The 114468-nt window shown below is 60.4% G+C and carries 99 protein-coding genes and 1 tRNA gene (1 of these 100 running past the window's edge); 33 read left to right on the top strand and 67 right to left on the bottom strand.

Features of this window, described 5'->3' with window-relative positions; all coding sequences use genetic code 11:
* Positions 1 to 3965, bottom strand: the 5' portion of a protein-coding gene (locus tag E0486_RS01020) for a PKD domain-containing protein (protein ID WP_131850272.1). The gene continues 202 nt to the left of window position 1, outside the view; only the first 3965 of its 4167 coding nucleotides appear in the window; the start codon lies at positions 3963 to 3965; the stop codon falls past the left edge of the window.
* 215 nt (positions 3966 to 4180) lie between these two features.
* On the opposite strand from E0486_RS01020, the gene E0486_RS01015 reads away from it, so the two are divergent.
* On the top strand, positions 4181 to 4606 hold the full coding sequence (locus E0486_RS01015; protein ID WP_131850271.1) for a hypothetical protein: 426 nt from the start codon (positions 4181 to 4183) through the stop codon (positions 4604 to 4606).
* Positions 4607 to 4611: 5 nt separating this feature from the next.
* Here the strand turns inward: E0486_RS01015 and E0486_RS01010 are convergent, their stop codons facing one another.
* Positions 4612 to 5937 carry a DUF2779 domain-containing protein gene (locus E0486_RS01010; protein ID WP_165917140.1) on the bottom strand — a complete coding sequence of 442 codons (1326 nt, stop codon included), beginning with the start codon at positions 5935 to 5937 and terminating at the stop codon, positions 4612 to 4614.
* A 106-nt stretch (positions 5938 to 6043) separates the two neighbouring features.
* Here E0486_RS01010 and E0486_RS01005 point away from each other — a divergent pair, with 106 nt between their 5' ends.
* Both E0486_RS01005 and E0486_RS01000 read left to right on the top strand, forming a co-directional pair.
* Positions 6044 to 7111, top strand: a complete 1068-nt coding sequence (locus tag E0486_RS01005; RefSeq protein WP_165917139.1) for a M23 family metallopeptidase — start codon at positions 6044 to 6046, stop codon at positions 7109 to 7111.
* Positions 7112 to 7203: 92 nt separating this feature from the next.
* A complete protein-coding gene (locus E0486_RS01000; protein WP_131850268.1) occupies positions 7204 to 7914 on the top strand; it encodes a hypothetical protein in 711 nt (236 codons plus the stop codon).
* Between the two features lie 37 nt (positions 7915 to 7951).
* On the opposite strand, the gene E0486_RS00995 is transcribed toward E0486_RS01000, so the two are convergent.
* The 6 genes from E0486_RS00995 to E0486_RS00970 form a co-directional block, all read right to left on the bottom strand.
* A complete protein-coding gene (locus E0486_RS00995) occupies positions 7952 to 9193 on the bottom strand; it encodes a DUF2779 domain-containing protein (RefSeq protein ID WP_131850267.1) in 1242 nt (413 codons plus the stop codon).
* Positions 9194 to 9282: 89 nt separating this feature from the next.
* A complete protein-coding gene (locus E0486_RS00990) occupies positions 9283 to 9972 on the bottom strand; it encodes a hypothetical protein (protein WP_131850266.1) in 690 nt (229 codons plus the stop codon).
* A 31-nt stretch (positions 9973 to 10003) separates the two neighbouring features.
* Entirely contained in the window at positions 10004 to 10336 is a 333-nt protein-coding gene (locus E0486_RS00985) for a DUF5763 domain-containing protein (protein ID WP_131850265.1), read from the bottom strand.
* Between the two features lie 214 nt (positions 10337 to 10550).
* Entirely contained in the window at positions 10551 to 11441 is an 891-nt protein-coding gene (locus E0486_RS00980; RefSeq protein WP_131850264.1) for a carboxypeptidase-like regulatory domain-containing protein, read from the bottom strand.
* Positions 11442 to 12235: 794 nt separating this feature from the next.
* Entirely contained in the window at positions 12236 to 13156 is a 921-nt protein-coding gene (locus E0486_RS00975) for a restriction endonuclease (protein WP_165917138.1), read from the bottom strand.
* Between the two features lie 5 nt (positions 13157 to 13161).
* Positions 13162 to 13917, bottom strand: a complete 756-nt coding sequence (locus E0486_RS00970) for an HNH endonuclease (RefSeq protein WP_131850262.1) — start codon at positions 13915 to 13917, stop codon at positions 13162 to 13164.
* Positions 13918 to 14265: 348 nt separating this feature from the next.
* On the opposite strand from E0486_RS00970, the gene E0486_RS00965 reads away from it, so the two are divergent.
* Positions 14266 to 15459: a cytochrome-c peroxidase gene (locus E0486_RS00965; protein ID WP_131850261.1), complete on the top strand. Its 1194-nt coding sequence runs from the start codon at positions 14266 to 14268 to the stop codon at positions 15457 to 15459.
* A 253-nt stretch (positions 15460 to 15712) separates the two neighbouring features.
* Positions 15713 to 16126, top strand: a complete 414-nt coding sequence (locus E0486_RS00960) for a hypothetical protein (RefSeq protein WP_243697345.1) — start codon at positions 15713 to 15715, stop codon at positions 16124 to 16126.
* Between the two features lie 29 nt (positions 16127 to 16155).
* On the opposite strand, the gene E0486_RS19335 is transcribed toward E0486_RS00960, so the two are convergent.
* From E0486_RS19335 to E0486_RS00935, 5 genes are all read right to left on the bottom strand, one after another.
* Entirely contained in the window at positions 16156 to 16392 is a 237-nt protein-coding gene (locus tag E0486_RS19335) for a GIY-YIG nuclease family protein (protein WP_131850260.1), read from the bottom strand.
* 471 nt (positions 16393 to 16863) lie between these two features.
* Positions 16864 to 16950 (bottom strand) — tRNA-Ser (locus E0486_RS00950).
* Positions 16951 to 17082: 132 nt separating this feature from the next.
* Entirely contained in the window at positions 17083 to 17436 is a 354-nt protein-coding gene (locus E0486_RS00945) for a DUF3127 domain-containing protein (RefSeq protein ID WP_131850259.1), read from the bottom strand.
* Positions 17437 to 17609: 173 nt separating this feature from the next.
* Positions 17610 to 18119 carry a VIT1/CCC1 transporter family protein gene (locus tag E0486_RS00940; RefSeq protein WP_131850258.1) on the bottom strand — a complete coding sequence of 170 codons (510 nt, stop codon included), beginning with the start codon at positions 18117 to 18119 and terminating at the stop codon, positions 17610 to 17612.
* 194 nt (positions 18120 to 18313) lie between these two features.
* Complete coding sequence (locus tag E0486_RS00935) at positions 18314 to 19081, bottom strand: TatD family hydrolase (protein WP_131850257.1); 768 nt, start codon at positions 19079 to 19081, stop codon at positions 18314 to 18316.
* Between the two features lie 116 nt (positions 19082 to 19197).
* Between E0486_RS00935 and E0486_RS00930 the strand changes: the two genes are divergently transcribed.
* Positions 19198 to 20097: a hypothetical protein gene (locus tag E0486_RS00930; RefSeq protein ID WP_165917137.1), complete on the top strand. Its 900-nt coding sequence runs from the start codon at positions 19198 to 19200 to the stop codon at positions 20095 to 20097.
* Positions 20098 to 20346: 249 nt separating this feature from the next.
* Here E0486_RS00930 and E0486_RS00925 read toward each other — a convergent pair whose 3' ends face one another.
* Positions 20347 to 21003: a polysaccharide deacetylase family protein gene (locus E0486_RS00925; protein WP_131850255.1), complete on the bottom strand. Its 657-nt coding sequence runs from the start codon at positions 21001 to 21003 to the stop codon at positions 20347 to 20349.
* Between the two features lie 176 nt (positions 21004 to 21179).
* On the opposite strand from E0486_RS00925, the gene gltX reads away from it, so the two are divergent.
* Positions 21180 to 22694, top strand: a complete 1515-nt coding sequence (gene gltX, locus E0486_RS00920; protein ID WP_131850254.1) for a glutamate--tRNA ligase — start codon at positions 21180 to 21182, stop codon at positions 22692 to 22694.
* An 88-nt stretch (positions 22695 to 22782) separates the two neighbouring features.
* On the opposite strand, the gene E0486_RS00915 is transcribed toward gltX, so the two are convergent.
* A complete protein-coding gene (locus E0486_RS00915) occupies positions 22783 to 24315 on the bottom strand; it encodes a glycosyltransferase family 39 protein (RefSeq protein ID WP_165917136.1) in 1533 nt (510 codons plus the stop codon).
* 83 nt (positions 24316 to 24398) lie between these two features.
* Between E0486_RS00915 and E0486_RS00910 the strand changes: the two genes are divergently transcribed.
* The 3 genes from E0486_RS00910 to E0486_RS00900 all read left to right on the top strand — a co-directional run bounded on the left by E0486_RS00910 (position 24399) and on the right by E0486_RS00900 (position 27272).
* Positions 24399 to 24815, top strand: a complete 417-nt coding sequence (locus E0486_RS00910; protein WP_131850252.1) for a cobalamin B12-binding domain-containing protein — start codon at positions 24399 to 24401, stop codon at positions 24813 to 24815.
* Positions 24816 to 24927: 112 nt separating this feature from the next.
* Entirely contained in the window at positions 24928 to 25707 is a 780-nt protein-coding gene (locus E0486_RS00905; protein WP_131850251.1) for an enoyl-CoA hydratase/isomerase family protein, read from the top strand.
* A 152-nt stretch (positions 25708 to 25859) separates the two neighbouring features.
* The gene (locus E0486_RS00900) at positions 25860 to 27272 is read left to right on the top strand and encodes a hypothetical protein (protein ID WP_131850250.1); all 1413 of its coding nucleotides are present in this window, start codon (positions 25860 to 25862) and stop codon (positions 27270 to 27272) included.
* Here the strand turns inward: E0486_RS00900 and E0486_RS00895 are convergent.
* Both E0486_RS00895 and E0486_RS00890 read right to left on the bottom strand, forming a co-directional pair.
* Positions 27269 to 27877 carry a C40 family peptidase gene (locus tag E0486_RS00895; protein WP_131850249.1) on the bottom strand — a complete coding sequence of 203 codons (609 nt, stop codon included), beginning with the start codon at positions 27875 to 27877 and terminating at the stop codon, positions 27269 to 27271. The genes E0486_RS00900 and E0486_RS00895 overlap by 4 nt on opposite strands.
* 87 nt (positions 27878 to 27964) lie before the next feature.
* The gene (locus E0486_RS00890) at positions 27965 to 29551 is read right to left on the bottom strand and encodes a hypothetical protein (RefSeq protein ID WP_131850248.1); all 1587 of its coding nucleotides are present in this window, start codon (positions 29549 to 29551) and stop codon (positions 27965 to 27967) included.
* Between the two features lie 57 nt (positions 29552 to 29608).
* On the opposite strand from E0486_RS00890, the gene E0486_RS00885 reads away from it, so the two are divergent.
* Complete coding sequence (locus E0486_RS00885; RefSeq protein ID WP_131850247.1) at positions 29609 to 30400, top strand: hypothetical protein; 792 nt, start codon at positions 29609 to 29611, stop codon at positions 30398 to 30400.
* A 94-nt stretch (positions 30401 to 30494) separates the two neighbouring features.
* Positions 30495 to 31895: a class II fumarate hydratase gene (gene fumC / locus E0486_RS00880; protein ID WP_131850246.1), complete on the top strand. Its 1401-nt coding sequence runs from the start codon at positions 30495 to 30497 to the stop codon at positions 31893 to 31895.
* Positions 31896 to 31943: 48 nt separating this feature from the next.
* Here the strand turns inward: fumC and E0486_RS00875 are convergent, their stop codons facing one another.
* The 12 genes from E0486_RS00875 to E0486_RS00820 form a co-directional block, all read right to left on the bottom strand.
* Entirely contained in the window at positions 31944 to 32645 is a 702-nt protein-coding gene (locus tag E0486_RS00875; protein ID WP_131850245.1) for a lipoprotein signal peptidase, read from the bottom strand.
* A gap of 146 nt (positions 32646 to 32791) precedes the next feature.
* Positions 32792 to 33505 carry an MFS transporter gene (locus E0486_RS00870; RefSeq protein ID WP_131850244.1) on the bottom strand — a complete coding sequence of 238 codons (714 nt, stop codon included), beginning with the start codon at positions 33503 to 33505 and terminating at the stop codon, positions 32792 to 32794.
* Between the two features lie 84 nt (positions 33506 to 33589).
* Entirely contained in the window at positions 33590 to 34525 is a 936-nt protein-coding gene (locus E0486_RS00865; RefSeq protein ID WP_131850243.1) for a hypothetical protein, read from the bottom strand.
* Positions 34526 to 34617: 92 nt separating this feature from the next.
* Positions 34618 to 35208 carry a helix-turn-helix domain-containing protein gene (locus tag E0486_RS00860; protein ID WP_131850242.1) on the bottom strand — a complete coding sequence of 197 codons (591 nt, stop codon included), beginning with the start codon at positions 35206 to 35208 and terminating at the stop codon, positions 34618 to 34620.
* A 9-nt stretch (positions 35209 to 35217) separates the two neighbouring features.
* Entirely contained in the window at positions 35218 to 35721 is a 504-nt protein-coding gene (locus tag E0486_RS00855) for a GyrI-like domain-containing protein (RefSeq protein ID WP_131850241.1), read from the bottom strand.
* Positions 35718 to 38153, bottom strand: coding sequence for a bifunctional UDP-N-acetylmuramoyl-tripeptide:D-alanyl-D-alanine ligase/alanine racemase (locus E0486_RS00850; protein WP_131850240.1), 2436 nt, complete (start codon positions 38151 to 38153; stop codon positions 35718 to 35720). The genes E0486_RS00855 and E0486_RS00850 overlap by 4 nt, the downstream gene beginning before the upstream one ends.
* A 24-nt stretch (positions 38154 to 38177) precedes the next feature.
* Positions 38178 to 39140, bottom strand: a complete 963-nt coding sequence (locus tag E0486_RS00845; RefSeq protein WP_131850239.1) for a TerC/Alx family metal homeostasis membrane protein — start codon at positions 39138 to 39140, stop codon at positions 38178 to 38180.
* 21 nt (positions 39141 to 39161) lie between these two features.
* Positions 39162 to 40871, bottom strand: coding sequence for a gliding motility-associated ABC transporter substrate-binding protein GldG (gene gldG, locus E0486_RS00840; protein ID WP_131850238.1), 1710 nt, complete (start codon positions 40869 to 40871; stop codon positions 39162 to 39164).
* Positions 40868 to 41590, bottom strand: coding sequence for an ABC transporter permease subunit (locus E0486_RS00835; protein ID WP_131850237.1), 723 nt, complete (start codon positions 41588 to 41590; stop codon positions 40868 to 40870). Before E0486_RS00835 ends, gldG begins: the two co-directional genes overlap by 4 nt.
* 264 nt (positions 41591 to 41854) lie before the next feature.
* A complete protein-coding gene (locus E0486_RS00830) occupies positions 41855 to 42205 on the bottom strand; it encodes a HesB/IscA family protein (RefSeq protein ID WP_131850236.1) in 351 nt (116 codons plus the stop codon).
* A gap of 96 nt (positions 42206 to 42301) precedes the next feature.
* Complete coding sequence (gene iscU, locus E0486_RS00825; RefSeq protein WP_131850235.1) at positions 42302 to 42721, bottom strand: Fe-S cluster assembly scaffold IscU; 420 nt, start codon at positions 42719 to 42721, stop codon at positions 42302 to 42304.
* 81 nt (positions 42722 to 42802) lie between these two features.
* Complete coding sequence (locus E0486_RS00820) at positions 42803 to 44020, bottom strand: IscS subfamily cysteine desulfurase (protein WP_317129396.1); 1218 nt, start codon at positions 44018 to 44020, stop codon at positions 42803 to 42805.
* 109 nt (positions 44021 to 44129) lie between these two features.
* Here E0486_RS00820 and mce point away from each other — a divergent pair, with 109 nt between their 5' ends.
* Positions 44130 to 44540: a methylmalonyl-CoA epimerase gene (mce, locus tag E0486_RS00815; RefSeq protein ID WP_131850234.1), complete on the top strand. Its 411-nt coding sequence runs from the start codon at positions 44130 to 44132 to the stop codon at positions 44538 to 44540.
* A gap of 308 nt (positions 44541 to 44848) precedes the next feature.
* On the opposite strand, the gene E0486_RS00810 is transcribed toward mce, so the two are convergent.
* From E0486_RS00810 to E0486_RS00795, 4 genes are all read right to left on the bottom strand, one after another.
* Positions 44849 to 45859, bottom strand: coding sequence for a hypothetical protein (locus E0486_RS00810; RefSeq protein WP_131850233.1), 1011 nt, complete (start codon positions 45857 to 45859; stop codon positions 44849 to 44851).
* Between the two features lie 413 nt (positions 45860 to 46272).
* Positions 46273 to 47016, bottom strand: a complete 744-nt coding sequence (gene rnc / locus E0486_RS00805; RefSeq protein WP_131850232.1) for a ribonuclease III — start codon at positions 47014 to 47016, stop codon at positions 46273 to 46275.
* A gap of 35 nt (positions 47017 to 47051) precedes the next feature.
* Positions 47052 to 48308 (bottom strand): beta-ketoacyl-ACP synthase II, encoded by a 1257-nt coding sequence (gene fabF / locus E0486_RS00800; protein ID WP_131850231.1) that lies wholly within the window; start codon positions 48306 to 48308, stop codon positions 47052 to 47054.
* 102 nt (positions 48309 to 48410) lie between these two features.
* Entirely contained in the window at positions 48411 to 48647 is a 237-nt protein-coding gene (locus tag E0486_RS00795; RefSeq protein ID WP_072835589.1) for an acyl carrier protein, read from the bottom strand.
* Between the two features lie 228 nt (positions 48648 to 48875).
* On the opposite strand from E0486_RS00795, the gene E0486_RS00790 reads away from it, so the two are divergent.
* Positions 48876 to 49259, top strand: a complete 384-nt coding sequence (locus E0486_RS00790) for a GNAT family N-acetyltransferase (protein WP_243697344.1) — start codon at positions 48876 to 48878, stop codon at positions 49257 to 49259.
* 115 nt (positions 49260 to 49374) lie between these two features.
* Here E0486_RS00790 and E0486_RS00785 read toward each other — a convergent pair whose 3' ends face one another.
* From E0486_RS00785 to E0486_RS00765, 5 genes are all read right to left on the bottom strand, one after another.
* Complete coding sequence (locus E0486_RS00785) at positions 49375 to 49854, bottom strand: YcxB family protein (protein WP_131850230.1); 480 nt, start codon at positions 49852 to 49854, stop codon at positions 49375 to 49377.
* Positions 49851 to 51191, bottom strand: coding sequence for an alkaline phosphatase D family protein (locus E0486_RS00780; protein WP_131850229.1), 1341 nt, complete (start codon positions 51189 to 51191; stop codon positions 49851 to 49853). Before E0486_RS00780 ends, E0486_RS00785 begins: the two co-directional genes overlap by 4 nt.
* Before the next feature lie 257 nt (positions 51192 to 51448).
* Positions 51449 to 52456 carry a TraR/DksA family transcriptional regulator gene (locus tag E0486_RS00775; protein ID WP_131850228.1) on the bottom strand — a complete coding sequence of 336 codons (1008 nt, stop codon included), beginning with the start codon at positions 52454 to 52456 and terminating at the stop codon, positions 51449 to 51451.
* Positions 52457 to 52462: 6 nt separating this feature from the next.
* Complete coding sequence (gene ileS / locus E0486_RS00770) at positions 52463 to 55816, bottom strand: isoleucine--tRNA ligase (RefSeq protein WP_131850227.1); 3354 nt, start codon at positions 55814 to 55816, stop codon at positions 52463 to 52465.
* Positions 55817 to 56369: 553 nt separating this feature from the next.
* Positions 56370 to 58808 carry a TonB-dependent receptor gene (locus tag E0486_RS00765; RefSeq protein WP_131850226.1) on the bottom strand — a complete coding sequence of 813 codons (2439 nt, stop codon included), beginning with the start codon at positions 58806 to 58808 and terminating at the stop codon, positions 56370 to 56372.
* Between the two features lie 180 nt (positions 58809 to 58988).
* Here E0486_RS00765 and E0486_RS00760 point away from each other — a divergent pair, with 180 nt between their 5' ends.
* A complete protein-coding gene (locus tag E0486_RS00760) occupies positions 58989 to 59834 on the top strand; it encodes a CPBP family intramembrane glutamic endopeptidase (RefSeq protein ID WP_131850225.1) in 846 nt (281 codons plus the stop codon).
* On the opposite strand, the gene E0486_RS00755 is transcribed toward E0486_RS00760, so the two are convergent.
* From E0486_RS00755 to E0486_RS00745, 3 genes are all read right to left on the bottom strand, one after another.
* Positions 59773 to 60582 carry a hypothetical protein gene (locus E0486_RS00755; protein ID WP_131850224.1) on the bottom strand — a complete coding sequence of 270 codons (810 nt, stop codon included), beginning with the start codon at positions 60580 to 60582 and terminating at the stop codon, positions 59773 to 59775. The two genes, E0486_RS00760 and E0486_RS00755, sit on opposite strands and share 62 nt — an antisense overlap.
* A gap of 10 nt (positions 60583 to 60592) precedes the next feature.
* Positions 60593 to 61351 carry a hypothetical protein gene (locus E0486_RS00750; RefSeq protein WP_131850223.1) on the bottom strand — a complete coding sequence of 253 codons (759 nt, stop codon included), beginning with the start codon at positions 61349 to 61351 and terminating at the stop codon, positions 60593 to 60595.
* A gap of 312 nt (positions 61352 to 61663) precedes the next feature.
* Entirely contained in the window at positions 61664 to 64408 is a 2745-nt protein-coding gene (locus E0486_RS00745; RefSeq protein WP_131850222.1) for a PAS domain-containing protein, read from the bottom strand.
* Between the two features lie 125 nt (positions 64409 to 64533).
* On the opposite strand from E0486_RS00745, the gene E0486_RS00740 reads away from it, so the two are divergent.
* Both E0486_RS00740 and E0486_RS00735 read left to right on the top strand, forming a co-directional pair.
* Positions 64534 to 65265 (top strand): hypothetical protein, encoded by a 732-nt coding sequence (locus tag E0486_RS00740; RefSeq protein ID WP_131850221.1) that lies wholly within the window; start codon positions 64534 to 64536, stop codon positions 65263 to 65265.
* A 170-nt stretch (positions 65266 to 65435) separates the two neighbouring features.
* On the top strand, positions 65436 to 65864 hold the full coding sequence (locus E0486_RS00735) for a hypothetical protein (RefSeq protein WP_131850220.1): 429 nt from the start codon (positions 65436 to 65438) through the stop codon (positions 65862 to 65864).
* 12 nt (positions 65865 to 65876) lie between these two features.
* On the opposite strand, the gene E0486_RS00730 is transcribed toward E0486_RS00735, so the two are convergent.
* Positions 65877 to 66830: an aldo/keto reductase gene (locus E0486_RS00730; protein ID WP_131850219.1), complete on the bottom strand. Its 954-nt coding sequence runs from the start codon at positions 66828 to 66830 to the stop codon at positions 65877 to 65879.
* Positions 66831 to 67247: 417 nt separating this feature from the next.
* Here E0486_RS00730 and E0486_RS00725 point away from each other — a divergent pair, with 417 nt between their 5' ends.
* Both E0486_RS00725 and E0486_RS00720 read left to right on the top strand, forming a co-directional pair.
* Positions 67248 to 67613 (top strand): hypothetical protein, encoded by a 366-nt coding sequence (locus E0486_RS00725; RefSeq protein WP_131850218.1) that lies wholly within the window; start codon positions 67248 to 67250, stop codon positions 67611 to 67613.
* Between the two features lie 544 nt (positions 67614 to 68157).
* A complete protein-coding gene (locus tag E0486_RS00720; RefSeq protein WP_131850217.1) occupies positions 68158 to 69903 on the top strand; it encodes a tetratricopeptide repeat protein in 1746 nt (581 codons plus the stop codon).
* Positions 69904 to 70302: 399 nt separating this feature from the next.
* Here the strand turns inward: E0486_RS00720 and E0486_RS00715 are convergent, their stop codons facing one another.
* The 9 genes from E0486_RS00715 to E0486_RS00675 form a co-directional block, all read right to left on the bottom strand.
* Positions 70303 to 71058 (bottom strand): hypothetical protein, encoded by a 756-nt coding sequence (locus E0486_RS00715; RefSeq protein WP_131850216.1) that lies wholly within the window; start codon positions 71056 to 71058, stop codon positions 70303 to 70305.
* Between the two features lie 1015 nt (positions 71059 to 72073).
* Positions 72074 to 72778 (bottom strand): sulfite exporter TauE/SafE family protein, encoded by a 705-nt coding sequence (locus tag E0486_RS00710; protein ID WP_131850215.1) that lies wholly within the window; start codon positions 72776 to 72778, stop codon positions 72074 to 72076.
* Positions 72779 to 72838: 60 nt separating this feature from the next.
* Positions 72839 to 73276, bottom strand: a complete 438-nt coding sequence (locus E0486_RS00705; RefSeq protein WP_131850214.1) for a FixH family protein — start codon at positions 73274 to 73276, stop codon at positions 72839 to 72841.
* Between the two features lie 158 nt (positions 73277 to 73434).
* Positions 73435 to 74850: a cytochrome c oxidase accessory protein CcoG gene (gene ccoG, locus E0486_RS00700; protein WP_131850213.1), complete on the bottom strand. Its 1416-nt coding sequence runs from the start codon at positions 74848 to 74850 to the stop codon at positions 73435 to 73437.
* Between the two features lie 248 nt (positions 74851 to 75098).
* Positions 75099 to 76049 carry a cbb3-type cytochrome c oxidase N-terminal domain-containing protein gene (locus E0486_RS00695; protein WP_131850212.1) on the bottom strand — a complete coding sequence of 317 codons (951 nt, stop codon included), beginning with the start codon at positions 76047 to 76049 and terminating at the stop codon, positions 75099 to 75101.
* A gap of 18 nt (positions 76050 to 76067) precedes the next feature.
* The gene (locus E0486_RS00690) at positions 76068 to 76262 is read right to left on the bottom strand and encodes a CcoQ/FixQ family Cbb3-type cytochrome c oxidase assembly chaperone (protein WP_131850211.1); all 195 of its coding nucleotides are present in this window, start codon (positions 76260 to 76262) and stop codon (positions 76068 to 76070) included.
* A 3-nt stretch (positions 76263 to 76265) separates the two neighbouring features.
* Positions 76266 to 78482 carry a cytochrome-c oxidase, cbb3-type subunit I gene (gene ccoN, locus E0486_RS00685; RefSeq protein WP_131850210.1) on the bottom strand — a complete coding sequence of 739 codons (2217 nt, stop codon included), beginning with the start codon at positions 78480 to 78482 and terminating at the stop codon, positions 76266 to 76268.
* Positions 78483 to 78533: 51 nt separating this feature from the next.
* On the bottom strand, positions 78534 to 78707 hold the full coding sequence (gene ccoS / locus E0486_RS00680) for a cbb3-type cytochrome oxidase assembly protein CcoS (protein WP_131850209.1): 174 nt from the start codon (positions 78705 to 78707) through the stop codon (positions 78534 to 78536).
* Between the two features lie 225 nt (positions 78708 to 78932).
* Positions 78933 to 81389, bottom strand: coding sequence for a heavy metal translocating P-type ATPase (locus E0486_RS00675; RefSeq protein WP_131850208.1), 2457 nt, complete (start codon positions 81387 to 81389; stop codon positions 78933 to 78935).
* Between the two features lie 301 nt (positions 81390 to 81690).
* Between E0486_RS00675 and E0486_RS00670 the strand changes: the two genes are divergently transcribed.
* Together E0486_RS00670 and trxA are read left to right on the top strand one after the other, a co-directional pair.
* Positions 81691 to 82434 (top strand): thioredoxin domain-containing protein, encoded by a 744-nt coding sequence (locus E0486_RS00670; protein WP_131850207.1) that lies wholly within the window; start codon positions 81691 to 81693, stop codon positions 82432 to 82434.
* A 52-nt stretch (positions 82435 to 82486) separates the two neighbouring features.
* A complete protein-coding gene (gene trxA / locus E0486_RS00665) occupies positions 82487 to 83173 on the top strand; it encodes a thioredoxin (protein WP_131850206.1) in 687 nt (228 codons plus the stop codon).
* Between the two features lie 84 nt (positions 83174 to 83257).
* On the opposite strand, the gene E0486_RS00660 is transcribed toward trxA, so the two are convergent.
* Together E0486_RS00660 and E0486_RS00655 are read right to left on the bottom strand one after the other, a co-directional pair.
* Entirely contained in the window at positions 83258 to 83914 is a 657-nt protein-coding gene (locus E0486_RS00660; RefSeq protein ID WP_131850205.1) for a YdeI/OmpD-associated family protein, read from the bottom strand.
* Positions 83915 to 83954: 40 nt separating this feature from the next.
* Positions 83955 to 85169, bottom strand: coding sequence for a BamA/TamA family outer membrane protein (locus E0486_RS00655; protein WP_131850204.1), 1215 nt, complete (start codon positions 85167 to 85169; stop codon positions 83955 to 83957).
* A gap of 147 nt (positions 85170 to 85316) precedes the next feature.
* Here E0486_RS00655 and E0486_RS00650 point away from each other — a divergent pair, with 147 nt between their 5' ends.
* Together E0486_RS00650 and E0486_RS00645 are read left to right on the top strand one after the other, a co-directional pair.
* Positions 85317 to 87785 (top strand): TonB-dependent receptor, encoded by a 2469-nt coding sequence (locus tag E0486_RS00650; RefSeq protein ID WP_243697343.1) that lies wholly within the window; start codon positions 85317 to 85319, stop codon positions 87783 to 87785.
* An 82-nt stretch (positions 87786 to 87867) separates the two neighbouring features.
* On the top strand, positions 87868 to 89076 hold the full coding sequence (locus E0486_RS00645; protein ID WP_131850202.1) for a PepSY-associated TM helix domain-containing protein: 1209 nt from the start codon (positions 87868 to 87870) through the stop codon (positions 89074 to 89076).
* Between the two features lie 135 nt (positions 89077 to 89211).
* On the opposite strand, the gene E0486_RS00640 is transcribed toward E0486_RS00645, so the two are convergent.
* The 3 genes from E0486_RS00640 to hemH form a co-directional block, all read right to left on the bottom strand.
* Positions 89212 to 89757 (bottom strand): CopD family protein, encoded by a 546-nt coding sequence (locus E0486_RS00640; RefSeq protein WP_131850201.1) that lies wholly within the window; start codon positions 89755 to 89757, stop codon positions 89212 to 89214.
* 24 nt (positions 89758 to 89781) lie between these two features.
* Positions 89782 to 90141: a four helix bundle protein gene (locus E0486_RS00635; RefSeq protein ID WP_131850200.1), complete on the bottom strand. Its 360-nt coding sequence runs from the start codon at positions 90139 to 90141 to the stop codon at positions 89782 to 89784.
* A 66-nt stretch (positions 90142 to 90207) separates the two neighbouring features.
* Positions 90208 to 91299, bottom strand: a complete 1092-nt coding sequence (gene hemH / locus E0486_RS00630; RefSeq protein ID WP_131850199.1) for a ferrochelatase — start codon at positions 91297 to 91299, stop codon at positions 90208 to 90210.
* A gap of 252 nt (positions 91300 to 91551) precedes the next feature.
* Here hemH and hemA point away from each other — a divergent pair, with 252 nt between their 5' ends.
* The 7 genes from hemA to hemL all read left to right on the top strand — a co-directional run bounded on the left by hemA (position 91552) and on the right by hemL (position 99016).
* Positions 91552 to 92778 carry a glutamyl-tRNA reductase gene (hemA, locus tag E0486_RS00625; RefSeq protein ID WP_131850198.1) on the top strand — a complete coding sequence of 409 codons (1227 nt, stop codon included), beginning with the start codon at positions 91552 to 91554 and terminating at the stop codon, positions 92776 to 92778.
* The gene (gene hemC / locus E0486_RS00620; protein ID WP_131850197.1) at positions 92778 to 93743 is read left to right on the top strand and encodes a hydroxymethylbilane synthase; all 966 of its coding nucleotides are present in this window, start codon (positions 92778 to 92780) and stop codon (positions 93741 to 93743) included. The genes hemA and hemC overlap by 1 nt, the downstream gene beginning before the upstream one ends.
* A complete protein-coding gene (locus E0486_RS00615) occupies positions 93730 to 94446 on the top strand; it encodes a uroporphyrinogen-III synthase (RefSeq protein WP_131850196.1) in 717 nt (238 codons plus the stop codon). Before hemC ends, E0486_RS00615 begins: the two co-directional genes overlap by 14 nt.
* Positions 94443 to 95474, top strand: a complete 1032-nt coding sequence (hemE, locus tag E0486_RS00610) for a uroporphyrinogen decarboxylase (protein WP_131850195.1) — start codon at positions 94443 to 94445, stop codon at positions 95472 to 95474. Before E0486_RS00615 ends, hemE begins: the two co-directional genes overlap by 4 nt.
* A 119-nt stretch (positions 95475 to 95593) precedes the next feature.
* Positions 95594 to 96529, top strand: coding sequence for an oxygen-dependent coproporphyrinogen oxidase (gene hemF / locus E0486_RS00605; protein ID WP_131850194.1), 936 nt, complete (start codon positions 95594 to 95596; stop codon positions 96527 to 96529).
* A gap of 117 nt (positions 96530 to 96646) precedes the next feature.
* Positions 96647 to 97621, top strand: a complete 975-nt coding sequence (gene hemB, locus E0486_RS00600) for a porphobilinogen synthase (protein WP_131850193.1) — start codon at positions 96647 to 96649, stop codon at positions 97619 to 97621.
* Between the two features lie 105 nt (positions 97622 to 97726).
* A complete protein-coding gene (hemL, locus tag E0486_RS00595) occupies positions 97727 to 99016 on the top strand; it encodes a glutamate-1-semialdehyde 2,1-aminomutase (protein ID WP_131850192.1) in 1290 nt (429 codons plus the stop codon).
* A 130-nt stretch (positions 99017 to 99146) separates the two neighbouring features.
* Here the strand turns inward: hemL and E0486_RS00590 are convergent, their stop codons facing one another.
* The 3 genes from E0486_RS00590 to E0486_RS00580 are packed head-to-tail and all read right to left on the bottom strand — an operon-like array spanning position 99147 to position 101974.
* Positions 99147 to 99794, bottom strand: coding sequence for an ABC transporter ATP-binding protein (locus tag E0486_RS00590; protein ID WP_131850191.1), 648 nt, complete (start codon positions 99792 to 99794; stop codon positions 99147 to 99149).
* Complete coding sequence (lpxA, locus tag E0486_RS00585; RefSeq protein WP_131850190.1) at positions 99769 to 100563, bottom strand: acyl-ACP--UDP-N-acetylglucosamine O-acyltransferase; 795 nt, start codon at positions 100561 to 100563, stop codon at positions 99769 to 99771. Before lpxA ends, E0486_RS00590 begins: the two co-directional genes overlap by 26 nt.
* The gene (locus E0486_RS00580; protein ID WP_131850189.1) at positions 100556 to 101974 is read right to left on the bottom strand and encodes a bifunctional UDP-3-O-[3-hydroxymyristoyl] N-acetylglucosamine deacetylase/3-hydroxyacyl-ACP dehydratase; all 1419 of its coding nucleotides are present in this window, start codon (positions 101972 to 101974) and stop codon (positions 100556 to 100558) included. Before E0486_RS00580 ends, lpxA begins: the two co-directional genes overlap by 8 nt.
* Before the next feature lie 89 nt (positions 101975 to 102063).
* Here E0486_RS00580 and E0486_RS00575 point away from each other — a divergent pair, with 89 nt between their 5' ends.
* Positions 102064 to 102993, top strand: a complete 930-nt coding sequence (locus E0486_RS00575) for a helix-turn-helix domain-containing protein (RefSeq protein WP_131850188.1) — start codon at positions 102064 to 102066, stop codon at positions 102991 to 102993.
* Between the two features lie 124 nt (positions 102994 to 103117).
* On the top strand, positions 103118 to 103735 hold the full coding sequence (locus E0486_RS00570; protein ID WP_131850187.1) for a hypothetical protein: 618 nt from the start codon (positions 103118 to 103120) through the stop codon (positions 103733 to 103735).
* A 1-nt stretch (position 103736) separates the two neighbouring features.
* Here E0486_RS00570 and E0486_RS00565 read toward each other — a convergent pair whose 3' ends face one another.
* The 8 genes from E0486_RS00565 to tsaE form a co-directional block, all read right to left on the bottom strand.
* Entirely contained in the window at positions 103737 to 104171 is a 435-nt protein-coding gene (locus E0486_RS00565; RefSeq protein ID WP_131850186.1) for a hypothetical protein, read from the bottom strand.
* A gap of 210 nt (positions 104172 to 104381) precedes the next feature.
* Positions 104382 to 105971 (bottom strand): DHA2 family efflux MFS transporter permease subunit, encoded by a 1590-nt coding sequence (locus tag E0486_RS00560; RefSeq protein WP_131850185.1) that lies wholly within the window; start codon positions 105969 to 105971, stop codon positions 104382 to 104384.
* Positions 105972 to 106079: 108 nt separating this feature from the next.
* Positions 106080 to 107189: an HlyD family secretion protein gene (locus E0486_RS00555; RefSeq protein WP_131850184.1), complete on the bottom strand. Its 1110-nt coding sequence runs from the start codon at positions 107187 to 107189 to the stop codon at positions 106080 to 106082.
* Positions 107190 to 107209: 20 nt separating this feature from the next.
* On the bottom strand, positions 107210 to 108541 hold the full coding sequence (locus E0486_RS00550; RefSeq protein WP_131850183.1) for a TolC family protein: 1332 nt from the start codon (positions 108539 to 108541) through the stop codon (positions 107210 to 107212).
* Entirely contained in the window at positions 108538 to 109161 is a 624-nt protein-coding gene (locus E0486_RS00545) for a TetR/AcrR family transcriptional regulator (protein ID WP_131850182.1), read from the bottom strand. Before E0486_RS00545 ends, E0486_RS00550 begins: the two co-directional genes overlap by 4 nt.
* 265 nt (positions 109162 to 109426) lie before the next feature.
* Positions 109427 to 110197, bottom strand: coding sequence for a Bax inhibitor-1/YccA family protein (locus tag E0486_RS00540; protein WP_131850181.1), 771 nt, complete (start codon positions 110195 to 110197; stop codon positions 109427 to 109429).
* Between the two features lie 138 nt (positions 110198 to 110335).
* Entirely contained in the window at positions 110336 to 111550 is a 1215-nt protein-coding gene (locus tag E0486_RS00535) for an alanine dehydrogenase (RefSeq protein ID WP_131850180.1), read from the bottom strand.
* 140 nt (positions 111551 to 111690) lie between these two features.
* The gene (tsaE, locus tag E0486_RS00530; protein ID WP_131850179.1) at positions 111691 to 112107 is read right to left on the bottom strand and encodes a tRNA (adenosine(37)-N6)-threonylcarbamoyltransferase complex ATPase subunit type 1 TsaE; all 417 of its coding nucleotides are present in this window, start codon (positions 112105 to 112107) and stop codon (positions 111691 to 111693) included.
* 107 nt (positions 112108 to 112214) lie between these two features.
* Here tsaE and E0486_RS00525 point away from each other — a divergent pair, with 107 nt between their 5' ends.
* The gene (locus tag E0486_RS00525) at positions 112215 to 114344 is read left to right on the top strand and encodes a heavy metal translocating P-type ATPase (RefSeq protein ID WP_131850178.1); all 2130 of its coding nucleotides are present in this window, start codon (positions 112215 to 112217) and stop codon (positions 114342 to 114344) included.
* The last annotated feature ends 124 nt before the right edge of the window (positions 114345 to 114468 follow it).

Genomic DNA, 114468 nt, shown 5'->3' with positions numbered 1-114468 from the left:
ACTTTCGCGATGCCCGTCGCCTGTGGGAAGAGCACGTCGTTAACGCCGTCGCCGTTGGGCGTGAAGGCATTCGCCACAAACACCTGCGCGTCTTTGCAGAAGGCCGCGATCCGCAGCGTGTCGCTCGAGCGGCAGCCGAAATTGTTCACCACTTTCACTACGTAGAAAAGATCGTGATGCACCGATACCGTGGGGTTCGGGCAGGTGCTGCAGCTCAGGTCCTGCGTCGGGAGCCAGGTCCAGCTCACGATGGGGCCATTGGTCACTACGGGCTGCAGTTGCTGCACGGAGCCCGTGGGCAGCGCCAGGTCGGGGCCAACGTCCACACCGGGCGAGGGGTTGACGTGCACCAGCACGTTCACCGTATCGGTAAAGCAATGAACGCTGTCGTAGCCCACCAACTGGTACACCTGTGTGCTGTCGAGCACCACGGTGGGGTTGGACAACGCGGGGTTGCTGAGGCCGGTGGCGGGCGTCCAGCTATAGGTGCTCGCACCCTGTGCGGCAAGCTGTCCGGGCACGCGGCTGCACAGCACGATACCGGCGGCCGTTACCTGGATCGGGTGACGTACGGTAATGACCACCGTGTCGGTGCCGGGGCAACCCACGGCGTCGAGGCCCGTTACATAATAAGTTTGATCGGTGCCGGGAGCAGCCTTCGGGCTGGCGCAGGCAGTGCAGCTCAGGCTGTTGCCGGGGCTCCAGGTATACTGCACCGCACCAGCGCCATTGAGCTGCAGGCTGTCGCCTTCGCAGAGGTCCTGTTGCCGCGGCGTGACGCCGGTGCTCACCAGAGGGTTCGTCACCACGTTCACCGGAACATCGATGCTGTCTTTGCACCCCTTGTCGCTCGTCAGCACCTGGCGCACCGAATAGGGGCCGCCGACGGTATAGACATGTGTCGGGTTGGTTAGCGTGGAGATAGCGCCGTCGCCGAAGTGCCACAGGTAGGTGAAGGTGCCGCCGTGGATCGATGCGTTGCTGGCAAACTGGTAGCTGTTGCCGCGGAGGCATTGCTGTGCGGTGTTGGGCACAAAGGCCGGCACGGGCTTCGGATGCACCGTAACGGGCTTGCTGATGCTGCCGGTGCAACCCTTATCGGTGGTCACTGCCAGGGCGATGGAATAAGGACCATCGGCAGCGAAACTGTATACCGGGTTGGTCTGCGTGGCCGATCCGCCGTCGCTGTAACTCCACTGGTAGGTCATGGTTCCGGTAGAAACCGTTGAACCGTTACTCAGTACAAAGGAGTTTCCGTTGAGGCACTGTGCTGCATTATTGATGGTAAAGGCGGCCGCAGGCATCGGGTGTACCGCCACAGGAAGCCGCAGGCTGTCTTTACAACCTTTATCGCTCACAGTGAGCAGCTGCGCCGTGTAGTTGCCGGCTGTCGAGTAGGTATGCACGAGGCTGTTCTGCGAAGACTGCGTACCGTCGCCGAGATCCCAGCCGATGCTGTAGGTACCCGAGCCGATGGAGCTCGAGGAAGTGAAGATGAACTGGTTGCCCACGAGGCACTGACCCGGGTTGTTGATGCTGAACACGGGGTTCGGCTTCGGGTGTACGGTCACCGGGTGGGTCACGTTTTGGACGCAGCCGTTGGGCGTGCTCACGGTAAGCATAATGCTGTAAGAGCCGGCGCTGCTGAACAATACGGTAGGATTCGCTACCGTTTGGTCCGGCTGCCCGTCCGACATATGAAACACATAGCTCAGGGTGCTGTTGGGCGCCGTGGAGCCGTTGGTCAACGCAAAGGAATTCCCGTTGAGGCACTGCTGCGGGTTGTTGATGCTGAAGGCCGCCGTGGGCAGCGGGTCCACCACCATATCGCGGCGGAGGCTGTCGATGCAGCCCCGGTCGGAGGTCAGCACGAGCGTCACGGGGTATGTGCCGGGCAGGGCGTAGCTGTGGGTCGGGTTGGCATCCGTAGAACTACTGTTGTCGCCAAAGTTCCAGACACCGGTAAAGGTGCCGCCGTTGAGCGTGGAGCCGTTGCTGAATACAAACTGGTTGTTGGTCAGGCACTGCCCCGGAGCGTTGAGTGTAAAGGCCGGCGTCGGTTTCCGGTATACGGTGATGGGCAGGCTGAAGCTGTCCTTGCAACCCGCGCCGGTCGTGGTCACGAGTTTCACGGTGTAGGGTCCGCCCGTCGCATAAATGTGTTCGGGGTTGAGGTCGGTGGACGTCTGCCCGTCGCCGAAGTGCCAGAGGTAGCTGAGCGTGCCCGCCGCCACGGTGCTGCTGTTGGTAAACTGGAAGCGGTCGCCGGCGCAAAGCGCGGTATTGGCGATGGTAAAGCCGGGCACCGGTTTGGGCTGGATCGACACGTCCACGGTGTCTTTCGACGTACAGTTGTTGGCATCGGTCACGGTGAGGATATAGGTGCCGTTGGCCGTACCGTTGTAGATGGTTGACGGGCTCGTGGGCGACAGCAGGTTGGTTGTGGGCGACCAGCTGTAGGTATTCCCCGGCACGGCCACACCCCCTCCCAGGGTAGCGGTGCCCGTTTCGCAGATCACCTTGTCGGGCCCCGCAACGGCGGTGGGGAAGACCGGATTCGCCTCCACGTGGAGCGTATCCGTACAATTACAGGAATTGCAGTCGGTGTTGTTGAACGGCTTTACGATGAGCCAGTAGCCGGTGCCGATGGTGGGCCCGGGGTTGACCGAAAAGTTCTGCGAGCTGGCCAGTTGCTGGGTGAAGTTCTGGTTCCACCACTGGTAGCTCTGGAAGCCCGGGGGGCCTTCGAGCAAGGTCTCGTGCGGCGGAATGCAGTTGTAGGTCAGCTTGGCCGCCGAACCGCATTCCGATACATCCACATAGGCATAGCCAAAGTGCCCGCCGAGGGTGCAGTCGGAGGTGGTGAATTCAAAATAAAGGGTCTTGCCGGCATATTTCGAAAGGTTCACGTACACCGAAGACCAGGGCTTGTAGCGGATCGGCGCGCCCGGGGGCGAAGAGTTGAGCCCCCCGGTGGTGATGGGTGACAACTGGAAGCCGGGTACCAGCGAAGCCACGTAGTTGAAGGAGGCACAGGGCAAAAATTCGCCCGACGCGGAATCGAACAGCTTGGCGGTGAAGCGCGGCTGCTCCCAATCGGCGTGGGGCGTACCCGTAGAATTGGCATCGGGGTTTTCGAGCACCACCGCGTATTGAAAGTGAACGGAATATTCGTTGGCCGGGCTGGGCACATGGATCACGTAGCGGATGCGCTCGGCGCCGTAGCTCACGTTGTCGTTGCCCAGCTTAACCGCGTACTGGCTGCCATCGGGCGGGTTGAGCGGGAAGCGGCCGTAGTAATCCAGCGGGTTGCTGGCGCTGCGGGTAATGATGGTATGACGGCCGTTGATCGGGCTCGACGGTGATACGGTAACGATGTTGTTGGCGCCGTCGTCATCCACAGATCCGGCGAAGCAGCGCCAGTTGGAGAAGTTACCGGCCTCGAAGTCGAGGTTGAGCGGGCACTGCCCGGCGGCCGTGCTGGCGCTGGTTTGGATGCGGGTGGGCAGCTCGGGGTGCGGGGTCAGCACGCGCGTCACCGGCGGTTGGGCGATGGGCGCGCTGTTGCCACGCGGCCCGGGGCCCCAAGCAGCGTCGAAGGTGCGGCGAACCTGCCCGGTTGTATCCACGATCTTCCAGGTGCCGCCGCTGCGGGCGAGCGTGGAAGCTTCAACGAAGTCGGTCAGCTCATCGAAGGCCGGCGGCTGCACCAGCATACCGCGGCTGTTGACGAAGCCCCACTGGGTGCCGATACGCACGAGGGCGAAGCCCCCGGAAAAAGGCTTTACGGCGTCGTAGCGCTGTGCCGAAACAGGTTGCCCGTTGCTGCGGCCGACAAGCTGGAATTTTCCGCCCGCAACGGCAACGGCCCGCACCTGGGGCGCGGGGTAGCGGCTTTGGGCCGGCCCCAGTAAGGGCAACAGGAGCAGTAAGATAAAAGAGGCAAATGAAAAGCGTTGGCTCATGAGCAGCTGGTTTTCTCCCGGGTCGCGGAGTTGTTTTGGGTAATGGGTCAGGTCGTGCGCAGCAGCAGGTAGAACTACGGACGGGCTTTTCAGCAGGGAAGATGTAAATAAAGGTACAAAAGGCCGTCCACCCGGGCAACAAGGAAGGGGTTAAAAATGGGGGACGGCCGCGTTTGGTATGCTTATGGTGTTTCTCCCTGCCTAAAAACCAGGATATGTTCGAACAGGTAGTCAATCTCGTAAAAGAGCACCTCGGGCAGCACCCCGAGGTAGCCCAGCAAATTCCGCAGGGACAGCAGCAGCAGGTAAACGAGGAAGTAGCCAAGCAGATCACCCAAGGCATGGCCGCACAGGCGCCACAGGCCGGCGGCATCGGCGGTGTACTGAGCCAGCTGCAGCAGGCGGCCGGCTCGGGCAGTCCCATTACCGGCGCCATCTCGGGCGGTATCGTCAGTGCCCTCGGCTCCAAGCTCGGCCTGCCCCCTGCCGCCACCGGCGCCATCGCAGGTGCCTTACCCGGCCTGCTCCAGAAGCTGGCCCACAAAGCCAACGATCCCAACGACCCCAGCATCACCCCGGACGGACTTGGCGGTATGCTCGGCGGCCTCGGCGACAAGCTGGGCGGTTTATTCGGGAAATAGCGTCCTCAGGCCAGCTCGCGCAGCCGCTCCAGGATCCGCACCAGGGCGAGGGTATCGAGCGTGCAGTAGTCGAGCAGGTCTTGTCGGGTGCGGGCCACGCGCGCCGGGTCGCGCTCCAGGCGCAGGTGCGCAAAGGTGAGGTGCGCGGCGCCGCCATCGGTGATGGCGAGGCCGTCGTACCCCTGCCCGGGCACCAGCGCGGGCAACACTGCCTTCAGCGAGAAGCGCTCGCCCAGCGCCGGCAGCAGCACATGCTTTTTATGAAACGGTAGCGACAGGTCCACGATCCGGGCCTTGAGCGCCTCGATCGGCGCGCGCCGCGCGGGATGGTCGGCGGCCAGGCCGCTGAGGATCACTTGTTCGGTAGACGTGCCGTAAACCAGCACCGAGCCTTCACTGCCGGCGTCGCGGAGCAGGCTTTCCAGAAACGCGCCCGACGGGTCGGCGGCGCCTTCGGCCAGGAAGGAATAGTGCTCCAGTGGCGCACCCGCCGCCCCGATGCGGTGCAGGGAATATTGAAAGGGTACCTGCCGGAAGGGCCAATGGCCGTCAAATTCGGGCACCGGCGGCTGGTACGCCTCAAAATCCATGAACGATAGCGGGTAGCGCAGGTTCGACAGGAACGCGTTCAATGCGGGGCGGTCTACCAGCGGCGTACTGTCGGGCAGCGCCCCTGTGGGCACAGCCTGTGCGGCGCAGTGTGCCGCAAACCCGCAGGGATGCGGCTTTGCGCAATGCGTGCCCTGCTCCGCCTCCGGCCGCTCCGCTGCTTCCAGCAGTTGGCGGGCCGTATCCACCCTTGTAGCGATGGCCGGCTGTAGTCCGCGCACCGGCTTGGTGACGTGCACGCGCAGAAACAATTGCGCTACATCGAGGGGTCCCTGCCGCACATAGCCTTTGTTGAGGTAGAGGAGCGTGCTGCCCGTAAGCGTCAGGCCGGCGCCGCGGAGCACATAGCTCTGGAGCGCGGCCTCCTGCAGGTGGGCGGGCTTCAGCGAGGCGCGGCACTTCGTTTGGTAGGCGTACCAGCGGTTGCCGCGGCGCACCAGTATTTCTACGGAAGTGAGCAGGCCGTTGAAGCGAAAGGCGGCGTCGTAAAGGATCGGCGCGCCGGCAGCGATCAGTGCCTGGGTAGCGGCCACCGGGTCTTCGGATGCCACCTCTACCCCACCGGGAAAAAGCCCGCGCGCCAGGAGCGCCAGCCCGGCCGCCGGTGCCGTCAGGCGGGGGGCGGCGCTGCCGGGCGCATAGCGCTGCAGCCAGAGGCGTTTTGCGCAGTGGGCACCCAACAGCAGGTAGTGGGCAGGGAGGTCGCGGGGTTCGGAATGCATGCGGGGCCTGCAAGGTAACACCCACATTCGTTAAAAATTGCCAATGGCCGGGCGCTTTCCAGGTAACCGCACCTGCGCGGGGGGCGTCTTACCCCGAAACCGCACTATGACCGCTCTCTTCGCTTTCCTTTTTGCGTTTCTCCCGGGTGCCGACAGCCTGCAGCTGCGCATTGGCCCGGCGCCTGCCTACATCGAGCGCGATGCAAAGCGGCAGGTGCTCAACCTCGACCTGCTGGTGCAAAACCGCTACCCCGACACGCTTACCCTTGTAGCGCTGAAGCTGCGGGTGCGCGACCGCTCCGGGCGCCCGGTGCTCGAGCGCTTCGTAGACGGTAATGGCCTGCACCCCTCCATCCAGACGATCCCGGACCGCGTGGTACCGCCCGGTGCCGACGCGCTTTTCTTTAATCCCTTTCACCAGTTTGAAGCCGGCCTTCCGCTCGATACGCTCGAGTTCGAGTTGCATTTTACGCGTACCGATGGCAGCGAAGTAAGCGTGCGCCAGGGCGTTCATCCTGCCACCGGCCCCGGCACGCCCCTGCTCGATCTACCGGTAGCGGAGCGGCTGCTGGTATACGACGGGCATGACTACTACGCCCACCACCGCCGCTTCCAGGCCGACGACCCGCGGATCCGCGCTTTTGGCCTGAAGGGCAACTTCATGCGTTTTTCGTACGACTTCCTGGTGGTCGATGCGCAGGGCGCCGGCCAGCCTTCGGGCGCGTCGCCCGATTCGATGCGCAGCTGGTTCGGCTTTGGGGTGACGGTGCGGGCGGCGGCCGCCGGCGAGGTCATCGCCGTGAGCGACACCGCGCTGGACGACCGCAGCTTCAATGTGGACGACCTGCACCGCTCGGCGCTGGCGCTGTATGGCAACTACGTGGCTGTGCGGCACCGCGACGGCAGCGTGGCACTCTACGGGCACCTCCGGCAAGGCAGCGCGCGCGTCAGGAAAGGCGACCGTATTTCTACGGGCACGCCCATTGCCGCCGTAGGTGCGTCGGGATCGGCCCTGATGCCGCACCTGCACTTCGAGCTCCGCACCGGCACCGGCCACGAAGCCGAAGGCCTCCCTTCCACCTTCCGCAACTTTCGCCGCCTGCAGGGAAGCCGGGTTATCCGGGAAAAAGAAGGCCTGGTAGACAGCGGCGAGCTCGTGCAGGCGGTGCGCTGAAGCGCATCGGCAGGAGAATGAGGCTACGAACCCTGTTGCTGACTAGCTCAATCCACGAATCCGTGGTTCCTTTGTAGGATAAACCAACGCATATGGACCAGCTACCCGCTTACCTGCCGGCCGTATTTCTACTGATCGTATTTGCCACCGCCTTCGCCCTGGCCCAGGCAGCTTCTTTTCACCGGGCGGTGCTCACCGGCATCGCGGCCTGGCTCACGCTGCAGTTCCTGTTGTCGCTGAACGGGTTTTATGTACGCTTCCAGGCGGTGCCGCCGCGGATGTTGCTGCTGGTGCTGCCACCACTGGTGCTGCTCGTAACGCTTCTGGCTATGAAGCGTGGCCGCCGCTTTCTCGACCGGCTCGATGCCGGCACGCTGACGCTGCTGCACACCGTTCGCCTGCCCGTGGAGCTGGTGCTCTGGGCACTATCGCTGCACCGGGTCATCCCGACCCTGCTTACGTTTGAAGGAAGCAACCTCGATGTGCTGTCCGGGCTGACGGCGCCCGTCCTTTACTATTTTACGTTTGTAAAATCGACCATCGGGCGTTTCGGACTGCTGCTCTGGAACATCCTTTGCCTCGGGCTGCTCGCAAACGTGGTGTACCATGCCTTTCTCTCGGCGCCCACGGTGCTGCAACGCTTCGCCTTCGATCAGCCCGCGGTGGCGATCGGCTATTTTCCATTCACGCTGCTGCCCGGATTTGTTGTACCGATCGTTTTACTGTCGCATGTAGCGATGATCCGGCGCCTCCTGCAGCGGGAAAAAACGCAGGAGCCGACGGCGCTCACCGTATCCCCCTGAGCGCAGTCGAAGATGTCTCTCCGAACCGGGTGGCAGGCTACGCCAGCTGCTCCAGCCGCTCGAGGATCTTCACCATCGCAAGCGTATCCACCGCGCAGTAAGCGGCGAGGTCTTCGCGGATCTGCGCCACCTGCGCTTCGTCTTTCGACTGGCGGAGGCGGTTGTAGGCGAGGTGCGCCTCTTCGCCGTCGGCGATGTTGAGGGCCGTGTAGTTCATATCGGGCACGAGCGCCGGCAGTACGTATTTGAGGGAAAGCTTGTTGCCGTTGGCGGGGATGCGCACCCAGCCGGCTACAAAAGGGGCCTGGATATCGACGAGGCGCTGGCGGAGCGCTTCGAGGGCACCGCTCCATTGCGGGTGATCGCGCTCCAGCTGGTCGAGTATGAGCTGCTCCGAGTCGCGGTTATACACGAGCACGGGGCCTTCGGTGCCCACCGCGTCGAGCAGTGCCTTACCGAAAGCGGCCACCGGCTCGTCGGCGCCTTCTGCGATGAAGTTGATATGCTCCACGGGCGCGCCGGGCGCCTCCTGGCGGTGCACCGAAAACTGGAAGGGCAGCTGCCGGAAGGGCCAGTGACCGTCCCACTCAGGGATGGCCACCTGGTAGGATTCAAAGTCCATAAAAAAGCGCGGGTAGCCGATGGCGCGCACAAAAGCCTGCAACGGTTCCGCATCCACCTGTATTTCTACGGGACCCTCGGTAGCCGGCGGCGGCGCGGAGGCGTAAGAGGAACTTGTTTTCGCCGGCATGCCGCGGGCGGCGCGCTCGCGGCCTTTGGCGGCCATGCGCTTCAGCATCTGCATGCGGCCACGCACTTCGGCGGGCCCGAAACGGATGCGGCGCAGGCGCTCCTCGGCAAACAGGCCTTCGGGGTCGAGGCCGCCGCGGCGGATGTACTGGCTGTTGAGCAGTAATAATACGGTCTCGTCGAGCGGGTAACCGGCGTCGGCCCAGAGCTGCCCCATGAGTACAGCGTCGAGGAAATGCTTTTCCTTGGGCCGCGTGCTCGGACGGAGCAGGAGGCCCACCCACTTGCCGCGTCGTTGCACCAGCACGTCGAGCACGGCCAGCATGCCCTCCTGCGCTACACAGGCATCGTAAAGGATCGTATGTCCTTCTTTCAACAGGCGGACGGTTTCCCGGGCCGCGGCAAGGTCTCCCTCTTCGTGCGACACGGTCATGCCGCCGGGGTAGCGCTGGTGGGCGAGCGCCCGGAGAAAGCTGTCGGCGGGGGTAATGAGCGGCGTGAGCGGCTGGGTCGTTTGCTGTTTGGCCATGACGGACAAAAGTAAGGGGGAATGGCGGCAACCACGCCCCCACTGCCTTACAGCCGCGTGAAGCGTGCGCTTCGCTTCGGAAGTGCGTCTCAGGAATAATGAAAGTGGTAGGTATCACCCGCCTCTTCGTACCCGATCACCCGGATCCCGGGCGGCGGCGCCTGTGCGCGCCTGGAATCGGAATGGGGCCATACCAGCACCTGCTCGATGGCAGCGGGGTTTTTCCAGTGGAACCCGTGGATCGCCAGGAGCTCGCTGAAGAAGTCCGGGTCGGCGGCCACGCAGGCGCGGGCCTCGTCGAGCTGCCGCGTCAGCTCGGAAAGCTGGCGTCCGTATTTGAGTTCCCCCAGCACCAGCGCGTCGGTTGCGGTATTGAAGCCGATGATGTCGAGCACCAGCCGGCCGCCGGGCTCCGCCCCCGGCCTGGGCAGGGCCAGTTCGTCGGTCACGAGGCGATAGGGGCAGCCGGCGGGGAGCTCCCCGCGGAGCGCCAGCAGCAGCAGGTGCGCTTGCACCCGCTTCTCGGGAAGCTTGCGGCCGGGATCGGGCAGCGCATCGTAAGCGCTGAAGAGCGCCTGCACCGCTGCTTCGTTGCGGAGTTGGTTGTTGCAAAGTTTCGGGATCCCCGCCTGCGGGCGCTGGGCCTGGTGGGAGATCAGCGCGATGGAGCCCCGGCTTCCGCGGAAGCGGGCCTGGCGCGCCAGCAGCGCCTCGCGGTAGCCGGTATTCAGGGTATGGGCAAGGCGGAAGTAAAACAAGGGTTCCTTGTCTGCAGACATATCAGTTGGTTTGAAGGGACGAATGTAAGCACTATCCATGCTGGTAGCAATAGCCGCCCGCGCCGGCGCGGCGCCGGCAACGGGCGCCCTTCAGCGTGGTGCCGCGGCACTGGCCGTCGCTGGCAGGGGCGACCTCCGCACGCACCGGGACCACCGCGCTGCCGGCACAGAGCTGGCAGGGCCGGCGCCGGTCGGCGACCGCTTTGGAGACGGCCTCCTCGATGATGGCGGTGCTGCAGCGGTTGAGCCCGCGGCAGCTGGCGGAGAAGTGATACGCATAGGCTTTCGGACCGGTGCATACATATACGCTGCGGTCTTGCGGCGGGTGCAGGAAGGCCAGGAAGAACAGGAAGAGCAGGTGCATCGCAGTTGGTTGAAGTCGAAAAAGGCTGCCTGGCCCGAGGCCCCGTTGCTACCCGCGGCCGGAAAATGTAACGGCCGAACAAAAGTCCGGCCGTTCACCTAAACCAACTGCATGTAGAGCACAAACGGCCTCTCCAAGACAGGAACTAAAGATAGGGTTCTTTTGAGAAAAACCAAATCGTTTCCGGCTAACCGTTACCGAAAACGAAAGGTGGTCACAGCGCCGCCTTCACCTTATTGCTCTTCCCGGCCTTCAGCTTCACGTCCTCCAGCGTCTTCTGTGTATAATCCCGGTGCGCGATCGTGATCTTCTTCGTGCCGGGCTCGAGGTCTTTGAGGATGCACTTGCCGTGGGCGTCGGTGATGCCTTTGACGCCGGTGCCTTCGATGCGTACTTCGGCAGCGGCGAGGGGTTGCGCGTCGGGGCCGGAGACGTCGATGACGAGCGAGGTGCCCGAGGTGGCGGCGTCGACGATGATGCGGCTCTTCCAGTATTGCGCATAGAATTCGGGGTCGGTCTTTTCAAATTGCAGCACGAGCTTGTCGATGGTCTTTTTGAGGATGGCGTTGGTCTGGGCAACGAGCTCGGCGGCCAGTTCGCCGGCATCTGAGCGGAGGTTGATGGCGGCGCGGGGCGCGGGCGCTTTGCCATCATAGATGTCGGCCAGGGTGTTGAAGGAATTGAGTACGGCAGCCCTGATGCCGTAATCTTCCAGGCTGGCGAGTTGCCCGCTGGCGACGGTAGCCACGCGGCGCACTTTAGCGAGAAAATCGGCACCGGGAAGCCGGTCGAGGTCGCGGCGGCTGAGCGTCATTTCGCCTTCCAGGACGGCATCGCCTTTTTCGTGGGCCAGGGCCGCGGCCGCGCCGGCGATCACCAACGTATCCTTGCTCAGGAGGTCGCGCTGCTTTTCCTTATCGGTAGTGATGCCAGAGGACACCAGCTTTTCCTCCTCCATCGCTCGTTTTGTTTGCTTCAGAAAATCGATGAAGCGATTTACGGCGGCGCGTAGTGCCGGAAGCCGGTCGATCGTGGCGGCGTATTTCAGGAAAAAGAGGAGCATGACATCCAGCATGCCGACACGTGCGAGGTTGCGCTTGTTCATAAAACTGTGTTTTGATTATGAAGAATGGTAATTCCCAAAGTCGCGTGCTGTTGCTCACAGGTTAACAGGTGTCACATGGGCTCTTTCCCGTTTTGCAGTTATGCCTGGCAGACCGTCACTGCCGTTTGGCAGACTGTCTGCATCGTTCCGGCACGATGTACGTGTCGTTTGGCACGATGTACCGGGCGCCTGGCAGACCGTACACGGCAATTGGCAGACTGCACACGCCGCCTGGCACGATGTACCTTGCTTCTGGCGGACGGTACGTACCGGTTGGCAGACTGTCTGCGCCTCCTGTCAGCCTGTATGCCGCGTTTGGCAGACCGTAAAGGGCCGTTGGCAGACGGTGTATGCCGCACCGCAGACTGCTTCTACGCCGGAACTGAATGCCGCATAGCAATAAAACGTTGAAAATGAGCCACTTTCAAAGGACGATGGATCGGCTGGCGTTGGTCCAGGTTAGTAACAGGTACTGTGTAGATGGTTTGGTTGGCTATCTGAAGTTGGAATAGGAACGGATGCTGGATTCGACAGCTAACTTAAAAAAAGGTTTTGAAACGACATAGGGTTTGGGAAAATATTTTTTTGAATCGTCTTGCTTGTAACTTCTATCCCATTGATTTTTATGGCAAACGGATTAGTCAACGGACCCTCAACAAAGCCAGGCATGAAATCCGGCAGCGGACGTAGTAATAACCTGCCCAAAGGGTCGCCACCGCCTCCGACCCCGAAGGCCGCGCCGAAGGGAAAAGGAAAATAAAAGAACGACCCGCCGGCGCGGGTCGTTTTCTGTATTATTCATTACTGCCCAGAAAGTAGACGGGGTGCAGCGGCAAATAGTTCTTGTCTTCGTCTGTAAGCTGGTGATAGAATTGTCTCCAGAGATCGATCAGCTCTTCGCCATCGATCAATTTGATATGCACATTAGCTTCACGGGCAAAGCGTTCGGCCTCGTTGCTGAATCGACCGCTGGTAACAAAAAGCCCTACCTCCTCTCCTCCATTGATCAGACCTTTCAAACTACGAATGGCATCTGCAGCAATGGGATTCTGCGGGTAATGCTTTACCTGCACTTTGAGGCGGGGGGTTTTGACTCCGAGTGGATCCTGGTAGGCAATGATGTCTATCCCGCCGTCCTTACCCTTGGGCGAAATGAAAGGGGTATAGTAACCCATGGCGCGCAGTAGTGCAGCTACCAGGTCTTGAAACTCGTAGGGATTCTTTTTGACAATAAATTCTTTGATCCCTGAAATGGCTTGCTCTTCCAGCTGGTCGAGGTTCGCCTTCTGTACCTGCACGCTGAAGCCATCCAGCTCAGGCGGTTCGTCGGCAGCTTGCGGTGCCTTGTTGTTTTTTCGGTCGGCGTCCCACTTTCGGTAGGCAGCGGTAGCTGATTCCAATAATTCTACAGGACCATATTTTTTCAAGGCCGACTCTCCTTCCGGTGTAATATACCATACACCTTTGCTTTTACGCAGGTAGCCCGCTTTGGTGGCGTCTACCGTGTAGAAGTGGAGAATCGCAATCCAGCGGACGTAACCGGTCTTCTCATAAATCTCCTTTTCCCAATCCGTCAAACTAAGCCGCTTCCCGGCACGTTCAATCACCTCCTTTCCCGGAAGCCCATTGCCTTCTTCGTTCAGCACCTTAAGTGCCTCATAGAGTGTTTTGGCAGCTGTAGCTTTTGACGGCGATACGTCGCTTAATTGTTTCATGGGCATTATTTTAGCAGCTTCTTTTTTCTTGTTTGCTGTGAATGATCCTGACCACTTGCAAGCCGCTTCTTCAATTCAGAAATGGCCATAAGTTTTTTCCCAGAGTGCACCACCGCATGGCAATTAGGGCAAAGTGGTACCAGATCTTTAGCGACGTCCGTTACACGCTTTTTGCTGTAACCAGCCAGTGGTTTAATATGGTGAACGTGGATTATATCGACGATATCACTTCCATACATTTTCTTAAAGTCAACCGCACATCCGGCACAATAAGGCTTATGCAAAGCCAGGCAAGCTTTACGGGCTTTAGGATCACGCTCATAGCGGTTCACCTGTACCTGTAATAACTTCCCTTCCTGGAATAGCTTCCGATCGATAAGCGCTTCTTCCGTGGTGAGAATATCATGACCAAGCAGACCAGCCTGCGTTACCCATTCTAATTGTTCCATAGCCTTTTTCAGGTTTGGCGACAACTCCCAGCCGAGCTCCCCATAGTTATGAACCGCCGTAAAATAAGCGGGCAATTCGATTCCTGACCTGGTATACGTCTGATTAGGCAAAATGCCCAGTTGCTCACAAAAAGAGCGACCCATGCTTCCTATGTGCAGGTTGGCCGCGCTCTCGTCTTTGTACCCTATTGCCCTGGCGAGTAGCAGAGTATTCAAAAAAGGGCCATAGGCATAATGTCTCAAAAGAATCTTCTTCCGGCCCTCCCCCAATGAGGAAAGCAACGCTGAATATTGGGTAACCGAAATGCGCATAATATTAATTCGAAAACTCTATTTCTTCATTTCACGATGACTGCCCGAAAGTTCAGCACACGCACCGAGGCTCCATGATGTCGAGGGATTTGTTATGGTTTTGATTCAACGCTATCAGATGAGGTTTTAAGAGTTGTGCTGATTTTTTTTTGCAGAGTGGCGGCAATTTAGAAAGAAATGCCGGTACATTCCACCGTATTTCTACGGCATTTTGCCAGCAAAGAGTTTTGGTAACCCGTTCTGTTAGACTCCGAAAACGGCCAATCTGCATCCTTCTGGTGCACTTCCCGCAGGAATTTCCTCCCGTTGCCGTCTAACCTCCAAACCTTCCCGCCAAAAACCGTCCGCATGCGCAAAAGCACACTGATCCTCTCCCTGACCGCAGCCAGCATTGCCCTCATCGTCTCCTGCTCCAAAAAGGAAGGGACCGCGCCGGCAGTGCCCGCCTCCTACCCCGCCGTTGCGGCGGCCTTCGGTGGGAAGATCGACCTCGCCCACCTGGCCAACTACGCGAACCAGGGACGGCCGGCCTACATCGTGAAAGACAACACGGGCGGCAACGCGATCTCCGACGGCAAGGCCACGCTGGGGCGCGTGCTGTTTTACGACAAGGCACTCAGCATCAACAACAGCGTGGCCTGCGCGTCCTGCCACAAGCAGGCCTTTGCCTTCAGCGATACGGCGCTGGTGAGCGCGGGCGTGGAAGGCGGCTCCACCGGGCGGCACTCGATGCGGCTCGTCAACGCGCGGTATGCGCGCGAGGCGAAATTCTTCTGGAACGAGCGGGCGGCCACGCTCGAGCAGCAAACCACGATGCCGATCCAGGACCACGCCGAGATGGGCTTCAGCGGCACGGCGGGCCGGCCGGGTATCGCCACGCTGCTCGCCAAACTCAGCGCCATCGATTACTACCAGGAGCTGTTCCGCTTCGTGTATGGCGATGCGTCCGTTACCGAGGCGCGGCTGCAGGAATGCCTCGCCCAGTTCGTGCGCAGCATCCAGAGCTTCGACTCGAAGTACGACGCGGGCCGCGCGCAGGTGCCCAACGATGGCGCGCCCTTTCCCAACTTCACCGCGCAGGAGAACCAGGGCAAGCAGCTGTTCCTGCAGCCGCCGCAGTTTACGGGCAGCAACCGCAGCGGCGGCGGCCTCGGCTGCAACGGCTGCCACAACGCCCCCGAGTTCGACATCGACCCGGCTACCCGCAACAACGGGATCATCGGCGTCATCGGCGGTGCGGGCCTCGACCTGGGCAACACCCGCGCTCCTTCCCTGCGCGACCTGCTGCGCCCCGGCGGCGGAGGCAACGGACCGATGATGCACACCGCGGTGTTCACCAGCATCCAGCAGGTGCTCGGGCATTACGGCAACATCAACGTGGCGCCCGGCAACAACAACCTCGACCCACGGCTGATGCCGGGCGGCAACGGCCAGCGGCTCAACCTGACGGCGGCGGAAGTGAACGCGGTGACGGCCTTTTTACAAACGCTGAGCGGCACGGCGCTGTATACGGATGCGAAGTGGAGTGATCCCTTCCGATGAGCATTCCCGGGAGAAAGAACCCCGCCAGGGCGGGGCAGGCCGCAGATTTTTTATGATTTTTAGGATTGACGCAGATTTTTTTCTTGCGCCAGGGTCCTAAAGGTTGGCACTTTCTGCTACCCGGTACTTGTATGATGGTTTGTAGGATGGGTGCCCGTTGTGTCGTTGTGCCGTTGCGAACGGTCGGCGCTTTTTGGGGGCTGCCTGTAACCTTTTGCCGGCATGCGGACACTATATACCAAAACCGCAAACTATGGCAACCCTTTCCGCTCCTTACACGGCACCCGCCCACGTGGCCGGCGCCGATCCCGCCCAGCGGGCCGCGACGATCCTTCGGTTCACCTATGGGCTGGTGCCCATCGTGGCCGGGGCCGACAAGTTCTTCCACGTGCTCACCGACTGGAACCAGTACCTCGCGCCGCAGATCGCCAGCATCGTACCAGCGTCCACATTCATGAGCATCGTGGGGGTCATCGAGATCGTAGCGGGCATCCTCGTGCTGGTCCGGCCGAAGGTGGGCAGCCTCATTGTTGCGCTGTGGCTGCTGGGCATCGCGGTCAACCTCGTGCTGACCGGCAAATATTTCGATGTGGCCGTGCGCGACACGGTGATGGCCATCGGCGCTTATTGCCTGCACTTGTTGTGGCAGGAACGGCCGAAGGCCTGATTTCAGGGCGGGGAAGGTCCCACCTGCATTCATACAAAATGCCTCCGCGCAAAGGCCCTACCCGACCCGGTCTTCAGGTAATCTTCCAGCTGAAGGGCTTTGTACTTGTCGGGTAACCCGATCACGGCAACAACGGTAAACGGAAGACGGCTGGCGGTAAATTTTACCTCACCCCGACGGTGGCGCCCCATACGTTCCTTAAAATCGCAGGTGCATCCGACATAATACTTTCCATCTGTGCAACGGAGAATGTAAACGTACTGCATCAGTCAAAGCTGCACCCTCCAGCCGACCCCGCCATGGGAAAAAGCCCGGGAAAAAATGGTTTTTTTCTAATTGAAAATGCGGTTTTGGCCTTTGGCAACCGGAGCCCGCCTTCGCGCTGCGCGCTTCGGCGGGCGGGGACCGCTGTTGTTCTTCGCGCGTCGGTGGTCGGGGACCGCTGTTGTTCTTCGCGCGTCGGTGGTCGGGGACCGCTGTTGCTCTTCGCGCTTCGGCGGTCGGGGACCGCTGTTGCTCTTCGCGCTTCGGCGGTCGGGGACCGCTGTTGCTCTTCGCGCGTCGGTGGTCGGGGACCGCTGTTGTTCTTCGCGCTTCGGTGGTCGGGGACCGCTGTTGCTCTTCGAGCTTCGGTAGATTTCCCGGTGCGGACTCCGTCCGCCGTAGCCCGCCCCAAGGGCAGCAGGCTTCGAAAATAAAAAGCCCGCCTTCGCTCTTCGAGCTTCGGCGGGCGGAGGCGGAGACGGCGAGATTCGAACTCGCGATACAGTTTCCCGTATACACACTTTCCAGGCGTGCTCCTTCAACCACTCGGACACGTCTCCTGTTTTAGGACGGCAAAGATAGGCGATTTCGGGAACCGGCAATCGGGAATCGGGAAAGAATTCGTCCGGGATACGGGAAAGTACCCGCCCTGAAGGCCCTTCCGTTGCCGATTCGCGATGGCCGCTTGCCGATCAAAACGGCAGGTCTTCGTTGCCCATATCGCCGGGAGGGAAGTCGTGGTAGGTGTCGCCGGTGCTCGGGACGGGGCCCTGGGCCGCGGCGGCGGCGGGCTGCACGCGCCAGGCCTTTACGTCGGTGTACCAGCGGCCGTTGAACTCGCGGCTTTCCACGTCGAAATCAAAGTTGAGCATCGAGCCCGGCTGGAGCAGGGAGGCATCGATCTTGTCGCCCCAGATGGAAATGCAGACCTTCTTGGGATAGGTGCCCTCGGTTTCGACGATGACGTCCTGCTTTTTCCACTGTCCGTTCTTGCCGTTGCCCGTTTGCAGCGGCAGCAATTGTATGAGTTTTGCGGTGAGTTGCATGCGTTGAAGTTAGGCGGCAAACATAAGCCAACTTTCCGGTCCAACCGGGAGCAAACGACTATAAATGGGTTTAGGGGTTCTGAGGGTTCTTAAGGTTCTGACGGTTTTTGGGCTGAAGGCCAGCGGTAAGCTTCCTATAGAACCTTAAGAACCTTGAAAACCTTAAAAACCTATCAGGTTGTTCCCAGCCAGAGGCCTACGGCGAACACCACCCCGCCGCCGACGATGACCTGCCCGACGGTTTTGGCGAGGGGCGTGTCCATGAACTTGTAGCGGATCCAGGCGATGCCGAGGAGCTCGAGGATGACCACGAAGTAGGCCAGGTGCAGGGCGGCCGAGAGGTCGCCCAGGAGGAAGGGCAGGGTGTGGAGCATTCCCCCCAGCAACGTGGCGGCCCCGGTGATGAGGCCGCGCCCCAGCGGCGAGCCGCGGCCGGTGACCTTGCCGTCGTCGGACAGCGCCTCGGCGAGTCCCATTGAAATGCCCGCTCCCAGCGAGGCCGCCAGCCCCACGTAGAACGCGCTCATCCCGTTGTGGGTGATGCCGGCCGTGGCAAACAGCGGCGCCAGCGTCGATACGGAGCCGTCCATCAGGCCCAGCAGCGCCGGCTGCACTTTCTGGATCACAAAGTCGTGGCGCGCCCGGTCGTAGGACGCTGGTGTGGCAGGAGGCACGGTTTCCATTCTGAGGCTTTGCGACAGAAGGGAAAATATTGTACCAGCAGGAGGCGGGAGGCGTCCATCGTGAGGCGTGAGGCGTGAGGCGTGAAGCGTGAGGCGTGAGGCGTGAGGCGTGAGGCGTCCATCGTGAATGCAATTCCCAAATTTCATCCTTTCCCATTTTAGCCCCTTTCCTTCGGGAAGGGGTTGGGGATGGGTCATTCGGGGGCCAGCCCAAACAACGCCCGGGCGTTTCTCGTCGTTACCTCCGCCACTTCCAGCAAGCTTTTCCCCGTCACTTCGGCCAGTTTTTCGGCTACGTGGCGCAGGTAGGATGGCTCGTTGCGCTTGCCGCGGAAGGGCACCGGCGCCAGGTAGGGCGCGTCGGTCTCCAGCACGAGTTGTTCCAGGCCGGTGGCCGCCACCACCTTGTCGAGGCCCGAATTCCTGAAGGTGAGCACCCCGCCGATACCCAGGTAAAAGCCGAGTCCAATGAGCGCCTCTGCTTCTTCCAGCGTGCCGCCGAAGCAGTGAAACACACCGCGGAGGCCCGGGTACTGCCGCACCACTTCAATGGCCTCGGCCGTAGCGTTGCGCGAGTGCACGGCGATGGGTACCCCGTATTCGAGGGCGATGCCGATCTGCTGGTGAAAAGCGCTGTATTGCTGCTCCGTAAAGGTCTTGTCCCAGTAAAAGTCGAGACCGATCTCCCCCACCGCGCAAAAGCGGCGCTCCGAGAAGTAGCGGCGCACGAGGGCCAGCTCCTCTTCAAAATTGGCCGCCACCGAGCAGGGATGAAGACCCATCATGGCGCGGCATTCGGGATGGGCCGCCTCCAGCTCCAGCACCGCGGCGTGGGTTTCGGAGTCGATCGCCGGCAGCAGGATCTCCGTCACGCCGGCTGTGCGGCAGCGCTCCAGCAATTCGGGCCATTGCTCCCGGAACTCGGGCAGGTACAGGTGGGCGTGGGTGTCGATCAGGGTCATAGCGGGCAAAGCTGGGAAAATATTTTTTAAGATACCTTTAAACCTTCCCCGGGAGGGCGTCTCTTAAGGAGGACCAACCCGCTAAGCGGCATCGTTTGAGCCGTCCTAATTGCATCATGATGTACCGAACTTTTTCCAGATACGCGTTTTTCCTTGCACTGTTCGGCCTGTTCCTCGGCTGCAAAAAAGAGCGCAGCCAGTCCGACCTGACCGAGCAGGAAGAGCTGCAGATCGCCCTGGCAGCGGTGCGCGGGGATGCCCAGGTCTCGTTTGCCCGCGAAGAGGTGTTCGATAACGTGCTCGGTGTCAACACCGACGTAGGGATCGGCGGCACCGGCATCTTCGGCCGCCGGCTGAGCCCGGACAGCCTGGCCTGCGTTACGATCACCCTGCAGCACCTGGGCAGCGGCGCCTTCCCGCTGCGCGTCACCCTCGATTTCGGCAGCGGCTGCACCGCCCGCGACGGCCGCAACCGCTCCGGCAGGATCATGATCGAGTATACAGGCCGCCTCACCGAGCCCGGCGCCCAGGCCACTACCACCTTCGACAACTACCACATCGATTCCCTGGCGATCAGCGGCACCCACCTGCTCCAAAATGTAACCCCACCCGGCACCGGGCCGGTTTCGGGCCGCCGGTACCTCATCACGGTCACCGACGGACGGATCGAGCGGCCCAACGGCAGCTATGTGCAGTGGAGCGGCCAGCGCCAGCTCCAGCAGACCGAAGGCTTCGCCACGCCCCACCCTTCCGACGACGTCTTTTCCGTTACCGGCGGCGCCACCGGTACGCTCCGCACCGGCAACCTCATCAGCACCTGGACCTCCCGGATCGAGAGCCCGCTGCGCAAAAGTTTCGACTGCCGATGGATCCGCCAGGGAACCGTGCGCACCCATCGCGGACTGGGCTCCGGCGGTGGCCGCTGGGATGGATTACTCGACTACGGAGGGGGCAATTGCGACAACTCAGCCAGCTTCACGCTAAATAATTCCACTTACCAAATTAGTTTGCCGTAATACTAAAAACCTATACTTTTGACCTAGTTTTCATAGGGTACGGATTAAAAACGGGCCAGGGTATCAACCCCGGCCCTTCTTGTTCCAGGATAGGACAGGCCCGGCCCAGCCCCCTGTCCCCCGAAGGGGGCACTTAGGCTGAAAAGCTTTGCTTGCTGGGACACTCCTAAAGTTGCCCATTCAAATATTCAACGAACATAGAAAGTAATGGGTTTGTATGATGATGCGGATCTACAGAGAAGCATCCGTCTAAGTGCCCCCTTCGGGGGACAGGGGGCCGATCGCTTTCATCTGAAATCCCTTTTCGCGGAAAGACCGTAGAACTACGGGAAGCGTCTCTTTCAGATTCGGCCAGGCCTTGTCGCTGTCGTGAAACACGATGATGGAACCGGGTACGGTATGGGCAAGCACATTGGCGATGCATTCCTGCGGTGTGATGGACTGATCGAAGTCGGCGCTGAGCACGTCCCACATGATCACCCTCGGTGCCGGCCGCCCCATGGCGGGCGCGAGCCCGCGGGCCTGCGCCGCGCGGATGCGGCCGTAGGGCGGGCGAAAGAGATCCGAAGAAATACGGGCCGCCGCCAGCCGCACGTTATCGAGGTAATCGCGCGTATCGGTCTTCCAGCCGTTGCGGTGGTTTTCGGTGTGGTTGCCCACGGCGTGACCTTCCGTAGTAATACGTGCGAAGACCCCGGGATGCAGGGCCACGTTCTTACCGATACAGAAGAAGGTGCCTTTGGCCCCATGCTCCGCCAGCAGGTCGAGCACCCAGGGCGTGATGACCGGATGCGGCCCGTCGTCGAAGGTGAGGTAGACCGTGTTGCCGGCCGCCGGCGCATCCCACTCGTAGCGGGAAAAAAGGCGCTTAACCAGCCAAGGCGTTTTGATGAAGTAGCGGTGCACGGGGCGAAGGTACAGGCCGGGCAGCAGGATGCGTGAAGCGTGAGTCGCGAAGCGCGGAAGCGGAACGTCCCGCACCTGCTGTGGGACATTCGCCGTTATGGGCGTAGGCTTTCAGGGCTGACGCTTCACGCCTCACGTTGTCCGTCCGCGATTCACGATTGACGTACTTTTGCCCCATGTCGAAAAAAGTCCGTGTTCGCTTTGCGCCGAGCCCTACAGGCGGCCTTCACCTGGGGGGCGTGCGCACCGTGTTGTACAACTACCTGTTCGCCCGCCGCCACGGCGGCGACTTCGTGCTCCGCATCGAAGACACCGACCAGAGCCGCTATGTGCCCGGCGCCGAAGAATACATTTACGAAACCCTCAGCTGGTGCGGCCTCGAACCCGACGAAAGCCCCCGGAAGGGCGGTGCCTTCGGCCCCTACCGCCAGAGTGAGCGCAAGGAGCTGTACCGCGCCTACGCCGAACGCCTGGTGTCGGAAGGGAAAGCTTACTACGCGTTCGACACGCCCGAAGAACTCGACGCGATGCGCACGCGCCTCCGCACCGACAGCAACCCTACGCCACAATACGACCGCCATGTGCGCGGGCAGATGCGCAACTCGCTGAACCTCCCCGAAGCGGAAGTCCGCGCGCTGCTCGACGGCGGCACGCCCCACGTGGTGCGGATCCAGATGCCCGAAGGCGAAACGCTCACCTTCACCGACATGATCCGCGGTGCCGTCTCCTTCGACACGGCCACTGTAGACGATAAAGTATTGCTCAAGGCCGACGGCATGCCCACCTACCACCTGGCCGTGGTGGTGGACGACCACCTGATGAAGATCACCCACGCCTTCCGCGGCGAGGAGTGGCTCCCTTCCGCTCCGGTGCACATCCTCCTGTGGCGCTGGCTCTTCGGCGAAGACGCGATGCCCCAATGGGCCCACCTGCCGCTCATCCTCGGCCCCAGCGGCAAGCTGTCGAAGCGTGATGGGGCGAAGTACGGCTTCCCCGTGTTCGCCGCCACCTGGAACGACCCCAAGAGCGGCGAGCAGACCGAAGGCTTCCGCGAGCGCGGCTTCCTGCCCGAGGCTTTTGTGAACCTGCTGGCCCTCCTCGGCTGGAACGACGGCACCGAGCAGGAGCTCTTCTCGCTCGACGAGCTCGTGCAGCGCTTCCAGATGGAAAAAGTGCACAAGGGTGGTGCGCAGTTCAACTTTGAAAAAGCCCAGTGGTTCAACCACGAATGGATCAAGCGCAGCCCGGCACAGCGCCTGCTGCCCGACGTAAAGGCCCTCTTTGCCGGGAAAGGCATTGCCACCGAAGACGGCAAGCTCGCCACCGTGATCGACCTCGTCAAGGAACGCTGCACCGTACTGCCCGACTTTGCGACGCAGGCGGGCTTCTTCTTTACAGCGCCCGCCGAATGGGATACGGCAGCCTTCGCCGCCAAGTGGACGCCCGAGAAGCGCGCCTTCTTCGAGCACTACGCCGACCGTATTTCTACGGCTACCGACGCGACCAGCTTCGAATCGCTGTTCAAGCAATGCGCCGAAGCAGCCGGCATCAAGCCCGGCGAGTTGCAGCTGCCCCTGCGCATCATGCTGGTGGGTGGCAAATTCGGCCCCCCCGTGTTCGCCATCGCCGAAGTGCTGGGCGCGGAAGAGACGATCGAACGGATCCGGAAGGTGCTGCCGACACTGGGATAGATGCGCGCGGATAACGCAGAAAGCCAAAGGCGTCGCTTGCGCGACGCCTTTGGCGTCATTGCGAGCGCAGCGAAGCAATGACGGCGCGCTACTCCCCAAACTCCGCCTTCATCGCCCGGAGGCCTCTTTCCGCCATCCGGAAGGCAGCGGTATCGGCGTTCTCAAAAAAGAGGATGGGACTTCCGTATTGCCGCGAGTAAGGGTTGGTGCAGGAGTCCACACGGATGATCTTTTCAAAATGTTCGAATACTTCGTCTCCCCTTTCCGGGGCGCTTTCGCCCACGAACAAAAGGTGGCGGTAGGGCAGCGTGTCGGGGATCCAGAGCAGGAAGGTGCCATTGTCGCAAATGACGCGGCGGCGGAACGACGTATCCTCAACGTGGTACAGCAGGCTACCGGCAAAGCCGTAGTTGCGGGCGTAGATCACGGTGCTGTCGCGCAGCGGGCTGGGCAACGCATCGTAGTAGTCGTAAGCCTTGCGGGCAAGCTCGTCCCAGCCGATCATGTCGGCAAAGTCCTGTTGCAGGAGGTGGTTGTGCTGGTCTTCCCATTTCAGCACGCCTTTGTCGGCGAGTCCCCAGCGCTTGTTGAATGCCGCCATGGCGGCAGGCGGTTGCAGCGGCAGGAGCAGCCAGATCATCGGCAGCCCCAGCACGATCATGGCGAGCGGTACCAGCACCCGTAGCACTACGGGACGCCGCAGTTTTTCCTCGAGCCATACCCCGCCTGCCGCCAGCAGCATCGGGTAGATGCCTACCGAGTAATAGCCTTTCGCCGAGCCGAGTACGAGCAGGAAGATGATGCCGATGTACAACCAACCGAAAGCACGAAAGCGGGCGTGCCTCAGCAGCCAGTACAACCCGCCCAGCAGGATCGCCGCTGCCGGCAGGAACATCTTCACCTGCTCCAGGAGGAAGTCGGACTTATTCAGGTATTTGAGCTGCGTTTCGCGCAGTTCGGCCATATGGTGCGCCAGCGGCCAGTGGTGGCGGTATTGCCAGAGTACATTGGGTAAAACGATCAGGGCGCCGAGGCCCGCGGCGAGCCAGAAGTCGCGCCGGCCGAGGAGCCGCCGCTGCGGTGTGAGCAGGAGAGCGATAAAGAGCGCCACAATGTAGAACAGCACCGAGTATTTGCCCCACCAGCCGAGGGCCAGCACCACGGCGAGCGCATAGAGGTCGGCACGGCGTTCGTGCAGCAGGTAGCGCTGCAGGTAGAGGCAGGCGGCCGTCCAGAAAAAGACGTCGAGGATGGTCGGCTGAAAGAGGATGTGGATGCGCAGGAACACCGACAGCAGGTAGCCGATGCCCGCCAGCAGCAGCGCGTAGAAGCCGCCGCCGAATCCTTTGACGAGCCGGAACAGCAACCACAAGGTGGCCGCCCCGAAGAGTGCCGGCCAGAGCCGGATGACGAACAGCGAGCCGCCCAGCGCCGCGCTGATGCGGGCCAGGAGGCCGAGCAGCGGCGGGTTTTCAAGAAAGCCCCAGTCGAGGTGACGGCCCTGCTCGAAATACAGGTATTCGTCGCGGTGCAGGCCAAAGGCGTTGCTCGACAGCAAAAAGGGCAGCAGCAGCTTTATCGTAATGAGCGCGCCTGCCAGCCATTTTTCGTTCCGGTTCATAGCGGCAAGGTAAGGCAGCAGACCCATCCCCCAACCCCTCCCCAAAGGGAAGGGGAGCACATTAACCCTTACATTTGTCGCCTATGGATACGCTCAATCGTCCCATTCGTGTGCTGGTGGCCAAAGTAGGCCTCGACGGCCACGACCGCGGTGCCAAAGTGATCGCCACGGCCCTGCGCGACGCCGGTATGGAGGTGATCTACACCGGCCTGCGCCAGACACCCGAGATGGTGGTGGCGGCCGCCTTGCAGGAAGACGTCGACGCCATCGGCATCTCCATCCTTTCCGGCGCCCACATGACCGTGTTTCCGAAGGTTCGCGCCCTGATGGAAGAAAAAGGCCTGCACGACGTGCTGCTCACCGGCGGCGGCATCATCCCCGACGAAGACATGCAGACCCTGCAGCAAAAAGGAGTAGGTAAGCTGTTTGCACCGGGCACTTCTACCGCTGACATTGCAGGCTATATTACCAGCTGGGTGAAAGAGCACCGGGCGTTCTAGTTGATTAGTCTATTGGTTAACTGGTTAACTGGCAACCTGCTACCTACCGGTCATGGACCTACAAACCTTTCAAAACTCCCAAAACCTTCAAAACCATCAAAACCTTTCCTTCATGTATCAAACGCTTTTGACGTCTCTCGAAAACGGCATTCTGACGGTAACGATCAATCGTCCGGAAAAGCTCAATGCATTGAATAAAGACGTCATCACGGAGCTGGCGTCGGTGATCAGCGAGATCGAGAACAACAACGAGATCCGCTCGGCCATCATTACCGGTGCGGGGCCGAAAAGCTTCGTGGCCGGGGCCGATATCAGCGAGTTCGTGGGCCTGTCGAAAGAAGAAGGGGAAAACCTCGCCCGCCATGGGCAGGAGACGGTATTCAACCGCATCGAGCGCAGTGCCAAGCCGATCGTGGCGGCCGTCAACGGCTTCGCCCTCGGCGGCGGCTGCGAGCTGGCTATGAGCTGCCACTTCCGCCTCGCCAGTGACAATGCGCGCTTCGGGCAGCCCGAAGTGAACCTCGGCCTCATCCCCGGCTACGGCGGCACGCAGCGCCTTGTGCAGCTGGTGGGCAAAGGCCGCGCCCTGGAGCTGCTGCTCTCCGGCAACATGGTCGACGCTGCCACTGCCGCACAGTGGGGCCTCGTTAACCACGTTACCACGCCCGACGAACTGCTCGCCAAAACCCGCGCGCTGCTCGACACCATCAACAGCAAAGCACCCATCGCTGTCGCGCACTGCATCGCGGCCGCCAATGCCGTGTACGACGAGTCGCAGAACGGCTATGAAACCGAGATCCGGGCATTCGGTGAAAGTTTTGCCACCGACGACATGCGCGAAGGCACATCGGCCTTCCTGGAAAAAAGAAAGCCGGCTTTCACCGGCAAATAAACAATAGAGCTTTCCCAACAAAGCGCCCGCCCTCCACGGGCGCTTTTGCTTTCAGGGTCCTGGCAGCGCTTCCGGACTGGTCCAACTAAAAACACAGGGCAGCCGCCCCGCACCGGAAAGCTTATTTTCGTACACCAAATCTGACCTGCGCCGTGAGAAAATTCCGCCTGCTTGTACTCCTGCTTGCCCTGTCGCTGGCGACATCCGCACAGCTAGCTGCCAAAATCGACTCCATACAGCGCAAGATCAACGGGACCGGGGAGACGTACCCGCAATTCCGTCTGCGCGCCGGCCTCATTGCGCTTTTGCTGGCAGACGGCCAGTTGGACCGCGCCCATTTGCATGTAGATACGCTCTTGCTGGACGCGGCTCGTTCGGGCAACGATAGTTTAAAAATGATTTCCTATTGCAGCGCAGCTGGCTACTTTGATTGGCGCACCGAATCCCGGCCGGAAATGGAATACTTGCTTAAGGCTTTACGGATCGCAGAGGCGAAATATCCAACGCAGATTACCGGGATTGAACTCGGCCTTGCTTCGATGTACATTGACCTTAAGAACTACAGGGAATCCCTGCGATACCTGCAGCGGGTGCGCGCAAGAATCAGCAGCAAAGACCCAGCGTTTACAAGCGTGCAATACTTCACAGCCATTGTCTACCAGTATACCCGTCAGCTGGATTCAGCACTTTACTATGCCCAGCCTTGCTTCGACCTGATGCAGAAAAACCGGGATCCCCGGGGAAAAATCATGGCGTCTATAATTGCACAAGCTTATGCTGCGAAAGGCAACGACATCCTGGCGGATAGCTATTTCCAGAACAGTATCGATACTACCGGTAACAGCCGCACTTTCATCGATGCCCTAACTGCAAAATTTTACAGCGAGTACCTCTTTCAAAAGGGAAGGATGGCAGAAGCGCGCCGGATGGCGCTGCAGGGTATGGAAAGCGCCCGGGCAAGCCAGGCCAAAGGCCCCCTGCTTGAGAACGTAGCGCAGTTGCAGAACATATACAGCAGCATGCATCGTTATGACAGCGCCTTTCATTACGCTACGCTGCAGTTAGCTTACCAAGACTCCTTGTTTAACAGCGATAAATTGAATGCGATCAAGGATATGGCACTCAACGAAACACTCCACGAGCAGGAAGAGGCAGTTAAGCGTGCCGAAGCCGAAGAAGAGCGCCAGCACAACCTGCAATATGCCGCTATCGCCCTTGCACTGGTAACCATCATCGCTGGTTTCCTGGCGTTCAGCCATACTGCCGTTGCCAACGAAAAGACCATCCGCTTCCTGGGCATTGTTTCCCTGCTCATCCTGTTTGAGTTTCTCAATCTCCTGCTCCACCCTTACATCGGATCGGCCACACACCATTCGCCTGTATGGATGCTGGTGATTATGGTGGTCCTGGCGGCGATCCTTGTACCGCTGCACCACAAAGTGGAACACTGGCTGACGCATAAGCTCGTGGCAAAAAACAACCGCATCCGGCTCGCCCGCGCCCAGCGGATGATTCGGGAATTGCAAACAAAGGAATCACCGGTTTCGGAACAAGGGCCCGCTTAGGGAAACACACGCGCCACCCGCACAAAGCGGCCCTTGTAGTAGTCGTTGAAGGGGGTGATGGTAACACCCATCGCCTTACCCGAAGTGGAGTGGATAAAGCGCAACCCCTCGGGGCCCCGGTCTACCACGATGCCCATGTGGCCCACGTGCCGCTCCAGCGGGTTGGTGCCGGTAAAAAGTATAAGATCGCCGGGACGGGCGGCCAGCGTGTCGACCGTTTGCCCCACACCTGTAAAGTCGACGGAGGAACGGGGTACGCTGATACCGAAGTGGTTGAATACATGGGTGATGAAGCCCGAGCAGTCGAAACCCACTTTCGGGTCGGTGCTGCCGTACACGTAGGGCGTGCCGATCAGCGTTTGGGCAAAAGCCAGCAATTGTGCCGGCGCCACGCCTTTCGTATCCACAGTGCCCTTGTAGGATTCGGTGTGCAGCGGCGTATCGTTTACCACGGTGCCGTCGGTGGGCATGCTGTCGCGGAAGGCGGCGCCCGAATCGCTTTGCATCAGCGTATCGGTAACCACCGCCTCCTGGTAACGGGGATCGTTGGCCGGGCCGCCACAGGCGGTTGCCGCCAACAGCAGCAAGATGAGAAAGCTCCGCATACTGCCGTAAAATCCAAAACCGCACCACAAAAAAGAACCCCCGGCAGATTGCCAGGGGTCTTTTTTATTTTCTGTGTGCCATCCGGCTTACTGAAGAGCCAGGATGCCCACCATGTCTTTAGCGGAAGAAAAGAGGCCGCCCATACGCTGCGCGTAGAGACCGATCGCATCGTTGCCGATGCGGCGGCTGACGCGGACGCAGGTGGTCAGCTTCATTTCCTTGTGATCGTACACCTGGGCGCGGGTCAGGTTGTCGTTGCCGTCGACGGTGGCCATGGCCAGGATGCTCTTGTTGAACTTCACCATATCGTCGGGGCGCTTGTTGATGTCGCGGTCTACGTTGTCGCGGTCGTCGTTGTAGAACATGAACAGCTTGTTGTTGCGCGTGATGGCTTTGAAGGAGCTGTACAGGTTGGTATACGAGGTCTGCTGGTACTTGGGCACCCGTACGAAGCCGGTGGGCTTACCGGGCTTCACGTGCACGTCCACCACGTCGCCGTAGTAGTACACGGGGTAGGTGCGCGAGGTGTAAAAGCCGTTGCCCGAGGAGCTCGACGTGGTTACCATCACCATCTTGTAATATTCGAGCAGGTAGTCGGTGCTGCCGTCTTCGCGCGTCACCACGTCGGCGAGGCTGAAGTTGGAGCTCAGGCCCGGGTCTTTCTCGCGGTCGCTGCCTTGCTTGTCTTTCTTGATGAGGGTGACCATGTCTTCGGGGAACGCTTCCATCTTCACCATATCCACGTTGGTGCCGCCGGCGTTCACCTTGGTGATGAAATAGCCGTTCACGTAGCCGTCGTACTTGTTTTTGTACAGGCCGAACATGGTGAGGTTGTTGTTGGCGTCGGAGGTTACCTGCAGTTCGTGCACGAACTTGTCGTTCACGTCGAGCACGTACTCTTTCGGCTTGGTGCTGCCTTTGGTGTAGAGCAGGAACTTGGCCTTGTAGGCGGGCACGTTGGCACCGTCTTCACGCACTTTCTCTTTTTTCACTTCCTTGTCGTAGTGCTTGATCAGCACGCCTACGTCGCCGCTGTTGGTCACCACGTAGTCGAAGATCACCACGAACTTATCGAGGTAGGGCAGCTCCACGGTGTTGTCCCACATCTTGTTCATGTTCGCGTCGAACACGGACATATAGTACTTCTCGTTACCTTTCTTGGAATAGGGCGAGAGGCCGAACATCAGGATCTTGCTGGAGTCTTTCGACAGTTCGTAGTTGGCGTCCGACTGGCGCGAGCGGTCGAGGGCCGCCATGACACCGAGGTTGATCGGGCGTCCGGTGGGCGCCAGCGTTTTGGCGTCGATCTTCTGGGCATAGAAGCTGGTGGACTTGTCGCTCTTTTCGTAGCGGTTGGTGAACATGAACAGGTTGTTGCCCACGCTGAGGAGGTTGTCGAACTTGACGTTGTCCTCGTCGACGCTGAAGCTGCGCACGCCCTGCTCCACGAGCCGGTCGGTATAGCGGCTCAGGATCGGCGTTACCGATTTTTTCGAGAACCATCCGCCGCCGTGCGACTCGAAGCAAAGCTTCACCATCTCGGTTCCCGAACCTTTCACCAGCGAGCCGTATTCCAGCTCTGTCTTGCTTTCTTCACTCCAGCGCACATTCACCCGCTGGGCCTGGGCAGATCCGGCGACGATCAGGGCCGCCCAAAAAAGACACTTTCTCATATTAATTATTTTGGCTTAGTGTGCAAATAAAATACTTTCGCGCCAACTATTACTGTTATGAGAGAAAAAAAACTAAACTACCTGCTCCTCGCCTGCCTGGCCCTGTCCGCTTTCCAGCCCCTGTTCGCCCAATCCCGTAAACAGGCCCGCGACAGCTCCGTCACGATCATTTTCAACGAGCAAAAATCGACCTCGGCCCGCTCGTCCAAGAAGGGCAGCTCCGAAAACAACATCGTCAAGATCGCGCCCCTCGGCTTTATCAGCGGCCAGTTTCCGCTGCTGTACGAGCGCCGCCTGACCGACGTATTCACCATCCAGGTGGGTGGCGGTCTCACGCACCGCAACTACATCCGCAGCGCATTCGGCAAGTCGCTGTACGACGGTGAGAACAGCTCGCTGATCAAGGAATACCCCTGGAGCTCCAACTCCAGCGATTACGACATGGCCCCCGAGCTGTACAACTTCGACGTGCGCAAGCCCAAAATGGGCTACATGTACCGCGTGGAGCCCCGCGTTTATTTCGGTGGCGACGCCCCGGAGGAGAACTACCTCGGCTTCCAGTACAACTTCGCCCGCTACAACTTCAGCATGCCCGGCTACGTAGCTTCCACCGGCGAGTTCAAAGGTGCCGACAAGGATGAATTCGAGACGCTGTCCGACTTCATGGTGCACTTCGGCCACCAGTGGCTTTACGACCACATCTCCATGGAATGGTCGTCGGCCATCGGCCTGCGGCAGATCAAGGGCAGCAAGTACGTAGTGAGCAACAACGGCCAGGAAGGCTTTGCCGCGTACAACAAGAGCATCATCAACTTCGGTATCGGCTTTTCGGTCGGCTACCACTTCTAAGCTATTTCTTTCGGAATGGAAAGGCCGCCTACGGGCGGCCTTTTTCGTGCGCGGAACCGGAATGCGGTACTTTTGCCCCCGAAAATCAAACGCCATGAACTTTCGGATTGAAAAAGATACCATGGGTGAAGTGCAGGTTCCTGCCGACGCCCTGTATGGTGCCCAGACCCAGCGCAGCATCGACAACTTCCGTATCGCCCAGGACATCAACCGGATGCCCAAGGAGATCATCCGCGCTTTTGCCTACCTGAAAAAGGCGGCCGCCATTACCAACTTCGAAGCCGGCATCCTGCCGAAGGAGAAAATGGAACTCATCGGCCGCGTGTGCGACGAGCTCCTCCAAGGCCAGCACGAAGCCGCCTTTCCGCTGGTGGTGTGGCAAACCGGGTCGGGTACGCAGAGCAACATGAATGTGAACGAAGTGGTGGCCTACCGCGCCCACGTGCTCAGCGGCGGACAGCTTACCGACAAGGACAAGGTGCTGCATCCCAACGACGACGTGAACAAGTCCCAGTCGTCGAACGACACTTTCCCCACCGCCATGCACATCGCCGCCTACCAGATGTTGGTGGAAACCACGATCCCGGGCCTGGAGCTGCTCCGCAATACGCTGGCCGAAAAGAGCAAGGCCTTTATGAACGTGGTGAAGATCGGCCGCACGCACTTCATGGACGCCACCCCGCTGACGCTGGGCCAGGAGTTCTCCGGCTATGTGTCGCAGCTCGATCACGGCCTGCGCGCCCTGCGCAACACGCTGCCCCACCTCGCCGAGCTGGCCCTGGGCGGCACCGCCGTGGGCACTGGCATCAACACCCCCGAAGGCTATTCGGAAAACGTAGCGAAGCACATCGCCGCGCTGACGGGACTGCCCTTCGTGACGGCCGAAAATAAATTCGAAGCCCTTGCCGCCCACGACGCCATCGTGGAAAGCCATGGCGCGCTGAAGACGATCGCCGTATCGCTGATGAAGATCGCCAACGACATCCGGATGCTCTCCAGCGGTCCCCGCTCGGGCATCGGCGAGATCCTCATCCCCGACAACGAGCCCGGCTCCTCCATCATGCCCGGCAAGGTCAACCCCACGCAGGTGGAAGCCCTCACGATGATCGCCGCCCAGGTGATGGGCAACGACGTGGCCATCAACATCGGCGGCTCGATGGGCCACTTCGAGCTCAACGTGTTCAAGCCGATGATGATCTACAACTTCCTCCACAGCGCCCGCCTCATCGGCGAAGGCTGCGTGAGCTTCACCAACAAGTGCGCCGCCGGCATCGAGCCCATCGAGGAAAACATCCGGAAGCACGTCAGCAACTCGCTCATGCTGGTCACGGCCCTCAACACGAAGATCGGCTACTACAAAGCCGCCGAGATCGCGCAGAAGGCCCACAAGGAAGGCACCACGCTGAAGGAAATGGCCGTGAAGCTTGGTTATGTTACGAACGAGGAGTTCGACCAGGTGGTAGACCCGAGCAAGATGGTAGGTAAGCTAGGATGAGTAATCAATAATGCGAACGAAAAAGACCCCGCGCTGCGGGGTCTTTTTTTATTTGGTAAGGGCCTGCGTATCCGGTTCCGGGTTTGCAGGAAGGTCTTTCACCCCGTCCGCGTTATCGGTGCGCTCCGCGTGCTGCCGGTGAATGAACCGTTTTTGAAAGATGATCAGCGTGATGACGCCCACGGAAATGGCGGCGTCGGCGATGTTGAAAATGGGGCTGAAGAACGTAACGCCCTGCCCGCCCACGAAGGGCACCCACGAGGGCCAGGTGCCGTTTTCCACGAAAGGAAAATAGAGCATGTCTACCACGCGGCCGTGCAGGAAGCCGGCATAGCCGCCGCCGGGAGGAAAGGCGCTGGCCACGGTGCTGTAGTCGGAAGCCGAGAACAGCAGGCCGTAAAACATGGAGTCGATCAGGTTGCCGAGGGCGCCGGCGTAGATGAGGGCGGCGCACACGATAAAGCCGCGGCTGTAGCGCTCGCGCACGATCCGGACGAGGTACCAGGTGCCGAAGATGACGGCCACCAGGCGGAACAGCGTCAGGGCCATCTTGCCCCAGGAGCCGCCGAACTTCCAACCCCAGGCCATGCCTTCGTTTTCGATGAAATAAAGACGCGCCCAGTTGAAGCCGCCGAGTTTGGCCACTTCGCCGAAAGGATAGTGGGTCTTGATCCAGATCTTAAGGGCCTGATCGGCCAGGATGACGATCGCAATAATGAGAAAGGGGGTGCTGAGTTTCACTGGCTTCATAAAAAAAACTCCCGGGCCGGCCCGGGAGCGTCAAAGATAGGAAGCTACAGCGTTTGGCGCCGTGCCGCATTGCGATAGTCGTGGAAAAGGGCACTAAATGGAGGGACCGGTTTTGTTAAAAAAGGGGGTGACGGCCGTCAGCCCGCTTACTGTAGCCAGAAGATCACCAGGAAGAAACCTGCCAACGCGATGCCGGCGCCGATTGCCCTCCAGCGCTCCGCGGGCCGCAGGCCGAAGTAGGCCATCAGCGGGGCACGGCATAGCCCGATGACCAGCGCTCCCCGCAGCGAAAAAAACAGTCCTACAAACCAGAGACTGCCCGAGGAATCATATCTATAGCGAAACAGGAAATAGTACAGCGAATACAGCGCGAAGGACAGCGCCAGCGTTTGAAAGGCCACGGTGATCCGCCAGCCCCAGTGATTACGGCGAAGGCCGAGGAAGGCGCCGAGCACCTGCAACAACACCACGCTCATGGAAACCAGGAAAGGGAACGACAGCACCGAGCCGCCACTGGCAATCACCCCGTACCAGCTCAGGCCATCCTGGTAAACGCTCCAGCCTACCAGCGCCCCGACACCCAGGTAGATGGCCCGCATCCAGGCAACGGGCGGCCAGCCGAAACGCCGCTCCGGTGGGGCCAGCAGGGATTCGAGAATGCTCTCGCCTTCGCCGGCCTCGCCAAACGCGGCCGGTTCCGGCATCGCGGGCACCCGCTCATATAGCAGCACGTTGCGCTCGCTTAAAACGGCTTCGGCCGCCGCAACGGCATCGGGCTGGTAGTCGTCCGGAAATTGCAACACGCGGCGGAGATCGGTATCGGACCAGTCTTTATACTGGGAATAAAAGTCGAAGTTCATGGCAGTGGTTCCCTGCAATTTAGACACTTCCGCCGGTAGCGCCAACCGCAGCACCAGGGAAAACAAATGGCGCCTCCCCTTCGGCTACGGAAGCAGCGTGAACTTCTTCCGCTTCAGGTCCAGGTAAAGCCGTTGCTTCAAAAACAACACGTTGCCGGCCATGCCGCCGATGCCGAAGCGGGCCATCGACTGCACCTGCGCCTCACTGGTGCCCGAGATGTACGACACCTGGCGCAGTGGCAGCATCTTCCCTCCTAGGCCGATACTGTCACTGCTGGCGAAGCTGTGCGCCGTCAGCGTAACGTCCCAGGAGCGGCTCGCATGCTGCTGGTCGGCAGCACCGGGGCGCGCCATCTTTACTGCCGACGCGCTGTCGGTGAGGAGGCTGAATGCGCTCGACCCGCTGTCGTACACCAGCAGTTTTTGCTGGCCGCCGATCCGGGCCGGCAACAGGATGCGTCCCTGCAGATACAGCAGCGGGTGCACGGGCGTTGCACCCGTAACGGTTGAATCGACATTCAGCTTCAGGCGCTGCGCCGGGAAGTCGAGCAGCACCGCGCGACCGCTCAACAGGTCGGAGCCGGCCGTGCCGATGATGCGTATGCGTTTCTTCCAGTTAATGCCACTACCCGCGTAGTTGCGGAGGGCCGCACCCTCAACCGAGAAGGCGCTGCGGTCGAGGCGGGCATCCCGGAGCGACAGGCGACCACCGGCCGTATCGAGCGCGGCGGGGTAACGTACCAGGATGCCCTGTACGGCCTCGCGGTAAAAAAGCGTCGCCGGCGCGCCGAGGTCAAACTGGAGGTAAAAGGTTTCGGAACAGTTCGGCAGGCGAATCGGCAGCAGCAGCGCGCTGTGCTTCAGCGTCCCCTCGGCAAGCCACCGGAAACGGATCGACTGCGGCTCCGCAGGCAGCCCGATGCGGCCTCCCTCCTCCTGCGAAAAAGCCGAAAGGCCGTGGGTCGTCAGCAAGGTAAAAAACAAAAAGAGCAAACGTTGGCGGAGGGTCGGGAATGGCATGTCGCATGTTTTTAGTGCGCTGCGAAAATAGCCGGCAGCGCCCCTCCCGCGGGCCGACATTGACCCGACATTGACCCGACAAACGTTGGTTATCAATCCGTTAGCGGAAGATCCCGCAGCAGGGTTTTCGTTTGCAACAGGGCCCACAACAGCAGCAACGCGTTGCCACCGAACATCGCGAACACGAAGGGGAGATAGGGAATCGCGACGCCCGTGCGGCGCGTCAGAGTATAATTGAAGGCCGTGATGGCCAGGAGCCCGCCGTTGAGCGCCACCACCCAGTACACCTGGCTTCGGACCAGCCTTCGCCCGAAGCTGCGCACCGGCGCCGGCAGGTCGGGCTGCCGGCGAAGCATCGCCTGCGGCAGCAGGAAGTGCACCCAGGGAAGGACAATAAAGGAAAAGCAGGACAGGCAGAGCAGGCGCAGGAAGTGGAGCAGTTCTTCGCGGTCGACGGCGGGTGCCGGTATGCCTGGAGCCAACACCAGGGGGACCGGCAACAGCGCCTCCGGGGCGAGGTCGAGCGCGCCGGCAATCGCCTTGAGGGTGTAAGCACGCGGAACGGTCTCGCCACCCTCGATACGCTGGATGGTGCGCACCGTTACCCCGCTGCGTTCGGCGAGTTCTTCCTGGGTAAGGCCTTTCCGCTTCCGGTGATCCTGCAGTACTTGCGACAACTCCATGGCGGCAAGTTACGGTCCCGGGCGCAGCATCGCCTCACGCACCGGGATCCAGATCTCTTCTTCGGAGCCCGGGTCGTCGCGTCGGTATTTAGCACCCAGCAGCTCAAAGTGCGGACGATTATCCAAAGCATAACCCGACTTAGGTAGCCACTCCCCGTAGATATACCGGAACGCAGCCTGCGCCTGGGCAGCGTTGCCGCGGAAATCAAAGACGGCATAGGCGCCGGCGGGCAGCACGAATGGCTCCATCCCTTCGGGCAGGCCTTCGTGGCTGGTCACTTCCAGCAGGGCCCATTTTGTAAAAGACCGGTTCGGATCGAAGGGCCGGAAGAAATGTTCGGGATATACCTGCAGGCTATAGAGGTGCTCGTTGACGCCATTCGTAAAATGGCGGCGGCGGGGCATGAAGGTGGTCCACAGCTCGAAGGTGCGGTTGCGGGCGAACGACATTTCGAGGTGGCGGCCAGCGAGCAGCTTTTGCTCCAGGTGCACGATGCGGGGGCCGGTGATCATTCCTGGAAATATACGCGTTTCACCCGCTGGCTTACGCCCGTCATTACTTCGTAGGGAATGGTGCCGATCCAATCGGCGAGCTGTTGCACCGGCAGGGGCTTTCCAAAGAGGATCACCTCGTCGCCCTCACGCACACCCGGCACATGCGTCACGTCGATCATGGTCATATCCATGCACACCGTGCCGATTACGGGTGCCAGGTGCCCGTTGACGTACATCTTGCCCACGCCATAGCCGAGGCGCCGGCTGTAACCATCTGCGTAGCCGATGCGCACCGTGGCGATCAGGGAAGCTTCCTTCACCACACCGCGGCGGTTGTAACTCACCGTCTCCCCCGCTTCAAGGCGCTTCAGTTGCGCGATGGTGCTGCGGAGGGTAGCCACCGCTTCGAGCTCGAGTTGCTTCGTTTCGATCTCCACACCATAGAGCCCGATGCCAAGGCGGACCATATCGAGCTGCAGGGCCGGATGCCGGATGATGGCGGCCGAATTGGAAATGTGTTTCAGAAAACGATACGGAAGCGCGGCTTCGAGGGCAGCCACCATCGTAGCGAAGCGTGCGCCCTGTTCGTCGGTAAAACCGTCCTGCGCCGGGTCTTCGCTCGCCGCCAGGTGGCTGAAAACCGACTGCACGCGCAGCCAACCCGTCTGCTGCAGGTGCCGCGCCAGCGACGGTATTTCTACGGAGGAAAAGCCAAGGCGGTTCATGCCGGTTTCCACCTCCACGTGCACGGGCCAGGCCTGGAGCCCGGCGCGCTGCAGGTAGCGCTCGAAATCCTGCAGAATGCCGAACGAATACAACACCGGTTGCAGCTGCCATTCCACCAGCACATCGAAGGACGACGCATCGGCGTTCATGACCATGATGGGCAGCGAGATGCCCGCCTGGCGAAGGGCTACGCCTTCATCGGCATAGGCCACCCCCAGGTAATCAACGTGGTGAAACTGCAGGATGGAAGCCACTTCCGAAGAGCCGCTCCCGTAAGAAAAAGCCTTGACCATGGCCATCACCTTCGTGCCGGGCGCCAGCAATGCGCGGTATTGCTTCAGGTTGTGAGCCAGCGCGTTGAGGTTGATCTCGAGCACCGTCTGGTGCACGCGCGTTTCCAGCGCCGCTACGATCCGCTCAAATCGAAAGTGGCGTGCACCTTTTACGAGGATGGTCTCTTCGTGGAACTGGGCGGGATGGTATTGCTCCAGGAAATCTTCGGTGCTGGCGTAGCGCTGCACCTCCACCGACGGCGGCAGCGAAAGGTGACGCGTCACGTCGTGGCCGATGAGCACGGCTTTGCCCACTGCGGCGCCTTCGAGGGCGCGGGCCACCTGCGGGTAAAAGCGGTCGGGTGCCGAGCCGGATTCGGCAAAGTCGGAAAGGATCACGGTGCGCGGTTGCCCCGTTTGCTGCTGCGCCATAAAGTTGAGCGCGAGTTGCAGCGATGTAAAGTCGGCGCTGTACGAATCGTTGATGAGCGTGCAGCCGCCGGCGCCATGCTTCAGCTGCAGGCGCATGTCTACCGCCTGCAGGCCCGCGAGCCGCTCGTTGATGGTATCGATGGAATAACCGAGGTAAATGAGCACGCAGGTGCAGGTGAGTGCGTTCGACACGGAGGCCTCATCGCTGAAGGGAATCCGTATTTCTACGGGCACACCCCGGTATTCGGCCTGCACCAGCGTCGGCGTTCCCTGCTCCAGCCGCACCATGTGCAGGCTGGCGCCCGACTCCACGCCCCAGCTGATGTGCTGCGGCAGCAGGCCCGTCCAGGGCTCGGGGCCGATCACGGCTCTGGCACCTTCAAAGAGGCGGCCTTTTTCGCTGCGTTTTTGTTCGGTGTCGAGAAAGCCTTCGTCGTGAGCCGAGCCGATGTTGGTGAGCACGCCCACCGTGGGACGGATCATGCGGGCGAGCCGCTCCATCTCGCCGGGCTGCGAAATGCCCGCTTCAAAGAGGGCCAGTGTGTGCTCCGGCCGCAGCTGCCACACGCTGAGGGCCACGCCGATCTGCGAATTGTAGCTCCGCGGGCTGCGCACGATCCGGTGCTCGGGCTCGAGCAGTTGCTGCAGCCACTCCTTCACGATCGTTTTGCCGTTGGAACCCGTGATGCCGATCACCGGCAGGTCGAACTGCGCGCGGTGCCAGGCGGCCAGGGCCTGCAGCGCCGCGAGCGTGTCGGGCACGCGCAGGAAGGAAGCACCCGCGAAAGCGTTGCGGTCCACCTCATGGCTAATCACGAAGGCGCGCACGCCTTTGCGCCAGGCGTCGTCGATAAAGCGGTGGCCGTCGCTGCGGGCCGTTTGCAGGGCGAAGAAAAGCGAGCTGTCGGGAAAGGTCACGGCGCGGCTGTCGTGCAGCAGGTGGGCGATGCTGCGGCCGGTGTCGCCGGGCTGCAGTAGCTCCGCACCCGTTACTTCCGCAATGGTGGCAATGGAATACACCCGTTGAAGGTACAGCCGGCGCGCTTAAATTTCGTCGTTCTCGCGGGCCTGACGGCGCGTGGCATTGATCGAATAGAGCACAGAGCCGCCGAGGCACACCACGATTACAATGAGCGAGATCACTACCGGCATATGAAATGAGCTGTATACCAGCGGCACCAGCATCTTCAGGCCGATGAACACGAGGACGATCGCAATGCCCTGCTGCAGGTAGGCAAAACGGTTCACCGCGCCCTTGAGGAGGAAGAACAGCGAGCGCAGGCCCAGCACGGCGAAGATGTTGCTCGTGTAGATGATCATGTTGCGCTGCTTCGATTCGGTAACGATGGCAAACACCGCCGGGATGCTGTCGAGCGCGAAGACGATATCGGTGGTGGCCAGCATCACGATCACCACGAACAGGTTGGTGAAGAAGCGCTTGCCGTTGCGTTTGATGGTGAGCTTGCCGCCCACATCTTCGTGCACGATGGGCAGAAAGCGGTTCAGGAATTTGTAAACGGGATTGGTGCCCGGGTCGAAGCCCTCATCGCTTTCCTTCACCGTAAAGATCTTGATACCGGTGTATACGAGGAAGCCCCCGAAGATGTAGAGCAGCCAGTGAAAGCGCTCTACCAGCGCCACACCCACGGTGATGAAGATGACGCGGAAGATGATGGCCATGAGGATGCCCCAGAGCAGGGCCCGCGCCACGTGGTCGCTGGCAATCCGAAAGAAGGTGAAGATGAGAATGAAAACGAAAATGTTGTCGATGCTCAGGCTCCACTCCATCAGGTAAGCGCTGATGTATTCAATGGCCGGTGCCTTTCCGTATTCGTACCAAAGAAAGCCGAAGAAGGCGAAGGCCAGCGATACCCAGAACAGGGTTTGGTACAGCGCCTTCTTGATGCTGATCTCCGTGGAACGCTTGCTCAGCAGCCCCAGGTCGAGCACAAGGGCGATCAACACCACCAATCCAAATACCAGGTAACTGAGCTGATCCAGGGTCATCGGTTTCGCAAATTTGAGGCGCTAAGATACGGACGATGCATAGCGGCGGCGGCGCGCCTGCTGGTAAAGCGCCCCGAAGAGTACGAGCAGTACGACGGGCAAGGCGACCGTAACCGCCTGCCAGGTGCTGCGCTGTTCCTTCACCCGCCGCGGGTCGAGCAGGCGGAGTGTAAACTCCTTGCTCCGCGTTTGCAGGATGTCGGAAGGATTAACGAGGTATTCGAGACTGTTGAGGAAAAACTCCTTGTTGGCGTAAGTATACCGCGTGAAGGGATTCATTCCCATCGGCAGGGGCCCCGAGGAAGCGCTGAACTGGTTGAGGGCCAGGTCGCCGTCGGCAACCACGATCATCTTGTTGGGCTGCGTGGTAGCCGGGAAGAAATCGTATTTCTGCGCCTTGAGCGAATCGGCCACTGACCGCGGAAGCCGGCCCGCATAGAGCGATGGAAACTGGCCTTCGAGCAGGTATGCCACGGGCACGTTCTTGCGGCGGAACAGCTTTTCATCGGGCGCCACCTGCAGCAGGCTGAAGTCGATCTTCGCCGGCGAGCCCAGCACGCGCGCATTGGCCGACGACTGCAGCAGCACGGTCTTGCGTACACCGGCGGCTTCCACCGTATCCATACTGGTGGGAAAGAAGGCGCGGACGCCATCCAGGTTTTTGCTGATCGGGTGCTGCGTGCCATCGAGCACCGGGAAGAAGGGCCAGTTGACGAGGCGCTGCTGCCCGTTGCTTTCGTTCACCTGCGGCAGCTGGTCGCTTTGCATGTCCTGCACCAGGTCGGTGTTGAGACGCACGCCCCAGTTGAAATAAAGGTCTTCGAGGTTAAGGCCGCGGTCGAAGGAAATGAAGCCGCCGCTTTTATAAAGGCTGTCGAATTCGGCGTACATGTTGTCGACCATCCAGAAGATCTTGCCACCGTGCGTCACGTATTGGTCCAGCTTCAGCTTGTCGTCGTTGCTGAAGGGCACCGTCGGCTTCATGACCACGACCGCATCGATCTCCGCCGGGATGAAGGGCACTTTTTTCAAGTTAAGGGTATCGGCGAAGTAGTTGTCGCGCAGCGAAACGAAAGCGTCGTTGATGTTGTAGCCCCAGGCCTCGCCATTGCCCAGGAGGTAGGCCACGAGCGGCTTTTCCTTCGTAGTTACTTTCTCGATAGCGGAGGCGAACTTGTATTCCACCGAGGCCTCCACGTTGTTGTAAAGGGCGGCCAGCTCCTCGGCGCTGGTGCCGAAGGCGCGCTGTCCTTTGAGGAGGTCCACACCGACGGCGCGCTCGCCCTGGCGCACCACGGCGCCGTGAATAAGGCTCGTCACTTCGAGGCGGTCGCCCACTTTTTCGGGCGCCTGCACCGCCACCGGTGTCAGGCCGTAGTTGGCGCGCAGCGAGTCGAGCAGGAGGCGCGAGGACGCCGTGTCGCCGGCGAAGGGATCCACGAAGCGGAACTCCAGTTTGCTGCCGCCGTACTCGCGCGTTTCGGAAAGAAAATCTTCGAGCGAGCTGCGAAACTTCCGCACGAAGGAGGGCAAATCTTTACCAGTGAGGAAAACGTCGATGTTCACGGTGCTGTCGATGCCGCGCAGCAGGCGCTGCGTGGGTTTGCTCAGCGAGTAGCGGTGCTCGGCGGTGAGGTCGAAGCGGGCGTGAGCGAGGGCGGCCACGATGTTGACGGCCACCAGGGCGAGGAGCGCGAGTAGCCAGGCGCTTTTGCGGGTACGTTGCTTCATGCGCGCTGGATCAGGGTTTGACGGGTCAGGAATAAGAAGAAGGCGGCCAGCGATACGAAGTATACGAGGTCGCGGGTATCAACCACACCGCGGCTGATGCTGCGGTAGTGGGCGTCGATGCCGAGTAGGTCGAGGTAGTAGTCGGCACCGCCGCGGAAAGCGGCCAGGCCGCTCAGCGTATGAAACCCATAATACAGGAGCAGGCAGGCGATGAGGCTCAGGATAAAGGCAATCACCGCGTTGTTGGTGCGGCTGGAGATGAAAATGCTGATGGCCGTGAATACAGCCGCCAGGAAGAACAGGCCCAGGTACGACCCGGCCGCGGCGCCGGCGTCGATGCCGGTCGTGGCGGCCAGGTGGTTCACGGTAAAATAATACACGAGCGTGGGCAGCAGCGCGATCACCACGATGATGAGGGCGCCCCAGAACTTCCCGCCCACGATCTGCCCCGGTGTCAGCGGGCGCGTGCGCAGGATCTCGAAAGTGCCGCCGCGGTATTCGTCGGCAAAGGAGCGCATTGTGATGGCCGGGATCAGGAAGACAAGGATCCAGGGCGCCAGCGCAAAGTAGGCTTCCAGCGTGGCATAGCCGCTATCGAGGATGTTGTTCGGAAAGACAAAGAGCACCAACCCGTTGACCAGCAGGAACACCACGATGGCAATGATGCCCGTGAGGCTGCTGAAGAACTGGCCAAGCTCCTTTTTACAGATGGACCACATAGGCTGTAAAACTAAGGTTTTGGAGGTTTTGATGGTTTTGCGAGTTGCAGGAGGCACGCAGATAACGCGGGTAACGCAGATAAGATATAGAAGGATGTGCTAAAAGACGTGAGCCGTCAGCCGTGAAGCGTGAGCGCGGACGCACAACGTGAGCCGTGAAGCGTGAAGCGTGAGCGCTGACGCCTAATAACGAAAGAACGGATGCCTTCGGCATCCGTTCTTTTATTAAAGTCGCATTGCGCGCTCACGGCTGACGGCTCACGATCACACCGCAAAGCTTTCCCCGCAACCGCAGGTGCGCGAGGCGTTCGGGTTGTCGAAATAAAATCCTTTGCCGTTGAGGCCGTCGGAAAACTCCAGCATGGTGTTCACGAGGTACAGGAAGCTTTTGAGGTCCGTAACCACTTTCACACCATTGTCCTCGAACACCTGGTCCATCGGCTTTTGCTCGTTGTCGAAATCGAGCTTATAGCTCAACCCCGAGCAGCCGCCGCCCACAACGCCCACCCGCAGGAAATAGGAAGGATCGTCGGCCACGCCGGCGTCGGTCATCAGTTGACGCACTTTATCGCGCGCCTTGTCGCTTACGTATATCGCGTTATCTGTCGCTGTCATAGATCGAATGGGGTCATCGGATAATGGGATAATGGGATCATCATTGGAGGCGAACAGGTAGGATCCCTCCGCACATCATCCCATCAGCCATTCATCCTAGTGAACGATGGATTCGTCGAACTTGAGTTGCTCGAGGCCGTTCTTCACACGGTAATCGTTGATGGCGGCCTTGATGGCGTCTTCGGCGAGTACCGAGCAGTGGATCTTGACGGGGGGAAGGTTGAGTTCCTCCACGATGTCCATGTTGTCGATTTTCACGGCCTCGTCGATGGTTTTGCCTTTGAGCCACTCGGTAGCCACGGAAGAAGAAGCGATGGCGGAGCCACAGCCGAAGGTCTTGAACTTCGCGTCCTTGATCAGCCCGGTAGTGTCGTCCACCTCGATCTGCAGACGCATAACGTCGCCGCACTCGGGGGCGCCCACGAGGCCGGTGCCTACGTTTTTGTTGCCCTTATCGAGCGTACCCACATTCTTGGGGTTGTTGTAGTGATCGAGTAATTTATCTGAGTAAGCCATGACTTAAAGTTTGTCGTTTGTAGATTGTTGTTTGTAGTTGGGTTCGATCAGACATCCGAAATCAGACATCCGACATTTCCCCTAGTGGTGCGCCCACTCGATGGAGTTCATATCGATTCCGTCCTTGTACATCTCCCACAGCGGGCTCATTTCGCGGAGCTTGTTCACCGTGTTGCGTACCTGTTCAATGGTATAGTCGATCTGCTCCTCGGTGGTGTAGCGGCCCAACCCGAACCGGAGCGAACTGTGTGCCAGATCGTCGCCAAGACCGAGGGCTTTCAGCACGTAGGAAGGCTCGAGCGAAGCCGACGTACAGGCCGATCCGGAAGAGAGGGCGATGTTCTTGTTGAAGCCCATCATCAGGCCTTCACCTTCCACGTATTTAAAGGAAATATTCGACACGTGCGGGAGGCGGTGCTCCTTGCTGCCATTGACGTAGGCTTCCTCGAGTTCGAGGAGGGCGTTTTCGAGCTTGTCGCGGAGCTTCGAGAGGCGTTCGGCGTCCTGCGCCATTTCGAGGCGTCCGAGCTCACAGGCCTTGCCGAAACCAACGATGCCGGGCACGTTGAGGGTACCGGAGCGCATGCCGCGCTCGTGGCCGCCGCCATCCATCTGGGCGGTCACCTTTACGCGGGGGTTCTTGCGGCGCACATAAAGCGCACCGATGCCTTTGGGACCATACATCTTGTGAGCCGTCATAGCCAGCAGGTCGATGTGGTCGGCGTTGACGTCCACGGGCACCTTACCTACCGCCTGGGTGGCGTCGGTGAAGAGCAGGATGCCATGCTTGCGGGCGATGGCGCCGATTTCGCGGATAGGCATCAGCGTGCCTACCTCGTTGTTGCCGAACATGAGGGCAATGAGGATCGTATTGGGCTTGATGGCTGCTTCCACTTGTTCGGGCGTAACGAGGCCTTCGTTGTTTACCGGGAGGTAGGTCACTTCACCACCGAGCTTTTCAATGTGCTTGCAGGTGTCGAGTACAGCTTTGTGCTCGATGTTGCAGGTGATGATGTGGTTGCCCTTGGAGGCGTACATTTCATAGACGCCCTTGATGGCCAGGTTGTCGGCCTCGGTAGCGCCCGAAGTGAAGATGATCTCCTTGGGGTCGGCGCCGATCAGTTGCGCAACCTGCTCGCGGGCATAATCCACCGCTTCTTCGGCCTGCCAGCCAAAGGGGTGGTTGCGGCTGGCGGCGTTGCCAAACGACTCGGTGAAGTAAGGTATCATGGCCTCCACAACCCGCGGGTCGCAGGGGGTGGTAGCGTTATGGTCGAGATATACGGGGAGTTTCAACATATGCGTAGGTTCCATTTCAGCACACAAATTTACTTCAATTTCAGCCCCGAGCTGAGGAAAATCAGGTTAAGGAAAGCTAATTTTACCTATTTCGCAAAAGCCCGCCTTCATGCAGAAAATTGAGCACATCGGCATTGCCGTCCGGTCGCTGGCCGACTCCGTCCCCCTTTTCGAGAAACTCCTCAACAGCCCCTGCTACAAAACCGAGGAGGTGGCCTCCGAGGCCGTGCGCACGGCCTTTTTCCAGTCGGGGCCCAACAAGATCGAGCTACTCGAATCGACCACCGACGACGGCGTCATCCGGAAGTTCCTTGATAAAAAGGGCGAAGGCATCCACCACATCGCGTTCGACGTGGCCGACATCCGGGCCGAAATGCAACGCCTTGAGGCCGAGGGCTTTACCTTGTTGAATGCCGAACCAAAGCGGGGCGCCGACAACAAGCTCGTCTGCTTTCTTCACCCCAAAGACACCAACGGAGTGTTGATCGAGCTTTGCCAGGAGCGGCCGACCGGTGAGTGACCTCACCCCGGCCCTCTCCGAAGGAGCGGGTGCCCCTGTGGGATGTTCCTATTGTTCGTTACAGTTCGAAGGACGAAGCATTCATTTAGAGCCCCGATGCCTTTGGCATCGGGGCTTCTTTTTAAAACGCCAGAAAAAGAACGATCTCAAAAGAGAAAGAAAGCCTCCCGGGAGGCATCCTCCCCTCCGCCGGTGGCCGAAGCCTCTGGCGGAGAGACGCGGGGAGGGCCGGGGTGGGGTCGGGTCGGGACACGAAAAGCCCCGGCTGGAGAACCGGGGCTTTTCTTTGATTCCGACTTAAAAATATCTTAGAGCACTACTTTCTGGGTAGCGGCGATCTCGTTTTCGGTGAGCACGGCAACGATGCACAGGCCTTTCTGGCTCGTGGGCACCAGCACCTGGCCGATGGCGCTGTTCATTTTCTGCTCCTGGAGCACCTGGCCGGCGCTGTTCATAATGCGAACGGTAGCGCTTTTCAGCTCACTGCCAAAGGTCAGCACGAGGCGGCCCGAAGCGGCGGTCATTTTCACCGAAGCGTCGGCGGCGGCCTTCAGGGTACGCACGGCGGTGTAGGTATAGCGGCCGTCGAGGTCCACCTGCTTCACGCGGAACTGCAGGGTGCCGTTCTGATTGCGGGCAGTATAGCTGTACTGACGCACATTGTAGCTGTTGCCCGAGGCACGTACGCTGCCGAGGGTAGTCCAGTTGCGGCCATCGGTGCTGACTTCCACTTCGTAGCGGTCGGCGTTCTCTTCCGTAGCGGTAGACCACTGCACGAGCACGTCGCCGGCCTGGCGGGTAGCGGTAAAGGCGATGAATTGTACGGGGAGCGCGCTTGGGCTGTAAGGCAGGAAGCCGCTATTGACCGGCTGCGAAGCCGACTGGGCCGCCTGGTTCGAGGTGCCGCCGCCGGAGATGGCTGCGGAAGGACCGCTGATGGTGATACCCTGGTTTGTACCGTTAAGCACAGTCGAATTACCCAGCGTAATCACCTGGGAGTTCTGGTTGGCGATGATCTTACCGGCAGGGTATACAAAGATGACGCTCTGGCTGTTGAACCACAGCTTGGCGCCGCCGCCCACGAAGTTCAGAACGCCGCCCACACGCACATCCATCGTCCAGGTTTTCCGCTGAACGTTGCTGGTGACATTGACTGTTTTACCGTGAGGAATAACAACGAGGTCGCCGTTGGCGGGTGCACCGGGCGCCCACGTAGAAGCATCTTCCCAGTTACCGTTGCCTTGGGCGGTAACCGTACGGGCTTGGGCAAACTGGGCAATGCTGAGGAGGAGGGTGAGGGCGAGTAAAGCTTTTTTCATGACGTCGTTTTGGTACGGTTTAAATAATTGGTTTAGGACAAATCGACAAAATCGGTAAGATTTTCTAAGGGTTTGGGGGTATCGTTTTTGTCGTTGTGGATGCAAATCTACGGCTCTGCTTTAGAATATGCAAGTATTTACACTAGCTTTCTTTGTAAAATTACTGGATAATTCTAACTATAAACCCCTATTTGTATATTAACTACATGAAATTCAATTAATTGCAAAATGTGGGAATTACGGTAGCAGGTAGGGATTCTTCCGAAAAAAGCTGAAAAACGGCGCTGTCGCGGACAGCTCATCCCCAAAATTGACCTGCTCAGAGCCGGAAATACACGACTCAACCTGGCCCATTTTGAAGGCAGGCTTGTAAAAACACTTAAAAAGGTTGGGGTAAATACTAAGTGGAAAGCTTAGTAGCCGTTTCCGGTGGAATCGGAGTTCTCGATCCCGAGCTTTTCGACGGCGTTTTGCGCGGCGATCTGCGACGCGTCTTTCTTATTAAACGCCTTGCCTTCGGCAATGACCTTACCGTTGAGCACCGCGGCGACGGTAAACAGGCGGCGGCCGTTTTCGAGCTTCTCCCCGATCGTTTCGAATTCAAGCGATTTGCCATGCTTATTGGCCCAGCCGTAGAGCTTGTTCTTCTGGTTGATGTCGCGGGTTTCCAGCTCGTCCATATACATATGGGGCTGCACCACCCGCTCAAGCACCCAGCGCACGGTCTTTTTATAGCCGAGGTCGAGGTACACGGCGCCTACGAGGGCTTCGAGGGTATTGCCGAAGATCTGGCTCGTTTTGAGGGAGGCGTCCGACTTGTTGAAAAGGGTGACCTTCTTGAGGCCCATGCGGATGGCGATGTCGTTCAGCTGGGCACGGTTCACCATCTTGCTGCGCATTTCGGTAAGAAAGCCTTCGCCTTTGTAGGGGTAGCGCTTGAAAAGGTATTCGGCTACCAGGGCGCTGAGGATCGCATCCCCGAGGTACTCGAGGCGCTCGTTGTTTTCGTCGCTGGTTTCCTTGATGGATCGGTGCGTGAGGGCGGTCCTGTACAGGCCAAGGTTGCCAGGACTGTAGCCCAGCAGGCCTTTCAGCTGCTTTTTAAAGGAGAGATCGCCGTCTTTCTTTTTCTTATAGAAGGATTTCCAAAAGTTCACGCAAGGGGTCCGACGGTTTGGCGCCGGGGCTTAAGTTACGCCGAATATTTTTTAAAGATGACACAGGCATTGTGTCCGCCGAAACCGAAGGTGTTGCTCAGGGCGGCGCGCACTTCGCGCTTCTGGGCTACATCGAAGGTAAAGTTGAGACGCGGGTCGAGCTCCGGGTCGTCGGTCACGTGGTTGATGGTCGGCGGTACGATGTCGTTCTGCACGGCCATGATACACGCAATCGCCTCGATCACGCCGGCGGCGCCGAGGAGGTGGCCGGTCATCGACTTGGTGGACGAAATGTTGAGGTTGTAGGCATGCTCCCCGAAAACGGCCTGGATCGCCTTTACCTCGGCAACGTCGCCAAGCGGCGTTGAGGTGCCGTGAGTGTTGATGTAATCGATGTCGCCCGGAACCATATCGGCGTCTTCAAGGGCCTGCAGCATCACGTTGCGGGCGCCGAGGCCTTCGGGGTGCGGGGCGGTCATGTGGTGCGCATCGGCGGTAGCGCCGGCACCGACCACTTCGCAATAGATCTTGGCGCCGCGGGCCAGCGCATGCTCCAGCTCTTCAAACACCAGTACGCCGGCGCCTTCACCCATGACGAAGCCGTCGCGGTCCTTGTCGTAGGGGCGCGAGGCGGTCTTGGGATCGTCGTTGCGTTCGGAGAGGGCCTTCATGGCGTTGAAGCCGCCGATGCCGGCCTCGGAGATCACGGTTTCCGCGCCGCCGGTAATGATGATGTCGCTTTTTCCGAGGCGGATGAGGTTCAGTGCCTCCATCATGGCGTTGGTGCTCGAAGCACAGGCCGAGGTGACGGAGAAGTTGGGTCCCCGGAAGGTGTGGCGCATCGAAATGTGCCCCGCCGCGATGTCGGAGATCATTTTCGGGATAAAGAACGGGTTGAAACGGGGCGTGCCGTCGCCTTTGGCGAAGTTCATGACTTCTTCCTGGAAGGTGATGAGGCCGCCGATGCCGGAAGCAAACACAACCCCGATGCGGTCGGGGTTCATCGTTTCCTTGTCGATCCCCGCGTCGAGCACGGCCTGGTCGGAAGCGACGAGGGCGGTCTGGGTAAAGCGGTCAAGCTTGCGCGCCTCCTTCCGGTCGAGGAAGTTGGTCGCGTCGAAGCCCTTGAGCTCGCAGGCAAAGCGGGTTTTAAACTTGGAGGCGTCGAACTGGGTAATGAAATCACAGCCGGACACCCCGTTGCGCAGGTTGTTCCAGTACTCGGTAATGGTATTGCCCAGCGGAGTCAGCGCGCCCATCCCGGTGACGACTACACGTTTAAAACCCTTCATAATGCCTGTGTGGAGTTACGATCGTTTGTAAGATAAAACCGCCTTCGCTGCGGGTAGCATGGAAGGCGGATGTAAAGTAACCGTAGAACTACGGGTGTTTGCTTATTTAGCGTGCTCCTCCAGGTAGGAAACGGCCTGTCCTACCGTGGTGATGGTTTCAGCCTGCTCATCGGGGATCGAGATGTTGAACTCCTTCTCGAACTCCATGATCAGTTCGACGGTGTCCAGCGAATCGGCACCCAGGTCGTTGGTAAAAGAAGCCTCATTGGTTACTTCTGCTTCATCAACGCCCAGCTTGTCAACGATGATCTTTTTTACTCTTGCTGCGATGTCTGACATTTTGTAAAGATTTGGTTATAGAGGTGCAAAAATAGAAGTTTTTGAAATAAGTACACCGGCTGTGCATTTCTTTCGGCTACCGCTATGCGGGCTCAAATATAGGATGGAATCATTCGCCAAAACAAAGTCCATTTGTGCGGAAAATCAGATCGTTGTATCTTGAGCCACCTACAAGCGGCAGCTATGGCTTTGAAAATTATCGATCACGGGAGCCCAGAATACCATCAAATGGTGCAATTGCGTGAGGTCATCCTTCGGCAACCGCTCGGGTTGCAGTTTGCCCCTGATGAGCTGGAAAGTGAAAAAGATAATATCCTGATGGCGGCCTACGAAGACGACCACATCCTGGGTTGCTGTATGCTGGTGGAAGAAGCCCCCGACACGGTGCGCCTGCGCCAGATGGCCGTCCTCGACGATCTCCAGGGAAAGGGTATCGGCAAGGCACTGATGAACTTCGCTGAGAATATCGCCCGCGACCGGGGTTATAAAAAGATCACCATGCACGCCCGTAAAAACGCCCAGGGCTTCTACGAAAAAATGGGCTACCGCAAGCGTGGCGAGGAATTCCAGGAAATCACCATCCCGCATTATGTCATGGAAAAGCAGCTGTAACCGGTTGATCGATTGATCTGTTAAGGAATGAATATTCGTCAATTAATAAGAAAATCCCTGCCTGCGGCCGGGATTTTCTTATTACTAAATCAATGTGCATTAACCGGTTAACCGGCTATTTCTTCCCGACCTGCTGCCGCAGCAGCATCCGGATCTCCTGCAGATCGTCGGCGGTTGCGAAACCTTTTGTGGGAACGAGAAAAAACGAGCGCGGGTCGAAATAGAAATACAGGAAGCCGGGTGTTTCGGTGTAGGTGCTGAGGCGCTTCCACGGGAAAAAGCGCTCGCCGCGTTCATTGCCGAGGCGGAAGCCGTCGTCGAAGAACTCCATCGTAAAGTGATCCTGGAAGGTCTCATTGCGGCGGTACACCAGCAGCGGCAACACCCACCAGAACACCAGCATCAGCGAAAACCAGAGAAAGGAACCGAGGAGAAAGGCCAGCGGCAGGATCTTGTGCATGTAGAACAGGACCGCCGATGCCAGGGCGAACACGTTCACCAGGATGATCATCAGGCGGATCTCGCGGCGGCTCAGAAAATGGTAGCGCAACGCCTGGATGACGGCCTTGCGCTCGTATTGGATCGGTATTTTCATCGTGCGTACTTCAGTTCGGTTTCAGAAACGGTCCAGGTGCCCAGCACGGCACCGCTGACGCCGACAAACTGCGCCTGCAGGCGGCGTGCGCCCTTGGCGCCGCTCACCGTGATGCGGGTATAATTCTGCGCCTCCACCAGCGTTCCCGCCACGCGGGCCTCGTTGGCCGCCTCGGGCGTGCCCGTCACTTTGGAAAGGCCTGATGTCAGTGGCGAATTGGTGATGTCGTAGATCGGGTAGCCGCCTTCGCGCGTATAGCGGATCACTTCGCTGTGGTGGCGGTCGCCGGTGAGAAACAACAGCCCAGGAATCTTTTCGGCGGCCAGGAAATTTTGCAGCTCGTTGAATTCAACGGGGTAATCCTGGAGGCACTCGGCGCGCGACATCGGGTTGAGGGTCTGGTTGCCGGTGGCGATGATGCGGAAGGTGGCCGTGCTCGAAAGCAGCGCGCTCTTGAGCCACTCCAGCTGCTGCGGGCCCCACATGCGCTTGCCCGGGTTGGGCACCCTGCCCACGGTGGCGTCCATATCGTTGGCGCTGCGGAACCAGCGGTCGTCCATCATAAAAATGTCGACGTCGCCGTACGACATCTTGGTATAGATGCCCTGTCCGTTCTCGCCGGCCGAAGCGTTGGGCCAGTAGTCGAGGAAAATCCGGCGGCTTTCGTCCTTCAGCACGTAGCTTTTGTCGGCATCGTTCGGACCGAAGTCGTGATCGTCCCAGATGGCGTAGTGCGGCATCGCTTTCAGAAACGGTTGGAGCACCGGCTGGGCGCGGTCGTGGCGGGCGCGGTAGCGCAGGCCGGGGGCGGAGTAAAAATCCACCTCGCGGTAATACCAGTTGTCGCCGAGCCAGAGCATGAAGGACGCTTTTTCTTTCGCCATCGTTTTGAAGATGGACGAATCGCCGCCGTAGGGCGTGCCGGGCCGGTCGTATTTCGGCTCGTTGAAATAGGCGCAGGAGCCGGTCAGGAATGTGAAGTCGGGTGCGGGCTGGCGCCACTGCCAGAGGGTTTTGGTGGTGAAAGTGCCGCCCGGCGCCAGCTTTTCATCCAGCAGCAGCGAATATTTGTACGTAGTAGCCGGTTCGAGATCGGGTACCACGAACCGGATCGGGGTATAGGTTCCCGTAGCCTCGATCTTTTGGTCCAGCCGGACGGGCGCGCCGCCCCCCTGGGGTGTGCAAACGAGGTGGACGCTGCGCGTTGCGGGTCCTACTTCGAGCCAGATCACGGCATCGCGCAGCTCCACGGGCCCGAGCATGGGGCCAGAGACAAGCTGAGCCGGAGCAACAAATACACCGAGCAAGGCAAACAGGAAAAGGAGAAAGCGTTTCATGACGAGGACTTGAAGGCCAAAGATAGGCGCAGCAGGGGAACAGCTAAAGCTGTTCGGATAAAGTGGCGGCGCTCTGCGACGCAGCTTTTGGCTTCGCTCTTATTGCCTCGGGCTGAAGCCCGAGGCAATAAGAAAACGGCGCTACGCGCCGTGGCGTCGAGGGCTCTTGCTGTCTCTCCCGGTAGGTCCCAGTTACCAATTAACCAATCAACTAATAAACCAATCAACAAAAAACCCCGCTTCCGCGGGGTTTTGAATTACTTGTTCATCATCTGTTTCGCTTCGATGCTCAGCGTTGCATGGGGCACGGCCCGGAGGCGCGCCTTGTCGATCAGCTTCCCGGTAACGCGGCAGATGCCGTAGGTTTTGTTCTCGATCCGCATGATCGCCTTCTCGAGGTGATCGATGAACTGGATCTGGCGGGAGGCCATCTGGCTCAGCTGCTCGCGCTCCATCGACATCGAGCCGTCTTCGAGGGTCATGTAGCGGCCCTCGTCGAGGTCGCCGCCCTCGTCCTTGCGGGTGATAAGCCCCTGCAGGTAGAGCAGTTCCTTCTTCGCGGTTTCCAGCTTTCGGTTGATGAGCTCGCGGAACTCCGTCAGGTCGGCATCGTTATAACGCTGGGACGAACGGGGGGCATCGGAGTTCTGGCCGGCGCCGGAATCGAGCACAGACTTGGTAAACTCAGGATCGTACTTCACGGATTTCGTCGTTGTGGTTTTAGGGATGACAAAAGGTTTTTTGGGATCCTCCCGCTTTTTGGCCGGGGCGGTCAGCGGCTTGATGGCCGGCTTCACCTGCGGCGTGGTCGGCGCGGAAACGGCGGGCTTCTTTACCGGCTCGGCCGCTTTTCTGGGAGCGGGCGCTACTGGTGCTGCCGGTTTGGCAGGAGCTTTGGGCGCTGCCTTCGGGGCCACCTTTGCAGGGGCCGGGGCGGCCTTTTTGGGTGCCGGGGCTTTCGGGGCGGCCTTGGGCGGCGCCGATTTGACGGCTTTGGGAGCGACCTTGACCGGTGCGGCTTTTACGGGCGCTGCTTTTTTCGCGGCGGCCTTGACCGGGGCGGCTTTTTTGGCCGGTGCTGCCTTTACGGCCGCTTTGGCCGGGACGGACTTCTTCGGGGCAGCCTTGACGGCAGTACCCTTGGTGGCGGTTTTCGATGGCTTGGCGGGTGCTTTTACGGCCGTACGGGCCGCCGTTCCCGCCTTGACGGGAGCCTTTGCCGCCTTGGGAGCGGCTTTCTTCGGTGCTGCTTTCTTTGTTGCCATGTTGGTTTACCCCTTTTTTAAAACGTTTACGGAGAGCGGCATATCATGCACTTCAATCTCCGTTCCGCCTTCAATACCAGTCCGGAGCTCCAGCTGGTCGGCTCCGGTTTCGGCGCAAATATAATCATTAAAATGGGTCAGCGAATCCGCCAGGCGACCCGTGGCGGCGGCCTCGATCGTGATGCGATCGGTGACCTCAAAACCACTGTCCTTGCGGATCTTCTGGATCCGGTTCACAAATTCACGGGCATCTCCCTCCTGCTCCAGCTCGGGCGTCACGTCGATGTCGAGGGCCACGGTGAGTGCTCCCTTGCTGGCCACCGACCAACCGGGAATGTCTTCCGAAGCAATCTCCACCTCGCTCAGCAGCAACTCTACAGGCTCTTCCTCTCCTTCCAGCGGCAGCAGGTAGCGTCCTTCCTTTTCAAAGTGGGAAATGGCGTGCTGTTCGAGCGCCGCCAGCGCATTTGCAACCGCTTTCATCTTCGGACCGAGCTTTTTGCCGAGGGCGATGTAGTTGGGCTTGATCTTTTTCTTGATAAACCCTTCCGTGTCGGTAAGGTATACCATTTCCTTGATATTGACCTCATTCTTGATGAGATCTTCTACTTTTTGCAACTGCTGCTGCATCAAGGGGTTGAAAACCGGGATGAGGGCTTTTTGCAGGGGCTGGCGCACCTTGATGTTCACCTTTTTCCGGATGGAAAGGATGAGCGAGGAGGTCTCCTGGGCGGCGGTCATCCGCTCTTCCAGCAGCGTGTCGATCAGCGACGCGTCGGCCTCCGGGAAGCGCACATGGTGCACCGAAGCCTCCGTAAAACGGCCGGTCACCGCATTCAGGGCCCGGAATAGCTCGTCGGAGAAGAAGGGCGAAATGGGGGCCATCAGGCGCAGCACCGTCTCGAGGCACTCGTACAGGGTCTGGTAAGCCGACACTTTGTCGGTCTCGTACTCCCCTTTCCAGAACCGGCGGCGGCAGAGGCGCACGTACCAGTTGCTCAGGTGCTCGTCCACGAAATCCTCGATGAGACGCCCGGCCTGCGTCGGCTCATAGTCGTCGAAAGCCGCCGTAACCTTTTGCACCAGGCTGTGCAGGCTCGACAGGATCCAGCGGTCGATCTCGGGGCGCCCGGCCACGGGGATCGGGGCTTCTTTAAAGGTAAACCCATCCACGTTGGCGTAGAGGGCGAAAAACTGGTACGTATTATATATGGTGCCGAAGAACTTCCGCTGCACTTCCTTGATGCCGTCGAGGTCGAACTTGAGGTTGTCCCAGGGCGAGGCATTCGTAACAAGGTACCAGCGGGTGGCGTCGGCGCCAAAGTCGTCGATCGTTTTGAAGGGATCCACCACGTTGCCGAGCCGCTTCGACATCTTCTGGCCGTTCTTATCCAGCACCAGTCCGTTGGAAACCACGCTTTTATAAGCAACCGAGTCGAACAGCATCACGCCCAGCGCATGCAGGGTATAAAACCAGCCGCGGGTCTGGTCCACGCCTTCGGCGATAAAGTCGGCCGGGAAGTTCTTCTCAAACTGCTCCTGGTTCTCAAAGGGATAGTGCCACTGGGCATAGGGCATGGCGCCCGAGTCGAACCACACGTCGATGAGGTCGGGCTCGCGGCGCATGGGCTTGCCGGAGTCGGAAACGAGCACCACATCATCTACGAAAGGCTTATGCAGGTCGAGGTCCTGCCCATCCCCCAATCCCTTCCCAAGGGGAAGGGGAGTCGGGAAACCTGCTTCCTTGGCTTTCGCCATCTCGGCTTTCAGCTCTTCGATGGAGCCGATGCATTTTTCCTCGGAGCCGTCCTCGGTGCGCCAGATGGGCAGCGGGGTACCCCAGTAGCGGGAGCGGCTCAGGTTCCAGTCCACCATATTCTCCAGCCAGGCGCCGAAGCGGCCGGTGCCGGTCGATTCGGGCTTCCAGCGGATCGTTTTGTTCAGCTCCACCATCCGGTCGCGCACGGCCGTGGTCTTGATGAACCAGGCGTCGAGCGGGTAATAGATCACCGGCTTGTCGGTGCGCCAGCAGTGGGGGTAGCTGTGCTCGTATTTCTCTACTTTAAAGGCGCGGCCCGCCTTTTTGAGGTCCACGGAGATGTCCACGTTCACGTCGGCATAGTCGGGAGCGCTCTTGTAATCTTTTATATAACGGCCGCTGTACGGTCCTACCCCGTCCACGAATTTGCCTTCGCGGTCCACGAGGGTGAGGATGCCGATGCCGTATTTCTTGCCTACTTTATAGTCGTCCGCGCCGAAGGCCGGGGCGGTGTGCACGATGCCGGTACCGTCTTCGGTGGTCACGAAGTCGCCCAGCAGGAGGCGCCAGGGCTGTGCACCGGGGGTGATGGCCTGCACGGCTTCGGGCGAGTTGGCGTCGAAAGGCAGCAGCCGCTCGTAGTGCGCGCCTTCGAGGTCGGCCCCTTTCTTGGTAGCGAGCACTTTCCAGGGCGCCCCACCCTTGCTCTCCCCGACCGGGAGGGAAGCGTAGGCTTCGAAATCGCCGTTTTCGTTTTCCGGCTTGAAATATTTGCCCAGCAGGGCCTGTGCCAGCACCACCTTTTGCCGTTCGTGGGTGTAGGGGTTGAAGGTATCCACCAGCGCATAGTCGATGTTCGGGCCCACGGTCAGGCCGAGGTTCGAGGGCAGCGTCCAGGGCGTGGTGGTCCAGGCCATATAATAATAGTCGCCGTGCCCGAAGCGGTCGCCCTTTGCCTGGAACAGCACCGTGGCGGAGGTATCTTTCACGTCGCGGTAGGTACCGGGCTGGTTGAGCTCGTGCGAGGAAAGCCCCGTGCCGGCGGCCGGCGAGTAGGGCTGGATGGAGACGCTTTTATAGAGGAAGCCTTTGTTGTACAGCTCCTTCAGGCACCACCACAGCGTTTCGATGTAGTCGTTGTTGAAGGTGATGTAGGGCTTGTCGAGGTCCACCCAGTAACCCATTTTGGTGGTCAGCTCGTCCCACTTATGCTTGTAGCGGAGCACGGCTTCGCGGCATTTCTCGTTGTATTCGGCCACGGAGATCTTCTTGCCGATGTCTTCCTTGGTGATGCCGAGCTCTTTTTCGACACCAAGCTCCACGGGGAGTCCGTGGGTGTCCCAGCCGCCTTTGCGTTCCACCTGGAAGCCCTGCATCGTTTTGTAGCGGCACACGAGGTCCTTCAGCGTGCGCGACATCACGTGGTGGATGCCGGGCATGCCGTTGGCGCTCGGCGGGCCTTCGTAGAACACGAAGGGCGTAGCACCCTCGCGGACGGACACGCTTTTGCGGAAGGCATCTTCGGCCTGCCAGCGGGCGAGCACCTCTTTTTCGATGGCCGGCAGGTTGAGCTGCCGGAATTCTTTATAGCGATTTTCCATGAAATTCCTCCTGAAAATGTGGGCAAAGGTAAACCAAATAGGTTTTGAAGGTTTTGGTGGTTTTGAAGGTTTGATGGTATGTAAAAGTATCGGGCCATTACGCCCCATACGCCGGCCCGGTTCATCCGGCAGGAGTATACACATCGTGTTTACTCCTACCCGTTTGCCAGCCCGGAGTACCCACAGCGTCTTTACTCCGCGCTACTCATCAGGAAGGCGTACCCACCTCAAGGATACTCCCACCTGTTCATCCGGCGGGAGTAACCACCAGGCGGATACGCCCACCCGCCCGTCAGCCAGGAGGACACACAATTAATTTACTCCCACCCGTTCAACCGGCGGCGGCAACCACGCTTTGTTTACGCCCACCCCAACATCCGCCACTGCGCGGCCGTCCCGGCGGGCCGGAAAAGAGAAAAGCCCCAGGAAAAGGGCTTTGTATTAAGGCTTTATAACACTTAAAAAAACACGCAAAGGAGGGAATTTCAGCTCTCAGATTTGTGATTTAGGATTCCGGAATCTGAAATCCGAGATCCTAGATCTGAAATTCGTTTTATCGTCCGCCGCCGGAACCACCCACGAGGTCGTCGTTGGTGACGCCTTTCTTCTTCGACACGTTCTCGGTCATCTTGCCGAAGTTCCAGGTGAGGCCGAGCGAGAAGCCCCGGTTGGGCAGCGTCGACACGTTCACGGTCTGGAAGTTCGGGTCGGTAGTCACCGTCTTATAGTCGCGGTCTTTCTGGAAGAAGTTCGCAATGCCTACCGACAGGTTGAACTTATCGTTCCATAATTTAATCCCCGTACCAATACCATACCACAGGTTTAACGCATAGGAGGTCTGGAAGGTTACTGCGCTCTTGTAATAACCGGCGTAGGTATAGCTGTAAATGCGCTTGTTCCAGTTGTAATTGCTGTTCAGGTTGGCGTTTCCGCCGAAGCCGCTCCGCTTCGTGCTGGCGTCGAGCTTGTTCTGCACCTGAGCCCAGCGCACGTTGCCGTTCACCGACAGGTTCCACTTCTCGCTGATCTTGGCGCTCACGTTGCCGCTCAGGTTCATGGCGAGTTCTTTACCCAGGTTGCCCGAGGTTGTGGTGGTCACACCGGTGGTCTTGTCGTTGCTGGCAAACTGCACGATCATGTTGTCGCTGTAGGTGCCGTTGAGGGTGAGCCCGAAGAAGGTGCCGCCCTTGCTCATGCGGGCGCCGAGCGAGAGGCTGTGAATGAGCTGCGGCTGCAGGTCGGGGTTGCCCATCGACACGTTGAAGGAGTCGTTGTTGTTGCGGAAGGGGTTCAGGTTCCAGATGTAGGGCCGCTGCAGGCGCTGGCTGAAGTTGAGCGTCAGGTTGGCGGCGCCCACCTTGCGGCTTACCTGGATGTTGGGCAGGAAGTTGTCGTAGGCCTGCAGCACGCGCGTGTCGCCGGAGGTGAAGTTGCCGTCCACGTCGGTGTGCTCGTAGCGGCCGCCGAGGCGGAAGTTTGTTTTCTTCCACTTGAAGCTCCAGGTGGCGTAGGCGCTGTACACCTCCTGGTCGTAGGCGAAGTTGTTCGTGTTGTACGGATTCACCTTGTAGGCGTCGGTGGGGTTGGCGCGGTCGAGGCTTTCAAACTCGGAGGTGGCGCGGCGCAGGATCGCCTTCAGGCCGCCTTCGATCTTGTGGCCGTTTGCCAGCGGGTGCACATAGTCGCTCTGCACGGTATACTGGCGGTTGAGGGCTTCGCTGTTGTTGAGCACGTAGCGGTCGGGAACAGCGCCCGGATTGTCGGTCACGGCGTCGTTGAAGGAGTTGCTGTTTCCGAACTCGCCGTTGAAGCGCAGGCTGAACTCCCGCTCTTTATTGCTGGAAAACTTGCGCACGTAATCGGCGCCGACGCTCTTTGTCGGGTACTCGTTGCGGGCAGTGAGGTTGTAAAAGGAGGGCGCGTCGGCCACGGAGCCTTTGTAGGTGGTGATGGATTGCTCCAGCGTGGTGATGTTGTGGCCGCCACTCACGTTGCCGTATACCGATAGGGTGTTGAGCGAGTCGATCTCGTAGTTCAGTTCGGCGTTGCCGAAGTTCCAGAAGTTGTTCATCGTGCGCTTGCCAAACAACTCGCGGCTCGTGTATTTGGCGTTGGGATCAAACAGCGTGGTGCTGTTGCGGTTGGTGCCGGGAATGTGGTCGGCGCCGTTCATACCGTAATAGAGCGTGAAGCCCAGCTTGCCGTACTTGGCGGAGAAGTTCGTGTTGGCGTTCCACCAGCCGGTGCTGGTATAATAGGTGTTCACCGAGCCGTTGTAGCCCACCACTTTCTTCTGGGTGATGATGTTGATGATGCCGCCCACGCCTTCCGCGTCGTACTTGGCCGACGGCGAGGTGATGACCTCGATCTTGGTAATGAGCGCGCCGGGGAAGCCTTTGAGTGCGTCCTTCACATTCTGCGCGAACATAGCCGTTTCGCGGCCGTTGAGCAGCACCTTGAAGTTCGTCTGCCCGTTGACGGTGATGTTGCCGTCGCCATCCACGCTCACAAAGGGCGTGCGGCGGAGGATGTCGATGGCGGTTTCGGTCTTGGCCACCGGGTCGTTGGCCACATTATAAGCGATCTTGTCGTCGCTGCTCTCGATGAGCGGCTTGCGCGACCTGATCACCACGCCAGCCATCTCCTTTGGCGCGGCGGCCAGGCCCATCGCTTCCAGTTCCCGCTTCTCGCCCTTGCCCAGGGTCAGCTCCACCTGGCGCTCCACGAAACCCGTGTGCGACACGATGAGGAGGTAGCGCCCGCTGTCGACGCCGGTTATGGTAAAGCGGCCCTTGTCGTTGGTGTAAGCGCTTTTGATCGGCTGGGCGGTATTCGCAGCGGCAAAGAGTTCGGCCGTGGCGTACTGCAGCGCCTTGCGGGCACCGCTGTCCTGCAGCGTGCCGGCGATGCTGCCGGATTGGGCAAAGCTGCCCAAGGTCAGGAGGAGGGCACACAGCAGGAGGGTGAGTTGGCGATTGGTTTTGTTCTTCATAAACCGGGGTTTCGGGTCTTATTGTTACGAAATCTGTCGTAAACCTGGCGAAAAGCCGCTGTGCCGCCATCCTAATTGTGTATGATTGGGAAGAATCGGGGATGAATTGGCGTTACATTATGACGAACGTTTTCGTAGACAGAATCTTGCCGGCACCTCTGAAAACAATATCTTCCACGTATGATTTCCTCTCCCCGTTTGGTCCGGCCGCTCTTATCCCACCCGCTCCTCCGTGCGCTGGCCTGCTGGACGGCATTCATCCTGTTGCTGTTCCTGATTACCGTGACCTTCGTGGCGCTGGTGGGCCGGCCCGACCGGATCGGGTACGGCCTCCTGGGCACACTTGCGGCGCTCACCGCCACGGCGATTTTCTACAGGCGCTCCTACTGGCGTTTGTATGGCCTCCTGCCCGGACGCCGCACCCTGGTGCATTTCGGTGCCGGGCTGTTGGGCGGATTGGCCCTCCTGGCCCTGATCGTATGGGTCATCTGCATCGCCAGCGGTGTACGCCTGGCAGCGACCGGCAGCTCCTGGGGCTGGCCCCAGGCGCTTGGCCTTTTCGGCTTTGTGCCCCTCGCCCTGATGGAGGAGCTCCCTTTCCGTGGCGCGCCCTTCCGCCATTTGGCGGCACGGACCGGGCTCCGCACCGCTCAATTTGCCGGGGCAATCGCTTTCGCGCTGTATCATATTGCCAATGGCTGGGGCATGGCGCAGTCGCTGCTCGGACCCTTTATCTGGGCTTTTGTTTTTGGCGTCGCCGCCTTCCGCAGCGGCGGCATCGCCGCCCCGACCGGCCTGCACGCCGGCGTCAACATCGGGCAAAGCCTGGTCGGCCTCGGTATGGGCGCAACCCAGCCGCTCTGGCGTTTCGCCGGGGCGGACGGCAGCTCCGAAGGCGCACTCGAAAAAACAACGCCGGCCGGCATTGCGCTCCAGGTGTTGCTGCTTGTGGCGGCGTTGGTCTTTACCGAGCGGCTGATCCGGAAGCGACGGTCCACGGCCGCTCCCCTGCCTCCCGGTCAGTAACCGGCACAGGTGCCTCATCAAAACCCGGACGCAGGAAGTCAAGCGCCTCCGGAAAGCGGCCCTTCAGGGCCCGCTCCGCCGCGCCCAGCGCGGCAAACAGGGGCAGGATGCGATCTTCATCGGGAAAGACCCGGTAAAGATCCGCCAGCGGGTCGCGCGCCTCCTGCAGTCCCAGCAAAGCCACCTTGACGAGGCCATCGGGCTGCAGGCCCCGCTCCTCTTCCGGGCGCAGCAACAGGCCGAAGGCCGTCCGCAAGCGGTCCTCTCCCACGTCCGACAGCCGCCGGAGTGCGTGCAGGTAGCCCGTCACGCGGCCGGCTTCGCGCATCAGCTCCTGCGGGGCGCAAAGTCCCAGCGCTGCGTGCTCCGCCGAGGTCCGGGCCCGCCCACGCCAGTAGTCCGTGTCTTCCAGCAGCGCGTATAAGCGGTCGCGGTATTCGGCAAAGGCAGCCCAGGCCGCTTCTTCGCCCAGCCGCGCATCGAAGGCTTCCTGCGTGCGCCGGGCATCGAGGAGTTCTTCTTCGGTGACGGGCCGCACCGTGAGTCCCTCCACCGCGTCGCGCGGGAAGTCGGGGTGGGCGGCGTAAAAGCCTTCCATCAGTTCCTTCCAGAATCCTTCGCTGTCGGGTTCGTGTTCGGTGGCGCCGAGGGCGGCCGTGCCCGCAAAGACGGCGCAGCGCGCCGTCAGCGGACAGCGTTCGCACCACTGGTTGCAATAGCAATAGATGTCGGAGATCCATTCAGGCATAAGAAAGGGTTTAAGCAGGTTCGTCAAAGCCCGGGCGGCGAAAGCGGCCGGCATCCGGGAAGTGGTCGCGGCCTTCTTTTTCGATCCGCTCGAGGGTCGCAAGAAGGTCAAGTACGGCATCCTCTTCACCTACGAGGCTGAGCAAAGTGGTGAGGGCAAGCCGCGAACGCTCCACCGCCAGCAGGGCGATCTTGGCCGAGCCGTTGGCGTCGCTTTGGGGCGCGCGCGCTTCGGCGCCGTCCTCCCAAAGTCCATGCAGCGCCCGCTGGAATTTGACCCCGATAAAATGCTGGTACCAGCCCAGCACGTGGCGGCAGTCGGCGAGTAGTTCCGTTTCGCGCAGGCCCTTGTCGACGGTCTTGATGCCCAGGGTCGTTTCACGGGTCAGCGCGGCGCCCTTTCGTTCCCAGAGATCGCTTTCGGTAAACAGTAGTTCTACGGCATCGGCATAGGCCCGGGCGGCCGTCAGCAGCGGCGTATCCTCGAGGCGCCGGTCGGTTTCTTCTCCCGGTTGCCGGTGTAGCACGAGTTCTCCCGGCGTGGGCTCTTCCAACACGATGCCCTGCCGGGCCGCGCCTTCCTCAAGGAGGTGCAGCGATTCCCTGAAGCGGTCGGACAGCATTTGCCAGAAAGCCTCGTTTTCAGGGTCGGCGGCTTCGGGCGGCAGGTCCTCGCTCATTTCAAAAACCGCGCAGCGGCTCGTTAACGGGCAGCGCTCGCACCAGCGATCGCAATAGTTGTGAATAAAGGGAATGTTGTTGCGGGCCACGTTCGGTACTTTGACTGCAAGCTAGAAAGTACGTCCGGCGGGGCCATGTGAAAATCCTCAGGAAAAAATGGGATTTTTCCCGGGAAGGAGACAAAGGGAAAGAAGGTTTTTCACCGCAAAGAGAAGAAGAGAAAAAGCGTTTCGCGAAGAGGATAGAAAGGTCCTGCCGCAGGCGGGGCGATTAATTCAAGAGACGCATATCATGCGTCTCTGCTTAGCGTACCACCTTATTTTCTTCTTTCCTTAGCGGTTCCGACCCTTCGTTCCTTTTAAATCTTTTACCTAGCCACATAAGGATTTCCGCCTGTCCGGTCAGTGCCGGATAGGAAGGGTAATGTAAAAGGTCGCGCCCTCATCTTTCTTTCCTTCCGCCCGGATCGTTCCGCCGTGGCGGTCCACGATCTTCTGGCAAAGGGCGAGGCCGAGGCCCGTGCCTTCGTAACGGTCTTTCGGGTTGAGGCGGGTGAAGGTCTTGAAGATCCTGGCGGCCTGTTCGGGCTCGAAGCCGATGCCGTTGTCGGAAACACGAATGACCACCTGGCCCGCTCCGTCTTCTTCGCTGCTGATACGGACCAGCGGCGCGCGGTCGCCGTCGGCGAACTTGAGTGCGTTGTTGATGATGTTGTAGAACAACTGGTAAAGCAGTGTCGGCAGTCCGTCCACCGTGGGCATTGGCCCGGCCTCGATGCGGGCACCGGTCTGCTCGATGGGCACTTCAAGGTCGGAGCGGATCTGCGCCAGCACCTCGCCGAGATCTACGGGCTCGAAGTGGCGCAATTCGCCTTCGTTGAGCGAGGAGTAGCGCAGCACGCCTTCGATCATCGTATACATGCGGCGCGCGGCGAGGCGGATCTTTTCGAGGTAGGTACGGGCCCGCTCGGGCAGCTGGTCGCCGAAGTCGTGGCTGAGGCGGCTTTCGAAGGTGGCGATCTTGCGCACGGGTTCCTTCAGGTCGTGCGAGGCCACGTGGGCAAACTGTTGCAGGTCTTCGTTGGAGCGCTGCAGGTCGCGGGTGCGTTCGGCCACGAGGCGCTCGAGGGTTTCGGCGGAGGTCTTCTGGTCGTGGATGTCGGTGCAGGTGCCGAACCAGCGCAGGATCGTTCCGTTTTCGTTGCGGATCGGGGTGGCGCGGGCCAGCAGCCAGCGGTATTGCCCGTCGGCGCGGCGCATGCGGTATTCGATCTCGTAATAGGCACCGGTGACCAGCGAATGCTGCCACACCTGCCAGGCGCGGGGCGCATCGTCGGGGTGCAGCACGAGGGCCCAGCCCTCGCCTTTCGTTTCCTCGTAGCTGAGCCCGGTGAATTCGTACCAGCGCTTGTTGAAAAAATCGTGGTAGCCTTCGGCGTCGGTAGCCCATACGATCTGGGGCATGAAGTCGGCCAGCAGGCTGAGCTGTTCCTCGCTGCGGCGAAGGGCTTCTTCGGTGCGGCGTTGCTCGCTGATATCGGTGTGCACGCCCACCCATTCGTAGATGCTGCCGTCGGTGTTCAGGATCGGGATCGCCTGCACGTGGAAGGTGCGGTACTGCCCGTCGGCGCGGCGTACCCGGTGCTCAAACACGAAGCGGCCCTTTGCTGCCACGGCCTCGTTCCAGGCGGTCACGGTGGGCGCCACATCGTCGGGGTGAAGGGCCGCGGTCCAGCCGAAGCCCTCGTATTCCGCCTGCGTTTGCCCGGTGAGTTTCGACCAGCCCGGCTGCGCGCCGAGCATCCTGCCGTCGGGACTGTTGGTCCACAGGATGCCCTGCACCGCCTCGATGGCGGCGCTGAAGCGTTGCTCGGATGCGCGGAGCGATTCCTCGGCTTCCTTTTTGGCCGTGATGTCCTGGATGGTGCCGCTGAAGCGGTAGGCCGTGCCGGCACCGGGGTCGAAATAGGCCTTGCCGATGGCGCGAACGTGGTTCACCCGTTTTGTTCCGGGGTGCACCACGCGGTATTCAATGTCGTAGTTGGCGTGAGCCGGGTCGGTAACGGTTTGCTGGATCGTGCTCACCACGCGCCCGCGGTCTTGGTCGTGGATGGCGGCGATGGCCAGCGACAGCTCTACGTTCTCCTCGTCGGGGGGCAGCCCGAAAAGCTCGCGGGTGCGGCGGTTGGAGCGGAGGCTGTTGTCGCGCGGGTCTACGTGCCAGTAGCCCAGGTCGGCGGCGGTGATGGCCGACTGCACTTCTTCTTCGGCAATGGCCTGTGCCCGCTTGGCCAGCACCTGCGCGGTGACGTCGTAGGCGAGCGACATGACGCCGGCGAGGGTGCCGTTGTTATCGTAGTAGGGGGCGAACTCGAAGTTGCAGTAAAACTGCTCCTCGGTGCCGTCGGGACGGTGAAACGATGCGGGCGTTTCGAAGCCCTGCACCGGCGCACCGCTACTATATACGCTGCGGAGCAGGTCGATGAACCGCTCGCTGGTGGCAGTGCGCACTTCGGCGAGGGGGCGTCCGATCACTTCGGGGCCGAGGCCCCAGATGCGCAGGGTGGCCGGGTTCGCTTCGGCGATGACGAGGTCGGGGCCCATGAAGATCGCCAGGGCGGCATTGACCTGGCTGATCAGGTTGCGGCTGCGGGCGATGGCTTCAGTGGTTTCCTTGCACACCACGAGCACTCCGTCGATGCTACCGGCGTCGCCGAATACCGGCGAGAGGCTCGAGGTCCAGTATACTTCTTCCACACGGTCGTTGCGCCGCGTCGGTGCGGGCAGGTCCTCGTAGTATACGGTTTCGCCGTGCAACACACGCTCCAGCATGGCCGCTACGGTGCTCCAGGCCTCGCCGTATACTTCGGCGCCGGGGCGGCCGAGGAGCCGCTCGTGCACTGCGCCCTCGCCGAGGGCGGGGCGGTAGGCATCGTTGTAAAAAACGCGCAGGTCGGGGCCCCAGAGTACGAGCATCGGGAAGGCGCTGTGCAGCAGGTTGCCAAGCGTAACCCGGAAGGCGGCAGGCCAGCGCCCGGGCGGGCCCAGTGGCGATTCGGACCAGGGAAAAGAGCCGAGCAGGCGGCCAACTTCACCGCTGCCAAAGAGGGTGGAAAGTTGTTGGGAAGCGATGGTGTCTTTCGGCATGGTATGGGGTGCGTGCGGCTCTGCAGCCCGAATGTACGGCGGGGACGCGTCCGCTCCGCTATCCCGGGCGGTTAGCGCCACTGTTCGCGATTTCGTATCTTACCGCCACAGCAAAACCTTCCGCCATGGATCCGGAACTGCACGAGCGGCTCGACAAGCTGGAGCGCCACCTCGCCGGCAAGAAAAAAGACCTCTGGGATAAGCTGGCCGTCATCGCGCCGCTGCTCCTTCCCGTAGCCCTAACGCTCGTAGGCTGGCACTTCACCAACGAACACAACCGCAACCAGCTGGAGCTGCAACGCAAGAGCCACGAGTCCGAGCTGCAGGTGGCCTACATCAACAGCTCGGTGGGCCAGAGCGAGCTGATCAAGGATTTCATGCAGCAACTCACCAACCCCGATACGGCGGTGCGCAACATCGCCATCGAGGCCGTGTTGTATGCCGCGCCCACGCCGGGCAAGCGGATCGTGGAGATCATCGCCCGCAACGAAGGCGCCGCCGGCTCGGCCACCGCCCGCAACGCGCTGCAGGCAAAACGCAGCGACCTCGTGGAAGCCCTCTTCGCCGCCGAGAACGCCTCCCGCCTGCAGGCCGCCACCGAGATCATGCAAAACTGGAGCGCCGACGAAGAGCTGCTCCACGTGCTGCTGGAACGCTCGGGCCGCTGCCTCTCCGACCACGGCGTGGCGCCCGACTGTGCCGACGGTATCTACCAGACCGTGTCGGTGCTCCCCTCTTTTACCCACCGGCTGCTGCAGGCGCACAAGCCCGAGCTGCAGGCCCTGCTGCGGCGCCTGCCCCGCAACAGCCCGCTGACGATGGGACAGGGCGCGGTGCTGGCGGGCAAGATCGAGTAGGGGAAATGATCAATGATGAATGAGTGCTGCGTGATCGGTAATCCGTAAGGAGCTGCCAAGACGCACAGCCGCTGCTCCTTCGCCCCGACGGCCGCACCGCCGTGCGCGTGCAGCAGCTGGAACGGGTGGAGATCGGGGCCTGATGCAAACCCGCTCCTTATCTTTAGGGCATGACGGCAAACAACGCCACGCGTGTGGAAGAAGACCTCAACATGCTGCTGCAATACCTGGTGGGATTCGGCTCGGAATTACTGGAGAAATACGGGGAGTTCTTTCCCGTGGGCGCCTATATCGACGTGAGTGGTGAGCTCGTGCCCCTGGCGGTGTACGATGGCGAAGAGAAACCCGACAGCGAAATGGTGATCGCGCAACTGCAGCAGGAATTTTACAACCGCGTGCAGGCGGGCAACGCCCTCGCCTGGGCTGTGGCCTTCGACGCACAGGTTGAGAGCGAGGAATACCCCAAGGGCACCGATGCGGTGGTGGCCAATACCTTCCATACTCTTGCCGAAAAACAACTGCAGTATACCTTTCCTTATGTATTGACGGAAGGCAATGCGGAGTTCGCCGAGGACTGGTGGTTCACGTACGTGGATTGACGCCCGTACTTATCAGCACGCACTCGCCCCGGTCAGCTGGCGCAGCGCTGCCTCGTCCAACTGTAGTTCTACGGACTGCAGGATCTCCTTTAGCTGTTCTTCTTCCGTGGCACTGGCAATGGGCGCCGTGATGCCGGGCTGCGCCATCGTCCACGCAAGGGCCACCGAGGTGAGCGAGGATTGGTAGCGCTCCGCCACGGCGTCGAGCGCCGCGAGGATGCGCAGGCCGCGCTCGTTGACGTACTTCTGCAGCACCGACCCGCCGCGCGCGCTCTTGTGCGCATCTTCGGGCTTGCGGTATTTGCCCGACAGGAAGCCGGAGGCAAGCGCATAGTAGGAAATCACACCGAGGCCCTCCGCCTGCACCAGCGGCGCGTATTCCTTTTCAAAGCGCTCGCGGTTATAGAGATTGTATTCGGGCTGAAAGGTCTCGTAGCGCGGGAGGCCATATTGCCCGCTGAACACCAGCGCTTCCCGCAGGCGCTCGCCGCTGAAGTTGGACGCGCCGATGGCCCGCACCTTGCCGGCTTCGATCAACTCCGCGAAGGCCTCGATCGGCTCACCCACCGACAGCGTTTCATCGTCCCAGTGCGCCTGGTACAGGTCGATGTGATCGGTTTGCAGGCGCCGCAGCGAATCCTCCACCGCTCGATGGATGTACTCCTTCTTCAGGCTCTTGCCGCCCTGGCCCATGTCGCCGCCCACCTTGGTGGCCAGCACGATGCGGTCGCGCTTGCCCGATTGCCGCAGCCAGCGGCCGATGATGGTCTCCGACTCGCCGCCGCTGTTACCGGGCTTCCAGGTGGAATACACGTCGGCGGTGTCGATAAGATTGAAACCGGCGTCGACGAAGGCGTCGAGGATGCGGAAGGATCGGGCCTCGTCGATGGTCCAGCCGAAAACGTTGGTGCCGAGCGCGATGGGCGCTACCGAGAAGGGCGATCGGCCAAGAGGGCGAAGGGTCATAGGTATAAGGGTTGAGGAAGGCAAGGTAGAACGAAAACAAGGGAGATTACCTGAGTAATTGAATACATGAGTACCTGATTTACGAGGCAGACGGCGCACGCAACGGACGGGTCATAGCTGGAACGGTTTTTTCGCCTCCCTCATCTTTCTGATAAAGCTTCCACGAAAAGGAATGCGGCACAGCAGTGAGACGCACACCTGGAAGACTGCCCCTCATAAATCTCTTTCAGCGTTTTCTGCGTTTTCCGCGTGCCCAAAACCAAATGCGCCAGCCCGGGAAGCTTCCCACACCAGAGCCTGGACAAAGCCCCATCCGAACGCCATGCATGAGCGAAAATGAACGGCGAAAATGGTACCTTAGAGAAAGACTTCTGCAAAGAGGCCGCAGGTATTCGTTCAGCACATAATCCGACACATATGAACCAGCAAGCTGACGTCAAACGAAACACCATTATCTCGGTCCTGAACCGGTTGCGCACGTTCAACCCGCAGGTGGGCCACTATGTGCGCAGCGCGCTGCATACCAACTTTTATTACGCCACCGAACTGGACAACGGCAGCATCGAGATCCCGGCCAACCTGGTCAACGACTATGAAGAAGACGCCGACTACATCACCGACGAACGCTACCGGTCGGCGGCGGCGCGGTTCATTCCCGACAAGCAACACGCAGCACCGTTGACGGATGAAGATCGTGCGCGGAAGAACCGGCCCAAAGAATACATCATCGTCGTCATACTCGCGGTGCTGGCCATCATCTTCATCCTGACGCTGATCCTGTAAAGGCAGCAGGATTTTCTTGTACGCGGAGAACGCTGAAGACGCGGAAGCTTGTTCGGGGGGGATGGCCTTCGATTACCAAAGCCGTACTATGTTGGAACACGTGTTTGCCGAAGTGTTCGCTAAAAGCAGGGCCAGCGTTCTGTGGTAGTATCAGTTAAATACGCGGAAAGAGAACGCCTCGGTGGGAGGCTTTCCGTGAATTAAATTTTTCCGCCTGTGTCGGAGTCTTTCCGCGTATTTACCGGAAACGTCAGCCTGCAGGGTGCTTCCTTATTTCTAGCGGCACTTCCACTAAAAGGAATGCGGCACAGCAGAGAGACGCGCACCTGTAAGACTATCCCACACAAACCTCTTTCAGTGTTTTCTGCGTTTTCCGCGTGCCCCCTTCTCGCGCGCCAGCCATCACGGTACTGCTGCCGGGCTTTAGCCCGCAACCGTTATGTGCAGGGAGGTTGGAAATGGTGTACCTTAAAGGAGGCGTTGCTCCCGCCTGGGGAAGAAGATCTGTGCCGCATCATTGAGGGCTTCCACAAAATTTTCTTTTATGAAAATGTTCCTCCTCCTGTTACTGGCCTTTTCCCTGCCCGCAGCCTGGGCCCTGATCCAGGTGCGCACGCCCTTTGAGTCGCAGCGACCCGCCTACGCCAACGAAGCCTACCGACAGCGCGTGGCCATCGGTTGCGGACCCACCGCCGCCGGGATCGACTTCACCGACAGCGCCAACCTCATTCCCCTGCTCCCCGGCTGGGGCGACTACCGGATGCCCGTTACGGCCCCCAACGACAGCGCGCGGATCTACTTCGAGCAAGGCATCAATATGTACTACGGCTTTCACATCATCGAAGCGCTGGCTTCCTTTGAAAAGTCGGTACGCTTCGACAGCAACTTTGCCATGGGGCACTGGGGCAAGGCGCTTGCCTATGGCCCCAACATCAACGACTTCGGCTACAGCGCGTCGCCGGATGCCCTTACGGCAATGCGGCGGGCCAAAGCCCTGGATGCTTCCTGCACGCCGGTGGAGCAGGCGCTCATCGACGCCATGCAGGTGCGCTATTCGCCCGATACCACGCAAGCGCGCGAACACCTGAACCAATTGTACGCCGATGCGATGAAGGACGTGCAGCGCCGCTTCCCGGCCAGCGCCGATGCGGCGGCCCTCTATGCCGACGCCCTGATGGTGCAGCACCCCTGGGACCTGTATACCCACACCTACGAACCGAAGCCCTGGACGCCCGAGATCGTGCAGACGCTCGAGCGCCTGCTGCGGCAATCGCCCGATCATCCCGGCGCGGCGCACTACTACGTGCACGCCGTGGAAGCGTCGGCGGAGCCCAAGCGAGCGTTTATCCAGGCGCTGCGGCTGCCCCACCTGATGCCGGGCGTGGCGCACGTGGTGCATATGCCCTCGCACATTTACATCCGCTCCGGTTATTACCGCAAGGGCGTCGTGGTGAACGAGAAAGCGGTGAAAAGCTATTACGCCTACGCAGCGGCTTTCCCGCTGGTAGCCAACAACGCGCCGCTGTACCTCGTGCACAACCTGCACATGCAGGCCACCTGCGCCAACATGGCCGGGCGTTACGGGGCCGCGCGGACCGCATCACTGGATTGCCGCCGCAGCTTCGACAGCAGCTGGCAAGGCCTCCCCGGCTACATGGGTATCTACGCGCAATACCTCTACCTAACGCCCTACCTGACACTTATCCGCTTCGGCAAGTGGGACAGCCTCCTGCATACGCCCGCGCCGCCCGCCGCCCATGTGTATGCGGGCCTGCTGTGGCACTACGGGCGCGGGCTGGCCTTTGCACGGAAGCACGACTTCGCAAAGGCCGGTGCGGAACTGGCCGCTGTACGGGAGGCTTTAGCCGCCGAACAGATGCGGGCACCGGCGCCTTCGTTTTCCAATGCCGGCGAAGTAGGCGGCACCGTGGCGCTGAAGATCCTGCAGGGGGTGCTGGCCGAGGAACAAAATGATTACCCGGAGGCGATCGCTTTCCTGGAAGAGGCGGTGGACCGCGAAGACCGCATGCAATACAACGAGCCCAAAGACTGGGTGCACCCGGCCCGCCACTACCTCGGCGCGGTGCTGCTCCAAGCCGGCAGGTGGACCGACGCGGAGCGGGTGTATCGTGAAGACCTCGCCATCAACCCCGCCAACGGCTGGTCGCTCACCGGGCTGGCCACCGCGCTGAACCGGCAGGGCAAGACCAAGGCCGCCGCCCGCGCCCGCCGGCAGGCGAAGGAAGCCTTTGCAGGAGCGGATGCGCCGATTTACACGTCGGCGCTGTAGGAACGATGCAGGCGGATGTGGGCAAACGGATGCCGAGGCCTGGGGGTCCGCGTGCCCTGATCGTGCGTCAGCCCACCTTGCGTTGCACCAATCTGAAAGATCGTGCGCCCGGATGCACAAAGCCTGCGCCTGCCTTCTGAATGCCTGCGCTCCATTTCTCAAAGTGTGCGCATGCATCCTGAATGCGTGCGCTTGATCCCTGAAAGCATGCGCTCCACTTCTGAAGACGTGCGCTCCAGTTGTGGAGGCGTGCGCATCCTCTCTGAACCCGTACGCACGGTCCCGGATTCTGTGCGCACGGGTTGTGAAAGCATGCGCCCGGGTGCGGAAGCTGCGCGCCCGGCCACAAAACAGCCCCGTCAAAGACGGGGCTGTTGCGGTATAAGCACCGGTATGCCGTTACGCAAGGCCGGCCTTTGCCAGCAGCTTGCGCACATTGCGGAATTTGAACTTTTTGGCTTCCACCGCGGCGGGCACCTTGGCGGGATCGAGGGAGCCCAGGTAATCCTTGACGTACTTGGCGGTATCGACGAGACCGGTTTCGGGTGCGTAGAAGGCCAGGTCGCGGCGGATCAGGGCGGCGGTGAGGGCCGCTTCGGTGGTTACCACGGTTGTATTCCCGGTTTTCATGGCGCGCGCCCGCGCCTTCAGGCTCGCTACCGTGAGTTCTTCCTCGGCGGGGTTGTATTCCGCCGTCTCTGCCAGGCCGGCCACCAGCTTTTCAAAATGAACATGCACCATGTCGTAGCTCGTTTGCGACACTGACCGGGCTTTCGCAGCCTCCTCGCCGTCCACCGCTGTTGGTGGCGGCGTGACGCGCGTGCCCTGTACCTTCTTCTTGAGGGCATCGGCCGACGCAATGGCCTTGGCCGGCGCGCCCGAGGTACGGAAACTTTTTAGAATGCGGGTGCACAGCGCACTGATCCCGCTGTAGGGCTCGGCACGCGCGGCAACGGCGTTGTCGAAAGCGCGCCGCGCCGCTTCACCCTCTTCGAAGGCGATCCCGCATTCGGTGGCCTTCGCCTTGAGGGCGTCGCGCTTCAGGTTTTCGTTACTGGGTTTGTAGCTGGTACCGATCAGGCCGGTCAATTCGTAAAGACCGTCAAAGTTGGCGCGGTTCACGCCGTGACCGGTTTCGGAAATGGAACGGGGCATAAGCTGAAAGTTTTACGGTTTGGAAAATTGATGACCTGATAAAGGAAGAAAAAGAAAATGAGAAAAAGAATAGTAGAAATACGGAGATTTTGGGGAGACCCAGGAAAAACAGGCATTTGTACGCCCGGGGCAAACAACCATCCATTGAACGCATCAGAGAGTCAAGCCGGAAGTAAAAAAAGGCGAAAAGGCAACTGGCCATTCATGCAATACTCTAGCACCCTCGGAGGCTGTCTAAAAATAGTTCGTTGACAATGCGCTGGTAGCGAACCGTCCCGTAGGGACGGCCTGTTGGTAGCTCCCGCCGCTGCGGGACAGGCTCCGGGTGCAACCCTATCGTGTGGACACCATTCGATCTTTCGATGATTCGCGGCTGGCATCCGATTGAATGTACGAACAATGCACCGCGAAGCGGTGCCGTGTCACTGGCCCCGGGCGCAAGCCCGGGGAAGTCGGAGCGATGGCGCATCTGCACCGCGAAGCGGTGCCGTGTTGCTCCTGCCCCGATTCAACAATCTGTTGCAAGGCAGCAGCGCGGCAATACGGCGCCCCTGCGGGGCGCAGAAGCCAATAGGACGCCCCGTAGTCCCCGGGCTTGCGCCCGGGGCCAGTGACACAGTGCTCCTTCGGAGTATTGATTTTCACTTCCTTATTGGATTGGAACAGCCATCAAGAAGAAGGCATGGCCAAGAATTGTGTCCACACGATAGGGTGCAACCCGGGGTTAAATGCGGGTAGGTCGATAGCGCACCCTGTAGGGGTGCCACCGCGAAGAATGGGCCTCCCGGGGCTTAAGCCCGCGGGATAAGGTGGCGGCCCTACAGGGCGCGCCTTTTCGCACTTGCGTACACAACCCCGGGTTTCACCCGGAGCCTGTCCCGCCTTGGCGGGAGCCACAGACATTCCGCTCCTACGGAGCGTTTCGCTGCCAATGCAATTCCATCGATCTTCTACTGCTTCATACCAGACTGGTGGATCGCACAGACGTTGTACAGACGAATCGCCATCATTCCCCTCAATGGCAGCCCACCGCTCCTTCCACCCCAGCCACCATATGCGGGCTCACGAAGGGAATACCGAGGTTCATCCCCCGCAGCACGAGCAACACGCCCATGATCCCCAATACCACCGGGGCGGCCTTGCGAAAGCGCATGCGCATGGAAGAACCGAGCGCCGCGCCCCAGAGCACCATCAGCAGCATGGCGGGCAAGGTGCCCATCCCGAAGACCGCCATGAAGAGGCCGCCCTTCAGCGCACCGCCGGTTAAGAAAGAGGTGAGCAGGGCCAGGTATACCGTGCCGCAGGGCAGCAGGCCGTTGAGCAGGCCGATGCTGTATACCGAGGCGTAGTTGTGTTTCTGGAACAGCCCGGATAGCAGCGAACGCAGCCTGAGAAACGGCTTTGCCTGCGCGCCCGCGCCCTCGAGGCGTTTTTGCCCGCCAAACAAATACAGCAGCAACAGCGCACCCGCGCTGATGGACAAGCCCCGCTGCCACTCGGGGCGCAGCAGCACCTCCCCCACTGTGCCGAGCACGAGCCCCAGCAACGCATAGGTCGTGATGCGCCCGCCGTTGTACAGCAGTCCCCCCTTCAGGCGCGCGCCCATCGTCCGCCCCGGCAGGGGCAGCGACAGGGCCAGCGGTCCGCACATGCCCAGGCAATGCAGGGAGCCGGCGGCGCCGATGAGGAAGGAGGAGGTGAGTAGTTCGGTGAGGGACAAGGGAGGGAGCGTTTGTAGTTTGTAGTTTATAGTTTGTAGTTGCGCGATGCGCGGCGGAGGTTAGAAAGAGACGACGGATTCGTCGTAAAACTTCTTCCCGTCCAGCTCCCAGGAAAACTTGAGGCGGTAGCTGCCTTCGAGTTGTTTGGGCAGCACCCATACAAAGGCGCGGCCGTTGCCGGGAACGTCTTTGTGCAGGTCGAGGGCGGCGCTGGAGGGACGGTATAAATACAGGTGGCCCTTCCATTGCCTGCCTTCGAATTCGGCGGGCAGCGCTACCTGCACGGTGCCGGCCGTAGTGCCGTAGCGCGGCGCGGCCGACAGGCCGGACACGTTTTTCTGCTGGTCGATGACGTCCTGGTATTTGAGCTCCTGCTCGTAGTAGTTCTCGGTTACCAGGTCGAAGTGCTGGGCGTTGGCCTTGAACACGAGGAAGGTGATGCCGCTGATGAAGGTGATGTAAACGGCGGCGATTTTATGGCCCCAGGAGATACGCATGGAGAGAAGTTTATAGTTTGTAGTTTATAGTTTGTGGTTGGGCTTCGACTGCGCTCAGCCTGACAGAAGAGAATGCCCGCTTGTTGCCCTTCGCTCAGCCTGACAGAGGAGAATGCCCGCCTGTCACCCTGAGCGCAGCCGAAGGGAGGCAGGCGGTGTCAATACCCCGGCCCGAAAAACGTTGTCTCCACGGTCTTGATCCGCTTCGTGCCTTCGTACACACCGATGGCGATCTTCGTTTTGCGGCGCAGGATCTGGTCGCGTTTGATCTTGACGAAGAAGGGCGACTGGGTGTAGCTCTCGCGCGGCGCTACGAGGGCGTTGCCGACTACCTGGATCTCGCCGTTCATGTTTTCGAGCTTCAGGGTCATCGGGATATCGTTGCGGGTCTTGTTGGCGAACTTGATGGTGTAGATGTTGCTCAGGCGGCCGTCGGGCTGCGTCTGGAAGATCTGTCCCGGCGTGCGGAGCACCGTGGCGTCCACGTCGTTGCGGGTGACGAGCAGCGTTACCAGCACCCCGAGCAGCACGGCGAGCAGCGCCGAGTAGCCCTTCGTGCGGCCGTTCCAGAGTTTCTTTTGCCCGCGGGCGATGTTCTCTTCCGAGTCGATGCGGATGAGGCCTTCCGCCCGTTGCAGGGAAACCATGATGGCGTCGCAGGCGTCGATGCAGGCGGTGCAATTGGTGCATTCGAGCTGGGTGCCGTTGCGGATGTCGATGCCGGTGGGGCAAACGCGCACGCAGGCCGCGCAGTCGATACAGTCGCCGAGGTCTTCGGCTTCTTTCGTTTTGCTCACTTTGCCGCGGGGCTCGCCGCGCACGTAATCATAGGCCACCACCATGCTCTTGCGATCCAGCAGCACGCCCTGCAGGCGGCCGTAGGGACACACCACGAGGCAGGCCTGCTCGCGGAACCAATAGAAAACGAGGAAGAACGTCGTTGTAAAACCGATCAGCGCGGAGAAAGTAACCGGGTGGGCGCCGATGCCCTCGCGGATCATGAGCTCCACGTTGTCCATACCGATCACGTAGGCGAGCGCAAAGTTGCCGATGAGGAAGGACAGGGCATAGAACACGGAGATCTTGACGGCGCGCTTGCGGATCTTGTAGCCGTTCCAGGGCATCGCGGCGAGGCGCTTCTGCGCCGAGGAGTCGCCGTCGAGCCAGTACTCGATCTTGCGGAACACCATCTCCATGAAGATCGTCTGCGGGCAGGCCCAGCCGCAGAACACGCGGCCGAACACGACGGTGAACAGGATCACGAACACCATGAAGGTGAGGAAGCCGATGGCGAAGATGAAGAAGTCCTGCGGCCAGAAGATCTGCCCGAAGAAGATGAACTTCCGCTCGATCACGTTGAAGAGGAACAGCGGCTCGCCGTCCACCTTCAGGAAGGGCAGCGTGAAGAACACCACGAGGTAGATGATCGAGGCGATCGTGCGCTTGTTGTACAGGCGTCCCTTCGGCTTCTTCGGGAACAGGAATTTGCGGCGGCCCTGCTTGTCCACCGTGGCGATGGAGTCGCGGAAGGACTGGTCGAGGGTTGTCGTCTTTTCGGGTGCGGTCGTCTCCATAAGTTGGTAAGTCGGAAGTGCGAAGTCGGAAGTATTTGAAAAGACAAAGGTCAGGCACCTCCCTGGCGGAAGCCCTGACCTTTGGTCCAACAAAAACTAACATTCGTCAGGATGCCTGCGGCATCGGGAGAGAAAGAACGCGGATTTTTATGATGGTTATGATGAACGCGGATAAACGTTTTTCTAAGAAATCATAACGAATCTTAACAAATATGCGTATCCCGCCCAGCGTGATCTGCGTTCTTTCTCTATTTCGCTGCCACGGGGGCCGAGCTATCCTTCGGGGCCGCGCCGTTGTCTACGAACAGGTCGCCCTGCGGGGCCTTGGCATTGGCGGGCTTGGAGCCCTTCAGCGACTTCACATACGAGGCGAGGTCGCGGATCTGGGCGGGGGAGAACATCTTTTCCCAGGCCTGCATGCCCTTGTCGGCATAACCGTACTTGATGGTGTGGAACACGTCGTTGATGGTGCCGCCGTGGAGCCAGTATTCGTCGGTGAGGTTGGGGCCTACGCCGCCTTCACCGGCCGCGCCGTGGCACATAAAGCAGTTCTTCTGGAAGATCGCCTTGCCTGCCTCGATGCCGGCGGCATCGGCCATGGTCACCGATTTCTCGTCCACGTTGTCTTTCGATGCCAGGCGGTAGGCTTCGATCTCGGCCTCGGCGGTTTTCATTTCAGCACGGTACTCCTGCTCGGGGTTGGGGCCGTCGCCGAACTGGTAGTGCCAGAGGTACACGAAGCTCAGGACCACGGAGAGGTAAAAGCCCCATTTCCACCACGGCGGCAGCGCGTTGTCGAGCTCGCGGATGCCGTCGTATTCGTGGTCGAGGATGCGGTCTTCCTCCTGCTCCACGGGGATGGCGCGGGTGAGGTACCGGTTGTTGATGCGGGCCCACCACAGCCGGAGGCTACCCGGCCCGGCCGCTTTCACTTTCGCGGGCTTCGTCTTGCCGAGGCGCTCGAGCACCATCTGGTTGACGCGCCACAGGATGTGGGCCACCATGATGCCGCAAAGCACGAAGAACACGAGGAAGATATAGATCAGCGCTTTCTCGGAGCTGAACCAGTCGATGCCGGCCGGTGCGGCGGTGGCCGCGTCGGTGGCGGTGGCGGCAGTCTCCTGGGCGATGGCGGCGCCTTGCAGCCCCAGGGCCAGCAGGGCCAGGAGGGCGTAACGGAGGGTGTACATGCGTTTCATAATCAGGAAAGTCAGGTTTTAGAAATGTAGCGGGGCGGGTTGGGCGGAGTCTTCCAGCGGCAGGTTCGAGATCTCCTGCACGGCTTCCTTGCGCATGCGCTTTACAAACCAGAGCATGACGACGAAGAACAGGAAGAAGACGAGCAGCGAGATGATGGGATAGATGTCGATGTGGTCGATCGTCTCCGCGTATTTCTTGATGAATTTGAACATGGCTTATTTGTTTTCGGCTACGGTTCCATTGCTGGGGGCGGCTTTCGGCTCTTTGCCGATGTCGGTTCCGAGGCGCTGGAGGTATGCAATGAGGGCAATGATCTCACGGCCCGAGGGCACGTTGATGCTGTCTTTGCGCAGGTTGGCGGCGATGCCTTCGGCCTGCTTCTGGAGGTCGGTGTTGGCCTGGCGCTCGTAGCCTTCGGGGTACGGAACACCGAGCTTGCGCATCGCCTTGATCTTGGTCGGCGTAGTGGTGATGTCGAGGGTCTTGTCGATAAGGAACGAGTAGGCGGGCATCACCGAGCCGGTAGAGATCGACTGCGGGTCGTCGAGGTGGTTGAAGTGCCAGGTGTCGCTCTTCTTGTTGTTGCCTACGCCTTCGCGGGCCAGGTCGGGACCGGTGCGCTTGGAGCCCCACTGGAAGGGGTGGTCGTACACGAACTCACCGGCCTTCGAGTATTCGCCGTAGCGTTCCGTTTCGGAGCGGAAGGGGCGCACCATCTGCGAGTGGCATACGTAGCATCCTTCGCGGATGTAGAGGTCGCGGCCCTGGAGCTCGAGCGGGGTATACGGCTTCACCGAGGCGATGGTGGGGATGTTGCTCTTGATGAGGAAGGTGGGGATCATCTCCACGGCGCCGCCGATAAGGATGGTGATGAGCGTGAACACGAGCAGCGGCGTGGGGCGGCGCTCGATCCAGCGGTGCCAGTGTTCGCCTTCATGCTTCTTGTATTCTTTCTGCAGCGCGGGTGCCTCGGCGGCTTCGTCGGCCAGCAACGATCCCTGCTTCACGGTCTTCACGAGGTTGTACACCATCACGAAAACACCGGAGATGAACAGGGCGCCACCGAACGCACGGAGGGCGTAGAAGGGCTTCATGTAGGTGACCGTTTCCAGGAAGGTGTATTTCAGCTGGCCGCTGGGAGTGAACTGCGCCCACATCGAAGCCTGCATGAAGCCAGCCCAGTACATCGGCACGGCCCAGAACAGGATGCCGAGGGTGCCCAGCCAGAAGTGCAGGTTGGCGAGCTTTTTCGAATACAGCTCGGTGCGGAAGATGCGCGGCAGCAGCCAGTACAGTACACCGAAGGTGAGCATGCCGTTCCAGCCGAGGCCACCAACGTGCACGTGGGCGATGGTCCAGTCGGTGAAGTGCGAGATGGCGTTCACCGATTTGAGCGACAGCATCGGCCCTTCGAACGTAGCCATACCGTAGGCGGTGATGGCCACGACCATGAACTTCAGCACCACGTCTTCGCGCACCTTATCCCAGGCGCCGCGCAGCGTCAGCAGGCCGTTGATCATGCCGCCCCACGAAGGGAACAGCAGCGTGAAGGAGAACACCACGCCGAGCGACTGCGCCCAGTTGGGCAGCGCCGAGTAGAGCAGGTGGTGCGGGCCGGCCCAGATGTACAGGAAGATGAGCGCCCAGAAGTGGATGATGGACAGCTTGTAGGAGAATACGGGGCGGTTCGCGGCCTTCGGCAGGAAGTAGTACATGAGGCCGAGGTAGGGTGTGGTGAGGAAGAAGGCCACGGCGTTGTGCCCGTACCACCACTGCACCAGGGCGTCCTGCACGCCGGCGTATACCGGGTAGCTTTTCAGGATCGATACCGGTAGTTCTACGGAGTTGACGATGTGCAGCACCGCTACCGTGATGAAGGTGGCGATGTAAAACCAGATGGCCACGTAGAGGTGGCGCTCGCGGCGCTTCAGGATGGTGATGAACATGTTGAGGCCGAACACCACCCAGATGACGGTGATGGCTATGTCGATGGGCCATTCGAGCTCGGCGTACTCTTTACCCGTGGTGTAGCCCAGGGGCAGGGTGATGGCGGCGGCCACGATAATGAGCTGCCAGCCCCAGAAGTGAATTTTCGAGAGCTTGTCGCTCCACATCCGCGACTTCAGCAGGCGCTGGAGGGAGTAGTAGTAGCCCATGAAGATGCCGTTGCCGACGAAGGCGAAGATGACGGCGTTGGTGTGTAGCGGGCGCAGGCGGCCGAAGTTGAACCAGGGTCCGAGGCTCAGGGTTTTCGGGAACACCAGTTCAAGGGCCACAAACAGACCGGCCAGCATCCCCACCACGCCCCAGAAGGCGGTAGCAAAGGCGAAGTTGCGCACGATTTTGTTGTCGTAGAAAAACTGCTCCCGCTTGACAGACACTTGCGGCGCGGGAGGAACGTGCACCACTTGTTCAGGTCGGATCGTTTCCATTTATCGGGTTTTGAAAGGTTTTGAGAGGTTCTTGGTGGTTCTGAAAGGTTCTTAGAGGCTCTTGGCGTTCGCCTTGGGCTGCGGCTTGGTATCGTCGAAGAGCATCCGCACCGAGGGGGTATAGTCGTCGTCGTACTGGCCGCCCTTCACGCTCAGCACGAAAAAGGTGAGAAAGGTGCCGGCTACCAGCACAGAGACCACGATCAGAATAATAAGGACACTCATAGCGTGTGATTGAGAGGGCAAAACTCGCTTTTAGGGCCCCGTGACACGGTGAGGTCACTCAAAGGAAAACATGATGCTAATCAGGTGGAGGGATGAGGGATGAGGGAGGAAGGTGGAAGGGGAAGGGAAGAAAAGGGAAGATTACATGAACATATGATTACATGAGTACATGAGGGTAGAAGGGAAGGAAGAATTCTGACTTCAGGTACTCATGTAATCATGTACTCATTTGATCTGCCCTCTATTTTTCCGGAAGATCCTACGCGCCACAAGGCCCGTCACCACGGTCACCAGCGTCACAATCGATATCGAAGACGCCGGCATGAGGATGGCCGCCACCATCGGGCTCAGCACGGCGCGGGTGGCGAAGGACAGGCCCACGACGTTGTAGCAGATCGACAGGATAAAGGAGGCCGTCACCACGTGCTTGCCGCGGCGGGCGTAGGCGAGGAAGCGGTCGAGGAGCGATACGCCGGAGGCGTCGAGGATGGCGTCGCAGGCGGGGGTGAACTGGCTCGTGTTTTCGGTGACGGCGATGCCCGCGTCGGCCTGGAGCAGCGCGCCGGCGTCGTTGAGGCCGTCGCCGACCATCAGCACGCGGGCGCCCTTCGCCTGCAGTTCTTTAATGTATTCCAGCTTGCTCTGGGGCGTCTGGTGAAAGCGCAGCGTCACGTCGCCGCCGAGGAGGAGGCGCAGGTGATCGCGCTCGCCGTCGTTGTCGCCCGACAGCAGGTGCAGGGCGTAGCCCCGGGCGCGCAGGCCTTCGATCATGGGGCCGACGCCGGCGCGGTAGCGGGCCCGGATGTCGAAGCAGCCGCGCACGGCGCCATCAACCGACAGCCACACGGCGCTGCCGGCGGCAGCGGCGGGGTCGGCGGTTCCGTGGATAAAGGCATAAGAGCCGGCGCGCAGGCGGCGGCCGTCCACCACGGCTTCGAGGCCCTTGCCGCCCTGCTCGGTAAAAGCTTCCAGCGGCAGCGACTGTGCGCCGGCGCGCAGCAGGTGCTTCTGCAGGAGGCGGCTCAGGGGGTGGGCGGATTCTTTCACGAGGCTGTACACGGCGTTGCGCTCGGCTTCCGTCAGCGGGTCGGCGCTGAAGTCGATCTCGGCTTCGTCGGTATGCGTGAGCGTGCCGGTCTTGTCGAGCACCACCGTATTGATCCGGGCCAGCGACTCGATCACCGACGCATTTTTGAGATAGAGGCGGCGTTGCCCGAAGTGGCGCAGCATGTTGCCGAAGGTGAAGGTGGCCGACAGCAGCAGCGAGCAGGGACAGGCCACGATGAGGGCCGCCGACACGGCCGGCAGCACCTTCGAAGAGTCGATGAAAGCCCAGTAGAGGCCCGTGGCCGCGGCCACGCTGAAGAGGCCCAGCGTAAAGTAGCGGCTCCAGGGGTGGATGAAGCTTTGCTCCTCGTTTTTCCGCGACGCCGCCTGGTTGTTGTTCCACAGCTGCGTGATGTAGCTCTGCGACACGGCCTTCACCACTTCCAGCTCGATGCGGCCGCCGGTTTGGCGGGCGCCGGCGTATACGAGCTCGCCGTTGCGCTTGTGCACCGGCGTGTTCTCGCCCGACACGAAGCTGTAGTCGATATAGCCCTCCCCCTGTTGCAGCACGGCGTCGGCGGGCACGAGCTCGTTGTGGCGCACGGCGATGCGGTCGCCGCGGCGCAGCTGGCTGATGGTGGTCGGCTCCTCGGCGCCGCGCTCCGACAGGCGCGTGACGCCGAGCGGGAAGTAGGCTTTGTAGTCGCGGTCGAAGGAGAAAGAGTCGTAGGTCTTGGCCTGGAACCAGCGGCCGATCAGCATGAAGAAGACGATGCCGCTCATGGAGTCGAAGTAGCCGGCGCCGGTGCCGCTCAGCACTTCGTATACGCTGCGCGAGAAGGTGATGAGCACCGACAGGGCGATGGGCGCGTCGATGTTGAGCCAGCGCTGGCGCAGGCCTTTCCAGGCCGACACAAAGAATTCGCTGGCGCTGTAAAAAAACACCGGCAGCGCCAGCAGCAGGCTGGCGTAGGCGAAGATGTGCTTCAGCGTTTCCTGTCCCAGCCTGCCGCCCGCGAAGTAGTCGGGGAAGGCCAGCATCATGATGTTGGAAAAGCAGAAGCCCGCGACGCCGATCTTGTACCAGGCGCGGCGGTCGACCTTTCTGGCGCGTTTCGTTTCGCCGTCGGTAAGGCGGATCTCGGGCTCGTAGCCCACGAAGGCCAGCAGCTCCACGATCTGGCGCAGCGTTACCTGGGCGGGATCGAAGGCGATGAACACTTCCTTGCGGCTGAAGGCCACCTTGCTTTGGAGCACGCCGGGTTTGATGGCGTGGAGGTTTTCGAGCAGCCAGATGCAGGAGGCGCAGTGCATCGTGGGCAGGACCAACTGCACCTGCTGCTGCTTACCGTCGCTGAAGCGCAGGAGCTTTTGCTGCACGTCTTCGTTGTCGAGGTAGGCGAAGCGCCCGGCGGCGAACTGCCCGCGCACCTTGATGCCGGGCATCTTTTCGAGCTCGTAGTAGTTGCAGAGCCCGTTTTCCTGCAGCAGGCCGTACACGAAGCGGCAGCCTTCGCAGCAGAAGTAGTGGTCGTCCTGCCCGAGGCTCCGGTCGCAGCCCTCGCCGCAGTGGTAGCACTGCGTGGCGGTGGCCGGGGCGGCGGTACGGGGCTTCTTCGGAGGGGCTTCGGTCATAGGGGGCAAAAGTCAAGAGAACCGCGGAGGGGGGAGGTGACGGGGGTCAAGGGGGGAGGTGAGAATAGTTTGGGGTTTGTAGTTTGTAGTTTGTAGTTTGTAGTTGGCTACGCGCGGCGGGCCCGGGGAGCATTGGTGCCGCCGGGGCATAGGGTGAAGCGGAGTGGGATGACCGGCGCCGCTTACACCCGTCTCGAAGCCGCTTACCTGCCCCTTTGACCTGGCCGCAGCGCGCGCGCCCGATAACCGCTACTGATTAATAACGATTGCCCGCCACCCCTCTGCCCGCTAGGTTTGCTCCATGCCGATTCCTTTTGCCGCCCTGCTGTGTTGCCTCCTCTTCGCCCCGGCGCTGCGGGCACAGCGAAAAACAGAGCTCCCCGAGGCTGAAACCTGGCTGGCGAAGCCCGGCGCCCAGATCTTCGACGGGCGGCCCGCCGAAGCGTATGCCCAAAGCCACCTCCCGGGCGCCACGCTCCTCCCCGCCTCCGACAGCGCCCTGCGCCGCCTGCTGGCCCCGGTTCCGAAAAACACGCCGCTGCTCGTGTACGGCAAGAACGATAAAGAAGGAGAGACCTGCGCGAAGCGCCTGCGCCGCGCCGGCTATCGCCAGGCGCAGTACCTCGATGGCGGCATCGCTTACTGGCGCCGCAACGGGTTGCCGCTCGAAGGCCCCGGCGGCGTAGGCATGACCCGCGCCGCCTTCGACAGCCTGCTGCACGCCAACGGCGTGGTGCTGGTGGATTTTTACGCCGACTGGTGCGGCTACTGCCCGCCGGTGTCCGCCAGCGCCGAACGCCTGGCGCGGGAGCACGCCGGCGCCCTGACGGTGATCAGGATCGACGCCGACCTGCACCCCGACCTCTGCGCCTGGTTCAACGTCACCCACTTTCCCACGCTCTACCTGTACCAGTACGGCAAGCGTGTGTGGAAGCAGGTGGGCTTCCTGGTGCACGAGGCCATCGCCTTCAAGGTGCGCCGGGCACTGCGGGAGGAAATGCCGGAGCTGCCCGAAGAAAAGATCATGGTGGCCGACCCGTATTGAGGTTCCGCCCCTTTAACATCCGGATCGGCACCGGCTTCCGTACTTTTAGGCCATGAAACGCCTCCTTGCCGTCCTGGCCTTCTTCCTTGCGCTGACCGCTTCGGCGCAGCGCGACTCCTTACTGCTGAACCCCAACGACTTCGCCAAAAAGGTCTTCGAAACGCCCGCCGCGCTGCTGCTCGACGTGCGTACCCCCGAGGAGTTCGGCAAGGGCCACCTCAAAGACGCCCGCAACATCAACTGGAACGGCGGTGCCTTCGAGCAGGGTGTGGCTTCCATCAGCAAGAACACGCCGCTCTTCGTCTACTGCCTCGGTGGCGGCCGCAGCGCCGCGGCCACGGCCCGCCTCCGCAGCCTCGGCTACACGCAGGTGTACGAGCTCGACGGCGGCATCATGAACTGGCGCAAGGCCGGCCTCCTCGAAGAAGGCGCAGTGCCGCGCGGCATGACCACGGATCAATACAATGCCCTGCTCCAGTCCGACAAGCTGGTACTGGTGGATTTCTACGCCGAATGGTGCGGCCCCTGCAAAGTGATGGCCCCCTACCTGGAGGAGATCCGGAACGACCAGGCCGCCAAAGTGGAGGTGATCCGGATCGACGTAGACCAGAACCCCGAGCTCGCCAAAGCCCTCGAGATCCGCGCCCTGCCCACGCTGGTGCTGTATAAAAAAGGCAAGGTGAAGTGGTGGAACGTGGGTTATGTGCCGAAGAAAACGGTGCTGAAGCAGATCAAATGATTCACCGGTTGATCCGTTGACCGGTTAATGGGTTGACCGGATAATGGATGAACCGATTAATGGATCAACCGGTCAACCGGTTACTTACAGGTTCCGTGGATTCTTCCAGCCCTTTTGCAGGCGCTCGATGGTGCCGGCCACACGCTTCCGGCGCGTCTCGTCGCGTTTCGCCTCCACGATCCATTCCACGTATTCCTTGCGGTGGCTGAAGGCGAGGCTGTCGAATACGCGGGCGGCTTCTTTGTCTTTCTGGAAAGCCGCGGCGAGGTCTTCGGGAAGGCGCACTTCCTTTTTCACCGGGTCGATGTAGCCGAAGATGGCGCGTTCCTTCGCCTTGCCCGCGCGGGCCTCGTCGGCGGCCGTGCTGGGGCGGAAGCCGAAGGCCGACCAGGTATCGTCGAAGGAGATGAGCGACAGCCACTGCAGCTGCGGCTGCGCCGTAAGCGCTTCCCAGCCCTTGTCGCGGGTGAGATCGGTCTGCACCCGGGAGCTGCCTTTCGGGAAATACACCCAGCAGGTGACGGCGCCCGTTACGAGCTCCAGCACTTCGGGAAGACCGGCTTCCAGGTCGGCGCGGCTGGTCACGAACCAGTGCAGCTGCTCGAAGCGCTTGCCTTTGTTGCTCAGCGTCACGCCGTCGGGCAGGTCGCCGAGGGCCGCCTCGAAATGCGGCGGGGCATTACGGGTGCGGAGGGTGAATCCGTCGCGGATCTTCAGCTTCTGGGCAAGGGTCTGGGCCATGCGGCTAAAATAGCCCGAACCTCCTAAACACACGAAACACTTAAAACACTTCGCCGATGTTGAGGGCAACGATCCCGGTACCGCCGGGGCCGAAGCCGAAGTCGAGGGCGATGTTGGTAGCCGAGTACTTATCGAGCTTGATGCGGAGGCCGGCACCGGCGCCGGGAAGCACGCGCGGGTTGCGGTCGAAGGGCTCGGAGGGGTAGGTTTGCGCGTTGGCGAACAGCACGGCGCCCAGCAGCCCGTTGCGGGTGAGCGTTGTGCGGTATTCCGCCTCGAGATACAGGAGGTTGCGCCCGCGGTAGCGCCCCTGCAGGAAGCCGCGGCCGGTATTGAAAAAGTCGTCCCAGCCGGTGCTGGGCAGCAGCAGGTAGGGCGGGCTGCCGGGGCCCAGCGTGAGCCAGTTGTAGCTCCAGAGGGCCAGCACGCTGCGCTTTTCGGCCCCCACCGGGATATAGTGCCGCAGCTCCAGCAGCAGCGACTGCCAGTTGCTGTCGGAACGAAGCTCGGTGCGGTTCACCCGAAGCGTGGCACCGGCGTACCAGCCGCGGCCGGGGTTGATGGGGTTGAGGCGCGAATCGTAAATGGCCCGCAGGGCCGGGCCGGCGGCGGTGCTGCGCTTTGCCAGCCCGTAGCGCTGGTAATCGGTGACGGCGCCGGCGGGTAGGTCGCGCTCGGCCACGTCCCACAGGCGGTCATAATAGTAGCCCAGTCCGGCGTATAAATGCCCCGAAAGGCGCCGCAGCACCGACCCGTGCAGCTTCAGGTAGTCGTAGTCGATGCGGTAGCGGCCGGCCTCGCCCGTGTGGGTGCCGAGGCCCCACTCGAAGGCCGTCGTGCGCATGTAGCGCCCGTCGAAGAGGATGTTCCAGTTGTTGTGGCGGCTGAACACGATGGCGTTGAGCGGGATGCTGAGCTGGCCTTTCTCGGCGAGCGTCACGCCGCCGAGGATGCTGGAGAGCTTCTGCTCGGCGCCGGGGTCGCGGTGGCGGAAGGAGTAAATGCCGGTCAGCCCGCCCGAAAAGCCCGTCAGCTCGGTATAGCCCACGCTCGGAATGACCGAAAAATGGGCGGCGGTGGTGTCGGCGGAGCGGCGTTTCCAGCCAAGGAAGTCGGCGATGAGGTCGCTGGCGTCTACGACGTGCGGCGTCGGCGGCCCCGATTCGCGGGCATTAACGGTTACGGGGGGCTGCTGGGCGCGGGCGCCCGTGGCCAGCCACAGGAGGCATCCGGCCAGGAGGTAACGGGGGAGCATGGCGGGGGCGGCTCTATTTTCATGCCACGCCCCGGCGTTTTCCGTTTTGCGGCCTACTCATTTTCCTGCTTCCGTAAGCCGTTTTTCCCGATCCGGCACGGCCGGGCCGCCCGGGTTTCGTCCCTTTGCAAAAATTTCTCAAAAACCGTGAAAGGTATTTATACGATCCTCCTGGCGACGGCGACCCTTGGCGCGGCAGCGCAACCGGAAGCCCCGCAACACCTGACGACCGGCCTCCTTGCTCCTGAAGAAATCGCCATCTCCGGCACCGTGCACACCAGCGACGGCCAGCCGGCGCCCTACGTCAGCATCCAGGTGCGCGGCACGCGCTACGCCACCAGCTCCGACGAGGCCGGCTTCTTCTCGTTCCGCGGCCTTCCCGCCGGCCACTACACCCTCGTCATCAGCATGACCGGCGCCCAGACCATCGAGCGCACCGTGAACGTCACCCGCGACAGCCCCGCCTCGCTCGACGTGACCCTGCCGATCAATGAAAAGCAGCTCACCGAGGTGATCGTAGCCTCCGGCCGCACCCTCAACGACCGCACACCGGGCATCGGCAAGGTGGCCATCGCCCCGATGGACCTGCCCCAGGCCGTAACGGTGCTGCCCTCGGCCCTCTTGCGCGACCAGCAGGTGCAGCGCCTCTCCGACGCCATCCGCAACGTCAACGGCGTATATCTTACCACTACCCGCGGCAACGTACAGGAAAGCTTCGCCGCCCGCGGCTATGCCTTCGGCTCGCAAAACCTGTTCAAGAACGGCGCCCGCATCAACAGCGGCGCGATGCCCGAGATGGGATCCGTGGAGCGCGTGGAAGTGCTGAAGGGCTCGGCGGCCATCCTCTTTGGCCAGGTGGCGCCCGGTGGCGTGGTGAACCTCGTAACGAAGCAGCCCAAGTTCCACCGCGGCGGCGAAGTGTCGCTCCGCGCCGGCTCCTACAACCTGTACAAGCCCGCCTTCGACGTGTTCGGACCGCTGTCGAAGAGCGTCGCCTACCGCGTCAACGGTTCTTTCGAAAGCGCCGACTCCTACCGCGAAACGGTGCACTCCGACCGCTACTACATCAACCCCTCGTTCCTGTTCAAGCTGGGTAAAAAGACCGAGCTGCTGTTCGAGTCCGACTACCTGAAGCACGACTTCACGCCCGACTTCGGCGTCGGCACCATCGGTGCCTACGGCTCCGTTTCGGGCAAGACCATCACGCCGGTGGGCCGCGGCATCTTCTTCGGCACGCCCTGGCAATACAACCACACCCAGCAGGCCACGGCCGGCCTTACGCTGAAGCAGCGTCTCAACGACAGCTGGAGCCTGTCGTCGGCGGTCAACTACCAGTTCTATAAGCGCGACTACATGGCGGTGGAGCGCGTGCAGGCCGACACGGCCGGCAACTGGGCGCGCCCCCTCGGCCGTGTGCTTACCGAGGAGCAGTATTACACCGGCCAGGTGAACCTAACCGGCAAGGTGAGCACCGGCAGCATCGAGCACACGATCCTCGCCGGCATCGACGCCGACCATTACACGACCGACGCTTTTACATTCACCTTCAATGGCTACAGTGCTGCAGCGCCCATCTACGACACCATCAACCTGCTCGATCCTTCCAAGCGTGCTGCCGCTACCAATTTGCCCGAAGCGCAGAAGCTGTGGAAGACCCATGCGCCGATCGACCGCTTCGGCATCTATGCGCAGGATCTCCTGAAGCTGTCCGATAAGTTCAACGTGCTCGCCGGCATCCGTGCCTCCTACGTGGTAACCGAAGGCATCGACTCGGTGAACGTCCGCAACGACCAGCACAAGACCGGCCAGGCCCGCATCGACCGTGCCTTTTCGCCGCGCCTCGGCGTGGTGTACAAGCCCACGGATCGCACGTCGGTGTTCGCTTCCTACGCCAGCACCTTCGTCACCAACACCGGCCAGGACCTCGAAGGCAATTCGCTGAAACCCTCGCTGGTAGACCAATACGAAGTAGGTGTAAAGAACGAGCTGTTCGGCGGACGCCTGTCGGCCAACGTAACGCTGTACCGCATCGTAAACAACAACCTCGCGCAGACCGCACCTTACCTGAAAGACGGCGTGACGCCCAACAACAATAGCAACATCAAGATGCTGTCGGGACAAACGCTCTCCGACGGCGTGGAAGTGGACCTCGCCGCGTCGCCCATCGAGGGCCTCGACCTCCGCGCGGGCTGGAGCTACAACTACATGCGCTATACAAAAAACGACACGACGCAGGGCGCCTTCAAAACCGGCGAGCGCCTGGTGAACAACCCCGCGCATACCGCCAACGCCAGCGCCTTCTACACGTTTCGCCAGGGCCTCCTCAAAGGCCTGAAGCTGGGAGGCACCTTCGTGTATCTCGGCGACCGCTCCGCGGGCTGGAACACGGTGGTCGTAAAGCAGCCGGGCCGCCCCTTCAGCTGGAACGACCGCCTCTTCGATGTGGCCGGCTACAGCACCCTCGACCTTTCTGCCGGCTACAACTGGAAGCACTTCTCGCTGACGGGCAAGCTGAGTAACGTAACCAACACGTTCAACTGGAACGTGCACGAAAACTACAGCGTCAACCCGATCGCGCCCCGCCAGTTCCTGGCTACGGTGGCCTATAAGTTCTAAAACATCACGTGAGGCGTGAGGCGTCAGGCGTGCGAAAATCCACTCACGCATCACGCCTCACGCCTCACGCTATTTTTACCTCATGAAAGTTTTCTTCCGCCGCATACACCTTTACCTCTCCTTTGCCGCCGGCCTGGTCATTCTCGTTGCCTGCCTCACCGGCGCGATCCTCGTATTCGAGAAGGACCTGCAGATGGCCTTCAACAAGCATCGTTATTATACCAACCCAGCAGGCCCCGTTCTTCCTGCCGATTCGATCCTGGGCAAGGTCCGCGCGGCCTTCCCGGGAAAGGTCACGGGGATGAAGTGGTATGCCGACCCGGCGCGCACGGTGGAGGTTTCGATGAGCGCCCCGAAAAAGAAAGAAGAAGGCGCGGACAATGCGCAGAAGCCGGGCGGCAAAGAAGCAAAGGCTCGTCCGGCCGAAGGGCGCGCCCCGGGCTTCACGGTGTTTGCAGACCCTTACAACGGGGAGATCCGGGAAAAGTACAGCTACCGCGAAACGTCGTGGTACCAGGTATTTGCGTTGCACCGCTGGCTGATGGGCGGCGAAGGGTCGGTGGGCAAATACATCGTGGGCACTTCCACGCTGTTGTTTCTCTTTATCCTCATCACGGGCGTCGTGCTTTGGTGGCCGCGCACCCGCAGGGTGCTGCAGCAGCGGCTGACGATCAAATGGGGCGCGTCGTGGAAACGCATCAACCACGACCTGCACCTGGTACTCGGTTTTTACAGCGCCATCTTCCTGTTCATCGTCGCCTTCACCGGGCTTGCGTGGAGCTTCGAATGGTTCAACAACAGTATTTATACGGTCACCGGTTCGCCGCTGAAGGCGCCTCCGCCGCCGAAGTCGGTATACGTGGCCGATGCGAAGCCGCTGCGTCCCGGAGCCGTACTGGCCGCTGCGCGCAGCGCCGCCCCTGCTGGACAGTTTTACAACCTGCAGGTCCCGAAAGATTCCACGGACCCGTATACCGTGCAGGTACTGCCACAGCACCCGGTGCACGAGTCGGCCAGCGACGCCCTCTACTTCGACCAGTACAGCGGCGCCCTGCTGGGCAAGGTAGCTTACGAACAGCGCAGCCTCGGCGCCCGCGTGCGCAGCACCTTCAAGCCCGTGCACACGGGCTCCATCGGCGGCTGGCCCACGAAGATCCTCGCTTTTGTAGTGTGCCTCTTCGGGGTGTCGTTTCCGGTCACCGGCACCATCCTGTGGTGGAACCGAACAAAGAAGCGCAAGAACGGGAAGAAGGTGCTGATGACCGAAGAGATCGAGTCGGAGTTGGTCTAGAACAGCGCAGTTGCTGTTGGTCACGCAAAGACAAAGACGCCAGTAATAACATAAACAAGGGAAGCGTTGCTTCCCTTGTTCCATTGTAACACCCAGCCACTTTGCGTCCTCGCGTGAAAGGCCGCCTGCGGCCTCTTACTGCTTCCGGAACGCTTTATAAATTTTGATGGCGCTCATCAGCACGATGATAAAACCGATGAGCCCCAGCAGGCCCCAGAGCCAGGAGATGGCGGTCTTCACCGTAGCCAGCATGACGATGGGAATAAGGAAGATGGTAGCCACTTCGTTCCACACCCGAAGCTTTTGCGCCTTCCAGGCGAAGATGCCCGCGAGCTGTTGCCGGTAGATGCGGTGCAGGCTGAAGAAATAGATATACAACAGCAGTACAAACCCGAGCTTCACCTCCAGCCAGCGGCCCGCAGCCTCGCCAAAGGTGGCCTGCCAGTTGCCCAGCACGAGCACGGCAGGTCCGAGGATCAGCGTCAGGATGGCGGAGGGCCAGGTGATGCCGAGCCACAGCCGCCTGATCATGATCGCGAATTGCGCCTGCAGGATGCTGCGCTCGGGCTCGGGCTTGTCCTGCGCCTCGCGGTTGTAGATGAACAGGCGCACGATGTAAAACATCCCGGCGAACCAGGTGACGATGAAGACGATGTGCAGGGCTTTGAGGTAGGCGTACATGGGTCAATGGTGAGTGGTCAATGGTCAATGATTCGGGTTTATCAAACTGGAAAGGATTTTAAACGTCCGGATCATGTTTTCCTTCAGGTTGCTGAAATCATAGTTTTCAAAATAGCCCAAATCATGGGCTATGTCCAGCGCAGCGTCGATTTCAATAACCGACCCACGGGCTATTTCATAAAAGCGCTTTCGTTCGGCATCCGATTTACGGGAAGCTCCTTCCGCAATGTTCAGGTGAACAGACAGCGCCGCACGGCGTACCTGGGCGATCATTCCGAAACGTTCGTCGGGCGGCAGCGTATTGCTGAGGCGATAACATTCAAGGACAAATTTTCTGGAAAAGCCATAGAGATCGAGCTTCTGATGATTTAAGGTCAAAAACATGCGTGTTGTTTTGGTGTCAGGAAAGGTACGATTACCTATTTGACCATTCACCATTGACCATTCACCCTAGATAATGTCCATAATGCTCTTCTTCGGCAGCAGCTCATGGGCCGAATCAAACTGCAGCATGTCCGTTTTGCCCTGTGCATAATCGCGCACCCATTTTGCCAGCGCCTGCACCCACAGTGGGTGTACATTCAGACAGGGGATCATCGTAAAGTTTTCGCCGCCGGCATGCAGGAACAGTTCCTTGCCTTCGCCGGCGATCTCCTCGAGTGTTTCGAGGCAGTCGCTGATAAAGGCCGGGCAGGCCACCACGACCTTTTGCACGCCTTCCTTCGGCAGCTCGCTCAGGCGCTGCGCCGTGTAGGGCTGCAGCCAGGGATCGCGGCCGAGGCGGCTTTGAAAGGAAAAGCCCCACTTGCCTTCGGGGATGCCGAGGCGCCGGACGACCTCTTTGGTAGTGGCCCAGCATTGGTGGCGGTAACAGTATTGATGGGCAGCAGAAGGCACGTCGCAGCAGTTGCCGCTCTTGAGGCAGTGCTGCCCGGTGATGTCGCCTTTATAGATGTGCCGCTCGGGCACGCCGTGGTAGGAAAACAAGATCTGGTCGTAGTCGCCATCGAGGTAGGGACGGATGCTCTCACAGAGGGCGTGGAGGTATTCCTCGTTGTTGTAGTACGGCCGGATGTAGTCGAGGCGGAAGCGATAACGGCCTTCCTTGTGCTGTTCCTTTGCGTATTCCACCGCCGTCTCGTACGAGCTCATGGCGTAGTGCGGGTACATCGGCACCAGCAGCACCTGTTCGAGGTCGGGGTGCTGGGACTGCAGGAGGTCAAACACCTGCCGGGGCGACGGCGTGCCGTACCGCATGGCGATGACCACGGGCTCCTCCACTTCGCCATCGAGGGCGGTCGCGAGCTGCTGCGACAGCACGATCAGCGGGGAGCCGGCGTCGGTCCAGACCTGCTTGTAGGCTTCCGCCGACTTGGGTGCGCGGAAGGGCACGATGATACCACGCACCAGCAGGTTCCGCAGCAGCCAGGGCTTGTCGATCACCCGCGCGTCCATCAGGAACTCGTTGAGGTAACGCTTCACGTCCTTCACCTCCGTGGAGTCGGGTGAACCCAGGTTCATCAGGATTACGGCTCGCTTCATAGCGGCAAAAGTAAGGTGGAGCGATGAGCGAGGGAGCATGTGAACAGTAGTGCGGGCGCCCGGAAGGCATTTGCGTCTGCCCCGTTGCGTTGACCGGCTCCCTTCCGATCCATCCCCTGAGGCCGCAACTGATCTCCCACATCCCGCATCCTGAGCAAGATCACCCGTCCAAATGACAGATCAATGACACAGAAGTTAGGCCGAGGAAGCCGCGCTGGGTACCTTTGCCGCGTGTTATCGGAACACCGTGCCATGAACAACCACTACTTCAAGAACATCGATAATTTTTTCGTCGCCGGAATCAACTACAAGAAGTCCGACGCCTCCGTGCGTGGTCTTTTTGCCATCGGCAGCGATCAATACAACGCCATCCTCGAGGGCGCCGCCACCGAGGGTGTCAGCGAGCTGTTTGTACTCTCTACCTGCAACCGCACCGAGATCTACGGCATCGCTCACTGCCCGCACCAGCTGGTGCGCCTGCTCTGCGGCCAGACGGCCGGCTCGGTAGAAACCTTCCTCGGATCGGCGTATATCCGCCAGGGACAGGAAGCCGTGGAGCACGTGTACAACGTGGCCTCGGGCCTCGACTCCCAGATCCTGGGCGACTACGAGATCGTGGGCCAGCTGAAGACGGCGGTGAAGTTTGCCAAGGAAGGCGGCTTCGTCGGCGCCTTTACCGAGCGCCTCATCAACAGCGTGCTGCAGGCCTCCAAGAATGTCAAGAACAACACCGAACTGAGCGGCGGCACCGTTTCCACCGCCTTCGCCGCCGTACAATACATCCGCGCTCATGTGCCCCAGGTGGCCGCCAAGAAGATCCTGCTGGTCGGCACCGGCAAGATCGGCCGCAACACCTGCAAGAACCTCGTCGACTACCTCTGCACCCGCGCCATCACCCTCATCAACCGCACGCCCGAAAAGGCACAGGAACTGGCTACCGAGCTGGGGCTCCGTTCTGCGCCGCTGGAGCACCTGGAAGCGGAACTCCGCGCCGCCGATGTGGTGATCGTGGCCACCAATGCCCAGCAGAAGACTATCCTCCGCGAGCACCTCGAAGGCGCCGGCGAGAAGCTGATCATCGACCTCTCCATTCCCTATAACGTGGCCGATGACGCCCAGACGCTGCCCAACGTGCGCATGGTGAATGTGGACGAGCTCTCGAAACTTAAAGACGAAACCTTCCGCATGCGCCAGGCCGAGGTACCCAAGGCCCGCGCGATCATCGCCGAAGGCATGGAAGAATTTGCCGAGTGGTGCGACATGCGCCGCCACGTGCCCCTGCTCAAAGACCTGAAGGCGAAGCTTCGCACGCTCTACGAGCACCCGCAGTGCCCCCACATGCGCGAGCAGCACAGCAAGCTCCTCGACGTGCAGATCCAGCGCGTGCTCAACGAAACGGCCGGCCGTATCAAAGAGCGCAATGAGCGCGGCTGCCAATACATTGCTGCATTGAACGAATTCATAAGCGAACGAAACTGATGGCCCGTACCCTCCGCATCGGCACCCGCGACAGCCAGCTTGCCGTCTGGCAGGCTACCCTTGTCCAGGATCTCCTGAAAGAAAAAGGCATCGCCTCCGAGCTCGTATATATCAAGAGCGAAGGCGATATCGATACCGTGACTCCGCTGTACGCCCTCGGGGTGCAGGGTGTGTTCACCCGCAGCCTCGACGCCGCGCTGCTCTCCGGCCGCATCGACATCGCCGTACACTCCATGAAGGACGTGCCCACGCAACTGGCGCAGGGCATCGTGGAGAACGCCGTGCTCGAGCGCGCTTCCACCAAAGACATTTTCGTATACAAGACAGAAGCCGACCTGGCATCGCTCGGTTACTCGAACGGAACCTGGAACGATCCGCGCACGGCGGACGGCTCACGCCTCCGCATCGGCACGTCGTCCATCCGCCGCGTCGCGCAGTGGAAACACCGCTACCCGAATACCGAAGTGGAGAACCTGCGCGGCAACGTCAACACCCGCCTGCGCAAACTTTCGGAAAGCAACTGGACCGGCGCCATCTTCGCCGCGGCCGGTTTGGAACGGATCCACCTGCGCCCCGAGACCTCTGTGAACCTCGACTGGATGCTGCCCGCACCCGCGCAGGGCGCCATCATGATCGTGTGCCGCGAAGAAGACCGGGAAGCCTGGGAGCTCGTTCGCCCCTTGAACCATCCGGAGACAGCCCTCTGCGCACGCCTTGAGCGCGACTTCCTCCGGGCCCTTATGGGCGGCTGCTCCACCCCTATTTCGGCACTGGCACGCATTGAGTTTGCCCAGGTACACTTCGAAGGAAACATCTGCGCTCCCCACGGAACGGAGCTTGTAGAAATACGGAAGACCGCAGACATCAACGTATCCAACGGGATCGGCTGGGAAGCAGGCAACGAATTGCTTCGCGACGAGCGCGTTCAGAAAATCATACAGTCCATCCGGAATGCCAAAAGCTGAACGGACCATATTGAGCACGCGCCCGCTGCCGGCGGCGCTGCTGCTGGAAGCCGCTGCCAGCGGCTTCGTGGTGAACTGCCTTTCTTTTATACATACCGAAGCAATCGAAGACCCCGCGCTGACACAGCGCCTGCGCTTTCTCGCCACCGAGCCGCACAGCGTGGTATTTACAAGCATGAACGCCGTGGAAGCGGTGGCGGCACAAGTGCGGCAAACGCCCCACTGGAAGCTGTATTGCATCGGTAACACAACGCGCGCGCTGGCGGAAAGCGAGTTGGGCCTGAAGGCCGCCGCCACTGCCGATGACGCCGCCGCCCTCGCCGACCGCATCATCGCCGCCGGCGAGCAGGAGCTGCTGTTCTTTTGCGGCAACATCCGCCGCGACACGCTTCCCGTAAAACTACGGAACTCCGGCATCGCCCTCGAGGAGATCACCGTATACCGCACCGAAGCCGCGCCCCAGCGAATCGGCAGCGCCTACGACGCGGTGCTTTTTTTCAGCCCCAGCGCCGTGCAAAGTTTCGCCTCAGTGAACCAATGGTCGCCTTCGACCGTTTACTTTGCCATCGGCAGCACCACTGCTGAAGCCCTGCGCAGCGCCGGCGCTCACCGGGTAATCAGCGCCGACGGCCCGGGCAAGGAGACCTTGCTGCGCCGCGCAATGGACTATTTAAAGAACATTACAACCACCGATAAATCATGAGCGAACTGAAGAACGACCTGCTGTTGCGCGCCCTCCGCGGTGAAAGCGTAGAACGCCCGCCCGTATGGATGATGCGCCAGGCCGGCCGCTACCTCCCCGACTACCTGAAGCTGAAAGCGAAATACGATTTCTTTACCCGCGTACAAACGCCGGAGCTGGCCACCGAGATCACGCTGCAGCCCATCGACCAGGTGGGCGTGGACGCGGCCATCATCTTCTCGGACATACTCGTTATCCCACAGGCCATGGGGGTTGAAGTGCTGATGGAAGAAGGCAAAGGCCCCTCGCTGCCGAAGACCATCGCCACGCAGGCCGACATCGACGCCCTCGTAACCGAAGGCGCGGAAGACAGCCTCAAATATGTGCTGGATGCGCTGACGCTCACCAAAAAAGAACTGGCCGGACGCACGCCGCTCATCGGCTTTGCCGGCGCCCCCTGGACCATCCTCTGCTACATGGTGGAAGGCAAGGGCTCCAAAACCTGGGACAAGGCCAAGCAATTCGCCTATACCCAGCCCAAGCTCGCGCACGCCCTGCTGCAAAAGATCACCGACATCACGATCGACTACCTGAAAGCACAGGTGAAGGCCGGCGCCGACACCGTGCAGGTGTTCGACTCCTGGGCCGGCTCGCTGAGCCCCGAAGACTTCAAAACCTTCGCCCAGCCGTACCTTTTGCAGATCAGCAACGCCGTAAAAGACGACGCCCCGGTGATCCTCTTCCCCAAAGGCACCTGGTATGCGCTCGAAGACCTTTCGAAGAGCGGTGCCTCCGGCATCGGCATCGACTGGACCGTGTCGCCGCAAAAGGCCCGCGAGCTTACCGGCAACCGCATCACCCTGCAGGGCAACTTCGATCCCGCGAAGCTCCTGGCGCCGATCCCGCAGATCAGGCAGTGGGTGAAAGAAATGATCGACGGCTTCGGCACGCAACGCTACATCGCCAACCTGGGCCACGGCATCACCCCTAACGTACCGGTGGATCATGCGAAGGCGTTTGTAGAGGCGGTGAAGGAATACGGTTCGTGAGGCGTGAGGCGTGAGGCGTGAGGCGTGAGCCGCTCGCGCCGCCTCGCCTGGGGCGAGTCATTGCGAGCGTAGCGAAGCAAACTACCGTGCTCTGGTGAAGATCAATAAAGAAGGACAGCATGAACATCAATCAACTCCCTCCCTCCGACATCCGTGACCGCTGGATCGCTTACATCCACGACCTGCAGGACCGTATTTGTACGGGACTGGAAGCGGAGGACGGGAAAGAGCGTTTCCGCGAAGACCGCTGGGAGCGGCCCGAGGGCGGCGGCGGTAAAACGCGCGTCATCGCCAACGGCGGCGTATTCGAAAAGGGCGGGGTCAACACCTCGGTGGTCTTTGGCGAGGTGACCGATACGATGCGCAATGCCCTCAAGATCGACGGCGACCGCTGGTTTGCCTGCGGCCTCAGCCTCGTGCTGCATCCCTTCAACCCGATGGTTCCGACAGTGCATTGCAACTATCGCATGTTCGAGCTGTACCGCGAAGGAGCCGTGAGCGACCGCTGGTTCGGCGGCGGCACCGACCTGACGCCCTTTTACCTGTTTGAAGAAGACGCGCGTCATTTTCATGGCACCTACAAAGAGGTGTGCGACCGCTTCGACCCATTGTTTTATCCCCGCTTCAAAAAGGTGTGCGACGACTATTTCGTCAACAGCCACCGCAACGGCGAGCGCCGCGGCATCGGTGGCATCTTTTACGATCACCAGCGGCCGGATGCGCAGCACGATCTCGACTTCTGGGTGCGCTTCGGGCAGGCCTGCGGCGACGCCTTTCTGCCCGCGTATGTTCCGATCGTGGCCGCCCACAAGAACGACCCTTTTACAGCCGAACAAAAACACTGGCAGGAGATCCGGCGTGGGCGCTATACCGAGTTCAACCTGGTGCACGACCGCGGTACCATCTTCGGGTTGAAGACCAACGGCCGCACCGAAAGCATCCTGATGAGCCTGCCGCCCACCGTGCGTTTTGAATACGACTACCAGCCCGCACCGGGCAGCCCCGAAGACGAACTGCTGCAGGCTTGCCTGCACCCCAAAGAATGGCTGATGTAGGATGTCGGATGTCTGATGTATTTTAACAGCAGACAAACCCCATTTGCTTTCCATCCGTACCGGGCCCAGGGTAATTTTGCCATTCGAATCAGACTTCAGAAATCAGACATCACACATATGTTCCTGCAACGACGTAATAGAATCCTCCGCGCCACGCCCGCCATCCGAGCGATGGTGGCTGAAACGAAACTGAGCCCCTCCGATTTCATCGCCCCGCTTTTCATCGACGAAGGCGAAGGCCTCGTGAGCGAGATCCCCTCCATGCCCAACTACTTTCGCCGCTCCCTCGACGGCACCGTACGCGAAGTGGAAGAACTCTGGAAGCTCGGCATCCGCAGCGTGCTGCTGTTCATCAAGTGTAAAGACGAACTGAAAGACAATACCGGGCAGGAAGCCTGGAACAACGAAGGCCTTATGCAGCGTGCCATCCGCGCCATCAAGGCTGCCGTGCCGGAGATGTACGTGATGACCGACGTGGCGCTGGACCCCTACTCGTCGTTCGGCCACGACGGCATCGTAGAGAACGGCGAGATCGTCAACGACCCGACGGTGGAGGCGCTGGTGCAGATGAGCATTTCACATGCCGCCGCGGGTGCCGACATGGTGGCTCCTTCCGACATGATGGACGGCCGCATCGGCGCCATCCGCGAAGGCCTCGAGCACCACGGCTACACGAAAACGGGCATCATGGCCTACAGTGCCAAGTACGCCTCCTGCTTCTACGGTCCCTTCCGCGATGCGCTCGACAGCGCCCCCGGCTTCGGCGACAAAAAGACCTACCAGATGGATTACGCCAACCGCACCGAAGCGGTGAAGGAAGCGCTGATGGACGAAGAAGAAGGCGCCGACATCGTGATGGTGAAGCCCGGCCTCCCTTACCTCGACATCGTGCGCGAGGTGAAGAACGCCGTGCAGGTGCCGGTGAGCGTATACAATATTTCGGGTGAATATGCCATGATCAAGGCCGCCGCCAAAATGGGCTGGATCGACGAGAACAAGGCGATCCTGGAAACACTTACTTCCATCAAACGCGCCGGAGGCGATCTCATCGCGACGTATTTTGCGAAGGAAGCAGCCCAACTAATTAGTTAGTCTGCTGGTCTGCTGATACTAATTCTCGTTCGACATTAGCCGACCAGCAGTTTAAACACATTTGCAGACTACATTAGCAAATCAGCACCACAGCACATTTCTGCCATGAATATCTCCAAAAGCGAACAACTTTTTCAAAGAGCCCAATCCTCCATTCCCGGCGGCGTCAACTCGCCCGTGCGTGCTTTCAAAAGCGTCGGCGGCAATCCCATCTTTTTGAAAAGCGCCAAGGGCGCTTACCTCTATGATGTGGACGGCAACCGCTATATCGACTACATCAACTCCTGGGGACCGATGATTCTTGGGCATGCCTTTGCACCCGTAGTGGCGGCCATCCAACAGAAAGCTCTCGACTCCACTTCGTTCGGCGCCCCGACGGAGCTCGAAGTAGAGATGGCGGAGCTGGTGAAAAGCATGGCGCCCAACGTGGACCTGATCCGCATGGTGAGCTCGGGCACCGAAGCCTGCATGAGTGCCCTGCGTCTTGCGCGCGGCTTCACGGGCCGCAACAAGTTCATCAAGTTCGAAGGCTGCTACCACGGGCACGCCGACTCCTTCCTGGTGAAGGCCGGCTCGGGAGTGGCGACGTTTAATATTCAAACCGTTCCTGGTGTCACGGGCGGTGTGTCGAACGACACGCTCACCTGCGCCTACAACGACCAGGATGCCGTGCGTCAGCTCTTTGCGGAAAACAAAGGCGAGATCGCTGCGATCATCATCGAGCCGGTGGCAGGCAACATGGGTTGCATCCTGCCGCAGGAAGGTTTCGTGGAAGGCCTGCGCCGTATTTGTACGGAAGAAGGCGCCCTGCTCATCTTCGACGAGGTGATGACGGGCTTCCGCCTCGCCCCCGGTGGTGCACAGGAACGCCTGAAGGTCGATGCCGACCTGGTGACCTATGGTAAAGTGATCGGTGCCGGTATGCCTGTGGGCGCCTTCGGCGGCCGCCGGGAGATCATGGAAAAGATCGCTCCGCTCGGCGCCGTATACCAGGCCGGCACGCTCAGCGGCAACCCGCTGGCTATGGTCGCCGGCTACACGCTATTGCAGCACCTGAAGGCCAATCCCCGTATTTATACGGAGCTCGAAGAAAAAGGCAACTACCTCAAAGCCGGTCTGCAGCGGGTGCTGGAAGCTTCCGGAACGCCCTTCGTCATCAACCACATGGGCTCGATGATCTCCGTTCACTTCAGCGACCATCCCGTAACCGACTTCGCCACGGCCGCATCGGCCAACAACGCCCTGTTCAACAAATTCTTCCACGCGATGCTCGATCGCGGTGTGTACCTGCCGCCATCGGCCTATGAAAGCTGGTTCCTGAGCCACGCACTGACGCAAGAGGACCTGGATGCGACGATCAACGCAGCCGAAGAGAGTTTGAAGGAAATTGTATAGCACCCCGGGAAGAGAAGGAACGCAGATTTTTATGATTCTTATGATGAGCGCGGATTTTCATTTTCGCGAAAAAAATCATAACCGATCATAAACATCTGCGTATCCCGCTTGCGGAATCAGCGTTCTTTTTCTACTTCCGCGGGGCGGGCTTGTAATCCAGCACCGACAGCACCTTGCCGCAGAAGGCATACTCCACCGGGTCGTTCGAGCAAACGATCACCAGGCGGCCTTTTGTTTCTTCATTGATCAGGTCGAGGTACAGCTGCACGCCGACGATATCGAGGTTGGACGTGGGCTCGTCCAGCAGTAATACGGAGGTATCCGAAAAGAAGGCCTGCGCGAGCTTCACACGCTGTTTCATACCGGAGGAATAGTAACGGACCTGCTTGTGCGCGGCGGCTGCGAGGCCCACGCGCTCCAGGATGCTTTCGGGCGTTTGACCGGACCGAAAGGGCTTGAAGCGGGCATGAAAGCGGAGGAACTCAAGGGCCGTCATCTCCTCGATGACGTCGAGGTAGGGTGCGGCCAGCGAAAGGGAGCGGAAGATATTTTCGGGAGCCAGGAGGCGATCGCTCTCGTAATAGTGCACCTTGCCCTCACTGGGCTGAAGAAGTCCCCCGATCAGTTGTAATAAGGTCGATTTCCCCGATCCGTTGGGGCCGGTGAGCGCGTAGGCATGGCCCGCGTGGAAGTGCAGGTCGGCCTTACGGAAGATCCAGTCGTGGTTAAAGCGCCGCCCGGCGCCTGCGAGCTCAATCCTCGTCGCCGCCCTTTGCATAGCGCTTGATGATACCGGCCTGCGAGCCTTCAATGAATGAGAGGATGCCGCTGCGGATCGCGGTGTCGGGGAAGTTGGTCCTGATCAGCTCAATAGAGCGGCTTACAGGATGCTTCTCCACGAACAGCACATGGTAGATCGAGGAGATCTCGTCGATGGACTCCTTGGTGTAGCCGGCACGGGTAAGCCCCACCGAGTTCACGCCCACAAACGACAGCGGGTCGCGGGCCGCCTTGACGTAGGGGGGAATGTCTTTGCGGATCAGCAGCTGCGCACCTACATAGGTGTGGGCGCCGATGTGAATGAACTGGTGCACGCCGCAGTGGCCGCCGATGCGGGCGTATTCGTCAACCTGCACGTGGCCGGCAAGCTGCACGGCGTTGGCGAGGATCACGTGGTTGCCTACGAGGCAATCGTGGGCGACGTGCACGTAGGCCATCAGCAGGCAGTCGGAACCCACCTTGGTGGTCCACTTGTCTTTGGTGCCGCGGTGGATGGTGACGCACTCACGGATGGTCGTGCGGTCGCCGATCTCGGCCGTCGTTTTTTCACCGACGAACTTCAGGTCCTGCGGGATGGCGCTGATGACGGCGCCGGGGAAGATCACACAGTCCTTACCGATGCGCGCGCCATCGAAGACCGTGACGTGGGGCATGATGTGGGTGCCGTCGCCGATCTCCACGTCTTCGTAGACGACCGAGAAGGCCTCGATCGTAACGTTGTTGCCGATCTTCGCATTCGGATGTACGTGCGCTAAAGGACTAATCATTGGTCTTCGGTCTTTTTACGATTTGCGCCACGAGGTCGGCTTCCACGGCGATCTTGTTGTTGACAAAAATAGTTCCTTTCATTTCACAAAGGCCACGGCGGATCGGCGCCGACAACTCCATCCGGAGGATGAGGGTATCGCCGGGGACCACTTTCTGCTTGAACTTGCAGTTGTCGATCTTGATGAAATAGGTATCGTACTTGTCGTCGGTGTCTTTCGGAATGGCCAGGATGCCGCCGCACTGGGCGAGGGCTTCCACCATCAGTACGCCCGGCATGACGTAGTTGCCGGGGAAGTGCCCCTGGAAAAAGGGCTCGTTGTAAGTAACGTTCTTGATGCCCACCACGCGGGTGTCGGTGAGCTCGATGATCTTGTCCACCATCAGCATCGGGAAGCGGTGGGGCAGGATCTTTTCGATGGCCACCACGTCGAAAAGCGGCGGCTGCTCGATATCGTACACGGGCACTTCGGCCTTGACGCGGTTCTTTTTGAGGTGCTCCTTGATCTTCTTGGCAAAGGCCACGTTGGTGGCGTGCCCGGGCTTGTTGGCGATGACGTGGGCGCGGAAGGGCATGCCCACCAGCGCCAGGTCGCCCACCACGTCGAGCAGCTTGTGCCGCGCCGGCTCGTTGTCGAAGCGCAGCTCCTCGTTGTTGAGGTAACCGCGGCCCTCGGGGATGGCGATGCCGTCGAAATGCTGGCCCAGCTTGGCTACCTGCGCCTCGGTGATCGGCTTGTCGACTACCACGATGGCGTTGTCTTTGGAGCCGCCCTTGATCAGGTTGTGCTCAAAGAGGTATTCCAGCTCGTGGAAAAAGCAGAAGGTGCGGCAGTCGGCGATCTGCCCGTTGAAGTCGGCGATGTCTTTGAGCGACGCGTGTTGCGTGCCCAGAACGGCCGAATTGAAGTCGATGAGGGTATTGATGCGGTAGCCGTTGTAAGGCATGGCCACCATCTCTACTTTCTTGTCGTCGTCTACCAGCACGATGTTGTGCTGCAGGGTGTACCAGGTTTTCTGGGCGCCCTGCTGCTGGCGGCCGGCTTCGAGGATGGCCTTTACAAAGGGGCCGGAGGAGCCGTCGAGGATGGGCACTTCGGCGCCGTCGATCTCGATGCACACGTTGTCGATGCCGTTGGCGTAGAGCGCCGCCATCAGGTGCTCGATGGTGCTCACGCGGGCCTCGCCGTTGCCGATGGTGGTGCTGCGGGTGGTTTCCACCACGTTGTCCACGTCGGCCTTAACGGAAGGCTTGCCGGGAAGGTCTACACGCTGAAACACGACGCCCGAATGTGCTTCGGCCGGCTTCAGGCGCATCGTTACGGTCTCGCCGGAGTGGATCCCCACCCCGCTGACCGTCACTTCCTTGGCCAATGTATGTTGATATTCAGGAGCTTTATTCTCGGAAAGCATGCCGCGAAAGTAGGAAAAAGGCGGTAACCCGAATACTTTACAGTTCGTTGACAGCCGCGCCCGCCCGCCCCCCGTACCTTTGCGGGGCCATGCCATTCCAGACGTCCATAAGCCTCCCGGGTCTTGCGCTCGCCACCGATGCCGGTAACCTGATCCAGGAGACCGAGCAGCAGGTGCCGGGATCGGTGCATTACAGCATCCGCCGCTACCTGCGCCCCGAAGGCTGGGCACGCGAGGACGTCGGCATGCTCCACTACGCACCCGCTTCCGACAACGGGGGCTCGCTGCAACTCTATTTCTGCCTGACGGGCAACACCTATTGCGCCCGCAAGGGCAAGGATTGCGACGACTGCACGATCCACAAAGAAGGCCCCTGCCCCGACCGCACCGAGAGCCTCGACCTGCTGCAGTTCAGCTTTACCCCCGCTTTCCTCGGGCAATTTGCCCGTGGCCTCAACGAGAACCGGCATATAACCGAGTCGGTGCTCAGCTTCCGCCACACAAGTACCTTCAGCAAAACGGTGCCCCTGTGCAACAAGACCCGCACCCTGCTGGAAGCCCTGCTCAACCACAATTACGCCGACAGCCTGGCCAATATCTTCGTAAACGCCCAGGTGCAGCTCCTGCTGCTGCAAAGCCTCAGCTGCCTGCTGGGCGAAAAGGAACCCGAGGTGTTCGAGTGCCGCTTCCTGGCCAACGCCGACGACCGCGAAAAAATCCTGAAGGCCCGCGACGTGTTGCTGCACCATATCGGCGAGCCCATCACCATCAAGGAACTGAGCCGCAAGGTGGCCATCAACGAGTGCTACCTGAAAAAAGGCTTCAAAGAGCTTTTCGGCACTACCATCTTCGAATTCTACCAGGGCCAGCGCATGGAGCACGCCAAATACCTGCTGTATGAAAAAGGCCTCAGCGTCACCGAAGTATCGGTGCTGCTGGGCTACTCCTCCATTTCGCACTTTTCCACCGCTTTCAAGAAACATACAGGCCTGAAGCCCTGCGAGCTGCTGCTGCGCTAACCCTTCAGGAAGTTTGTAGTTTATGGTTTATAGTTAGGGGAATGGCTGTATATTGCAACCTCGCTGCAAATCAGCACAGCGCTTTAACTGGAACCCTCAAACTATAAACTGTAAACCTCCCGTCTTGTTCACCGTCGTAGCCGGCACCATACTCCTCGCTTTCGTGCACGCCCTGATCCCGAATCACTGGCTGCCCCTGGTGGCCGTGGCGCGTTCTGAAGGCTGGAAAGCCCGCGAGGTGACGGCCATCACGTTCCTGGCGGCGCTCGCCCACGTGCTGGGCACTGTCGGGCTGGGCTACGTGCTGGGGCTTATCGGCAAAAACCTGCGGGAAGAATACGGTCATGTGATCAACGTGGCAGCCTCGGTGCTGCTCATCGTGTTCGGCCTTGTGTATTATACCGTCAACCTGCCGCACCATCACCACCACGAAGACAAGGACGTGAAGGGCTTCCGGCGGAGCCGCGGCAAATGGATCTTCATCTTTATCGTGATGATGTTTCTCTCGCCCTGCCTCGAAGTGGAAAGCCTGTTCCTGTCGGCGGGTGCTTACGGCATGGGCTTCGTTACGTTCCTGTCGCTGCTCTATGCCATTATCAGCATCAGTGGCATCCTCCTGCTGGTTACGCTCGGCCACCGCGGCGTGAAGCTGTTGTCGGCCCACTTCATCGAGCACAACGAAAAAAGGATCAGCGGCATTGTGCTGATCCTCGTGGGCATCCTGAACTTTTTCCTGCATTGATTCAATGCCGTCGCTGCGCTTCTTCCCCGTGCACGAGGAGGAATTCGTCAACGGCGGCTTCGTCGAGCTTGCCGTTCACAAACAGGTGGTTCTTGGCGATGTAGTTGACCACGCGCCGTTCCCAGGGGGTTACGTCATCCACCCAGGCCACCTGCCGCGATTGCAGGAAAATAAATTCGAGGTAGGTTTCCGTGCCGCTGCTGTTTTGCGGCGTTACCCGCACGTGGCGGCTTTTCTGCACAATGCGGAGTACCCGGTTGCCTGCGGTGTCGTACACCTGGTAGTCGCAGTTGCCGTAGCCGATCCCACAGCCGTCTTTCTCATAGCGAAAGGAAGGCCGGCCGTCCACCGACACGCGGCCTTTGCTGATCTTGATCTTTTGTGCGAAGGAAAATGCGGGCAGCAGGCACAGCGCCCAGAGTAAAGCTGTCTTCATAAGTAAGCGTTTCGTGAGTAACCAAGATAGTCCCGGCCGGTAAATGGGTGCGGCGCGGAACGGGCTTTCACGAAAGAATAACAAACGTGAGGCGTGAAGCGTCAGCCGTGAGTTGCTTTCGCCTTTAATAAAGAACGGATGCCTTTGGCATCCGTTCTTTCTATTACCGCGCAATGCGCGCTCACGGCTGACGCCTCACGCCTCACGACATCAGTGCATCGCTTCGCTCAGGTCCACCTTGCCCTGCTGCTTGCGCTGGCGCACAAAGAGCACGAAGGGAATACAGATGAGGAAGAGCACACCGAGGATAAGGAAGGCGTCCATATACGACAGCACCGATGCCTGTTTCATCACCGTTCCCTCGAGGGCGCGGTAGGCCATTGCCAGCGCCTGGTCGGGCGACTTGCCCGTGGCCATGAACTTCTGCTTCAGCCCGTTGACGCGCTGCTGCACATCGGGGTCGTTCAGGTTGAGGTAAGTCACCAGGTTGGCGCGGTGCACCTGGATCTGCCGCGACAGGTAGGTCGTGATCAGCGCAATGCCGAAGGAGCCGCCGAGCTGGCGCATCATACCCGTAAAGGCAGCGCCCTGGCCGATCTGCCGGCCCTTCAGTGTAGAGAGCGACAGGGTGGTGATGGGAATGAACAGCATACCCATGCCGAGGCCGCGGAAGATGAGCATCCAGAAGAAGTTTTCCTTGCCGGTGTCGGGCGTCAGGATCTTGTAGGCCCAGAAGCTGTAGATGAAAAAGATCATCATGCCGAGCGCCACGAGGTACTGCTGCTTTACGCCGCGCTGCAGCATCTGCCCGATAATGGGCATCATGAAGGCAGTCGTCAGTGCCGCGGGGATCATCAGCTCGCCCGACTGCTGTGCCGTCCACCCAAGGATCGACTGCGTGTAGAGCGGTATCAGGAAAGTGGAGCCGTAAAGACCGAAGCCGAGGATGAACGACATCACCGTACCGAGGCGCAGGTTACCGTTCTTGAGCACCCGTAGTTCTACGATCGGGTTGCGGAACGTGAGCTCCCGCCAGATGAAGAAGAAGAAGCCGAAGACGGCCGTTACCGTCAGCATGATAATGGTCAGGTTGTTGAACCAGTCTTCTTCCTGCCCCTTTTCCAGCACATACTGCAGCGAGCCTACCGAAATGGCCAGCAGCCCGATGCCCAGCCAGTCCACGTCTTTCGCCTTGCTTTTGGCGCCGCCGCCGTAGCGCGGGCTGCGCACAAACTGCAGGGTGAGCAGGGTGGCGATGATACCGAGCGGAATGTTGATGTAAAAGATATAAGGCCAGGTGGAGTTCGTTACGATATAGCCGCCGAGCGGCGGCCCCAGCGTGGGACCGATGATAACGCCGAGGCCGTAGATGGCCTGCGCCATACCGCGCTTCTCGGGCGGGTAGCTTTCGGTGATGATCGTTTGCGAGGTCACCAGCAACGCGCCGCCGCCGATGCCCTGCAGGAAGCGGAAGAGCACGAGCTCACCGATACCCGTGGCCTGTCCGCAGAGGTACGAACACACCGTAAACAGGATGATGGAGGCCGCGAAGTAGTTGCGGCGCCCGAACTGCTGCGCCAGCCAACTCGTCATCGGCACGATGATCACGTTGCCGATGGCATAGGCGGTGATCACCCAGCTCACTTCGCTGAGGGTGGCGCCGAGGGAACCCTGCATCTGTGTCAGTGCCACGTTCACGATGGTGCTGTCCACGATCTCGAGCAGGGCGCACACGATCGCCGTGATCGTGATGATCACGCGCCGCCCGCCATATTCAACTAAAGATTCTTGTTGTAGCATATATTCATTTGTGGCGACGCAGCAAGTGCGTCAAAAGAGGCGCACATAGTGCGTCTATACAAAGGAGCCTGTGCGTCACCCATTGTTGCCGACCGCCCGTTGGGTACATCAGTCCAGGTGCACGTCCAGCTCCACGTTCATACCGGCGCGCAGCTGCTGCAGCAGGGGATCCTGCGGGTTGGCGAACTCGATGCGCACGGGCACGCGCTGCACCACCTTCACGAAGTTGCCGGTGGCGTTGTCGGGCGGCAGCAGGGCAAACGAAGAGCCGGTGCCGGGCGAGAAGGAAGCAACGCGCGCCTCGATATCGTGACCGGGAAAGGCATCCGCATGCACGATCACCTTCTGGCCAACTTTCATTTTATCGAGCTGCGTTTCCTTGAAGTTGCCCACGATCCAGGTCTGGTTGTTGAGCACGATGGCGAAGAGCTGTTGGCCGGGCTGTACAAACTGGCCCGACTGCACGGTCACCCGCGACACGAGGCCGTCTTCGGGGGCCGTCACCACGGCGTAGGAAAGATTGAGCTTCGCATTCTCCACATCAACGCGGCGCTGCTGGATGACGGTAGAAGCGACCGGCACCTGCGCACCCGTGGCGCCGCTCTGTGCGCCGACGGCCGACGTCTGCGAAGCGGCCTGCTGGCGCTGCTCCTGCAGCACGCGGAGCTGGCGCTCGGCGGTCTGCTTGGCGGCGAGTGCCTGCTCATATTGCTGCTGCGTTACGGAATGATCCTGCACCAGGTTGGCGTAGCGTTCGTAGTCTTTCTGCGTGCGCCACACGTTCACCCGGGCCGTTTCGATCTGCGCGTCGATGGTTTCCACGGCGGCGCGCGAGGTGCCGATGTTGGCTTTGGCGGCGCGGGTGCTGGCCTCGGCCACGCCGAGGGCACTCTGCGCGTTGGCCAGGGCAGCTTCGGCCTGCTGCACCTTCAGGCGCAGGTCGCGGTCGTCGAGCACGATGAGGGTGTCCCCCTTCTTCACATGCTGGTTGTCTTTCACCCGCACGTCGGCGATGTAGCCGCCGATCCGCGGAATGACGGGACTGATGTTCGCCTCCACGTGGGCGTTGTCGGTCTCCTCGTGGTGCTGCGCGTGGTTGTACTTCGTGAGTCCGAAGGCGCCGCCGGCGAGCACCAGCAGGATCAGTACGATGAGGAATACTTTGCTGCGCTTCTTGGGCGCCTGTTCGGTAGTGGTTGTCGTTACTTCTTGTGCCATGATATCTTTTCGGAGTTGTGTTATTGGTGATTGGTTTGGAGGTTACCCGACACCTGCAGCAGGCGGTAGTAGGCCACTACGGCGTCGTTCTGGGCAAATGCGTGGTTGAGGCGGGCTTGAAGCAGCGCGGCGTCGGCGTCGAGCAGCTCTGTGGTGGTGGCCAGCTGGTTGTTGAATTTATTGCGAATGACGCGGTTGTTCTCCTCGGCCTGCGCTACGGCGGTAGCGTTGACCTCGATCTTCTTGCGCGCCGTGAGGTAGGCGAGGTAGCGCTGGCTCACCTGAAGGCGGATGGCGTCGCCGAGCTGCTCGATGCCGGCAGCGGCCTCCGCCTCGCGGGCGCGGGCGGCCTGCACGCGGGCCTTGTTCTTCCACAGCGAAGCGATGTCGTATTTGACTCCCAGCCCGATGTTCACGGCGTTGACCACGGTGAGCACTTTGGGCACGTCGAGGGCCACGTAGCCGGCCGTTAGGGCCACGCTGGGCAGGCGCTCGGCGAGGGCGGCCTTCACCCCGATGGCGGCAGCCTGGCGCCGGAAGCCCAGGGCTTCCACTTCACTACGGCTACGGAGCCCGTCCTGCACATAGTCGGCCATCGGCTTTACCGAGACCGGCGTGCGGAGCGAAGCCGAATCGGGCAGCAGCTCGGTGCTGTCGGCCAGCCCCAGCATCAGGTTCATATTAATGTTAGCCAGCTGCCAGTTGTTCTGCGCGTCCACGAGCGCGAGCTCGGTGTTCGACTGCGCCAGCTGCGCTTTCAGAAAGTCGTTGCGGGCCAGCAGTCCCTGGCGCTCCTGGTTGCCCAGCTCCCGCACCCGCTCACGGGCCGTGGCCAGGTTGGAGTCTACCAGCAGCAGCACGGCGCGGGCCTTGAACAGGTTGTTATAGGCATCGATCGTATTGGCCAAGATCTCGTCGCGGTCGCCCTCGGCGTCGAGGCGGGCAGCTTTCTCGAGAAACTGCGACGACTGGATGCCGTAGTTGATGCGCCCGCCGGCATACAGCGGCAGCGACACATTGCCCATGACATAGGCGGCGCTGTTGGGCGAGGCCTTTTCACCGCTACCCCCACCCGAGGAGGACTGTGACGTTTTGAGGTTGACGGTCGGCTTGTTGAGGCGCAGGTAGGAGCCGCTCACCGAGGCGTCGGGGAGGCGCCGGTCGCGGGCTTCGGCCACGGCGGCCTGGGCAGCGGCGATGCGGGCTTCGCTGCCTTTGAGTGATTTGCTGTTCTTCACGCTGAGGTCGATAGCTTCCTGGAGTGTCAGCGGGCGCTGCTGCGCGCCGGCACCGGCCGCCAGCAGGAGCGCCAGCAATGCTGCGGGGATCTTGATTCTTCTGAAGGGCTTCATTTTGCTAATAGTGCTTTGAATAATTGCTGGATATGGTTGCGGATGCGGTTGCGGAATTCGAGCTGGAAGGCCACCTCGTCGAGCCCCTGCAGGCCGTGCGCCTCGCGGTAGAACTCCCGGTTGAAGTACGCATTGGTGACCGTGCCGAAGAGCGTGAACATGAGCATCTGCACGTCGATGCCGGCGGCAAAGTCGCCGCTGTCCTGCCCCTGTTGCAACAACACCCGGATCTTGTCGGCATTACGCAGGCGGAGCTCGTTGAGCAGCTCGGTGAGCAGGGTATTCTTCTCGAGCATCTGCTCGTACATCATGATCTTGTGAAACTGCACCTTGTTGGCAATGCGCTCCACGTAGTCATCAATGAGGCACGCCACTTTTTCCCAGGGCGTCTTCGACGCATCGCGCAGCAGGGTGTCCACCTTCAGCGCGATGTCGGCGGTGCGCTCCTCGAAGAGGGCCTTGATGAGGCCTTCCTTCGAACCGAAATAATAGGAGATCATGGCGCTGTTCACCCCGGCCGCCTCGGCGATATCACGCACGGAGGCGCCGTCGTACCCCTTCTGCGCGAAGAGGGCCTCGGCGGTGCGGATGATCTGCAATTGCTTTTCGTTGTAGGCCATAATTTGGATTTCGTCACAAAACTAATCAAACGTTTAATTCAATCAAACAGTTGTTTAACTCGTTAACGGCACCTTAACGCCACAAAAAGCGGGCGACAGGCAGCCCGGCCGGCGTTTTTTATTTTGGAACCAATGCGCAGCCGGGGTAAACGGTGGCCCACATTCCGTCCATGCAGGCCGCTTGCGCCCGCCCGGCAACCGGCTGGGCACGAAAAAAGGGAAGCCCCTGGTGGACTTCCCTTTCGGTATGCGTGGTGAAAAAGCGTTAGCGGCGGTTAGCCAGCTTCATCAGGAGCTTCAGGATCTCGAGGTAGAGCCATACGATGGTGAGCATGAGGCCGAAAGCGCCGTACCACTCCATTTGCTTGGGGGCGCCGGCTTCGGCACCGCGCTCGATCTGGTCGAAGTCGAGGATGAAGTTAAGGGCCGCGATGCCGACTACGAACAGCGAGATACCGATGCTCAGCGGGCTGCTGTCGTGCAGGAAAGGCATCCCCGAGCCGAAGAGGCGGAGCACCATATTAATGACGTAGAACAGCGCGATTCCCATCGTGGCCATGATGATCACCTTGGTGAAGATCGGCGTCGCTTTCAGGATGCGGAAGTAGTAGAGGCCGAACATGGCGATGGCCACACCCAGCGTCAGCAGCACGGCCTGGCCGGCGATGCCGGGGTAGCGCGTGGCGAAGGCGGCGTTGACGAGCGCCGACAGCGTGCCGAGGAAAATACCTTCCAGCAGTGCGTAGCCGAGGGCCAGCTTGGAGGCCAGCATCGGCTTGAAGATGATGATCATTGCCAGGATGAACCCACCGATGGCGGATCCGCCCATCCACAGCATCACGTTGGGGCTTTGCGGAATGCGGATCCAGGCCCAGCCCGCCGCGATGATCAGCGCCAGCATCATGGCGCCGAACTTGCCGGCCGCGCCGCGCACGGTCATACGCTCATAATCGAGGGCTTCCAGCTCGGTGGCAAAGCGGCCGGACTCAAAGGTCTTGTCGGAGAGGGCGGGATTGCCGGATTTGAAAAGTTCCATGTCGGAGACGTTTTTAGTTTACAGTTTATGGTTTGTAGTTAAGTTGTTCAGGCGCGTGTGATTTTCGGAGTCGCTTAGCTGAAGGTCAGATCGTCAATTTACGACAACTATAAACTTCAAACTATAAACTCCAAACTTCTATCGCTGCGATGCAATCAGTAAATTAAGGTCAGTAAATTTCAAATGAAACCGTTCGCTCAGGTAAAAATTCGTTAAAGCCCCTTTGAACAGGTAAATGCCGCTGCGCAGGTGCACGTTGTGCCACACCATGCGTTCAAAGCCGCCGTCTTCGCCGGCTTCCAGCAGCAGGGGCATCAGCACGTTGGAGATGGCCTGTGAGGCCGTGCGCGCAAAACCCGAGGGAATGTTGGGCACGCAGTAGTGAATGACGCCGTACTTGGTGTAGATGGGGCATTCGTGCGTGGTGATCTCGGAGGTTTCAAAGCAGCCGCCGCGGTCGATGCTCACGTCGATGATGACCGAGCCGGTGCGCATGTTGCTCACCATTTCCTCGGTGACCACGATGGGCGTACGGCCCGCTTCGCTGGAGAGTGCGCCCACGGCCACTTCGCAGGTCTTGAGCTGCTTGGCCAGCATCCGCGGCTCCAGCACGGAGGTCCACAGCCGGTGGCCAATGTTGTTCTGCAGGCGCTTGAGGCGGTACACGCTGTTGTCGAACACCTTCACGGAAGCGCCGAGGGCGATGGCGGTACGGGCAGCGTATTCGCCCACGATGCCGGCGCCGATGATGATCACCTTGGTGGGCGCAATGCCCGAAATACCACCGAGCAGCACCCCCTTGCCCTTGTTGGACGAGCCGAGGTACTGCGCCGCGATCAGCATCACCGCCGAACCGGCGATCTCGCTCATGCTCCGCACGATGGGGTAGGAATCGGAATCGTCCTTGAGGTTTTCAAAAGAGATGGCCGTGATGCGCTTCTCCATCATCTTCTGCAGTAACTCCGCCTTCAGCAGGCTCAGGTGGAGGGGCGAGATGATCAGCTGGTTCATCTGCAGCAGCGGCACTTCCTCGTCGATGACAGGCGCACTCTTGACCAGGATGGGACACTTGTATACTTCCGCGCGCTCGTAGGCAATGCGGGCGCCGGCCTCGCTGTAGTCGCGGTCGGCAAAGTGAGCGCCTTCACCGGCGTTGTGCTCGATGGTCACGGTATGGCCGTTGCTCACCAGCACGCCCACCGCGTCGGGCGTCAGTGCGATCCGGTTTTCCTGGAAGGCGATCTCTTTCGGCATCCCGATGTGGAGCTGGGCGCCTTTGGGCTTGATGTCAAGGGTTTCCTCGAGGGTTTCGTAACTAAAGGAGGGGCTGACAATCGGCTTACTGTGCATCATACGCGTCGAATCGTTCCATGAATTAGGGGACAAATTACGACGATTTGGCCGATTGGTCTAGTAGTCTATTGGTTTATTGGTAACAGGGACCTGCCAACCCGGAGAACCTGAAGTACCTTCAAAACCTTACGTACCGGTGGTTACCCGATGGTCATCCGCCGCATTTGCGGGCCGGTCACCTCGATCGTGATGCGCAGGGCATCTTCCAGCAGTTCGGGCGCCTTTTCGGGCCATTCAACAAAACAAAGCGCGCCGCTTTCGAGGGCGTCTTCCACGCCGGCGTTGATCGCTTCATCGGCATCGCGGAGGCGGTACAGGTCCATATGGTAGAGGCGCCTGGGCTGCCCGTCTTCCTGGTACCCGTATTCGTTGATGATGGAAAACGTGGGGCTCGACACGGCGCTCGCCACGCCGCGGGCGGCGCAGAGTGCCGCGATGGTGGTGGTCTTGCCGGCACCCATCGGGCCGTAAAAGGCAAACACGCGGGCCGCGCCGGCGGCTTCCCAGAACCGGCGCGCCAGCTGCGGCAATTCGTCGAGACGGTAATCGATGGTCATCGCGGCAAATTTAACATTCGTTTGCAACGGAGTTGAAAAGATAGGAAGGTCACGCCTTTCGCTGCCCGTGGGTGCGGGGTACCTTTGCACAAAGAAGAAACGAACGGATGGAAAAGGTACAATGGAAAGTGGAAGGAATGACCTGCGCTAACTGCGCCCTCACGGTGCACAAGTACCTTGAGAAAAAAGGAGCGCAGAACATCGCCGTGAGCGCCATCAACGGCGACGTGACCTTCGACATCAACGGTGCGGCCAACCCCGACAACCTCGCCAAGGGCGTCCAGACCCTGGGGTACCAGGTGAGCGGCGTCCATACTCCCGCCGAAACAAAACGGCCCTGGCTTTCGACGCACTACCAGCGTTTTCTCTTTTGCCTGCCCTTTGCCGTGTTGCTCAACGCGCACATGCTCGCGCTGCTGTGGCCGGCCCTGCACCAGAATCCCGTATTTCATCTGCTGATGAACCCCTGGGCGCAGCTGGGGCTGACCATCCCGCCCTTCCTGGCAGGGATGCGCTACTTCGGCCGCTCCGCCGTCAAGAGCCTGCGCAACGGCGTGCCCAACATGAACGTGCTCATTTCCATCGGTGCCACTTCGGCCTTTGTATACAGCCTCATCGGCCTGGCGCTGGGCCGCCCCGATGCGATCTTCTTTGAAACTGCTGCCACCATCATCACGCTCGTGTTCCTGGGCGAGCACCTCGAGCACGTGTCGGTGCAAAGCACCCAGCGCGCGTTGAAGGCGCTGGTGAAATCGCAGAAGGTGATGGCCAACATGATCGCTTTCGACGACCAGCACCAGGAGCACATCTTCCCCATCGAAAACACGCAGCTCAAAGTGGGCGACCTCGTGCTGATCAACAGCGGCGAGCAGGTGCCCGCCGACTGCAAGATCCTCTGGGGCGATGTGACGGTCAACGAAGCCATTCTCACCGGCGAAAGCGAGCCCGTGGCCCGCGGCAAAAAAGACCCGCTGATCGGCGGGTCGGTGCTCGAGTCGGGCACCACGAAAGCCATGGTGACTGCAGTGGGCAACGATACCGTGCTCGCCCGCATCCTCCAGATGGTGAAGCAGGCGCAGGGCGAGAAACCGCCGATGCAGCAGCTCGCCGACCGTATTTCCGCAGTGTTCGTCCCGGCCGTTTTGCTCATCGCGCTCGTGGCCTTCGCCGCCAATTGGATCGTGCTGCAAGATTTGACGTCCGCCCTGATGCGCGCCATCGCCGTGCTGGTGATCGCCTGCCCCTGCGCCATGGGCCTGGCTACGCCCGCCGCCATTGCCGTAGGCCTCGGCCGCGGCGCCCGCAACGGCGTGTTGTTCCGCAACGCCAAAAGCCTGGAGCTGTTTCAAAGCATCCGGCAGGTGGTCTTTGACAAGACGGGTACGCTCACTACGGGTCGCTTCCGCGTAGCCGGTTTTGAAAGCACGCTTCCGGAGGAAGATTTCAAGCAACTCGTGTATTCTCTGGAAAAACATTCGGCCCACCCGCTGGCCAAAAGCATTGCGGCGGAATGGAAGACCGGCGGCGAGCTGCGCTGGAAGAAGATCGAAGAAACCCGCGGCCAGGGCATGAAGGCCACTGACGCCGAGGGCAACATCTTCACCGCCGGCTCTTATGCCACTGCATCGGCACTCACGCAGGACGAATCCCACAACATCTATATCACCCGCAATGGCGTGTTGATCGGCAGCATCGACCTGGAAGACGAGCTGCGGCCGGAAGCGGCCGGCGTGGTGCAGTATTTCAAAACGCATGGCATCCGCACTGTACTCCTAAGCGGCGACCGCCGCCACAAGGCCGAGGCCGTAGCCCGGCAACTAGGCATCGACGAAGTGATCGCCGAAAAGTCGCCGGAAGAAAAGCTGCAGCTCGTGTCGGCGCTCAGTGCGGCCCAACCCACCGTGATGGTCGGCGACGGCATCAACGACGCCCCGGCGCTGGCGAAAGCCACCATAGGGGTATCGATGAGCGAGGCTACGCAGCTGGCCGTGCAGAGCGCGCAGGTAGTGCTGATGAACGGCGGCCTCCACAAGCTGCCCCTCGCCCTTGGCCTGGGCAAGCACACGCAGCGGACCATCCGCCAGAACCTGTTCTGGGCCTTCGCCTACAACATCGTGGCCATCCCCGTGGCAGCCCTCGGCTTCCTCACGCCCTCTTTCGGGGCGCTCGTCATGGGCCTCAGCGACGTAGTGCTGGCAGCGAACTCGGTGCGGTTGTCGTTTAAAAAGGTAGTGTAAGAGAAAGAAGCGTTTTGAACCGCAAAGAAAAAAAGAGAAGAAGCGTTTCGCAAAGAGATTGGAAAACGTCCCGCCCCTGCGGGGCATTTCTGTTGCAAACAACTTAGCGTACCATCTTTTTTTC

It is taken from the genome of Flaviaesturariibacter aridisoli (assembly GCF_004343705.1).
GTDB lineage: Bacteria > Bacteroidota > Bacteroidia > Chitinophagales > Chitinophagaceae > Flavisolibacter > Flavisolibacter aridisoli.
This window is presented reverse-complemented; position numbering and strand designations above follow the sequence as displayed.

What these genes read in the sequence shown, in the direction of transcription:
- E0486_RS01015 (WP_131850271.1), top strand. Translation starts at nt 4,181, where the DNA reads ATGTTCGAACAGGTAGTCAATCTCGTAAAAGAGCACCTCGGGCAGCAC.
- E0486_RS01010 (WP_165917140.1), bottom strand. Translation starts at nt 5,937, where the DNA reads ATGCATTCCGAACCCCGCGACCTCCCTGCCCACTACCTGCTGTTGGGT.
- E0486_RS01005 (WP_165917139.1), top strand. Translation starts at nt 6,044, where the DNA reads ATGACCGCTCTCTTCGCTTTCCTTTTTGCGTTTCTCCCGGGTGCCGAC.
- E0486_RS01000 (WP_131850268.1), top strand. Translation starts at nt 7,204, where the DNA reads ATGGACCAGCTACCCGCTTACCTGCCGGCCGTATTTCTACTGATCGTA.
- E0486_RS00995 (WP_131850267.1), bottom strand. Translation starts at nt 9,193, where the DNA reads ATGGCCAAACAGCAAACGACCCAGCCGCTCACGCCGCTCATTACCCCC.
- E0486_RS00990 (WP_131850266.1), bottom strand. Translation starts at nt 9,972, where the DNA reads ATGTCTGCAGACAAGGAACCCTTGTTTTACTTCCGCCTTGCCCATACC.
- E0486_RS00985 (WP_131850265.1), bottom strand. Translation starts at nt 10,336, where the DNA reads ATGCACCTGCTCTTCCTGTTCTTCCTGGCCTTCCTGCACCCGCCGCAA.
- E0486_RS00980 (WP_131850264.1), bottom strand. Translation starts at nt 11,441, where the DNA reads ATGAACAAGCGCAACCTCGCACGTGTCGGCATGCTGGATGTCATGCTC.
- E0486_RS00975 (WP_165917138.1), bottom strand. Translation starts at nt 13,156, where the DNA reads ATGAAACAATTAAGCGACGTATCGCCGTCAAAAGCTACAGCTGCCAAA.
- E0486_RS00970 (WP_131850262.1), bottom strand. Translation starts at nt 13,917, where the DNA reads ATGCGCATTTCGGTTACCCAATATTCAGCGTTGCTTTCCTCATTGGGG.
- E0486_RS00965 (WP_131850261.1), top strand. Translation starts at nt 14,266, where the DNA reads ATGCGCAAAAGCACACTGATCCTCTCCCTGACCGCAGCCAGCATTGCC.
- E0486_RS00960 (WP_243697345.1), top strand. Translation starts at nt 15,713, where the DNA reads ATGGCAACCCTTTCCGCTCCTTACACGGCACCCGCCCACGTGGCCGGC.
- E0486_RS19335 (WP_131850260.1), bottom strand. Translation starts at nt 16,392, where the DNA reads ATGCAGTACGTTTACATTCTCCGTTGCACAGATGGAAAGTATTATGTC.
- E0486_RS00945 (WP_131850259.1), bottom strand. Translation starts at nt 17,436, where the DNA reads ATGCAACTCACCGCAAAACTCATACAATTGCTGCCGCTGCAAACGGGC.
- E0486_RS00940 (WP_131850258.1), bottom strand. Translation starts at nt 18,119, where the DNA reads ATGGAAACCGTGCCTCCTGCCACACCAGCGTCCTACGACCGGGCGCGC.
- E0486_RS00935 (WP_131850257.1), bottom strand. Translation starts at nt 19,081, where the DNA reads ATGACCCTGATCGACACCCACGCCCACCTGTACCTGCCCGAGTTCCGG.
- E0486_RS00930 (WP_165917137.1), top strand. Translation starts at nt 19,198, where the DNA reads ATGATGTACCGAACTTTTTCCAGATACGCGTTTTTCCTTGCACTGTTC.
- gltX (WP_131850254.1), top strand. Translation starts at nt 21,180, where the DNA reads ATGTCGAAAAAAGTCCGTGTTCGCTTTGCGCCGAGCCCTACAGGCGGC.
- E0486_RS00915 (WP_165917136.1), bottom strand. Translation starts at nt 24,315, where the DNA reads ATGAACCGGAACGAAAAATGGCTGGCAGGCGCGCTCATTACGATAAAG.
- E0486_RS00910 (WP_131850252.1), top strand. Translation starts at nt 24,399, where the DNA reads ATGGATACGCTCAATCGTCCCATTCGTGTGCTGGTGGCCAAAGTAGGC.
- E0486_RS00905 (WP_131850251.1), top strand. Translation starts at nt 24,928, where the DNA reads ATGTATCAAACGCTTTTGACGTCTCTCGAAAACGGCATTCTGACGGTA.
- E0486_RS00895 (WP_131850249.1), bottom strand. Translation starts at nt 27,877, where the DNA reads ATGCGGAGCTTTCTCATCTTGCTGCTGTTGGCGGCAACCGCCTGTGGC.
- E0486_RS00890 (WP_131850248.1), bottom strand. Translation starts at nt 29,551, where the DNA reads ATGAGAAAGTGTCTTTTTTGGGCGGCCCTGATCGTCGCCGGATCTGCC.
- E0486_RS00885 (WP_131850247.1), top strand. Translation starts at nt 29,609, where the DNA reads ATGAGAGAAAAAAAACTAAACTACCTGCTCCTCGCCTGCCTGGCCCTG.
- fumC (WP_131850246.1), top strand. Translation starts at nt 30,495, where the DNA reads ATGAACTTTCGGATTGAAAAAGATACCATGGGTGAAGTGCAGGTTCCT.
- E0486_RS00875 (WP_131850245.1), bottom strand. Translation starts at nt 32,645, where the DNA reads ATGAAGCCAGTGAAACTCAGCACCCCCTTTCTCATTATTGCGATCGTC.
- E0486_RS00870 (WP_131850244.1), bottom strand. Translation starts at nt 33,505, where the DNA reads ATGAACTTCGACTTTTATTCCCAGTATAAAGACTGGTCCGATACCGAT.
- E0486_RS00865 (WP_131850243.1), bottom strand. Translation starts at nt 34,525, where the DNA reads ATGCCATTCCCGACCCTCCGCCAACGTTTGCTCTTTTTGTTTTTTACC.
- E0486_RS00860 (WP_131850242.1), bottom strand. Translation starts at nt 35,208, where the DNA reads ATGGAGTTGTCGCAAGTACTGCAGGATCACCGGAAGCGGAAAGGCCTT.
- E0486_RS00855 (WP_131850241.1), bottom strand. Translation starts at nt 35,721, where the DNA reads ATGATCACCGGCCCCCGCATCGTGCACCTGGAGCAAAAGCTGCTCGCT.
- E0486_RS00845 (WP_131850239.1), bottom strand. Translation starts at nt 39,140, where the DNA reads ATGACCCTGGATCAGCTCAGTTACCTGGTATTTGGATTGGTGGTGTTG.
- gldG (WP_131850238.1), bottom strand. Translation starts at nt 40,871, where the DNA reads ATGAAGCAACGTACCCGCAAAAGCGCCTGGCTACTCGCGCTCCTCGCC.
- E0486_RS00835 (WP_131850237.1), bottom strand. Translation starts at nt 41,590, where the DNA reads ATGTGGTCCATCTGTAAAAAGGAGCTTGGCCAGTTCTTCAGCAGCCTC.
- E0486_RS00830 (WP_131850236.1), bottom strand. Translation starts at nt 42,205, where the DNA reads ATGACAGCGACAGATAACGCGATATACGTAAGCGACAAGGCGCGCGAT.
- iscU (WP_131850235.1), bottom strand. Translation starts at nt 42,721, where the DNA reads ATGGCTTACTCAGATAAATTACTCGATCACTACAACAACCCCAAGAAT.
- E0486_RS00820 (WP_317129396.1), bottom strand. Translation starts at nt 44,020, where the DNA reads ATGTTGAAACTCCCCGTATATCTCGACCATAACGCTACCACCCCCTGC.
- mce (WP_131850234.1), top strand. Translation starts at nt 44,130, where the DNA reads ATGCAGAAAATTGAGCACATCGGCATTGCCGTCCGGTCGCTGGCCGAC.
- E0486_RS00810 (WP_131850233.1), bottom strand. Translation starts at nt 45,859, where the DNA reads ATGAAAAAAGCTTTACTCGCCCTCACCCTCCTCCTCAGCATTGCCCAG.
- fabF (WP_131850231.1), bottom strand. Translation starts at nt 48,308, where the DNA reads ATGAAGGGTTTTAAACGTGTAGTCGTCACCGGGATGGGCGCGCTGACT.
- E0486_RS00795 (WP_072835589.1), bottom strand. Translation starts at nt 48,647, where the DNA reads ATGTCAGACATCGCAGCAAGAGTAAAAAAGATCATCGTTGACAAGCTG.
- E0486_RS00790 (WP_243697344.1), top strand. Translation starts at nt 48,876, where the DNA reads ATGGTGCAATTGCGTGAGGTCATCCTTCGGCAACCGCTCGGGTTGCAG.
- E0486_RS00785 (WP_131850230.1), bottom strand. Translation starts at nt 49,854, where the DNA reads ATGAAAATACCGATCCAATACGAGCGCAAGGCCGTCATCCAGGCGTTG.
- E0486_RS00780 (WP_131850229.1), bottom strand. Translation starts at nt 51,191, where the DNA reads ATGAAACGCTTTCTCCTTTTCCTGTTTGCCTTGCTCGGTGTATTTGTT.
- E0486_RS00775 (WP_131850228.1), bottom strand. Translation starts at nt 52,456, where the DNA reads ATGGCAACAAAGAAAGCAGCACCGAAGAAAGCCGCTCCCAAGGCGGCA.
- ileS (WP_131850227.1), bottom strand. Translation starts at nt 55,816, where the DNA reads ATGGAAAATCGCTATAAAGAATTCCGGCAGCTCAACCTGCCGGCCATC.
- E0486_RS00765 (WP_131850226.1), bottom strand. Translation starts at nt 58,808, where the DNA reads ATGAAGAACAAAACCAATCGCCAACTCACCCTCCTGCTGTGTGCCCTC.
- E0486_RS00760 (WP_131850225.1), top strand. Translation starts at nt 58,989, where the DNA reads ATGATTTCCTCTCCCCGTTTGGTCCGGCCGCTCTTATCCCACCCGCTC.
- E0486_RS00755 (WP_131850224.1), bottom strand. Translation starts at nt 60,582, where the DNA reads ATGCCTGAATGGATCTCCGACATCTATTGCTATTGCAACCAGTGGTGC.
- E0486_RS00745 (WP_131850222.1), bottom strand. Translation starts at nt 64,408, where the DNA reads ATGCCGAAAGACACCATCGCTTCCCAACAACTTTCCACCCTCTTTGGC.
- E0486_RS00740 (WP_131850221.1), top strand. Translation starts at nt 64,534, where the DNA reads ATGGATCCGGAACTGCACGAGCGGCTCGACAAGCTGGAGCGCCACCTC.
- E0486_RS00735 (WP_131850220.1), top strand. Translation starts at nt 65,436, where the DNA reads ATGACGGCAAACAACGCCACGCGTGTGGAAGAAGACCTCAACATGCTG.
- E0486_RS00730 (WP_131850219.1), bottom strand. Translation starts at nt 66,830, where the DNA reads ATGACCCTTCGCCCTCTTGGCCGATCGCCCTTCTCGGTAGCGCCCATC.
- E0486_RS00725 (WP_131850218.1), top strand. Translation starts at nt 67,248, where the DNA reads ATGAACCAGCAAGCTGACGTCAAACGAAACACCATTATCTCGGTCCTG.
- E0486_RS00720 (WP_131850217.1), top strand. Translation starts at nt 68,158, where the DNA reads ATGAAAATGTTCCTCCTCCTGTTACTGGCCTTTTCCCTGCCCGCAGCC.
- E0486_RS00715 (WP_131850216.1), bottom strand. Translation starts at nt 71,058, where the DNA reads ATGCCCCGTTCCATTTCCGAAACCGGTCACGGCGTGAACCGCGCCAAC.
- E0486_RS00705 (WP_131850214.1), bottom strand. Translation starts at nt 73,276, where the DNA reads ATGCGTATCTCCTGGGGCCATAAAATCGCCGCCGTTTACATCACCTTC.
- ccoG (WP_131850213.1), bottom strand. Translation starts at nt 74,850, where the DNA reads ATGGAGACGACCGCACCCGAAAAGACGACAACCCTCGACCAGTCCTTC.
- E0486_RS00695 (WP_131850212.1), bottom strand. Translation starts at nt 76,049, where the DNA reads ATGAAACGCATGTACACCCTCCGTTACGCCCTCCTGGCCCTGCTGGCC.
- E0486_RS00690 (WP_131850211.1), bottom strand. Translation starts at nt 76,262, where the DNA reads ATGTTCAAATTCATCAAGAAATACGCGGAGACGATCGACCACATCGAC.
- ccoN (WP_131850210.1), bottom strand. Translation starts at nt 78,482, where the DNA reads ATGGAAACGATCCGACCTGAACAAGTGGTGCACGTTCCTCCCGCGCCG.
- ccoS (WP_131850209.1), bottom strand. Translation starts at nt 78,707, where the DNA reads ATGAGTGTCCTTATTATTCTGATCGTGGTCTCTGTGCTGGTAGCCGGC.
- E0486_RS00675 (WP_131850208.1), bottom strand. Translation starts at nt 81,389, where the DNA reads ATGACCGAAGCCCCTCCGAAGAAGCCCCGTACCGCCGCCCCGGCCACC.
- E0486_RS00670 (WP_131850207.1), top strand. Translation starts at nt 81,691, where the DNA reads ATGCCGATTCCTTTTGCCGCCCTGCTGTGTTGCCTCCTCTTCGCCCCG.
- trxA (WP_131850206.1), top strand. Translation starts at nt 82,487, where the DNA reads ATGAAACGCCTCCTTGCCGTCCTGGCCTTCTTCCTTGCGCTGACCGCT.
- E0486_RS00660 (WP_131850205.1), bottom strand. Translation starts at nt 83,914, where the DNA reads ATGGCCCAGACCCTTGCCCAGAAGCTGAAGATCCGCGACGGATTCACC.
- E0486_RS00655 (WP_131850204.1), bottom strand. Translation starts at nt 85,169, where the DNA reads ATGCTCCCCCGTTACCTCCTGGCCGGATGCCTCCTGTGGCTGGCCACG.
- E0486_RS00645 (WP_131850202.1), top strand. Translation starts at nt 87,868, where the DNA reads ATGAAAGTTTTCTTCCGCCGCATACACCTTTACCTCTCCTTTGCCGCC.
- E0486_RS00640 (WP_131850201.1), bottom strand. Translation starts at nt 89,757, where the DNA reads ATGTACGCCTACCTCAAAGCCCTGCACATCGTCTTCATCGTCACCTGG.
- E0486_RS00635 (WP_131850200.1), bottom strand. Translation starts at nt 90,141, where the DNA reads ATGTTTTTGACCTTAAATCATCAGAAGCTCGATCTCTATGGCTTTTCC.
- hemH (WP_131850199.1), bottom strand. Translation starts at nt 91,299, where the DNA reads ATGAAGCGAGCCGTAATCCTGATGAACCTGGGTTCACCCGACTCCACG.
- hemA (WP_131850198.1), top strand. Translation starts at nt 91,552, where the DNA reads ATGAACAACCACTACTTCAAGAACATCGATAATTTTTTCGTCGCCGGA.
- hemC (WP_131850197.1), top strand. Translation starts at nt 92,778, where the DNA reads ATGGCCCGTACCCTCCGCATCGGCACCCGCGACAGCCAGCTTGCCGTC.
- E0486_RS00615 (WP_131850196.1), top strand. Translation starts at nt 93,730, where the DNA reads ATGCCAAAAGCTGAACGGACCATATTGAGCACGCGCCCGCTGCCGGCG.
- hemE (WP_131850195.1), top strand. Translation starts at nt 94,443, where the DNA reads ATGAGCGAACTGAAGAACGACCTGCTGTTGCGCGCCCTCCGCGGTGAA.
- hemF (WP_131850194.1), top strand. Translation starts at nt 95,594, where the DNA reads ATGAACATCAATCAACTCCCTCCCTCCGACATCCGTGACCGCTGGATC.
- hemB (WP_131850193.1), top strand. Translation starts at nt 96,647, where the DNA reads ATGTTCCTGCAACGACGTAATAGAATCCTCCGCGCCACGCCCGCCATC.
- hemL (WP_131850192.1), top strand. Translation starts at nt 97,727, where the DNA reads ATGAATATCTCCAAAAGCGAACAACTTTTTCAAAGAGCCCAATCCTCC.
- E0486_RS00590 (WP_131850191.1), bottom strand. Translation starts at nt 99,794, where the DNA reads ATGCAAAGGGCGGCGACGAGGATTGAGCTCGCAGGCGCCGGGCGGCGC.
- lpxA (WP_131850190.1), bottom strand. Translation starts at nt 100,563, where the DNA reads ATGATTAGTCCTTTAGCGCACGTACATCCGAATGCGAAGATCGGCAAC.
- E0486_RS00580 (WP_131850189.1), bottom strand. Translation starts at nt 101,974, where the DNA reads ATGCTTTCCGAGAATAAAGCTCCTGAATATCAACATACATTGGCCAAG.
- E0486_RS00575 (WP_131850188.1), top strand. Translation starts at nt 102,064, where the DNA reads ATGCCATTCCAGACGTCCATAAGCCTCCCGGGTCTTGCGCTCGCCACC.
- E0486_RS00565 (WP_131850186.1), bottom strand. Translation starts at nt 104,171, where the DNA reads ATGAAGACAGCTTTACTCTGGGCGCTGTGCCTGCTGCCCGCATTTTCC.
- E0486_RS00560 (WP_131850185.1), bottom strand. Translation starts at nt 105,971, where the DNA reads ATGCTACAACAAGAATCTTTAGTTGAATATGGCGGGCGGCGCGTGATC.
- E0486_RS00555 (WP_131850184.1), bottom strand. Translation starts at nt 107,189, where the DNA reads ATGGCACAAGAAGTAACGACAACCACTACCGAACAGGCGCCCAAGAAG.
- E0486_RS00550 (WP_131850183.1), bottom strand. Translation starts at nt 108,541, where the DNA reads ATGAAGCCCTTCAGAAGAATCAAGATCCCCGCAGCATTGCTGGCGCTC.
- E0486_RS00545 (WP_131850182.1), bottom strand. Translation starts at nt 109,161, where the DNA reads ATGGCCTACAACGAAAAGCAATTGCAGATCATCCGCACCGCCGAGGCC.
- E0486_RS00540 (WP_131850181.1), bottom strand. Translation starts at nt 110,197, where the DNA reads ATGGAACTTTTCAAATCCGGCAATCCCGCCCTCTCCGACAAGACCTTT.
- E0486_RS00535 (WP_131850180.1), bottom strand. Translation starts at nt 111,550, where the DNA reads ATGATGCACAGTAAGCCGATTGTCAGCCCCTCCTTTAGTTACGAAACC.
- tsaE (WP_131850179.1), bottom strand. Translation starts at nt 112,107, where the DNA reads ATGACCATCGATTACCGTCTCGACGAATTGCCGCAGCTGGCGCGCCGG.
- E0486_RS00525 (WP_131850178.1), top strand. Translation starts at nt 112,215, where the DNA reads ATGGAAAAGGTACAATGGAAAGTGGAAGGAATGACCTGCGCTAACTGC.